Genomic DNA, 110,151 nt, shown 5'->3' on the forward strand with positions numbered 1-110,151 from the left:
GACAGGGGGGAAATATGTCACTCATCCGGAAGCTCGGTTTTGCCTATTTCGCGCTGTTCGTGATCGTGGCGGCGATGAGCTATGTGCCGCAGTTCAAGGACGCGAATGGCATGATGTTCGGGCTGTTCAGCCTCGACCTCTATGACGACGCGCTGCATCTGTTCTCCGGCGTCTGGGCCGGCATCGCCGCCTGGCTGTCGACGCGGGCAACGGTCAATTACTTCAAGTTGTTCGGCACGCTCTACTTCCTCGATGGCGTGTTCGGCCTCATCACCGGCAGCGGCTATCTGGATTTCGGCATCTTCATCAACGGCGGCCTCGATCTCGACCTGAAGACGCGCATCCTGGCCAATCTGCCGCATCTCGCCATTGGCGGTTTCGCCGCCTATGCAGGTTTTGTATTGTCGAAACGTCATGGCGAAGCTGCGTAAGACGAAATGGGTGCTGGCGGCGCTGGCCGTCTTCCTGGTGGCGCCGGCGCTCTATATCGGCGTCGGCTGCCGGGGCGATTCCGACATCGGCAGCACGGTGACGGAGCCGGTGATCGATCCCGAGACGCGCGCCAGGATCGACGGCGTGCCGAACTACCATTTTGCCGAGGAGAAGTCCTTCCTCACCTTCCCGGAATGGTACATCGTCTATACGGCGCAGGATTACGCCGGTTACATCGCCAAGGCCTATCCGAGCGGCTTCGGCTATTTCCGCTCGGCGGGCGAATTCTGGACGAGCTATTGCGCCGTCAACCGCTGGGTGATGCCGCGCTATGATTTCAATTTCGGCACGCATGCGATGATCTATGTCATCGGCATCAGCCATACGGCCGAATATCTGCTGAAAGGCGTCTATGAGAACACGATCGGGCGCCTCAGCGAGGCCTTCGCGCCCACGCCGCCGACGCAGGAGGACCAGTTCGCGCAGAAATTCGCCTATGACTACGGCCAGTGGCTCAACACCATCCCCTGGTATGACTTCGCCTTTGGCGGGCGTCTCAGCGACCTGTGGGAGAACGTGCCGCGCTCCGGGCCCGGGCCGTTCCGCAAATGGGAGCGCCGGCTGTCGCTTTCGGCGGAGCTGGCGGTCAAGGCGTCCTATGGCTGGCTGATCAAGGGCGGCTCGGAGACGGTCTATGCGCCGGCCCAACTCGAAATCCATGCGCTGATGCGCGGCGTGCCGGTCGACACGGCGCCGATCGACCGGCGCATCGCGATCGTCCAAACCTTCCGGGACGGGAGCCAGCTGGTCAAACTGCCGCGCTACCAGCCTTTCACCGAGATCGTGCAGAAGCTTGGGGCCACCCCAGCCTCTTTTCTCGAGATCGGCGGCAACAGCAACATCCTGATCTCACTGACGGCTCCCGACGGCTGGGCGCCGCCAGGCGACTTCCCGCCGGTCCTGTTTGAGACGCGCAACCTGTCGGGCGCAGGCGGCAAACGCGTCGGCCTGGCCGTGCCGGTCACCTTGCTGCTCGATGTCATCCGCAAGATCGGGCCTAGCGGGGCCGCGCTCGAGCATATTTATGACTACTAGAGGCATCCGGCGCTTCGCCGCGGGCGCGGCGCTGGTGCTCCTGGCCTGGACGGCGATCCTGGCGGGACTCGCCTTCGCCGTGCCGCCGGGCACGCCGCTGGCGGTCTTTGCGCCCGGCCATGCGATGGAGGCCGTGGCCGAGGCGGAAGGCTCCTTCGAAGGCTTCGGGCACAGCATCGCCGTGACCCGTTCAAGCGAGGAGGGCTTTGCCCGGCGGCTCTATGGCGCGGGCGCCTTTCTGGTCATCGATGCACGCGTGGTGATGTCCTGCCGCACCCTCTATGCGGGCGTGAGATCCGGCGCGAAAGCTTCATAGAAGCCATTGCTGAACAGGCCTTGCGGATCGAAGCGTCGCTTGGCGGCGAAGACATCGCGGATCATGGGATAGGCGCGCTCGAGCTGCAGGATGTCATAGTGGCGCTGATAGGGCAGGAAGAAGCGGCCGCCCTGCAGATGCGCCAGGTCGACGAGGTCGCGGGTCAGGCCACGCATCTTGTCGATGCCCGCCTCATCCACCGTCTGGTTGACATAGAGGACCACCGAGAACGCCTCCTGCGGCGCATAGTTGAGCGCGATATCCTCCTGGTGGACGACGCGCACCGACGCATTGAGCAGCAATATCCCGTCCTTCGCCATGAGGTCGCGCATCCGGTCGACGAAGGTGACCAGCTTGTCGCGCGGCACGAAATATTCGTGCAGGATGTCGGTCTCGTATTTCAGATTGTTGAAGAGATAGGGCACTGAATCATGCATCGGCTCGTTGCGCGAGACGAGGCAGGCTTCACCGGTCCGGGCGGCGATGTCGCTCACCGTGCAGGATTCGAAACGATGCTCGAGCTCCTTCTCGGCATACCATTTCGCCGCGCTGAACAGCGCGCCCTGTTTCGACAGGTTGAAGATCAGCCGGCGCAGATCGGCCGAGCTCACTTCCGCCAAGGGCGGCAAAGCGAGATCCGGCACATCCTGGCGGTGATAGGTGTAAAGCAGCATCTCGCGCAGGAAGCTTGCCGGAGCGGTCGAGAGATGCCCGTAGAACAGGCCGATCGAAGGATCAGCCGCGATCTCCTCGGCAAAGATGCGGGGAAAGTCGGCGATGTCGATCAGGCGCCGCTCGGAGCGGTAGATATGGTTGTCGGCGATCTCGATCTCGGCCGTCAGGATGACGCCGAACAGGCCATAGCCGCCGACGACATGGCGATAGAGATCGGTGTTCTCGGTGCGGCTGGCGGTGACGACGCTGCCATCGGCCAGCATGACGCGCAGGCGCCGCAGCGTGCGCTCGATGGCACCGACCTGGTGATCCATGCCATGGGCGTTGACCGAGATGGAGCCGCCGACGGTGAAGACATCGGAGGACTGCATGGCTTTGACGGCGAAGCGCGGATGCAGGACGTTCTGGATGTCATGCCAGCGGGCGCCGCTCTCCACCGTCATGATGCGGGCTGCCGCATCGACGCTGACCTTGTTGAAGCTGGTCATGTCGAGGACGATGCCGTCGCGGGCGAAGGCATGCCCGCCCATGGAATGGAGCGCGCCGGCCATCGACAGCTTCACGCCATTGGCGCGGGCGAAGGCGAGAGCGGCGGCGACGTCCTGCTCCGTCCTGACCGCGACGACGCCCTTGACCGGGGTGCGCGACAGGCAGCTCACATCATTCACCGTGCCGCCGCGCAGCGACCAGGGCAGGCTGTCGTCCGCCGGCAGGCCGGGCATGTCCTTGCCCGCAATCACCGGACCGCAGTCCTTGGGACCGTCGGGCGGCGCCGCCAGCCCATAGGCCCGGTGGCCGGCCCAGGCGAGGCTCGCGAGGCCGATCGCGCCGACGGCCTTGCGGCGTGTGAACCATGTCGTCATGCCTGTCCCCCGATCATGCGCGCGGAACCTAGAGCAAATCCCGCCAAAGTTGAAGACTTTGGCGATAAGGATTTGCTCCAAGGTATTGATTTTGGCGCGAATCCTTTTCGGCGAAGTGATTCCACTTCGCCGGGATGCGCGCTAGCCCATTTGTGCCGCCTGGCCTAGAAGACCACAACATGAACTATCGCCATGTCTACCACGCCGGAAATCATGCCGATGTCCTCAAGCATATCGTCATGCTGCGCGCCCTGTTGCATCTGAGGAAGAAGGACAAGCCGTTCCTCTTCCTCGATGCGCATGCCGGCACCGGCCTTTATGCCTTGTGGGGCGATGAGGCGCTCAAGACCCTCGAATGGCAGGATGGCGTGGGCCGGTTCTATGATCCGTCCGGCCACGCCGTGCTCCTGGAGCCGGATTGCGAGGTCCTGATCGAGCCCTGGCGTCAGGCGATCGCGTCGGTCAATGCGGCCGGCCAGCCGCTCTCGCACTATCCGGGCTCGCCCGGCTTTGCGCTGCGGATTTTGCGTCGAAGCGATCGCCTCCTGCTCAATGAGCTGCATCCCGAAGACCACGGCAAGCTCGCCGGCTTCATTGGCGGCGACAAGCGCGTGACGGTGAGCGACGGCGATGCGGCCGTCGTGGTGAAAGCGCATCTGCCGCCGCCCGAACGGCGCGGCTTCATCCTGATCGATCCGCCCTATGAGCGCGAGGACGAGGCGCGCCGGGCGGTGCGGATGTTGCGTGACGGCCATCGGCGCTTTGCCACGGGCGCTTATGCTCTGTGGTATCCGGTGACGGGCGATGGCCTGTCGGACCTCATCGCTCAGGAAGTGCTGGCGCTCGCCTTGCCCAAGACGCTGAAAGCCGAGCTCCTGGTGCGCCGCGCCGTCAAGGATGGCGGGCTCGCCGGATCAGGTCTCATCCTTGTCAACCCACCCTGGCCAATTGCCGATGAGCTCGCGGTGCTGGGCCCCGCATTGCTCGAGCGGCTGCGCCAGACCGAGGGCGCGCAATGGTCGCTCAACTGGCTCACGGATCAAGGGTAGTCCAGCACCGGCAATGTGAGCTTTGCCACAGCCGCCGTCCGGGGCCGCAGCTAAGATTCCCATCATGCGATGCGAACGGGATGACCTGCGCCGGCACATCCTGCCCGTATCCATTCAGGGAATAGGTGCCATCGCCTGCTCGTAACCGGGACTCGGGTCGCGGCTTGACAGACCTGGGAATGGCGCGAGAATCGAAAGAGAGAGGGAAGAAACTTGAGCTCACACCAACCCCGCGCGCTGCGGCCCCGCACGCTTTTGCCCGGAGACGGTCTGGCCTGCGCGCGTCTCATGCGCAAGGTCACCTCCCTCGATGACAAGCTCAACCGCAAGCTGCCCGAGGTCATGGAGAGGCTTCTCGATGAGGACCGTCTCATCGGCGGTCTGATCGAAGACTATGATGCGACGGGAGAAAGAACTGTCGTGGCGGCAACATTCTCGGGTTTTGTGACGCCGGAATTCCAGCAGCGCTATCTTGAAAAGCCCTGGCCCTGCCTTACCAACTGGCTTCTCATGCGCTGCCTCGAGGGCGAGACGGACATCTTCCTCGATCGTGCGACGCAGGCGCAGGGCAATCTCGGCCGCGGCCTCGATCTCGTGATGCTGGACTATATCCAGACGCCGATGGATTTCACCTCGGCCGAGGGGCGCCGCATCATGACGGTGTTCTTTCCGTTCTTCCTGTCGATCCATCGCGGCTACAATCTCAATTCGATGTTCGTCGAGGCGGGATCGGTCTATGAGCAGATGGCGCTGAGCGCCGGCTTCCGCCTGTACAAGTCCCTCGATCTCGAGCGCGACCCGCCTTCCGAGCCCGTGCCGCCGTCCGCGCTCAAGACACGGGGTGTCTATTATTTCCAGCGCGAGATGGTGGCCGACACGCCGCCCTCGACGCCGGTCTCGGCGGTCTTCACCTATCTGCCGCCGCGCTTCCGCTTCACCGCCGGCGAGCAGCGCATGCTGCTGCGCGCCATTGACGGTCTGACCGATGAGGAGATCGCGGGCACGCTCGATGTCTCACGCGACGCCGTCAAGCAGACCTGGCGGTCGATCTACGACCATGTGATCCAGGTCATGCCCGACCTGGTCGAGCGCGGCCAGGTCGGCGCCAGCGCGGAAGGGGGCCGTGGCCAGGAAAAACGGCGGCGCATCGTGGCCTATGTGCGCGACAATGCGCAGGAACTCAGGCCGCATTATCTCCGCCGCGGCTGATCCCCGGCACGATATCGGCGATCCTGATAAAGGAGCCCCTCAAACCGGGCGTCGGAACCGGAATGAGGGGCAGGTGCCTCCGGAGAAAGACCAGAGGGTGGGGGAGTTCACGTCTCGCCGTCCCGGCTGGCCAGGAACTTCACCGCCAGCACGCCGAGAGCCATCGCCAGGACAAAGACAACGACCATGAAAGCGGCGAGCGTCACAAGGCCGGCGCCTTGATAGGCCGAGACCGCGAGCCGGGCGCCTGGCCAGATCAGCCCGGCGGCGACGACGGCGAAGCAATAGAACGCGAGCTCCGTGAGAGAGGGCGATAAGAGCTCGCGTCCCATACCCAGTGCTCCGAAAAGCACGAGGGGAAGGGATAGGAAAGCGACAGCGGAGATGCTGTCGGGCTGAAGCTGGAGCAAGGCATGGGCCGTGGCCATCATCGCAGCGGCAAGCAGAAAGGCGACGAGGAAGCGCCCGCGGTAAACAGGGAGCCTTAAGGGCGGTCTGGATTGCGACAAACGGATCTGCATCGGCGTTTCCCAGCATGGCCAAGGCCGCCCGCCCGGACAAAATATCCAAATTCGGGCATGCACTTAGCCGAAATCCAAGGCATCTGAGGGTCGTCAGTGTGGCCAGACTGACGCCATCGCCGGAAGGTCACAATCCCCATTTTGGGGAGGCCAAACATTCCCTGGCGGTTCAAAGAAATAAGCGCCCAACCCATCGGTCGGGCGCCCGATCCGCTTTGGCGCGGTCTCAGTTCACGCCGGTTTCGATGTGCTCGGCGAGCTCCAGATATTCCTCGCAGGTCGTGCCGCAGCGATTGGCGATCTCGGCCAGCTGCAACCTGGCCAGATCGACGCGGCCCGCGGCGACATAGCCCTCGCCCAGATATTCGCGGGCAAGGACGAAATTGGGATCAATCTCGATCGCCTTGTTGTAGTAGCCGAAAGCCTGATCGAGGCGGCCCGATTTGCGGTGGCTGTAGCCGATGTAGTTCAGGACGCGCGGGTCGTTCTGATTGCCGACGGCGGCGAGGACGGTCAACGCCCAGTCATATTCGCCTGCCTGCGCCAGAGCGCGGCCCTGCTGGTACAGCTGCTCGTCGGGCAGAACGCCGGAATGGGCCTTGACGCATTTCCCGTTCTTGACGACTTCGCCCTTCTTGCATTTTGGCTTCGTACCGCTGTCGTCGCCATCGCCCATGGCATAGGCAGGGGCGAAGGATGCCGCGCCAATTGTCAAAGCCAGCAAGGTAGCCAAAGCGAGGTGAATTTTCATGACCATTCCTCCAGGGACGAAATACAGCATTACTACGTTGGGCAGGCCAATTACATTCCCCTTGTGATGCTCGCGCGAATGTGACTGCGGCCGCCTTTTGCGCCTTCGCCAAGTTCCTGATTCCAGGGTGATTTGCCGCGCCGGCCACCGCTCATGCGGCCAACGGAAGCGTGAATGCGTGATGAAGCCGCCATTCAGGCGAGGCTCACGGGCTGTCTGCCATTCTCCCGCCATCGATCGGACACGATCACAAACCGTTGGAGGTCAAATCATGACGAAGTTCCCGATGCCCAAGATTTCGCTTGCCGCATTCAGCGGCGTTGCCGTGCTCATGCTCGTCGCGTCGGCGGCCACCCCGGCCGATGCCGCGATCGGCCGATCCAAGTTCCGGGCCACCCCGGAAGAGCTGCGCCGCCATTGCTGGCGGATCGATGAGACTTTCTGGATCAGCAAGCGCCGCTATGGCTGCGGCGACATTGCCTGCACCTCCGGCAAATGCCGTATCCTGGTGGTCGAAACTCCGCCCCCGCCGCCTCCGCCGCCGTCCACCGTGCCGATTCCGCGCCGGGGTGATGGCAGCAATGGCAAGGCCGACAATGGCGGCGACGGTGGTCATTCTGCCGGTGGTAAAAAGAGTGGCGGCAATGGCGGCTCGTCCGGCGCTGTCGGCGCTGCGAACTGATCCCAGTATCAGCAAATCTGCGAGTTGAGAGCTGGCCTCGGCGGCATGCCGGGGCCGGCGTTTTCACTTTGCCGTTCTGATATGGTCGAAGATCTTGGCCGCGAGCACGGCGAAGAACACCAGGATGACGACCGCGACCAGCACATGGTCGCCCGATGGCGTCATGCCGACGAGGTTCTTCGCCTCGCCCGCGAGAAAGCTCGCCCGGGATGGAACCGCGCTCACGATCATCAGCACGATGATCGCCGCGACGAGGCCAAGGGCGAAAACAGCCATGGCGAGATGCGTGCGTACCGCGAATTCGCGATAGCGATCGATGACGTGTCTTACCCGCATTGCTTCGTCCAGTCCGGCCTGCTGCCTTGTTTGATGACGCTTATATGAGCAAGGTTTGTGCGCCCTTAATGCCGGGTCTGTGGCGAAACCAAGATATTCCGTTAACGGAGGATTAAGCCGCGGCGGGATCGAAGTCGTATATCCAGGCCAGGCGATCGAGAAAGCCGGCCGGGTCGCTCAGCCGCAGCAGGGCATTGCGCACCACCCGCAGCGCGCCGCCCGCATGATACAGGCGGCCAAGCCGGCGCGAATCGCGGACAATCCGCGCGGTGCGCGGCTGGCGCAGTCTCTCATAGGCCAGGAACGCCGTGGCGATCGAATCGGCCTGCCGGGTGCAGCGCGACAGCACAACCGCATCTTCCAGCGCCATGGCGGCTCCCTGCGCCAGATAGGGCAGGGCGGCGTGGGCGGCGTCGCCGATGAGGGTCGCGCGGTTGCGCGACCAGCCCGCGCCTGGCGCGCGATCGGCTGCTGCCCATTTCAGCCAGGGCGAAGACACCGCCAGGATCTGGAACAGATCCTGGTCGACCCTGGTAAAATGCGCCATGACCTCCTGGCGGTCGGCCGGCGAGGACCAGCCCTGGTCCGTCCAGGCGCCGTTCACCGCCGCCACCACATTGAGCGCCGATCCGCCCCGCACCGGATAATGGACGACATGGCCGTTGCGGCACAGCCATAGCGTCACGGCGGAGAGTTTCGCCGGCAGTGGCTGCTCGACGGGCGTCAGGGCCCGATAGAGGATATGGCGGTGAAGCTCAGGGCGGCTATCGCCGAGGAGATTTGCGCGGACGGCCGACCTTATGCCATCGGCGCCCAACAGGGCTTCGCCGCGCATGGCCCGGCCTCCCGCCGTGACCTCGACATAGCCACCCTTGTCGGCGGACTGCTCCACCCTTGCGCCGGTCACCATCTCGATGCCGGAATGGGCCGTTGCCCGCGCGATCAGGCCGGCCAGCAGGTCGGCCCGGTGGATGACCCGGTAGGGTTCGCCAAAGCGCCGCTCGAATTCGCCGCCCAGACGGATCTCCTGCAGGATGCGCCCGCTGCGGCCATCGCGAATGACTATGGCGGAGGGAGCGAAGCTCGTCGGCGCAATGCTGTCCCAGGCATCCAGAAGCTTGAGCGCCCGGACGGCATTGGGACCGATCTGAAGGCCGGCGCCGACGGTTTCGAAAGCGTTTGCCTGCTCGAGGACCCGGCATTCGCGCCCGCTGCGCGCCAGGCCCAGGGCGCCGGCGATCCCGGCAATACCGCCGCCGGCGATGAGAATCGGATGAGCGGGCATGCGAACCCTTATCGCGGATCAATCGTGGCAAGCCAGTGGCGATGCCGTAATATTCACCGGACAGATGATGGAGAAACACATGCAGGCAGACGAACTCAAGTCCCTCCAGGCCCCGCTCAAGGAGCTTTACCGGCAGGACAGCAAGGCGGCGCTCATCACCCTCACGGCCGAAGGGCGCATCGGGGAGGGCGTGACCTGCTCGGTTGCGACCGCCAGGGCGCTGGTGGAGGCGGGCCTGCATCCGGCCACCGGCGGCTCGGGCGTTCATGCCTGCTCGGGCGACATGCTGCTCCAGGCGCTTGTGGCCTGCGCCGGGGTGACCCTCAATGCGGTTGCCACCGCCCTTGGCCTCGAAATCGGGCAAGCCAGCGTCCGGGCGGAAGGCGATCTCGATTTCCGCGGCACCCTCGGCGTCGCCAGGGATGCGCCGGTCGGCTTCCGCGATATCCGGCTGACCTTCGATATCGAGGGCAAGCTCGACGAGGAGCAGAAAGCGAGCCTGATCAAGCTCACCGAGCGCTATTGCGTGGTCTACCAGACCCTGCGCAGTCCGCCGCCCGTCGCAGTCGAGGCGCGCTGGGGATAGGCACGCGAATCCTCCCTCCGCCACGCGCAGCGCGGGGAAGGACGCCCGTAGGGCGGACGGGTGGGGCCTCTCCGCCGGTAGGTGCGCAACTTGAGAGATATCCCTCGTGGAGACACCCCACCCGTCACGCGTTCCGCGTGCCACCCTCCCCGCCTTCGGCGGTGGAGGGAGAATCCGGCAATGTCCCGGTGACAATCGAATCCCTTGCGGCCCGACCATGAGGCGGCTACCAGAGGCCCGCAAAAAGGGACCTTCTCCATGGGCTTCATCTCGGACTCGCTGAACCGCATCCAACCCTCGGCCACCATCGCCATCTCCAACAAGGCGATGGCGCTCAAAGCCGAAGGCCGCGACATCATCGGTCTGTCGGCGGGCGAGCCCGATTTCGACACGCCCGACAACATCAAGGAAGCGGCGATCGCGGCGATCCGCAAGGGTCAGACGAAATACACCAATGTCGACGGCATTCCGGAGCTCAAGAAGGCGATCGTCGCCAAGTTCAAGCGCGAGAACGGCCTCGATTACAAGGTCTCGCAGGTGTCGGTCGGCACTGGCGGAAAGCAGATTCTTTTCAATGCGTTGCTGGCGACGGTGAATCCGGGAGATGAAGTCGTCATTCCGGCCCCCTACTGGGTGAGCTATCCCGATATCGTCATGCTGGCCGGCGGCAAGCCCGTGTTCGTCGAGACGACCCTCGAGCATGGCTTCAAGCTGCAGCCCGAGCAGCTCGAGCGCGCCATTACGCCCCGGACCAAGTGGTTCATCTTCAACTCACCCTCCAATCCGAGTGGCGCCGCCTATACGCGCGATGAGCTCAAGAAGGTCACCGACGTGCTGATGAAGCATCCGCATGTCTGGGTGCTCACTGACGACATGTATGAGCATCTCGTCTATGACGACTTTGTCTTCGCCACGCCGGCGCAGGTCGAGCCGGCGCTCTATGAGCGCACGCTGACCATGAATGGCGTTTCCAAGGCCTATTGCATGACCGGCTGGCGCATCGGCTATGGCGCAGGCCCCGAGATCCTGATCAAGGCGATGTCGAAGCTGCAGTCGCAGTCGACCTCCAACCCGTCATCGATCGCGCAATGGGCGGCGGTCGAGGCGCTCAACGGGCCGCAGGACTTCATCCCCCGGCACAATAAGAGCTTCAAGGAGCGGCGCGATCTCGTCGTGTCGATGCTCAACCAGGCCAAAGGGCTGTCCTGCCCGACGCCGGAAGGCGCTTTCTATGTCTATCCGTCCTGCAGGGGAGCCATCGGCAAGACGGCGCCGTCGGGCAATGTGATCAAGACGGACGAGGATTTCGTCACCGAGCTCCTGGCGGCGGAAGGGGTGGCGGCCGTCCATGGCGCGGCTTTCGGCACCTCGCCCTTCTTCCGCATCTCCTATGCGACGGCGACCGACGTGCTCGAGGAAGCCTGTCGGCGCATCCAGCGTTTCTGCGGCAATCTGAGGTAACCTCGATGATGTTCGACCTGTCGATCCCGGTCTTCATTCACTTCCTGAACGGTGTGGCGGCGCTCCTGCGCAAGGCGGAGGCGCATGTCCAGGCCAGGAAGCTCGATCCCAATGCCTTTCTGACGGCCCGGCTGTTCCCGGACATGTTCACCTTCACCAAGCAGGTGCAGCTCGCCTGCGACTTCGCCAAGGGGACCGCTGCCCGCCTTGCCGGCATCACGGCGCCCAGCCATCCGGATGACGAGAAGAGCTTCGATGAGCTGCATGAGCGCATCCGCAAGACGATCGAGTTTCTGCGCAGCCTGAACAAGGACCAGTTCGCCGAAGCGGAGACGCGAGCGATCACCTTCAAGGCCGGCGGCAAGGAGATGACCGTCAAGGGCGCCCAGTATCTTGCCAATGTCGGCTTGCCGAATTTCTACTTCCATGTGACGACGGCCTATGCGCTGCTCCGGCACAATGGCGTCGAAATCGGCAAAGGCGACTTCCTGGCGCGCGACCTGCGCTAAAGCGCGATTCAAGGGTGTTTCACCGGTGAAAAACTGGGTGGTTATTGATATTTGTAGGTGTTATTTCCTCACCCGTCGGTGGCGTGGCTGAGGGACGGATACAGGGAATTACAGGGAAATTCAGGGAAAAAATAAAATCCAGAACCGCCCTGAGCCCGATCAATGAGTTAGCCTCCGTCCCGCCACTCTAGCAGGGAATTGATGACCTCGGATCAGGCGGTGCAGCGGCAAGGTCTATAGTCCTAGAGATTATGAGCGATTCCCATCAGGGAAGGCGTGAGGCAAAGCGTCCAACCTGATATTTCCCAATTTCACCTGGCCTGGCCCATGATTGCAAGACGCGTCTGGAGCGTGATGGCTTTTCGTCGAGTCGCCATCACGCTCCAGCTTTTTGTTTGCGCATGATTTTTCCGGAAAACCGGTATGATGGCCGGGTCAGGCTCGGCCATGAACTTTTCCGGATCATGCTCTGGCTGAACGCCTTGCGAAAGGCCTGCGGAGTCATGCCGGCCATCTCGCGAAAGCGGGCATTGAAGGTCGAGAGATCACCGAAACCCGCCTCATAGGCGATTGCGGAGATCCGCGTCGATGTCGTGCGCAGGGCCAAGGCGGCGCGGCGCATGCGGATATTCAGGATGAGCTGATAGGGCGTCACGCCAAGCACCCGCCGGAAGCTGCGCAGGAAGTGGTATTTGCTCATGCCGGCCGCACTGGCGAGGCCGGCAAGGCTCAGCGGCTGATCGGCGTTGTCCTCGATATGGCGGACGACATCGCCCGTCCGTCGCCGGTCTCGCGCGGAGACATGCGCGCATGTCCGGGTGTCATCGGACAGAAGCCCCAGCACCGACTCGGCAAGGGTGATCGACAGCTCCTCGAGATAGATCGGGTTCTCTCGCCGCGCAGCCGCTTCCACATTGACCACATGAGCCGCCAGCTGCCGGATGGCCGGCAGCATCGTTGTCGGGAAGCGGAAGCGGTGCGAGCCGGCAGCACTGGCCGCGATTTCCTCGAAGAGCGGTCTGGAGAAATGGAAGGAAATGCAGTGATCGCCGGTCCCGTGGTCATGCCCGCACTCAAAGCAGGCGCCGGCATTGCCGAGCAGCACGGAGCCCGGATACATCAGCGAGCATCCGCTCTCGCTGCGATAGAGAAAGGCTCCCGCGAGGACGACGGCGATCGCCACATTGTCATGGCGTTCCTCGAAAGAACGGTCCTGCGGCCCCAGCTCGCACCGCACATCGCTCACGCTCCAGCCTTCGCCCCTGGCCAATGTCCGGGCAGTGGGCGCGCGGGGCTTTTGGGCATGGCGGGGCGAAGAAGCGAGCATGCGGCAAAAATAGCAATTTTCCCCAAGCGCGCCAATCGCCGGTGAGGTTAGATGCGCGCACTACTGACATTTTCAGGTGGAGTAACTGCAATGCTCGATCACGTCTCGATTGGTGTGCGCGATATCGCCAGGGCGAAGCGCTTCTATGATGCAGCCCTGGTGCCTCTCGGCTATGCCTGTCTCAGCGAAAGTCCCGGCTCCCTCGGCTATGGCAGCGGCAATGTTTCTCTCTGGATCAGCGAAAGCGAGCGGCCGGTTCCGGCGGATGAGAAGTCGGGCCTGCATTTCTGCTTTGCCGCGCCCAGCCGCGAAAGTGTCGCGGCCTTCCACAAGAGCGCTCTGGCCGAGGGTGGGCGCGACAATGGCAAGCCCGGGCTCCGGGCCGACTACGGTCCGGACTACTTCGCCGCCTTCGTGGTCGATCCGGACGGCTATCGCCTGGAAGCCTATTGTGGTCATCCGGCGAAGGATTGATGCCATGACCGAAGGCGGGGCCATCAGGCAGCTCAGGGCATTGAATGCCCGCTTCATCCACAATTTCGTGACCAATGACGTTGCCGCGCATGCGGCAACTACCCGCCGGGACGATCGTGCGGAAATACATCATAGGCGAGCTGCAGGACGGCCGGACAAAAACCGAGTCAATTGAATCGGTTAGGCTGATGCCTTAAGTTGCCGGTCGAAGTTGCGAAGATTTCCTCCGTAGGCAGATGATGGTGTCGATTTCGGTGGAGCGGCCCGGGCAGCGCGACGGGGTTCTGGCGCTCAACCGACTCGCCTTCGAGGGTGACGACGAAGCGCGCATCATCGAAGCGCTGACCCGCGATGGCCTCGTCGTCCTTTCGCTGGTGGCGAGCGATGACGATCAGGTCATCGGCCATATCCTGTTCAGCCGGCTCGAGGTCGAGATGGAGAGGCGTGCCATCAGGGCCGTTGCGCTCGCCCCCATGGCGGTGCATCCGGATCAGCAGGGCAAGGGCATCGGTTCGGCGCTGGTCAGGCGCAGCCTCGATCTTCTGGCGGCGCATGGAGTCGAGGCGGTCCTGGTGGTGGGGCATACGGGTTTCTATCCGCGGTTCGGCTTCTCGGCGGCGCTCACGCGGCAGATTGCCGGACCGTTCCAGGGCCTGGAGGCGTTCATGGGGCTGGAGCTCAGGGCCGGGGCTTTGTCCGGCCAGGGCATATGCCGCTATCCGGCCGCCTTCGGACTCTGAAGGCGCGCCGCCCGCCAGCGGTAGAGCAGCGGCCCGATAAAGACGAGGGCCGCGATGATGAGAAGCGCCAGCGACAGGGGATGGGTGAAGAAGACCGAGGCGTCGCCCTGGCTGATGGTCAAGGCGCGGCGGAACTGCGCTTCGGCCAGCCGACCGAGAATGAGGCCGATGACGCAGGGCGCCACCGGGAAATCATAGCGCCGCATCAGGAGGCCCAATATGCCGACCAGGAAGAGCAGCACGAGGTCGAAGGTCGAGTTGTTGAGGGTGTAGACGCCGAGCGTCGAGAACAACAGGATTCCGCCATAGAGCAGCGGCTGCGGAATGGACAGCAGGCGCACCCAAAGTCCGGCCAGCGGCAGGTTCAGCACCAGCAGCATCACATTGCCGATATAGAGGCTGGCGATCAGGCCCCAGACCAGGGTCGAGGACGACGCGAACAGCAGCGGGCCCGGCTTCAGATTATATTGCTCGAAAGCGGCGAGCAGGATGGCGGCCGTCGCCGAGGTCGGCAGCCCGAGCGTGAGCAGCGGCACGAGGACGCCGGCGACCGCCGCATTGTTGGCGGCTTCGGGTCCGGCGACACCTTCAATGGCCCCCTTGCCGAACTCCTCCGGGTGCTTGGACATGCGTTTTTCGAGGAAATAGGACAGGAAGGTCGGGATTTCGGTACCGCCCGCCGGCAGGGCGCCAAAGGGGAAGCCGAGCGCCGTACCGCGCAGCCATGGCTTCCAGGAGCGCCGCCATTCCTCGGCGGTCATGAACAGGGAGCCGCGAATGGGCACGATCTCGGCGGCGCGCATGTCGGGCCTGGATGCCATATAGAGCGCTTCGCCCACGGCGAAGAGCCCGACCGCCACGACCACGATATCGATGCCGCGCAACAGGCTCAGTATGTCGAAAGTCAGGCGCGGCTGGCCGGTCAGCACGTCGGTGCCGACAAGCCCGATGGCGAGGCCGAGCAGGAGGCTGGTGACGCCACGCGACAAGGAGAGTCCGAGCAATGCCGATACCGTCGTAAAGGCGAGCACCATGAGGGCGAAATATTCGGCCGGTCCGAAGAGGAGGGCGAGCTTGACGAAAAGCGGGGCCAGGAAAGTTATGGCGACGGTGCCGATCGTGCCGGCGACGAAAGACCCTATCGCGGCAGTGGCGAGGGCGGCCGCACCGCGGCCTTTCCTCGCCATCACATTGCCCTCGACCGCGGTGATGATGGTGCCGGATTCGCCCGGCGTGTTGAGCAGGATGGATGTGGTCGAGCCGCCATACATCGCGCCGTAATAAAGGCCGGCGAACATGATGAAGGCGCCGGTCGGATCAAGCTTGGCGGTGATCGGCAGGAGCAGGGCTATGGTGAGCGCCGGGCCGATGCCGGGCAGGATGCCGATGGCGGTGCCGAGCGTGGTGCCGAGCAGGCACCACAAGAGGTTCATCGGCGTGAGCGCCGTGTAAAAGCCTTGCAGGAGCGAGCCGAGGACGTCCATGGCTACAGGATCCCCGCCAGAATGCCGGGCGGCAGCTGCAACCCCAGCCCATGGGTGAAGCCCAGATAGCTGACGAGCGCCAGGATCACCGCGACGATGCCGTCACGCAGGAACTTGCGGCTGCCGAAAGCGAAGGCGACGCACATGAAAAGGAAGATCGCCGCGATCACGAAGCCCAGGGGCTTGAGGATGTTGAGATGGATGAGGAGGCCCGCGCCGATGACGAGGAGGGCGCGCCAATCGGTGTCGAAGCCTTCGGCGACGATCTCGCGCCGGGCAGCGGGCGTCCAGGAATTCCAGGCGAAATAGGCGCCGACGACAGCGAGTCCGAAGGCGATGAAATAGGGGAAAACCTGCGGACCGACCTTGGCATAGGTCGGCGGCACCTGCATCTGCGTGGCATCGAAGAAGATGATGGCGCCCAGAACAACGAGGCCGAAGCCGATCGCAAGACCGGCTCCGGATATGGGTGAGTTGGTGTTCATCGGCGGACTTTTTGGTTGCGCATGATCTTGCCGGAAAACCGGCCTCCACTTTTCCGGGTCATGCGCTACTGGACGAGGCCGATGCCCTTCAGGATCTCGGTGACACGGGTATTTTCGTCGGCCAGCAGCTTGGCGAAGTCGTCGCCCGGCAGATAGAGGTCGGTCCAGTTCTTGGCGGCGAGGACCTTCTTCCAGCTGTCGCTCTTCACGGCGGCGTCGACGGTCCCGAGAAGCGCCTTCTTCTGCTCGTCATTGATGCCGGGAGGCGCCACGATGGCGCGCCAGTTGGCGAGGACCACATCGACGCCCTGCTCCTTGAGGGTCGGGATGTCGATGCCGGCGACGCGCTCGGGCGCGGAAATGGCGAGCGCCCGCAATTCGCCCGACTTGATCTGGCCTTCCCATTCGCTGTAGCCGGAGATGCCAGCCACCACATGGCCGCCCATCACCGCGGCCAGCGCTTCGCCGCCGCCGGAGAAGGGGACGTAATTGAGCTTCGACACATCGGCGCCCGAAGCCTTGGCGATCAGGCCGGCCAGGATGTGATCGGTGCCGCCGGCCGAGCCGCCGCCCCAGGCGAGGGAGCCCGGATCGGCCTTGAGCTTGGCGACCAGATCGGCGAGCGTCTTGATTTCGGACGAGCCCGGAACGACGATGACCTCATATTCGCCGGTGAGCCTGGCGATCGGCGTCGTGTTTTCGAGGGTGACGGCGGACTTGTTGGTGAGGATGGCGCCCACCATCACCAGGCCGTTGACCATCAGGACATTGTCCTTGCCCTGTTCCTGCCCGGCGAGCTGGGCCAGGCCGACAGTGCCGCCGGCGCCCGGGATGTTCTCGACGGTGACCGCCTTGACGGCGCCGCCCGACTGGACGGCCTCCTGCATGGCGCGGGCCGTCTGGTCCCAGCCGCCGCCGGGCGACGCCGGCGCGATGATGCGCAATTCGTCAAGCGCAAGTGCGGGGGTGGATGTAAAGGTCGGGGTGAAGCCGGCGGCGAGCACGAGGGCAAGAGCGCTGGCAAAAAGGGTTCTGCGATGCATTCGGGTTCCTCCACTTGTATCGGTAACGACAGACGGCCATCTTGTTGTGGCCTCATGGAGCGGCGTTTAAGCTTGAATCCTGTCATGAAGCTGTCATTGCCACAAGCGCTTTTGCGATGCGCATCCTGATCGTCGAGGACACGCCGGATGTCGGCGAGGCGATCGTCGCCTGGCTGTCGCGGGTCGGCTATGCCGTCGACTGGCAGATGACGGGCGAGGATGCGCGGCATGCGCTCAACGTGCAGAGCTACGATCTCATCATCCTCGATGTGATGCTGCCCGATGTGGACGGTTTCACGCTGCTCGGCGAGATCCGGGCGCGCAAGATCGACACCGCCGTCCTGGTGCTGACGGCGCGCTCCCAGGTCGATGACCGGGTGAGCGCGCTCGATCTCGGCGCCGACGACTATCTGGTCAAGCCGTTCGACTTCCGCGAGCTCGAGGCCCGGGCGCGCGCCTTGGCGCGGCGCCGGCATGGCGCGACGGTGAGCCGGCTTGCGGTCGGCGATGTCGTCCTCGACCAGGCGGCGCGGCTGGTGACCGTCAAGGGCGAGCGCGTCGAGCTCACGCGGCGCGAGGTGGCGCTGCTCGAAGTGCTGATGGCGCGGCCCCAGCGCGTCTTCAGCAAGGCCGAGCTCCTGAACCAGCTGTTCGGCTTCGGCGAGGATGCCGGCGAGAATGCGATCGAGCTCTATGTCGCGCGGCTCAGGCGCAAGCTGGGCTCGGCCAGCATGGAGATCAGGACATTGCGGGGGCTCGGCTATCAGGCGGGATCGGCCGATGAAAAGTAGGTCGTCGCTGTTCTGGCGCCTCACGGCGCTGATTTCCGCGATCCTGCTCGGCGGCGCGGCGATCCTGGCGGTGGCTGCCTCCTACTATGCGCGCACCGCGGCCGATGACGCCTATGACCGCGTGCTGCTGGGGGCGGCGCGGCAGATCAGCGAGACGCTGTCGGCCGAGAATGGCGCGGTCGAGGCCGATGTGCCGGTATCGGCATTGGAGACGCTGTCGATCTCGCGCAGCGCCCGCATCTACTACCGTATCGCGACAAAGGCGGCGGAGGTCACGGGCTATGGCGATCTGCCTTTGCCGCCCGCCGCCGCCGATGGCGGGGCAGGGCCCTTCGTGGGTGACACGGAGTTCAAGGGCAGGCCGATCCGTATCGCCGCGGTCGGACGCTATTTTGCGGAAGCCAATGGCTGGGTGATGACGGTGGTCGGCCAGACGCTGGAAGCGCGCGACGGTTTGGCGCGCGATCTCACCCTCAAGGCGATGGTGCTGGTCGGCATCATGAGCTTCCTGGCGCTGGCCGGCATGATCGTGGCGATCAGGCTCGCGCTGCGGCCGCTCGTCAATATCGAGATGGCCCTGCTGAAGCGCCCGCCCAATGTGCTGACCCCGCTCGATGTCGAAGCCCCAACCGAGATCGCCACGCTCGTCTCCGCCATCAATGGCTTCATGGACCGCCTCGCCGGGCGGCTGGAGGCGATGCAGCGCTTCATCGCCGATTCGGCGCATCAGATCCGCACTCCGCTGACCGCCCTTGTCGGCCAGGTCGAACTGCTCACCGCTGAGACGAATGCGGCAAAGCGCAAGCATCATATCGCGCGGGTGAAAGCGCGCACCAGCGAGCTTGCCCGGCTCACCAACCAGCTGCTCAGCGATGCGATGATCAGCCATCGCGCCGAGACGATGGGGCGGTCGGAAGTGGATGCGGCGCTGCTGGCGCGCGAAGCGCTCGCCGGCGCCGTGCCGGTCTCGCTCGACCGCGACATCACGGTTACCTTCGATGCGCCGGCAGAGCCGATTGTGATGTGGGGCGATGCGGTGAGCTTGAGGGAAGCCTTCAAGAATGTGATCGAGAATGCCATCCAGCATGGCGCCCGTTCGTTCCTGCGTCTCGCCGTGCGTCGCAGCGAGGGCGGTATCGAGGTCGAAGTGACGGATGACGGACCGGGCATTCCGCCGGAGCTCTGGCCGCAGGTGACGGATCGCTTCTTCCGTGGCCGGTCGGGTGGGACGGGATCAGGCCTCGGCCTCGCGATCGCGCGCGAGGTGACACTCAACCACGGCGGCGAACTCAGCTTCCACACCGAGAAGGGCATGTTCTCCGTGCTCTTCCGCTTCAATCCGGGCAAGGCCACATGAGGCTCTCATCACGATTGGCGGTTGCCGCGCTGTTGTTCCTGGGGCTGAGCGGCGGCGCTACGGCCAAGGAGAATACCTGGTTCCCGGCGGTGGGGCCGGAGACCGCGGTGCTCACCATCCATGCCGTTGCCGATTTGAGCGCCATCGGGCCGATGATCCGCGATTTCCAGAAGACCCAGCCGGGCATAAGCGTGGATTTCACCGACTATCTCACCAACGAGCTTTACGACCTGCTCGCCAACCAATGCGCCAAGGGCGAGAAGATGGCGGATATCGTCATCTCGTCCTCGGTCGATCACATCGCCAAGCTTGCCAATGACGGTTGCGCGCAGTCCTATTTCTCGCCCAATACCGGCCGCATCCCGGATTGGGCGAAATGGCGCGATGAGGTTTTCGGCTTCACCTTCGAGCCCGCTGTGATTGTCTACAACCGCGATCTCGTCGCGCCGGCCGACATCCCGCGCACCCATCACGATCTGGCGGAGCTTCTGCGGGCGAAGCCCGAGATCTATGACGGCAAGGTCGGCACCTACGATATCGAGCAATCCGGCATCGGCTATCTGTTCGCGTTCTTCGATACGCAGCAGTCGAACATCTTCGGCCGGCTGCTCGAGAGCTTCGGGCGCTCGCGCGCGGTCTTACGCTGCTGCACCGGCGAGCTGCTGGCGCGCATCGAGAAGGGCGAGCTCCTCATCGGTTACAACCTGATCGGCTCCTACGCCTATGGCCGCTACAAGGAGGGCGCGCCCATCGGCATCGTCATGCCGCGCGACTACACGCTGGTGCTCAGCCGGACCGCGATGATACCGGCGGCGGCCGGCCGTCCCGATCTCGGCAAGACGTTCCTGGATTATGTGCTGTCGAGCCGGGGGCAGGCGGCCGCGGCGGCGGAATCCTTCTTCTTCTCCTTCGACCGGCCGTTTCCGGAAGGTGTCGATGCCGTCGATCCGGGCTTGGGCTCAGGCGTCTACCGGCCCATCGTCATCGGGCCGGCGCTGCTGGCGACCCTCGATCAGCAGAACCGGCGGCGCTTCCTGTCGGAATGGAAAGCCTCGATAGAGCGGGATTAGCCTTAATCATCCCGCCGCTGGAAATACGCGTCCGCCATCTCCATATTCAGGGGGTATGGAGCTGCAAACGTGAAACCGTTGCGCATGGCTCTTTTTGCGGTCGCGTTGCTGGCCGCCGCGGTCGCCCAATTCTCTCCCGGAAGGGGCGAGGCGGGCGGTGAGGCGAGGACTGCGCTTCTCATCGAAATTGACGGCGCCATCGGTCCTGCCGCGGCCCGGCAGATTGAGGAAGGTCTCGCGGCGGCGGGCGGCAGAAACGCCGAGGTCGTCATCCTGCGCCTCAACACACCGGGCGGGCTTGCGACGAGCATGCGGGAGATCATTGCCGACATTCTCGCGTCTCCGGTCCCGGTCGTCGGCTACGTGGCCCCCTCCGGAGGCCATGCCGCGAGCGCCGGCACTTATATTCTCTATGCAACGCATGTGGCGGCCATGGCGCCCGGCACCAATCTCGGCGCCGCAACGCCGGTCGAGATCGGCATGCCCTTTTCGGAGCCGCCCGGCAATGGCGACAGGGACCCGGGCAACAAAGACGACAAGAGTCCAACCCAGCCGGAACCAACTCCCGACGCCATGCGGACGAAGGTGACGAATGACGCCGTCGCCCTCATCCGCAGTCTCGCGGAGCTGCATGGACGCAACGCCGATTGGGGCGAGAAAGCAGTGCGCGAAGGGGTGAGCCTGTCAGCCAATGCGGCGCTCGAGGCGCGCGTCATCGACCTCGTGGCGCGCGATACGAGCGATCTGCTGCAGGCGGTCGACGGCCGCAAGGTCGAGGTCGGTGGCAGCATGCGGGTTCTGGCGACAAAGGGATTGCCGGTCGAAACGCTCGAACCCGGCTGGCTCATCCGGTTCCTCTCGGTGATCACCGATCCCAATATCGCCGTGCTTCTCATGCTCATCGGCATCTACGGGCTCGTCTTCGAGTTCATGAGTCCCGGCGCCGTCGCTCCGGGCGTCATCGGCACCATAAGCCTCCTGCTCGGCCTCTATACGCTCAATCTCCTGCCTATCGACTATGCGGGTCTTGCCCTGATGCTGCTCGGCATCCTTTTCCTGATCGTCGAGGCCTTCTATCCGACGGTCGTCCTCGGGGTCGGCGGTCTCGCGGCATTTCTTCTCGGCGCCGTGATGCTGCTCAAGGTCGAAGCGCCGGGCTACCGGCTGTCCTGGACCATCATCGCCATCGCTGTGGCATTGCTCGCAGGCCTCCTGCTGGCGACCGGCCGCCATGTGTGGAGCGCGCGCAAGGGCCCGGCCCGGATGGGAGCGCAAGCGATGCCCGGCCTGCCCGCCGAAATCCTCGACTGGTCGGGCGGCGCCGGCCACGTCCTCGCGCAAGGCGAGCGCTGGCGGGCGCAGAGCGAGGAAAGCTTCGCGGCCGGGGAAAAGGCCGAGATCGAAAGCGTGAGAGGCCTCACCCTCATCGTGCGGCGCAAGCGGGCTCAAATTCAAAGCACAGGAGAGCTGCCATGATGCTCGATTATCTTGCCTATCTGGTGCTTGCCGTCATCGTGATCGCGTTCCTCATGTCGGCCATCCGCATCCTGCGGGAGTATGAGCGCGGCGTCGTCTTCACTCTCGGGCGCTTCAGCGGGGTGCGGGGGCCGGGCCTGATCATCCTCATTCCCCTCGTGCAGCAGATGGTCCGGGTCGATCTGCGCGTCGTGGTGGAGGATGTGCCGCCGCAGGACGTGATCTCGCGCGACAATGTTTCAGTCAAGGTGAATGCCGTCCTCTATTTCCGCATTGTCGATGCCGAGCGCGCCATCATCAAGGTCGAGAATTTCATGGCGGCGACCAGCCAGCTCGCCCAGACCACGCTGCGCTCCGTCCTCGGCAAGCACGAGCTCGACGAGATGCTGGCGGAGCGCGACCGGCTCAACAGCGACATCCAGGAGATCCTCGACCAGCAGACCGACGCGTGGGGCATCAAGGTGGCCAATGTCGAGATCAAGCATGTCGATCTCAACGAGAGCATGGTCAGAGCCATCGCCAAGCAGGCTGAGGCCGAGCGTCTGCGGCGCGCCAAGGTGATCAATGCGGAAGGCGAGCAGCAGGCGGCGGAAAAGCTGGTCGAGGCCGGCCGGATGCTGGCCAAGGAGCCGCAGGCCATGCAGCTGCGCTATTTCGCGGCGCTGCACGACATTGCCGGCGAGCGGTCATCGACGGTGGTGTTTCCGCTGCCCGTGGATCTGCTCGCGCATCTGAAGGCGGGCGGCGCCGAGGCGGCGTGACGCCATCAGGCTTCCGCGGCTTCCTCGCGCGATTTGAGCCAGTAACCTATGGCGACGACAAGAACCGCGCCGATGGCGGCTGCGACATAGACCATGGTTGAATGCGGCTCGATGCCGAAACGGCCCGCCACGGCGGGGTCGGTGGCGATCATCTCGCCGGCGATCCAGCCGAGAAGGGCGGCACCCGCCCAGACGATGATCGGGAATTTCTCGATCATCTTCATGATGAGCTGCGAGCCGATCATGATGAGCGGAATGGAGAGCGCGAGGCCGAAGCCGAACAGCCAGGGATCGCCCTTGGAGACGGCGGCGATGGCGACGACATTGTCCAGGCTCATCACCGCGTCGGCCACGGCAATGGTCCACACCGCCTTGTAAAGCTTGTCGGAGGCGGCGATGCTCTTCTCTTCGGCTTCCTCGCCCCTGGCCAGCTTCACCGCGATCCAGACGAGCAGCAGGCCGCCGGCCACCTTGAGGAACGGGATGACGAGCAGGTGGGAAATGACCGCCGCGAAGATGATGCGCAGAAGGATGGCCATTCCGGCGCCGAGAATGATGCCCCATTTGCGCAGATGCGGCGGCAGGGACCGGCAGGCCAGCGCGATGACGACGGCATTGTCGCCCGAAAGCAGGAGGTCGATCCAGATGATCTGGAGGACGGCGACGGAGCTGGCCAGCAAGTAATCCATGACAAAGCGGATATGAGGGAATTCCGCGCAGATTCCAAGAGCTAAAGCGTGATGGCTTCAGATGGAATCGCCATCACGCTTCAGCTTTTTGTTTGCGCATGATTTTCCCGGAAAACCGGCATCCACTTTTCCGGATCATGCTTTAGCTTTTTGTTTGCGCATGATTTTCCCGGAAAACCGGTGTCCACTTTTCCGGATCATGCTTTAGCTTTTAGTCTGCGCATGATTTCCCCGGAAAACCGGTGTCCACCTTTTCCGGATCATGCTCAGGCGAGCCGCAAGCGAAAATCCCGGGCGACGGCGCGGGCCGCATTGTGGCCGGGGGCTCCGGTCACGCCGCCGCCCGGATGGGTGCCCGAGCCGCACATATAGAGTCCGCGCAGCGGACTGCGATAGTCGGCATAGCCCAGCATGGGACGGGCCGAGAAGAGCTGGTCGAGCGACAGGGCGCCATGAAAAATGTCGCCACCGACAAGGCCGAAAGTGCGCTCGAGGTCGAGCGGCGAATTGATCTGGCGGCCGACGACGCTCCTGGCGAAGCCCGGTGCGTAGCCGTCCACCGTCCTGATCATGAGATCGGCGACCTCGTCGCGATGATCGTCCCACGAAGCGCCGTCGGGGAGCTCGGGCGCCACATGCTGGCAGAACAGGCTCGCGACATGGGCGCCTTTGGGGGCGAGCGAGGGATCGAGCGTGGACGGAATGAGCATCTCGACGATCGGCTTGCGGCTCCATCCGAATTCGCGCGCGTCGTGATAGGCGCGGTCCATATAGCTGAGGGTGGGGGCGATGATGATGCCGGACGTATGGTGGTCGCCGATCGCACGCCCCGGCAGGCAGGTGAAGGAGGGCAGCTCGGACAGCGCCACATTCATCCGGAAGGTGCCGGAGCCGCATTTCCATCTCCGGATGCGGGCGAGGAAATCGGCGGGCAGCGCATCGGCGGGCACCAGGCTGGCGAACAGGAGCCTGGGGTTCAGATTGGAGACGACACCCCTGGCCCTGAGGCTGCGGCCGTCGGCCAGGGCGACGCCCTGGGCGCGGTTCCTTTCGACGATGATTTCCCTGACGGCGGCGCCGGTCTCGATCTCGACGCCTTTGGCGCGGCAGGCCTCGGCCATCGCCTGGGTGATGGCGCCCATGCCGCCCAGCGCGTGGCCCCAGACGCCTTTCTTGCCGTTAACCTCGCCAAAGCAATGATGCAGCTGGACATAGGCGGTGCCCGGCGTCTTCGGGCTGGCGAAGGCGCCGACGATGGAATCGAAGCCGAAGACCGCTTTCACATGGTCGGACTCGAACCAGCCGTCGAGAAAGTCGGCCGCCGACTGGGTGAAGAGATCGAACAGCACCCGCTTGCGGGCAAGCGGTAGCCGGCCCAGCCGGCGCGCCAGGCCTCCCGCCTTGACGAGCTCCGGCCAGCCCGCGATGAGCCCGCCCTCGACCAGGTTGGGCGGGGCTTTCAGGACGAGATCGCGCAGCACGTCGGCGATGGCGTCGATCGCCTCGGAATAGCGCGGATAGGCGGCGGCGTCCGCGGCGGAAAACTTCGCGATCTCGGCCTCGGTGCGGCCGGGCCCGGTCAGCAGATAGCGGCCATCCGGATGCGGCAGGAAATTGGAGGCGCGGCGCTCGACCACGGTTAATCCGTAGGCGGAGAGATTCATGTCCGCGATCACCTTGGGATTGAGCAGGCTCACCGTGTAGGCGGCGACCGAATTGCGGAAGCCCGGATGGAATTCTTCCGTCACGGCGGCACCGCCCACCACATCGCGCTTTTCCACCAGCTTGACTTTCAGCCCGGCAGAAGCGAGGTAGAATGCGCAAACCAGGCCATTATGTCCCGCACCGACAATAAGAATATCCGTCGTCATTCAATGCATCTCCTGATCACTGTCTTTGCCCATGCGCCTGGCGCGGCGTCAATGGCGGGTCGCATTGCAGACACATTCGGCGCTAGGATTCGGCCGGCTACCAACAAAAGGAAAATACAAAATGCGTAAACTCGCTTTGGCCGCCGCCGCCGTGGCAGCGCTCGGCCTCTCCGCGCCAGCGGCAGATGCGAAAACAGGGGTGAAGATCGGGGTGCTGACCTGCGAGATCGAAGGCGGCGTCGGCTTGATTCTGGTGTCATCGAAGAAGGTCAATTGCGTCTATCAGCCCTCGAGCGGTGGGCGGCCGGAGCGCTATGAGGGGCGGATCCGCAAGCTCGGCGTCGATATCGGCGTGACGAATCAAGCCATTCTCGCCTGGGCGGTGTTCGCGCCAGGCAAGACCAAGCGTGGCGCCCTGGAAGGGACCTATGTCGGCGCCACGGCGGAAGCCACGGTCGTTGCCGGCCTTGGCGCCAATGTCCTGATCGGGGGATTCAAGAAAACCATTTCCCTGCAACCGCTTAGCGTCCAGGTTCAGACCGGTCTCAATGTCGCGGCCGGGGTTGCCGGGCTTTATCTGGATTTCGTGAGACGTTAAGCCTGACGCGACGCCAAACTGTTGCTTAATTGCCGCAATCGCCAAAAAAGACGGGGTTGCGGCAATTTTCGTTTGTCACAGGCTGTTACCTGCGGGTAACCTCTAGCCACGGCAGGGCGACTCCGTAATTTCGGGTCAGTTAGCTAGAGGCAGGGGAATGATCAGGAAAAGAGCATGGCTCACCGGAGCCGCGATTTCGGGCACGCTGGCGATCACGGGATTCGGGGGATCGGTGCTGGCCGCCGATGTCGTCGCAGAACCTGGCTGCACGCCGGCCGTTTCGGGCTTCAATGGCAAGCTTGAAGGCGGCGGCGGCTATTCCGATACTGATGAGATCAGCGGCGATGTCGCCTGGGAGGCCGGCGGCTCGCTCAGCTTCCCGCTGGGCTGCATGCTGGGCCTTCAGCTCGATGCGGGCGCCAATGAACGCTATGATAACACCCAGTTCGGCGGCATCGCCCATCTCTTCATGCGCGACCCCGAGAGCTATCTCCTCGGTGTCACCGGTGGTGTGATCGATGGCGACGACGCCACGCTCTATCCGGTCGGTCCGGAAGCCGAATTGTATCTCGGCAATTTCACCCTGGAAGCCTGGGGCGGCTATCTTTACGTCGACGGGGACGATGACAGCTTCGATACCGGCTTCGTCATTGCCGATGCGGCCTTCTACCTGACCGACGACTTCCGCGTGTCGATCGGCGGCAAGATTGTCGACGATTTCGAGGCGCTGCGCGCCGGTTTCGAATACCAGTTCAGCGGCTCGCCGATGTCGCTTTACGCCAATGCCGAATATGGCGACGACGAGGCCTTCAACATCCTCGGCGGTCTCAAATTCTACTTCGGCGGCGAAGACAAGAGCCTGATCCGCCGTCACCGCGAAGACGATCCGCGCAACCGCACCCTCGACCTGTTCGCGTCGGGCGTCGGCAAGTCGGGCGACAATGGCGGCTATGGCGAAGGAACGACCGAAGGTTCCGACGGTTCCGATGGCACCGAAGGCACCGACGGTGAAGAGGTGCCGGCACTGAACTGATCCATCTTACTCAGGAGAAGGGCCGCAGAGTTCTGCGGCTCTTTTCTTTTGAGCACCAGACCCAGCTAAACGCGCTCGAAGCAGTAGAGTTCGTTGACAGAGGTCGGAATGAAGATCCGCTGCCCGCCATTGGTTTCGGCGATGGCGTTGGTGATCGCATCGGGGAGCTGCAAATAGCCAGTCACCTGAAGCGAGATCGGGTCCAACTCACGATAAGTGCCGCCCGTATTGCCGAAGGCCACTTTCCCCGCGACCAGGCGTGGTGAGGAATAGACGCGGGCACGGCAATCCATCTTCTTGACCAAGCTCATCGTCTCTAGATCGATGACATAGAGATGGCGGTCGCCTGAGCCGCAGAATATCCGCCCGTGGGTGATGAGCGGGGTCGTATAGCAAATATCGTCGGTCTTGAATTTCTCCACCAGCTCACCGGTTGCCGCCTTCACGACATAGATATATCCGTCGAAAGACGCAGCGACCGCGAGCCCGCGCTCCATATCCAGGGCGGGCGGATATTTCGTCGATCGATCGGTGTAGAACTCCCACACCTTCTCGCCGGTCGCGGGATTGAGGGCGAGGATGGAATGATCGGCCGATCCACAAATGGCAAGATCATCGGCGGGCCAGTAGGAGGCCGAGCCATGCTGATAGGCCCGCATGGGAAATTCCCACAGCTTCTCGCCGGTAGCGAGCGACAGGCCCGCCATCGAACCGGGCATCCGTCGTTTTTCATATTCGGTGCCAACGATCAGGACACCGTGCCGCTCGACCACCAGGGGAGACGAGCCGACCCAATCGCATATTATGCTTTGCCAGATCTCCGCACCGGTTCGGGCGTCCAGGCAATAGACGATGCCATTGTAGGCGCCAAAATAAAGCCGGCCCTGATGGAGTGCGGCAGACGACCAGATGCCCTTGTGCATCGCGCCCTTTGCCTGATAGGACCAGTTCTCCTTGCCGCTATCGAGGTCGACCGAAACAAATGCTGCGGCGTCGGTGCCGAGGCAGATGCTGTTGCCGAAAATGACCGGCGTCGACTTGGGTACGACATGGAATGGCGCGAGAGTTTCCGCGGCATAACGCCAGACGAACTCGAATTTCTGTTGCGGCGGCGCGGGGTCCTTTTTCCGGATCGTCAGATTGAGATCGGAAAGGGTGAAGAGTGCGTTGACCTTGATGTTGTGCAGTTTCCGCCAAGCCATTCCTTTGGCGGACTGGAAATCCACGACGACAAATATTTCGTCGACCTTGCGGCCCGAGCGTTCGAGGGCAACGCGCGCCTTCTCCAGACTGCCGCCGGTGTTCATGCTGTCATCGACGAGAATGACGGGCCGGTCGTTCAGCTCCCCTTCGATCTGCTGTTGCGTGCCATAGGTCTTCCGTTCCTTGCGCACCATGAATCCATTCAGTTCATGACCCCGTTCGTGACCGGCTTGCAGGATTGCGGTGAGGAGGGGGATCGCAGCGACTTCCATGCCGCCGATCTGGACCGGGCCTCCCGGGGCATGGCGCTCCCAGAACTGCCTGACGATCTCGCCCAGATATTCGGGCCGCATGAATACCCGGCGCATGTCAATGAACCACGCGAAGGGGGTGCCGCTCGGGGACACAATTCCCGGTCCGCGCTGAACGCCGAATTCCTCGATAAAGGCGCGCAGGTCCAGTGACGGTGCTTTGCTTTTCTTCTTCAGCATGAACAATTCCGGCTTGAATGAATCCTCGAAAATGCGATGGTTCCCGCTCTTACGCTGATTATCAAGGGCAAAATCACAAATCATGCGGCGCGCCAAACGGATTCTGATGTGTTGGGAGTTCGGCAGCGGCAACGGCCATGTCAGGCAGCTCAAGCTCATCGGAGAAAGACTGCAGAAGCAGGGTTTTGATGTCACCTACGCGCTGCGCCGGCCCGATGCGGGCGAGGCCGTCGGCATTCCGGCGGGGGCCATAAGGCAGGCCCCGAACTGGCCCTTGAAATCCCCGCCTGCCGAAGACCGCAAACCCATGACCAGCGCCACCTACGGCGACTATCTCGCGCAGTTGATGCTCGGCCCGCGCGATGACCTGTCAGAGCGTCTGCAAAAATGGAGCTCGCTCATCGAGGCCGAGCACCCCGATCTCATCATTGCCGACTACGCGCCGAGCGTATCGTTGCTGTTCTATGGACGAATACCGATTGTTGCGGTCGGCAACGGCTATGTCCTGCCGCCGACGTCGCTCCCCTCATTCCCGCGACTGATCGATGATGTTCCGATCCAGTATGAGGAGAGTGACGTCGTGGGCCGCGTCAACAAAATACTGCATCGCTACCACAAGAAGCCGATATCGCATTTTCCGCAGATCAATCGGGCCGATCGTCCCTACCTGCTCACGCTTCCCTGCATCGATCCCTATCGTGAGCATCGTGAGGGCAATTGGCTGGGCACTCCCGATACCAGGGAGATCGTCCTGGCGATGCGACCGGAAATGCGGGTTTTTGCCTACTTCCAGGAACAGCAGCAGACCGATGTGCGACTTGTCGAAGGTCTTGTGCGGGCGGGCCTGCCTGGCAAGGCCATTTTCTCGTTGCCCCTGCGGCGGACCATAAAGCTGCTCGAGCCTGCCGGCATCAGCGTGCCGGATGGCCTGGCCTATCTTCCGATCGAATTGCTGAGCTGCAGGGTCATCGTGCATGCGGGGAGTTCCGGCATGGCGATGGCCGGTATCGCCGCCGGCATTCCGCAGGTCATGATCAAGACAGATATCGAGAAGACACTGGTGGCCCAGTCGATCGCCGCCCGCAATGCCGGCACCGTCCTGAGCTGGAGCACTTTCGAGATGCTCGACCTTGCCGTGGCGGTCAGGGCGGCGGCAGAAAGCCAGGCAATGCAAAAGGCGGCGCGCGATCTGTCGCTGGAGAACACGCGCTACCTGCAAATCGATCCTGTCACCGAAATTGCCAAGGGCGTCGTGGACCTGCTCAGCTAGAGCCTGATGGCTTTTCGTCGAGTCGCCATCACGCTCCAGCTTTTTGTTTGCGCATGATGCTTCCGGAAAACCGGTATCCACTTTTCCGGATCATGCTGTAGCTAGGTATCAGGCGGCGCATGCTCGTTGACGAATTCGATGTATTTTTGTCCGGGTTTGAGCGGTGGCGAATCGAAGCGCTTGTGAACGATGTCGATATCCTTGCCACCCATCGATGTACGGAAGGCATGGCGCGAGTGTTCCAGATCTGCCTCGCTGAGATTTGCCGGAGAGACAAATCTCACTTCGACCCTGTTCAATCCGGTCTGTGCGATCTGGTACCAGCTGGCACGAAGGTGAGCGCCCACAATTTCAGTCGTGACATGCCCGGAGGGCATGAACCGACCGCCCTCGCCAAACTGAAACAAATGTCGAATGCGCCCTGATACCGGACCGAGCACCGGCAACTGAAGTCCACAGTCACATGATTCAGCCAATGCCGCGAGGTCGCCTTGCTCGTAGCGAATAAGAGGCTGCGCGGCGTTGTGCAAGACCGTCACGATGACGCGACCCTGGACGCCTGGCGGACAAGGACTACCGTCGTCATCGACTATCTCCACCCTTACGAGCTCGGAATTGATGTGAAGCGCTCCTTTTCTGCACTGCATGGCAATCGGACCGCATTCCTCCGAGCCGTAGACTTCGATGATCGGAACGTCCAGTCTCTCCTGGACCACGCGACGGTATTCCGGCCTGGCCTGCATGCCGAAGCTTATGGTGGCACCAAGTTTGATCTGCTTGCCCTGACGAACGCTCTCCTCGGCTACAGCTGCCAGGGTGACGGGCATTGCCGTGAAGTAGGCGGCGCCCGTACGGTTCAGCCACTCGACCAGCCTGTCGACCGGCGTGATGACTTCGATGACGTGACGCAGGCCGCGATGCGAAACCCAGTATGGTCCCCATGGCTTGAAAACCCGCCCGTCCGGCCAGACGGATTTGCCGGGATCCTGCCCCAGGGCCAAGGCCATTGGCTTGGACCAGTCAAGCTCATGCCAACTGTGCAGTCGCCAGCGCGCGACGTTGCGCGCGATGTCGGCAAGGCGCGTGGCTGTGACGGTTATGGGGACGCCGCTTGTGCCTGAAGTAGAAACTTGCGTCAGACGTCCGTGAACCTGCGGGATGGCGCTGGACGTCATTTCTGCCTGCCGTGAGCGTACATCCGACCTTGTGAGGACAGGGACCTCATGCCAGCGATCCCAATCCACCCGGCCACTCTGCAGGAGCACCTTGGACAGCCGGTCGCGGTAAAAGGAGGTGGTGTGCGCGGCGTGATGGAGAAGCTGGGACAATTGCTGGCGCTGATAGGCCTCAATGTCTTGCCGCGACAGCCACTGGGTATACATCAAGGTGTCGTAAAACAGGCGGGCGGCTTCCCGTTCGGTCGGCATGTCCCAAGATAACACGGGGACTTACGATTGCCACTTGTCACAATCGCAAATCGGCGCAAGCATAGGGTTCGAGGAGCCGCCCCGACGGGGTTTCCTCGCAAGATGGGCGGTCCCCGGACGGCATTGACGCAGCCAAAGGGAGGTCCCGAATGACCAGCACAGCAAATGGCAGAGAACGACAGGGTCCGCGGTGCATCGCACTCGTGGGACCCTATCTGAGCGGCAAGACCACGCTTCTGGAAGCCATATTGTTCCGGCTTGGCGCCATTGCGCGCCAGGGGAAAGTCGCCGAGAAGACGACGGTCGGCGATGCGGCGCCGGAAGCGCGTGCCCACGGCATGAGCGTCGAGCTCAATGCCGCCACCGTCCAGTTCATGGGCGAGAGCTTCACCTTTGTGGATTGCCCCGGCTCGATCGAATTCGGCCAGGAAGCGCGCGCGGCGCTCATGGGATGCGACGCCGCCGTCGTCGTCTGCGAGCCCGACGACAAGAAGGTGCCCGCCTTGCAGCTGATCCTCAAGCAGCTCGATGACCTCAAGATTCCCCGTTTCATCTTCATCAACAAGATCGACCGCACCGAAAGCCGGCTGCGCGACGTGCTGAGCTACCTGCAGCCGGCGAGCGTCACACCCTTGCTGCTGCGCCAGGTGCCGATCTGGAAGGACGATATCGTGCGCGGCTTCGTCGATCTGGCGCTCGAGCGCGCCTTCGTCTACCGCGAGAATGCACCGAGCGAAGTCGTCGACATGCCTTCCGACATGCTTGACCGCGAGAAGGAGGCGCGCTTCGCGATGCTGGAGAAGCTCGCCGACTATGACGATGCGCTTATGGAGGAGCTGCTTTCGGACATCGAGCCGCCGCGCGATCGCGTGTTCAACGACTTGACGCGCGAATTGTCGGAAGGCCTGATCACGCCGGTCCTGTTCGGCTCGGCCGAGAACGGCAATGGCATATTCCGCCTGATGAAGGCATTGCGGCACGAGGCGCCGGGGGTCGCGGCGACGGCCAAGCGGCTCGGGCTCGCCGCGAACGGCTCCGCCGTGCTGCAGATTCTCAAGACCTTCCATACCGCCCATGGCGGCAAGCTGTCCTTGTCGCGCGTTCTTGCCGGCGCCATCGCTGACAGCGCCACGGTCTATGGCGGCAAGGGCCAGGAGGCGCGGATCGCCGGCCTGTTCACACTGATGGGATCGACCCCGCAGAAGATCGGCAAGGCGGAGACGGGCGAGACGGTGGCGCTCGGCAAGCTCGACAACATGGCAACCGGCGAGACGATCTCGGCCGCCAAGGGGACGGTGAAGCAGCTGGCGAAGCTCGATGTGGCGCCCGGCGTCTACGGGCTCGCCATCTCGGTCGCCGACCGCAAGGACGAGGTGAAGCTCACCAGCTCCGTCGCCAAGCTCATCGAGGAAGATCCCTCGCTGTCGCTCGAGCAGAACCAGAGCACGCATGAGATGGTGCTGTGGGGGCAGGGCGAGATGCATCTGCGCGTCGCGCTCGAAAGGCTCATGGGAAAATTCGGCGTTCAGGCCAATGCGCGACCGCGCCGGATCGACTATCGCGAGACGATCCGCAAGCCGGTGCAGATCCGCGGCCGCCACAAGAAGCAGTCGGGCGGGCACGGCCAGTATGGCGATATCGTCGTCGAGATCAAACCGGTGCCGCGGGGCTCAGGCTTCACCTTCACCGACACGATCACCGGCGGGGTCGTTCCCAAGCAGTATATTCCGGCGGTGGAAACCGGCATACGTGACTGGATGGGGCAGGGTCCGCTCGGCTTTCCGGTGGTCGACTTCACCGTCAATCTGTCGGACGGCTCCTATCATGACGTCGACTCCTCCGAAATGGCGTTCAAGACGGCGGCGCGCATCGCCATGAGCGAAGGCATGCCGCAATGCTCGCCGGTGCTGCTCGAGCCCATCGTGGCGGTCGAGGTGCATGTGCCGAGCGAGGCGACATCGCGCGTCAACCAGATCGTCTCCGGCCATCGCGGCCAGCTTCTGGGCTTCGACGGCCGCGAGGGCTGGCCCGGCTGGGACACGGTCAAGGCGCATATGCCGGAAAGCGAGATCGGTTCGCTCATCATCGAACTGCGATCGGCGACCGCCGGCGTCGGCACCTTCGTGTTCAAGCACGATCATATGTCGGAGCTGACGGGCCGCCAGGCCGATCAGGTGGTCACCAACCGCAAGGCGACGCTCGCCGCTTAGCGACGAAGCCCTGTCGAGATACTGGTCGCGATCAAGTGAGATAGCCGATCAGCATGGACGCCAGCATCAGCATGGAGCCCATGCTGACGATATCGGTGATCGTCGTCAGGATGATGCTGGAGGCGGTGGCGGGGTCGGCGCCCATCTTCTTGAGCACGACCGGCACCGAGGCGCCGCACAGGCCGCTGACCAGGACGGAGAGGATGGTGGCGATGAAGACGATCAGGGCCAGCCATTCGGGTCCCGTGTCGCCTGCCAATGCGGCCACGATGTAGATGACGGCACCCACGACGATGCCGGTCAGGACGCCGTGGACGAGACCGAGGCGGATCTCCTTCCACAGGGCGGCCGAATAGAAATCGGTGGTGCCCGAGCGCTCCAGCGTCCGCAAGGTGATGGCGAGCGCCTGGGCGCCGGTATTGCCCGACTGGCCGGCGAGAACCGGCAGGAAGGCGGCAAGAAGGACGACGCGGTCGATCGTGTCCTGGTAGTGGCCGACCACCAGGCCGGCGGCAAAGGCGGTGACGAGATTGATCATCAGCCAGGGCAGGCGCGACCTGATCGAGGCCAGGAAGGGCGTCGCCACGGTCTCGCCCTCGTCGACACCCACCATTCGGCCAGGGGTCGCCGCGAGGCGCGCTTCCTCGATCTCATGCAGGCGCGCGGCGCGCACCACGCCCCGCAACCTGCCGTTGCGGGCGATGACCGGATATTCCGGGATCTCCATGCCCTTGATGCGGTTCAAGGCATCATGCACGTCGGCGCCTTGCGGCAGAGCCAGGACTTTCGTCAGCATGACCTCGGCGATCTTCGCCTTGGCATCCGCCAGGATCAGGTCGCGCATCACGCACAGGCCGACCAGGCGCCCCCTTCTGTCGGCGACCATCGGATAGGTATAGATGCGCTCGCGGGGGATGGCCCTGATGGCGGCAATCGCCTGGGCAACGGTGTTTTCCGGCGCCAGAACCAGAACCGGCTCCTGCATCATGTCTTTTACGGTCGTCATGTTCTTTGGAGAGTCCTCAACTGGGCCGCTCAACGGGCGTGGCGGATATCCGCGCCGCGCCGCTTTTGTCCTGATATTTCCGAAGGTTCGGGGAAACTACCTGCTGTCCATGCTGCTGTAGAGCAAGATGCTCGGGAGGGGCAAGCCGGGATCATAGGCAGCCCGGGATGGCTCTGCGACTCCCCAAAAAGGGGAGTGCCTTGTAGTTTACTTTTCGTTAGAGCAGAATGCGCACGAGGGGTCTACCTAGGAATCGATTGATGACAAATGCACTACGACTCGCTGGGGCGGGCGTTATCTGCCTTTATGCCCTGACGACCCCGCTTCAGGCCGCCACTCCGATCGGAAAGGTCTTTGCCAAGTCAGGCTCTCCCTCTGCTTCCGGACCGGGCGGCAATCGCGCGCTGGCGGCCGGAGCCCCGATCTATGAAGACGACAGGATCGTCACCGGCGGCGGCAATGTCCAGATCATCTTCGTCGATGATACGAAGCTGGTCGTGGGGCCGAATTCGACCCTGGTGATCGACCGTTTCCTCATGCGCGGCGGCAGCAGGGCGCAGAAATTCTCGGTTGCGGCGTTGCGGGGCACCTTCCGGTTCATCAGCGGACGCAGCGCCAAGAACGCCTATGACATCCAGACCGCCAATGCGACCATCGGCATCCGCGGGACGGCCTTCGACTTCTCATCGGGCCGGGCGACCCTGGTGGCCGTGCATGCCGGGCGGGTGAGGCTGTGCGCCTATGGCCAGTGCGAATCGGTGGACGACCGCTGCGGGGTGGGGCGTGCCGCAGACAATGACGTGGACGAGCTCGGCGGCAAGGCGAAGGGGCGGGCGGTCCGCAGCCTGCCTTACATCCTCAACCAGGGGCCCCTGGCGCAGCCCTTCCGCGTCAACACGTCGTCCTGCCGGTCGGTGGCGACATTATTCCAGAACTTCTTCGGTGGCGGCTCGCAAGGGGGTAATGGGCCGGGGTCGGGCGGCGCCGAGAGGGGCTCTCCCCCCGACAACAGCGGCCCGCCGAACGAAGGAAGCTAGTACGACTCAACCCCAGTCCACTATGCTTACCCGGCATGCCAAATGTCGATGGATGTAGGATGTGACCGGGGCCGGAGCGCGCAAGACCTGGGCGGGCCTCGCGACGGGCATTGCCATTCTCATCGGCCTGACGTTCCTGCGCGGCTATGACCCGCCGCTGCTCCAGTATATGCGCAATGCCGGCTTCGATCAGCTGCAGCGACTCTGGCCGCGTGAGAAGCAGGATCTTCCGGTACGCATCGTCGACATCGACGAGGCGTCCCTGGCCAGGCTCGGGCAGTGGCCGTGGTCGCGCAAGCAGCTGGCCGGGCTGATCGACGAGCTCGGCACGCTGGGGGCCGCGGCAGTCGCCTTCGACATCGTGTTTCCGGAGCCGGACCGCCTGTCGCCGAGCCGGTTTGCCGAGGATCCCGATCTCATCGCCAGCCTGAGCCCCGCGGCGCGGGAAGAAATCGCGACGTCATTTCCCAACAACGACGATCTGTTTGCGCAGGCGATCCAGGGCAAGCCGGTCATTCTCGCTTTCTCCAACGCGCCGGGCAATGTGCGCAAGACGCCGCCGCGGACTGCGGGCTTCGCCCAGACGGGGCTCGATGCCAGCAAGGCGCCGCCCCTCATTCAGAGCGTTGCCGCCAATATCGACAAGCTGGAAGCGGCGGCGGCAGGATTTGGCGGAATCAATCTCGATCTGGCGCGCGAGCAGGGCATAGCCCGCCGCGTGCCGATGCTGTGGACCGACGGCAGCCCCGCCGGCTTCTATCCAAGCCTGCCGCTTGAAGCCCTCAGAGTGGCGCAGGGCGCACAGACGATCGTCGTCAATGCTTCCGAGGTGACGGAAAATGCCATCGAGAGCATCAGGGTCGGTGATTTCGAAGTGCCGGTGGCGGAGGATTCGAGCTTCACGGTGCGCTATCGGCGTGACGCTCCGGACATCTATGTTTCCGCCTATCGCCTCATTTCGGGAGCCGAACGCGAAGCCCTGGCGCCGCTCATCAACGGCAATATCGTCTTCGTCGGCACTTCCGCCGCCGGACTGCTCGATGTGCGCACGACGAGCCTGGGCGAGACCGTGCCCGGCGTCCTCATTCATGCCCAGGTCATCGAGCAGATACTGAGGGGCGAGTATCTCATGCGTCCGCAGTGGGTCGGCGGCGCCGAGTTGCTGGCCTTTGTCGCGCTCGGGCTGGTGCTCGTCGCCATCATCATGTATTCGACGCCGCTCGTCGCGACGGCGGCCGGCGTCGTCGCGGTAGGAGCCCTCGGCTTTGCCTCGGCCTATGCCTTCCGGTCGCTCGGCATACTGATCGATGCCACGTTCCCCATCCTCGGCATCATCCTCACCTTCCTGTCGACGCTGGCTTTCCGTCTGCTCGTCACCGACAGCGACCGGCGCATGCTGCGCAATGCTTTCGGGCATTTTGTTTCGCCGGATGTCCTGCATGAAATCGAACAGCATGCGGACGCCCTGGCACTGGGCGGCGAGGTCAAGGACATCACCGTCCTTTTCGTCGACATCCGCGGCTTCACGAGCCTGAGCGAGAAACTGCCGCCCGACAACCTCGTGTCGCTGATCAACACCCTGCTCGACAGGTGGAGCTCGGCGATCATCGCCACCGGCGGCACGATCGACAAATTCATCGGCGATTCGATCATGGCCTTCTGGAATGCGCCCCTGACGAAGGCCGATCACCAGTACCACGCCGCCCTGGCGGGGCTCGGCATCCGCAAGGCGACCGCCGACCTCAATGCCGAGGAGGCGTTCGGGAACATATTGAAGGAACGCGGGCGATGGCCGTTGCAATGCGGCGTCGGCATGTGCACGGGGCCGGCCTGCGTGGGCAATATGGGATCGCAGACGCGCTTCGATTATTCGGCGGTGGGCGAGACGGTCAATATCGCCGCCCGCACCGAGACGGCCAGCAAGCGCGCGAATTTCGACATCGTGATCGCCGGCGACCTTGATGCCGCGACGCGACGGCTTGCCATTCTGCCGGCGGGGCATGTCGCAATGGCGGGCCGGTCCAGCGATATGCAGATATGGGCGGTGGCCGGCGATGAGAAGATGGCGCAATCGCCGGTTTTCGCGGAATTGCGCAGCCTGCACGACAAGCTTGTGGACGACCTCGCCAACAAGCGCGACGACAAGTTCGACGACAATGTGCGAAAATGTTCGACCCTGTCCGAGCAGATCGAGCCGCGGCTGATGAATTTCTACGCGGCCATAGCGGGCCGCAAAAGCGATTTCGCCTAGTGGTTGGTGCCCATGCGTAAAAATCTATGCTTTGCACAAAGGGAATCTGAACAGAAACCGTCAATTCCAGTGGGTGTGTGATTGACGATCCCATAAAGTTGAATTAACAGCGAATATTCGAGTTAAACGGGAGAGGGGGCTGTCCCGATGGCAGATACAGAAGTCGTTTCCATCACCTGTCCGCATTGCGGAAGTACCACTTCCAAAACGATGCCCTGGGCGATGACGCACTTCACCACAAGATGCAATGATTGCCGGAAGGCCTATCTCATCGATCGCGCCTATCTTCTGCGGGCGGTTCAGCGCCTCGACAGCGCGGTCGCGGCGCTTTCGCGCGGATCGCGCGGGAGCCCGCCCAAGTGATCCGGTAGCCGCGGGGCTGTGGCGGATCTGACACGGCAATCGCCGGGTTTGCGCATCGCAAGCTGAAGGGGATTGCCGCCCGACGTCAATCTCGGCATATGATCCGGCGCAACCGGCCATGCCGGCGTCCGGGGCAGGCCTGATGCGGGAGAATGGCTCCCGCCGCAGCCGGGAAGATTCCGTGTAACGCGGGACGGCCCGGCATCGTATCAGTGAAGACAGATGGCCGCCTTGCCTGCCCCTTCCCGGAAGCGTGATCGGGCGTAATTTGCAATGAACGGTTGTGTGGTCTAGCGTCAGGTTGAGCCAAGGACATGCAAGATGTTGATCAAGCGCAGATACGGATGGGAAATTCCGGAACACAAAGTCACGCCTGAGGCGCTGTTTCTCAACCGCCGGACGGTTCTTTCAGGGCTCGCCGGCGCGGCGCTGACCGGCATTGCCGGCCCCGCCCGTGCCGAAGGCGATCCCTCGCAGGGGCTTTACCCGGCTCCCGTCAACCCGGCCTACAAGGATGCCGGGCGCGCCGTCACCGACGAGAAATACAACACCAATTACAACAACTTCTATGAGTTCGGGACGTCGAAGGGGATCGCGGCCGAGGCCGAGAACCTCAAGATCAGGCCATGGGAGATCGCCGTCGACGGCGAGGTCGACAAGCCTTTCGTGATCGGCATCGACGACCTCCTGAAGAAGGTCACGCTCGAGGAGCGCGTCTATCGCCATCGCTGCGTCGAAGCCTGGTCCATGGTGGTGCCGTGGACGGGCTTTCCGCTGAAGAAGCTGGTCGAGCTGGCCAGTCCCACGGCCGACGCCAAATATGTGCGCTTCGAGACCTTCAACAATCCCGAGATGGCGTCAGGCCAGCAGCCGGGGCTGTTCGGCACCATGCCGTGGCCCTATGTCGAGGGCCTGACCATGGCGGAGGCGATGCATGATCTCACCTTCGTCGTCACCGGGGCCTATGGCAAGCCGGTGGCGAAATCGATGGGGGCGCCGATCCGCATCCACATGCCGTGGAAATACGGCTTCAAATCCATCAAGTCGATCATCAAGGTGAGCTTCGTGAAGGAGCGGCCGATCGGCTTCTGGGAGCAGCTGCAGTCATCCGAATATGGCTTCTGGGCCAATGTGAACCCGCAAGTGCCGCATCCGCGCTGGAGCCAGGCCTCGGAGCAGGTTCTGGGCACCGGCGAGCGCATCGATACGCAGCTCTATAATGGCTATGGCGAGTTCGTCGCTTCGCTCTATCAGGGGTTGGAGAACGAGAAGCTCTATATGTGAGCTTGCGCCGGCCGCGCGGGATATTCCGTGACCGGAAGATCATAAAGGCCGCCGCAAAAGAAAAGGCCGGACAAAATCTGTCCGGCCAAGGATATGGGCTTGTCCCAGTGAAGGGACGCTTCCGGTCCGGGTGAGGGTGGTCCGGAAACATCAGCGGAGCGATACAAGGGGAGGGAGTAACTTCCGCTGGTTGTGCATTCCCAATGAATGCGACAATGAGAAGATGCGCCATTCGCTTATGTCAGACAAGCTGACACATCTCATGGGTGTCATGCTGGACTCGCATGGCGTTGATTTTTCAAGACTTTGGATGAAGGTCCAACCATGATCATGAAGATCATCGATTCCAATGAGTTGCAGAAAAAAACCAGGCCGTGCGGATTTTGCATTGCTGCCCGGCCAATGGCCCAGGCTCGACAGGATCGCCGATCCGGCCCAGAATAGGTCATGAGCTTTGACCTATTCTGGGCGCTGCTGATCTTCACTTTCGTGATGACCTTCACGCCCGGCCCCAACACGATGATGCTGCTCGCCTCCGGCGTGAATTTCGGCTTTCGCGCAACCGTGCCGCATATGACGGGCATCACGCTGGGCTTCGGCCTCATGACCGTGCTTGTCGGCATGGGGCTTGGCGAGATCTTCAAAGTCTATCCGGTGCTCTATACGGCGCTGAGCTATGCCGGTGCCGCCTACATGATCTATCTCGCCTGGAAGATCGCGATGACGCGCAAGATGGGCGAGGGCAAGGCCGGCAGCCGGCCGATGAGCTTCCTGCAGGCGGCGGCGTTTCAATGGGTCAATCCGAAAGCCTGGGTGATGGCGGTGACCGCGATCACCACCTACACCATTCCGAGCGCCTATACGGTCTCGGTGTTGCTGCTCACCGCGATATTCATGGCGATGGCGGTGCCCGGCTGCTCGGTCTGGGTTCTGTTCGGCACAGGAGTGCGGCGCTGGCTCGAAAACCCGAAACGGTTGCGAATCTTCAACGTGACGATGGGGATATTGCTCGTGCTGTCGCTGGTGCCGGCCTTCTGGCATGGGTGACGTAAAATCCGACCACAGTCGCTAGTAGATCGGCTCCAGATTTTCGCCGCTCTTCTTCATGACACGTAGCGCCCAGTCGGTGATCGGATCAGGGTAGTCACGCCGCCTGTCGGCAACATGGTATTGTCGGTCCTTCTTTCCCTCTACAATCCAGTGAGCGCCGTCGAGTCCGACAAACCTTGACGGGTCTCGGGGTGGGAGCGTGGGAAGGGACCAGAAATTCGCCAGCGCCAGGTTCTTCAATAGTTCCTGGGTTTCCGGCCTGTCGATACTCATCTGCTTGTTCAGGACGATCTTTCCCGACTCGAAGCCACCCTTACCATTCGTCTTCTTGACGACCAGTATTGCCGAGCCATCGGACAGTATGATCAGCCGGAAGACCATGGGCGGATCGAATGAGCGCAACCAGAGAATCCGGTAGGTTTCTGCCCTCATGTCGGTTGTCCAAAGGGAGGGCTCGTCCATCGCCGCCAGATGCCTGGAATAGGGAGCGCTCGGAAAATCACTCCACCTGTCTCCGCCAGTCTTCGGTGGGAAATAGCGCTGCTTCGCATCGACCGTACCCGCGACGAGCAAGGCAGCGGCTACCAGCGCCACAAGGTGTCTGATCATGCTTAGTCCCCGAATTTCTCCCGGGGAGCAGATTTCTATAGAATTTCGCCCCAATCGCGGCGGCGGGCTGTCTTGAATGTGGCACCGTCGCGCTTGCTGAGCGTGCGGTCCTGCAACGTGCCATCGGCGCAGCAGAGCTTCAGATCGATGCGGCCTTTGCCCACCCGCGGCGGCGCCAGGATGCGGGCTTCGGCGGCGAGGCCGGGCCGGCGAGAGGCCGCGAGATAGATGAATTTCTCGTCCTCCCAGGGCACATCGGCGTCCTTGGCGAGGCGGTGCAGGCGTGAGCGCGCCACGCGCCTCGCGAAATGGCACCAGTCCGGCGCGGCGACCGGGCAGGGCGCCGCATGCGGGCAGGGGGCGAGGATATGGGCGCCCTGCGCGATGAGACGGGTGCGGGCGCTGAGGATGCGCTCCCATCCCCTGGGCGTGCCCGGCTCGACGATGAGCAATGTGTCGCCCGTCAGCACCCAGAGATCATCGACCAGCCTGCCACGGGCGGCGGCCGGGAGCTCGCTCAGCACATAGGCCAGTGAGACGAGATCGGGCCGGCCTGCTTCGCCGACCCCTTCGGCAATGTCACCGGCCTGCCAGACGATCTCAGCGACCGTACTGTCCCTGGCCAGGATCTCGCCCCATTTGCGGATGGCGCTGGAGGCTTCGATCAGCCGCGCCGTTGCAAGGCCCGGCCAGCAATCGGCCGCCGCCCACAGGACAGTGCCGGGGCCGGCGCCAATATCGAGCAGGCTATGGGCTGAGAAATCCGGCCGCCTTTCGGCGAGCTCGGTCATTGCGGCGCGGATAGCGGCATAGGTGGCGGGAAGCCTGGTCGCGAGATAGGCCCTGGCGGCGAGATCGTCCGAGAGGTGTAGTGCGCCATCGAGCTTCTCGCCGCGATAGCGCTCCGACAGGGTTGCGGCAGCGCGCCTCAGATCGCCGAGCGCCACTCCCTCGAGCGCTTGGTCGATGGCCTGGCGCAGGAGAAGCGGAATCTCCATTGCTGCGCTAGAGCGTGAGGGCTTTTCGTCGAGTAGCCATCACGCTCTAGCTTTTTGGTTGCGCATGATTTTTCCGGAAAACCGGTATCCACTTTTCCGGATCATGCTCTAGAAGCTCCACTCCTTCGCCTTGGAGACGAGGAAGTCACGGAACACGGTCACCCGCTTCGAGTCCTTCAGCTCTTCCGGATATACGAAATAGGTGTCGAATTGCGGCGTCTCCACCGGGAGATTGACCTGCACCAGGCTCGAATTGTTGCCGACGATATAGTCGGCGAGCGAGGCTATGCCGACGCCCGCCTCGACGACGCGGCGCAAGCCATAGGCATTGTTCACGCGCAGGAACGGCCGCCTGATGTCGCCATCGACGCGCCCCGCCGTCTCCAGCCAGTTGATCGAGGTGAGATAGGTCGGCGCCTGGCCGAATGTCACGATACGATGGTTGTCGAGATCCTCGACCGACTTCGGCATGCCGAATTTCTTGATATATTCGGGGGCGGCATAGATGTGGTGGTGCACGGTGAAGAGCTTGCGCTGGATGAGATCGGGCTGCACCGGGCGGCGCAGCCGGATCGCGACATCCGCCTCGCGCATCGCCAGGTCGAGCTCGCGGTCGTCGAGCATCAAGGTCACCTGGATCTGCGGATAGAGATCGGTGAACTCGGTCAGATGCGGAGTGAGCCACACCGAGCCGAGGCCGACGGTGGTGGTGATGCGCAACTCCCCGGTCGGCTTGTCCTTCGAGTCCATGAGGCGCGTCTGCGCCGCGGCCAGCTTGGCGAAGACGTCATGGGCGGTGCGATAGAGCACCTCGCCCTGCTCGGTGAGAATGAGGCCGCGGGCATGGCGGTGGAAGAGCGCCACGTTCAGATCCTGCTCGAGCGAGCTGATCTGCCGGCTCACCGCCGACTGCGACAGGCCCAGATCATGGCCCGCATGAGTGAAGGATCCCGCCTCCGCGACGGCGTGAAAAATTCTGAGCTTGTCCCAATCCATAGCAATGCTGTTTCTCGCTTGCGCATTGCATACCCCCGCAATGCTATCCTCTACTTGCCGCATTGCCTGTGCGAAAACCCGGTCTCTCCCCCGCTTCGCGCAATGCTATTTTCTACTACCGCATTGCTTTCACGAAAAGCCGGTACCCACTTTTTCGCGCAATGCTTTTATCCTTACTCGGCCGCCTCGCGCAGATGCTCCTGCGCCGCCAGCCATCGTTCCACCTCGAGCGCCGCCATGCAGCCCATGCCGGCCGCGGTCACGGCTTGGCGGTAGATATCGTCAGTCACATCGCCTGCAGCATAGACGCCCGGAATGGATGTCGCGGTCGAGCGGCCCTCCGTGATGATGTAGCCGCCGGCATTGAGCGGCAGCTGGCCGACGAACAGATCGGTCGAAGGCTTGTGGCCAATGGCGATGAAGACGCCGTCGACGGAAAGCTTCTGCACCATTCCGGTCTTGAGATTCCGGATCCTGGCGGCGGTGACGCCTTTCGGGTCATCGGCCCCTTCGACCTCCTCCAGCACCGAATCCCAGATCACCTTGATCTTGGGATGGGCGAAGAGCCGGTTCTGCAGGATCTTCTCGGCGCGGAAATGATCGCGGCGATGCACGACGGTGACCTCGCTGGCGAAATTGGTGAGGAAGAGGGCCTCCTCGACCGCGGTATTGCCGCCGCCCACCACCACCACCTTCCGGTCGCGATAGAAGAAGCCGTCGCAGGTGGCGCAGGCCGAGACGCCGAAGCCCTGGAAACGCTGCTCGGAGGGCAGGCCCAGCCACCTGGCCTGGGCGCCGGTCGCGATGATCAGCGCATCGGCCGTGTAGACTTGGCCCGAATCGCCCTTGAGCCAGAAAGGGCGCTGGTTGAGCCTGACCTCGACGATGTGGTCGGATATGATCTCGGTGCCGACATGGCGGGCCTGGGCCTCCATCTGCTGCATCAGCCAGGGGCCCTGGATGACATCGGCAAAGCCCGGATAGTTCTCGACATCGGTCGTGATCGTCATCTGGCCGCCCGGCTGAATGCCCTGGATCATCAGGGGTTTCAGCATGGCGCGGGCAGCATAGATCGCGGCCGTATATCCGGCTGGCCCCGACCCGAGGATCAGGACGCGGGCATGACGGTCAGTCATGGCTTGCTCCTATTCTGAAGCGCTCCTGCCGCCGAAGTCGCAAGGCGGCGCCGCTCTGGTGGTATGACGGGATAGCATAGCTTATTTGGGGGCTTTCTCAACCCTTTGACTAACAGTTGTGCATAGCTCGACGGGAATGCAATGCCCCCTACGCATCCTTGAAATAATATTGCTATAGTCCCCATCATGACGGTAACGGGGCACCTCGACGCCATCGACTGGAGGATTCTCCGGACCCTCCAGGAGAATGGCCGCATCACCAATGTGGAATTGGCTGAAAAAGTTGGACTTTCGCCGCCGCCCTGCCTGCGCCGGGTCAGGGCCCTGGAGGAAGCGGGCTATATTTCGGGCTACCGGGCCATGCTCAATGCCGAGAAGCTCGGCTTCGAGGTCATGGTCTTCGCCATGGTCGGGCTCAAGAGCCAGGCGGAGAGCGAGCTCACCCAGTTCATCGCGCGGGTGAAGGCCTGGCCCATGGTGCGCGAATGCTATGCGGTCTCGGGCGAGGCCGATTTCATGCTCAAATGCGTGGGGCCCAATCTTCATGCGATGCAGGATTTCATCATCAAGGACCTGACCGCCGCCGCCAATGTCGACAGCGTGAAGACCACGCTCATCCTGCGCCAGGAAAAATACGAACCCGGAATCCCCATCACATGAGCGATGTGACGCAAGACGCCGGCGGCACCTCGGCCAGAGGCTGGTTCAGCCTGACGTCGTCGGCACTTACCGCGGTCGTGGTGGGCTTCGCCTCGACCATCCTGCTCATCATGGAAGCGGCCGATGCGGTCGGCGCCAATCCCGCGGAGAAGGCGTCCTGGGCCGCTTCCCTGTGCATCGGCCAGGCGATCATCACCCTCGTGCTGAGCTGGCGCTACAAGATGCCGATCATCGCCGCCTGGTCGACGCCGGGCGCGGCGCTCATCGCCACGAGCTCGTCGGCCGGCATCGACTATCCGAGCGCGATCGGCGCCTTCATTGCCGCCGGCGCCCTGACATGCATGACGGCCCTGTTCAAGCCGGTGGCGCGACTGATCGAGCGGATTCCGGCCTCGATCGCCGCCGGCATGCTGGCGGGCGTGCTGCTGCGCTACACAATGGGAGTGCCGGGAGCGGCCATCGACTTGCCGTTGCTGGTGCTGCCGCTGATCGTTGTCTTTTTCGCGCTGCGCGTCTGGCAGCCGCTCTTCGCAGTGCCTGTGGTCGTCGCAGCGGGCATCGCGCTGGCGATGCTTACAGGATCCTTCGGCCAGAGCTGCTGCTCCCTCCAGGTCACCGAGCCGGTGTGGACGACGCCCGCCTTCGACTGGCCCGTGATCGTCGGCCTCGGCCTGCCGCTCTATCTGGTCACCATGGCGTCGCAGAACCTGCCCGGCTTCGCCGTGCTGAAGGCATCGGGTTATCAGCCGCCGGTCACCGGCTCGCTCTGGGCGACGGGGCTGGGATCGATCCTGTTCGCGCCCTTCGGCTCGCATCAGCTCAATCTCGCGGCGATCACCGCCTCGATCGTGACCGGGCCTGAATCGCATCCCGATCCGCAAAAGCGCTGGCTCGTGGCATGGCCCTATCTCATTCTCTACATCCTGGTCGGGCTCGCGGCGGCAAGCTTTGTCGCCATATTGGGCAGCCTGCCCAAACCGCTCATCACCGCGATCGCCGGCCTTGCGCTGTTCGCGCCGCTGCTCGGCAGCGCCACGCAGATGTTCAAGACGAGCCATGAGGTCGAGGCGGCACTCGCCACGTTCCTGGTCTCGGCATCGGGCATTACACTCTACGGCGTCGGCGCGCCGTTCTGGGGCCTCGTGGCCGGGCTGATCCTCTATGGCGCACGGCGCCTGCAGGCGATGAGGTAGTGCAATGAGCAAGGCGCATGATTTCGCTTTCACCCGGCTCACCGGCGAAAACCTGCCACTGGCGGAATTCCGCGGCCAGGCGATCCTGGTCGTCAACACCGCGTCCGAATGCGGATACACGCCGCAATATGAAGAGCTCGAAAAGCTCTGGCAGGCCAACCGCGACAAAGGGCTCGTCGTGCTGGGCGTTCCGTGCAACCAGTTCGGCGGCCAGGAGCCGGGCTCGGAGGCCGAGATCGGCGCCTTCTGCCGCAAGAATTATGGCGTGACCTTCCCGATGACGGCCAAGAACGACGTGAAGGGCAAGGCGGCGCATCCCTTCTACATATGGGCGAATGGAGAGGCGGGGCTGCTCGGCCAGCCCAAATGGAATTTTCATAAGTATCTGATTGGCCGGGATGGCTCCTTCGCCGGCTGGTTCTCGAGCGCTGCCAAGCCGACCGGGCCCAAGATCAAGAAGGCGCTGGAGAAAGTGCTCGGTTAAGGCCTGTGTTCCCGCCGCGTTCCCTGTGGCTGGCTTGCAATAGTGGGCACCAAATCGTGACCTGCCATCCAAGCTGAAATTGACGAAAAGTAACGGTTGCCGCATATTTGCAAGAGAATCTGGGCGTGGGAGCGCCCGAGCGGGGATATATGCGCAAGCTTACAATGGCTTTGACACTCGGGTCGGCACTCGCCTTGAGCATGCCGGCTTTTGCAGCCGACATCGTCGAAGAGCAGCCCTATGACTGGAGCGGCGTCTATGTCGGCATCTTTGCTGGCGTCGGACACACATCGTCGGACTGGGACGGTCTGGATGACGATATACTGGTGGACCCTGTTGCCATCGATGAGTCTCTCAATGAAACCACGTTTCTGTTGGGCGCCCTTGCCGGCATCAATTTCCAGCACGACAGGTGGGTGTTCGGTCTGGAAGCCGACATTGCCTGGTTCGATTCAAAGGAGCATGAGCGGCTTGATGGCGCCGAGGGCCTTGATATCACTTCGGAAATAGACCTCCTGGGATCGTTGCGGGCGCGCGCTGGCTATGCAGCTGACCGCACCCTGTTCTATGTAACCGGTGGTCTCGCCTTTGCTGATGCCGAACATACCTGGGACGACGACGGCACCGTTGCGGCAACAAACTTGGCGCCAGAGTCGCTCGATCTTGATTTTGGCTGGGTGGTGGGTGCCGGCATCGAACATGCCTGGACCGATAATTGGCTTGTGCGTCTCGAAGGATTCTATTTTGATCTTGGCTCCGAAGATGGTGAGGCGGTTGCCGAGCAAATCGAAGCGGACACATTTGAAGTCGATCAAGAGATCTGGGTCGGCCGCATCGGCATAAGTTACAAATTCAATTGAGCCCTGGCGCCGTCCGAGCTGTGTGTCGGCCATGACGCATTGGCAGAAGTATCACGCCGCATGGTCGAAGCTTGAAGCACCCTTGCGGCCGAACGCCGACACCCTCAGCAAGATCCGTGAACTCATTGGCGACATTTCCGGACCTGTTCTGCTTCTGGGCGTGACGCCCGAGCTCGCCAATTCCTTTGATCAGGTGCTCGGCGTCGACAAGAACAAGGCGATGATCGACCATGTCTGGCCGGGCGACACCGCCGCGAAGAAGGCGTTGCATGCCGATTGGCTCGATCTCGAAGGACCGAAGAACCATTTCGCTGCGGTGGTGGGAGACGGCAGCCTGAACGCCGTCACGACCCTCAGGGAAGTCCGCCAACTGCTCCAGCGCGTTGCCGCCCTCCTGGCGCCCCGCGGCCGCTTTGCCTGCCGCCTCTATGAGCGGCCGGAGAAGCCCTTCACCGAAGACCATCTGCGGCAAATGGGATCGCGGCAAGCCACGGTCAATTTCCATGCCTTCAAGTGGCAGATCGCCATGCATCTGGCCGAGGGCGGCGGCGCCTCGATGCCCGTCGTGCTCATCCGCGAGCGCTTCAACGAGCTTTTCCCCGATCGTGACAAACTCGCCCGCGATACCGGCTGGTCACGCGACATCATCGACATGATCGACATCTACAGGGGCTCGCCCGCCATCTATACATTCCCCAGCCGCCGGGAGTTCCTGGATGTCCTGCCCGAGGGCATTTCCAATGTGCGCTTCGAGCCGTGCGGCAGCTATGATCTTGCCGAGTGCTGCCCTATGCTGGCCTTCGACAAGAACCAGGCAGCAGCAATCTGAGCACCGTTCCACAGAAATCCGACATCGAAGGGCTCCTGTGGCCGCCTGTCTCGGTCGACGAGAATGCGATGCTGGCGGCACTCCTCGCCCAGCTCGAGGCAACGCAGTGGCACACGCCGGCAGCGCTTGCGGAAAACCAGGCGCGCCAGCTCAATGCGGTGGCCGAGCATCACAAGCGGCACACGCCGTCCTTCGCGGGGCGCCTCAAGGCTTCCGGCGTAAGCACTCTCAACAACCTCGAGCGCCTGCGCCATGTCGAACCGCTGTCACGGCGCGATGCGCAGGCTTTAGGCGACCGCTTCTTCGCCGCGCAGGTGCCGAACCGGCATCTCCCCCTCGGCACCGCCAAGACCTCGGGCTCGACCGGCGAGCCGGTGACGGTGAGGAAAACCGCCATCAACCGGCTGTTCTGGTCGGCCTATACGATCCGCGATCATCTGTGGAACGACCGCTCCTTCGCCAACCGGATGAGCTCGATCAGGGCCAATGTCAGCAAATATGTCGATGCCAAGGACTGGGGTGCGCCGGTGCGCAATCTGTTCAGCACCGGCGAGGCGCAAGGCATACCGATCACCACCGATATCCGGGAGCAGCTGCGCCTGCTGCGCAAATTCCGCCCCGAGCTTCTCATCATCTATCCCAACAATCTCGCCGCCTTCGCGACGATCTGGGAGAAAGAGGGCTTCGACCTCACCAGCCTTCGCCATGTCAAGACGATCGGCGAGACGGTCCATGCGGAATTGCGCGAGCGCATCAAGAAGATCACCGGGTGCAGCATCGAGGACAATTACTCTTCGCAGGAAGCGGGAACGATCGCCATCCAATGCAAGGCAAGCGGGCTTTACCATATCATGTCGGAGGCGCTCATCGTCGAAGTGGTCGATGAGCAGGGTGAGCGCTGCCGGGAAGGCGAGATCGGCCGCGTGCTGGTGAGCGACCTGCAGAATCTGGCGACGCCCCTGATCCGCTATGATATCGGCGATTATGCCGAAGTCGGTCCTCCCTGCAGCTGCGGCCGCGGCCTGCCGACGCTCAAGCGCATTCTGGGGCGCGAGCGTAATCTGGTGCGGCTGCCCAACGGATCGCGCAACTGGCCGCTGGTCGGCTTCCATTCCTTCGACACGGTGGCGCCGGTGCGGCAGTATCAGCTGATCCAGACCAGCCTGGAAGAGATCGAGTTCCGGATCGTGACCGATCAAGAGATCACCAGGGATCAGGAGCAGGGGCTGATCAAGATCGTCCAGCAGGCGTTGAACTATCCCTTCCGGATCACGATGGTGCAGTTCCGCGAACGCATGCCCGTCGGCGCCAATGGGAAGTTCGAGGAATTCGTGTGCCGGGTGCCGTAGTCAACCTGCTTCCGACATCGATGCTGGCCCGGAACCGCGGCAGCTGATCAGGCGCCGAGCACGGTCGCTTCCTGCTCGAGACGACCATGATCGAGGATATGCAAGCCGCCCCTGTGCAGCGACACGATCTTCTGGCGCTTCCAGTGCTGCAATTGCCGGTTGACGCTCTCGCGGCTGGCGCTGACGAAGCTCGCCAGCTGCTCCTGTGAGGCGGGGATCTCATCACCGAACTCTTCGGCCAGCGTCAGCAGGCGATGGGCGAGGCTCGCCGCCAGCGGCAGGAGCGCCGTCTCGCCGACGCGCTCCTTGATGGAGCGCAGCTTGCCGCACAAATAGCCGATGACATGCACGGCGACCTCCGGATGCGCCGCGATGAAGCTGAGGAAATCACCGCGCGGCAGGCGGAAGATCTCGGAGGGCTCGAGCACGATGGCGCTCGCCATGCGCGGGCCGCCGTCGAAAAAGCCGACGATGCCGAAGGTGCTTTGCGGGCCGAACAGATTGAGCGTCATTTCGCGCCCGTCGGGCGAAAGGATGGTGGTGCGCACGCGCCCGCTCTTGATGCCGTAAAGCGCATCGCCCGGCTCACCCATATGGAAGATGACCTCGCCCTTGCCATAGCGGCGCATGCGGCAGAGGCCGGCCAGCGCCTGCATGTTGGGGCTGGCGAGCTCGGAGAAAGGCTCCGTCCTGGCGATGATGGTGAAAACGGGGTCGGTCTTGAGCATGGTCTTTCAGCTTTCTGGCCGGTCTGCCTGCGCCCGACTGTGAGGCAGATCACAGTCACTGCCCGCGCTTCAGTGCAGGATAGCATAAAGCGAGCGAGGCTGAAGATGGCCAAATTCATGAATACGACATCACGGCGCAATGCGATAACCGTGTCATCCGGCTGGATCGGACGCCTGCGGGCGCTGCTGCGCCGGCGCCGTCCGCGGGACATCTCGCTTCTGAGTGACGCGCAGCTGCGCGATATCGGCCTCAGCAATGAGAGAAGATCAGAGCTTCGAAAGATCGAGGGGCTCCGATGGCCCTAGCCAGATCACGTGATCGGTATGGTCCTTGATCTCATCGCCCGACAGAGCATGGGCGAAGATGGTGAAGCCGTCGCGGTTGGCGACCAGCCACTGGATCACGTCGGAGAATTTATCGGGCGTCACCGTGAGCTGGCAGGAGCCGCGCGGATGCGGGCCGACTGCCCCATCATGCATGCGGCCCATCGGAATGCCGAAGCGGTCGCACAAGGCTTCGCACAGGCGTCGGGCGCCGTCTTTCCGCGGCGGATCATAATAGACGTGAGCGTGGTAGCCGGTGATCGTGGTCATGGCCTTTTCTATTTCCAAAGCGGGCAAGAAATCCATTCCATTCCGCTATTGGGCCGAAAGATCACATCACCATTATTCGTCTGAATCCCCAAAGTCCCGTCGGGCGAGGCGATTGCCCTGTAAGGTGCGCCCGGCAATCGCCAGATCACTTGGGCTTTCCACTTTCCGTCCGGGATTTGGTCAACCTTATAGATGAACCCATCGTCCAATCCCATGTGACCTGAGCCGGTCAAAGCGAATATGCCTTGCGGAGATTTGACGACAGCCATGACGGTTTCATCTTCAATGGGTTCCTGTGTCAGAAGGAGTTGTTGTAGAAGGTCAAGGTCAGGTCGAAATTCTAACCCCCGGCCCCATTCGCCTCTATCGACCCTATCGACTGCGACGAGAATACCGCCCTCTACCGCAACTGTTTTCCCGATCTCGCTGGCGCCGAACAGATCCGGATGCGAAGCCAGTCTCGCCCCGGGAATGGAAGCATTCTTCTTGCCGTTCACACTGCGGCAATAGGCATCCTCCATCGATAGCCAATAAGTCCTCTGTTCAGGAAAGCCGTCAAGCAGGCGCTGTGCAGCGGCGCGAATGCCGGGCTTCCAATAAGCCCCGGCAATCTCCTTGACGACAGGTATCGCTTGAGGGGCTTGCAGATTCCACAGGCTGGTCATCGCCTCGAATGTCAGCTTCCAGTCGCGCGCGCCAATGGCATCTACGAGATAAGGGATGGCGGATGTCTCGCCTGTGCGGCCCAATGTCTGGGCGGCTTCGGCGCGGACCCCCCAGTCCTCGTCCTTCAAGAGTTCCAGGACATAGGGGGTGCGCATCCGCCCAGCCGGCCCAAGGTCGCCGATTTTTCTCAGGCGATCCCTTTTCAACGTTGAAGGCGGAAACTTGGAATAGGGCACACATTCCCGGGTGACGGCACCGGAGTCGTCGTATTCGACGCGGTAGGCCACGCAATCGGAAGGTTCCTGGGCGAAAGAGCAGGTGGGCAACATAGCGAGTGCCATGAGAAGCGGCCAGACTTGGCGCATTGATCGTTCCTCTCCGATATGAGGAGAGAGTGCACCATGCCTCGTCAGCTGTAGCTGACCTTCAGGATCTCGCAGCTCTTGCCACCGCCCGAGGAAACGCGCACGCATCGGCCGCCTAATTCCGGCACTTTTCAGATGGCCCGCATGCAAGCCACTGCAGCGTGTCATCGGTCTTGTACAGGACTGATCCGAACTGCCCGAAAAGGCCCATCGTGCCGTCGGGCGCCGCGACGATTTCATAGGGCGTGCCCGGCAACCGCCATTGCCGCCGAGCTGACCATTTTCCGTCCGCAGCGCGCGTAAGGGCCCAGATGTCGCCGCGGTTCAGGCCACCATGGTTCAAGCCAGTGACCACGACGATCCGGCCGCCGCGTTCGACAATAGCGAGGACATTGTCGTCGATGATGGTCTCCTGCGTCTGCAGTGTTCTCTCATCGATGAAGCCAAGCTCGCCGCCCCACTCGCCATGGTTGGTGCCGATGAGTTTTCCGCCGTGGCTTTCCAGGATGACGGGAGCCTGATGCGCTCCTTTGAGACTGGGGTGGTCGCGCAAGATCGGGCATCTGGACGGATCAGCATCACAATAATCCACGGGTACCCTGATCGAGACAGCCATAGCGGTCGTGGACAAGGGGAGCTTTGCAGCCAGGTTATTGGCAGTTTCTGCTACCGCCGGCAGCCAATAGGTGCCTGCAATATTCTTCAGGATCGAGTCCGCTTCCGGCGCTTTAAGCCTTGTGAGGCTGGTCATCGCCTCCAAAGTCAAGCGCCAGTCCTGGGGTGAGATCGCGGCAACGAGCTGCGGTATGGCTTCAGCATAGCCGATCAGGCCCAGGGTTCGCGCCGCCTCCGCGCGCAAATCCCAATCCTCGTCCGTCAGCCTCTCCATGACATAAGAGGCATCCTTTTGCCCGGCGGTCCCAAGCTCCGCAAGCTGCCGCAACCGCGTGAAGTTCCGCCAGGACTCGGGCTCCGGTTTGCATTCAGAACGAACCTTGCCTGTTCTCAGATCGGTCATGCGCTTGCTTGCCCAGCAACTGGGATCGTCCTGAGCCCAGGCGCTGCCGCCGGCGGAGGCGATGAAGAGTGCGTAAAGGCTAAGCCAGCATAGAGCTATGTTGCGCATATTCCTCCCCGCATTTCGATGTGAAGCTAAGGGGTGTTGTCGAGCATCCAGTCGACACAGGATATCCATTCCATGCCGCTTTCGGGACGAAAGATCACATCGCCATAATCCGTCTGAATCCCCAGAGTTCCAGTCGATGAGACGACCGCTGCGCGAGGTGCGCCTGGTAGTCGCCAGACAATGTGGGCACTCCATTTGCCGTCGGCGTTCTTCTCGACTTTGTAGATAAAGCCATCGTCCAACCCCATGTGACCCGAGCCTGTGAGCGCGAAAATACCCTTTTCGGATGCGAGCACCACGGAAACCGCTTCTTCCTTGATGAGTCGTTGCACCGAGCGGTCATCCGATCGAAACTCCAAGGCACCACCAAATTCGCCTTCGTCGATTGCGACAAGAGTGCCGCCTTCTACCGCGATCTTCATTCCGGCCTTTACGGCACCTGCCATCTCCGGACGCGAAGCGAGTTTTGCGCCGGGCTTCAAGGTGTTCGTTTCACCGACCCGACCGCCACAGTCGGAGATGATGGGTGTCCAGAACGGCGCACGGCTTGAAAACGTCGATGCCGACTCACCGTCGAGCAGACGCTGTGCTGTGGCTCTTATGCCCGGTTGCCAATAGCTTTGCGCGGCATCCTCAACTTGCTCACTAACCGAGCCGAGTTGGTTCAGACTGGCGATGGCTGCGAGCGTGAGCTTCCAATCGGATGGCGTGACTGACTTGACCAGACTGGGCACAGCCGGCTGATACTGAATGACGCCAAGAACCCTGGCCGCTTCCTCGCGGGTGCCCCAGTCGTCATCGTGAAGCTTGGCAACCAGATATGGTCCCATGGATTTCGCCACTAGGCCGATTTTGCCGAGTTGTCCGATGTGAGAAATACGGGCGTAGCCTGTCTGCCTCTCTATCGCGCCCCTGAGTTCCGAAAGTGCTTCCGGCGTTCCGATGCGCATAAGGGCCGGTTCTATCCAGAAATTGCCGGCATAAATTTCCTTCAAGATCGCGGGCATGTCTGCCGCGGTGACGGCGCTGAGATCCGACAGGACCATCCCGGCACGGGCCCTGATCGACAGATCCGGGTCATCGAGGAGAACCAAGAGGGCAAGCACACCCGGCCTGCCAAACTTCTCGAATTGAGCCCAAAGACTGAAATACCCGTTTTGGCGATTAATAAAATCGTAGCTGGGAAGCTCCTCACGTACGCAATCGATACTACAGGGATAGGGCACCTGAAGCAGAGTCAGGCAGTGCTCCAGGGTGGAGCAGGCCAGTTTGGGTTGCGATTGCGTTCTGTCTATCGCCGGATCCATCAGGTGAACCAGAAACGAATCCTGTTGGAGCACCGGGCCGCCGACGATCTCCGCGATTATGCGATCGAACTGCAGGATGCAGCCCCGGCTGGTCTCGCAGGCGAGGGTTTCCAGGCGGAACGGCGTTACCTCATTGCCGAGCGATCGGAGGGACCAGCCATGCTGCTTCTGAAGGTCGGGTGACGCTTTCAAGAGAGAAACAAGTTCCGAAAGTGCTTCGGTCGGCTCAATGCGCGCAAACGCGGGATCCAACCACTCATTGCCATTGTGGGACTCTTGCAGAATAGCACGGAGGTCCTCCGGTGTGAGCGTGCTCAATCGTGACAGAACCATTCCTGCCCGTGCCCTGATCGAAAGATTCTCGCACTTGAGGAGATCGAGCAGCGCGAGAACGCCCGGCCGGCCGAATTTGTCGAATTGAACTGGAAGGCTGAAATAGCCGCCTTGGCCGTCGATGAAACCATAGTCGAGGCGATCGCCGCCCGGACAGTCAGGCATGCAGGGATATGGCTTTTGCAGCAGCGCCACACACTGCTCGAGACTTTGGCAGGTGAGTATTGGTGGCTCAGCCGGCTGAGCCGCCGCTTCAGAGAATTCGCAGAAGAGAGCGCAAAGCAGTATCGCCACAAGTCTCATGCGCATAGCGGGTCCCCGATCTCGAACCCTGAGTAAGTGCGGCAATCATGCAAAAATTAAGGCCGGACAATGTCCGGCCTGCTGCAGTCGCGAAAACTTCGATCGTCAGGAGTGCGGCGAGGTCATCTCTGTGCGTACCTGCCCAGCAATCAGGAGCATTGTCCGCGTGGGCAAAATTATCGACATCTGCAAAGGAAGGGGCGAGATCCCCAGGAATCGAAGGAGGTTGCCTATCAAGGCCGGAGGGCGGCGAAGCGAAGCCTATGGGCGGCAGCTGTAAGATTGCCCGCAGGCAAGCCATTGGAGAGTGTCATCTGGCCTGTATAGCACCGAACCGAATATCCCGTGAAGGCCGATCGTGCCATCGGGTGTCATCAACATATGGCGCGGCGCACCCGGCAAGCGCCACCGCCTTTGGGCGATCCAAGTGCCATCCTTTTGCCGAGAAAGACCAAAGATATATCCCAGTCGCGAATCGAGATGGGTGAGACCCGTAATCACGAGGATGTCGTCTCCTCGCTTCGCGACGGCGAGAATGTTCTCCTTCAGGATACTCTGGCGCGTCGAGCCATGCGCGAAAACAAGGTCGCCGCCCCATTCGCCATGGTCCGTGCCTATGAACTCGCCGCCGTCTACTTTAAGCGTGGCGCCCAGGGGCGTGGCTCCCTTCAGGGCTGGATGGTTCAGAAAGGCGAGGCCCATACGGATCCTGTATTTCTCAACTTCCCAATTGTAGCGTTCGATATCCCGTTCGTCGGCAACGTTGGCGCATCGAGGGAGACTCGCCTGATCCGTACTGGCTTCGCAGAAATTCATCAAAGTTTCCTCGGCCGAACTCTGGGTGAGGGAAGGAGCGGCTCCATGTTCCTTGGTAAGATCGTGTGCCGCTTCGGCGATGGCGGGAAGCCAATAGGTATTTGCGACATCTGCTAAAATGCCGTTGGCCTGTGGTGTATTTAACTTGGCCAGGCTGAGAATGGCCTGGAAGGTGAGGCGCCAATCTCGTGGGGATATCACTGCGACAAGGTACGGTGCTGTTTCATCATCACCGATCAGGCCCAACGCTTCGGCCGCCGCGGTACGGACGTCCCAGTCCTCGTCCTTCAGAAGCTCAAGGACATAGGGGAGGTGCTTTCGTCCGCCGGCGCCGAGCGCGCCGATAGTGCGCAGGCGCGCTTCCTTCAGCACCGAGCTTGGTAGCTCCGAGTAGGTGACGCATTTCTCTGACTTGAATACCCCCGTGGCCGGGTCCAGCTTGGATCGGATGGCGGCACAGTCGGTAGGCTCCTGGGCCAGAGCGCAACGGAACGCCAAGACGAGCCCGATGACCAGCAGCCAGACAAGACGCATCCGATCCTCCCCCGCGAAAGGGGAAGATTGACGGGCATTTGGCAAAAATTAAGGCCGGACAATGTCCGGCCTGTTGCAATCGCGAAAATTTCGGTCGTCAGGCCTTCAGCTATAACGGACCTTCAGGATCTCATAGCTCTTGCCGCCGCCCGGGGTGTTGACCTCGACGGAGTCGCCCTTGCGCTTGCCGATGATGGCGCGCGCGATGGGCGATGACACCGAGATGAGGCCCTTCTTCACGTCGGCCTCGAATTCGCCGACGATCTGATAGGCGGCTTCGTCCTCGGTATCCTCATCGACGAGGGTGACCTTGGCGCCGAATTTCACCGTGTCGCCGGACAGTTTCGAGATGTCGATCACCTCGGCGCGGCTGATCTTGTCCTCGAGCTCGGCGACGCGCGCCTCGGTCCAGCCCTGCTGCTCCTTGGCGGCATGGTATTCCGCATTCTCCGAGAGATCGCCATGCGAGCGCGCCTCTTCGATCGCGCGGATGATGCGCGGGCGCTCCACCGATTTCAGGTGCTTGATCTCATCCATCATGGCGGCGTGCCCCGCCTCAGTCATCGGAATCTTGTCCATGGCGTCCGTAAATCCGTCAGTTCAACTCTTTCCGTCGGGGCCCGAGGCCCGCGGCGGGTTCAATGCATCCGTGTGAGCGGAAAGCAATTCCCGGCGAGTGAGCCCTGAAAAGGCGGCTCATCACCGGGAACAGCCCATAAACATGGCTTAAGGCGGCGAGGAATTCAAGAGTCCCGTTAAGTTATTCTGCGGCCTGATTAATTTCAGGCTCCGCGCGCGGCTGGACCGGCCTGCGCACCGGCCCTTTCAGCTGCTTCAGCGCGGTCTGGGCGAGGGCGGCGTCGAAGCCGTCCTTGTCGGCATCGAACAAAGCCGGGAGGCTCGCCCAGGAAGCCAGCGGGTGGCGGTGATGCACCCGATGCATGTTGTGATTGAGGATGAAGGGCTTCACGAAAGCCGGCACCGACAGGTTGTTCGCCGCCGCCGGATCATGCGCGTCGGTGCCGTAATGATAGGCGTTGTCGTAGAAGGACACGATCAGCCCGCGCCAGAAGAACAGCAGGATGACGGGCGTCAGATCGTGCCAGTTGCACCAGCATTGCAGCGCGATGAAGCCGACGCTCAGCACCGCATCGAACTGGATGGCCTGCACCATGCGGCGGGTGAACATGTCGAGGATGGTGGCGACCGCCTGGTTCCGGGTGAAGGCGAGCACGATGCGCTTGACGCGCTTCCAGAAGAAGAACAGCAGCGGCGCCAGGACCTCGGAAATATAGAGGCCGCCCAGGATGCGGGCGTAATAGGCCAGCCACCAGGCGATGAAATGGCGCGTGCCGGTCGGCACCAGCTCGGTGGTGTCGAGCTCGCTGCGGTTGTAGCGGTGATGCGTCATATGTCCCACTTTGAGGATGTGGAACGGGCAGCCGAACAGGATGGCATGGAGGCGTCCCAGCCGGTCATTGGCCCGACGGCTGTGCAGGAGCTTGTAGTGGATGGCCTCGTGGATGAGGAGCCAGGTCATCACCGTCGCATAGCCATAGACGAGGAGATAGGCGAAGAAGGCCCAACCGCTCCAGGCCCAGACCAGCGGGGTCAGAGCGAGGCCGGCAAGCTGGAACAGGATGGTGAAGGCCGAGAAGGCGGCATTCTGCCTCTGCGGGAGGAAGCGCAAGGTCACGGGGGAGGGCGCCGGGGCGTCTGTCGTGTCAGTCATATTTTCCAGAATCCGCTGTGAGAACGCCGGTATTCCGGCAGGCCGGAACCGGCGTCCCCTCTTTTTTCTCGCATCGGATTATCCGAAAACCACTACGTACTTTTCGGTCCGATGCCAGTGTTGTCCCTATCACGCTCTTCGGATTGCGACGCGCCTAGTGAGCCCAAACGCCGACCCGCCCACCCGCGAAGGGAGGGGCAGCTTCCGGCGCCATCGATCCCTCAATGATAGTCTTGCAGCGGGCGCACGTCGAGGGTGCCCGCCTTCTGGGCGGCGATCGCCTTGGTAACCGCCAGGATACCGGGAAGCGTCGTGTAATGCGGCACTTTCTGGAGGAGGGCGGTCTGGCGGATGGGCTTTGAGTCCGATTCCGACGCCTTGGACTCGGTCGTGTTGAGCACCAGCTGGATCTCGCCGTTCTTCAAGGCGTCGACGACATTGGGCCGGCCCTCCAGCACCTTGTTCACCTTGGCGCAGTCGAGCCCCTTGGCCTCGAGGAAGCGCTGGGTGCCGCCAGTGGCGCAGATGCGGAAGCCGAGATCGATGAGCTTGCGGACCGCCGGCAGGATGCGCGGCTTGTCGGCATCCTTGACCGAGATGAAGACGGTGCCGGCCAGCGGCACACGCATGCCCGCCCCCAGCTGGCTCTTGGCGAAGGCCATGTCATAGCTCTTGTCGAGGCCCATGACCTCGCCGGTCGAGCGCATTTCGGGGCCCAGGAGCACGTCGACACCGGGGAAACGATTGAAGGGGAAAACCGCTTCCTTCACCGCCACGTGACTCAGTTTCTTGTGCTTCAGCCTGAAGCTGGCCAGGCTCTCGCCCGCCATCACGCGGGCGGCGATCTTGGCGACCGGCTCGCCGATCACCTTGGCGACGAAAGGCACGGTGCGGGACGCACGCGGATTGACCTCGAGGATGTAGATGTCGTCGTCCTTGACGGCGAACTGCACATTCATGAGACCGACGACGTTCAGCGCCAGCGCCAGCTGGCGCGCCTGGCTTTCGATCTCGGTGACGATCGGCGCTTTCAGCGAATAGGGCGGCAGCGAGCAGGCGCTGTCGCCCGAATGGATGCCGGCTTCCTCGATATGCTCCATGACGCCGGCGACGAAAACGTCCTTGCCGTCACAGATGGCATCGACATCGACCTCGATGGCATTGGAGAGATAGGAGTCGATGAGGACCGGGCTGTCGCCGGAGACGACCACGGCTTCCGTGATGTAGCGGGCGAGCTGCGCCTCATCGCGCACGATCTCCATGGCGCGCCCGCCCAGCACATAGGACGGGCGGATGACGACCGGGAAGCCGATGGCCCTGGCGATCTTGCAGGCCTCGGCGGCGGAGCGGGCAATGCCGTTCCGCGGCTGGCGCAGCTTGAGCTTCTTGAGCAGTTTGGCGAAGCGGTCGCGGTCCTCGGCGAGGTCGATCGCATCGGGCGTGGTGCCGAGGATGGGCACGCCGGCGCTTTCGAGCGCATGGGCGAGGTTGAGCGGCGTCTGGCCGCCGAACTGGACGATGACGCCTTTCAGGGTGCCGTTCGACTGCTCGGCCGCGATGATCTCCAGCACGTCCTCGGCGGTCAGCGGCTCGAAATAGAGCCGGTCGGAGGTGTCATAGTCGGTCGACACGGTCTCCGGGTTGCAGTTGACCATGATCGATTCATAGCCCGCATCATGCAGCGCGAAGCAGGCATGGCAGCAGCAGTAATCGAACTCGATGCCCTGGCCGATGCGGTTGGGGCCGCCGCCCAGGATGATGATCTTCTGCTTGTCCGAGGGCCGCGCCTCGTTGCCCTGATCGCCGGCAAGGCCTGTCTCATAGGTCGAGTACATATAGGCGGTGGGGGAAGCGAATTCGGCCGCACAGGTGTCGATGCGCTTGAAGACCGGCCTGACGCCGAGCTTGTGGCGATGGGCGCGCACGCGGTCCTCGTTCGAGCGGATGAGCTCGGCCAGGCGGCGGTCGGAGAAGCCCATGGATTTGAGGCGGCGCAGATTGACCGCATCCTTGGGCAGGCCGCGCTCGCGGACCGTCTCTTCCATCTTCACGATGCCGGCGATCTCGCGGATGAACCAGGGATCATATTTGCAGGCGGCGTGGATCTGCTCGACCGTCGAGCCGAGGCGCAGGGCCTGCGCCACTTTCAGGATGCGGTCGGGACGCGGTGCCGCCAGGGCGGCGCGAATGGCGTTCTTGTCGTCATCCTCGCCGATGCCGTCGATCTTCACTTCATTGAGGCCGGTGAGGCCCGTTTCGAGGCCACGCAGCGCCTTCTGCAGCGATTCCTGGAAGGTGCGGCCGATGGCCATGACCTCGCCGACCGATTTCATCGCGGTGGTGAGCGTCGGCTCGGCGCCGGGGAATTTCTCGAAAGCGAAGCGTGGGATCTTGGTGACCACATAATCGATGGTCGGCTCGAAGGAGGCGGGCGTGGCGCCGCCGGTGATGTCATTGGCGAGCTCGTCCAGCGTGTAGCCGATGGCGAGCCGGGCCGCGACCTTGGCGATCGGGAAGCCGGTCGCCTTGGAGGCCAGCGCCGAAGAGCGCGACACGCGCGGGTTCATCTCGATGACGACGAGGCGTCCGTTGTCCGGATTGACGGCGAACTGCACATTGGAGCCGCCGGTCTCGACCCCGATCTCGCGCAAGACCGCGATCGAGGCGTTGCGCATGATCTGATATTCCTTGTCGGTCAAGGTCAGCGCCGGGGCGACGGTGATCGAATCACCCGTATGCACGCCCATCGGGTCGATATTCTCGATCGAGCAGATGATGATGCAGTTGTCGTCGCGGTCGCGCACCACCTCCATCTCATATTCCTTCCAGCCGAGTACCGATTCCTCGATCAGCACTTCGGCGGTGGGGGAGGCATCGAGGCCGCTTTCGACGATGTCGAAGAATTCCTCGCGGTTATAGGCGATGCCGCCGCCGGTGCCGCCCAAGGTGAAGGAGGGGCGGATGATGCAGGGCAAACCGATTTCGAGCATGGCCTCGAAGGCCTCGACGAGCGCGCGGTTGCGGTAGCGCTTGAGGCGCTCGGGCTCCATTGCCGCCCAGTCGCGCTCATAGGCCGCGATATCGCCGCCTTCGGCCTTCAGCCGGTCGATCGCGGCGGCGAAATGCTCGCGGTCGGCTTCCTTGAGCGCCGAGGCATTGGCCAGCATGGATTTGGGCGTCTCGAGGCCGATCTTCTTCATCGCCTCACGGAAGAGCTCGCGGTCCTCGGCCTTGTCGATGACATCGGCCTTGGCGCCGATCATCTCGACGCCGAATTTCTCCAGCACGCCCATGCGGTTGAGGGAAAGGGCGGTATTGAGGGCGGTCTGGCCGCCCATGGTCGGGAGGAGGGCGTCGGGGCGCTCCTTCTCGATGATGCGGGCGACGACTTCGGGCGTGATCGGCTCGATATAGGTGGCATCCGCCAGATCGGGATCGGTCATGATCGTGGCCGGGTTGGAATTGACCAGGACGACGCGATAACCCTCGGCTTTCAGGGCCTTGCAGGCCTGGGTGCCGGAATAGTCGAATTCGCAGGCCTGGCCGATGATGATCGGCCCCGCCCCGATGATGAGGATGGATTTGATATCTGTGCGTTTTGGCATGCGAGGGGGTTCCCTACACGGGGAATCCCGCGAAGCCAAGCGGATTCCTGGGATATGAGCCGTGGCTGAAAACCCGGCAGAATCAGTAGTGTTTTGAGGAGATGAAGCAAAGGGGCGGCGAGCCTTCGCTTTTGTTCTCGTGGGCTACAAGCATCGCGTGACCGAAGGCGGATATGTAGATGGTGGTTTTGGACTGAAGGTCTCCCTCGGGAGCCGAGGAGAAGGCCGTACCGTTCCAGGTGAGTTTCTGCCGGGAGTTCGCTCGAAGTTTTTCCCTGTAGCTCTCGTTCTCCGCCGTGGCGCGGCCGAGGAAGGCGATCATCATCTCCTTGGGGCTGAGGCGTTCGACAAAGATCGCAAAGTCAGGAGGCTGGCTTATTGTCGGCCAGATCCAGACACCTCTATATTTCCTGATGTATCCCGGCAGCTTGCCAACGATCTCGGTTTTGGTGACGAGATCGGCCGGCGCAATCATATCCTCCAGCTTGAACGGAGCAAATTTCCCCAGCGGTCGCGAGATGGCCCATGCGTCCTCATCTACTCCGGGGAAATGGCTTAGGCACCATTCAGGAAGCTTGTTGTCGGCCTCCCGCGAGTGAGTGTCCATGTCGCCATCCTCAGCGCGCGCGGAAGCGCTGCCGGTCCACAGAATAAGGAATAGGGCGATTGTGATGTGGACCAAGTTTCGCAGAACTGAAACGCGAGAAAGGTATCGCATCGGCCATCACCTGAATGATGGCCCAATTCTTTCCCCGCGATAGCGGCCAGATTACGGCGTCGCGGTATAGGCAGACAGATCCAAGTTGGATAAAATCAAGTTTTGGGAAAGAACCAGGGAGCGGAATTTGAAGGGCTTTCGACGACTGGATCGAGTCATCCTCTTTGCCTTGGCTGCGGTGTCCCTAACGCCTGCGGCCGCACAGGCGGATAGCTCTCAACAGTGCGGTGGCATGCCATGCCGATCAAACGGCGTGCCCTATCTCAACGAGAAGGGCGCGATCGTGATCTATCCTGGTGAGCACTTTGTGATCACGTTCGAAACCGAGAATGGCAAGATCGCGAATGCCGTGCCGAATCCGGTTGGCGGACAGCTATCGAATGCCGTCGAGGTGAGGTTCGAGGAGATCGACAGCGGCATGATGCTGACGCTGGAGAGCCACCTGCCCGGTGACATCAAGTACGATGCCAGCATGAAGGTGCCCGATGATCGCCTGGTCTACACAAGCAGTTGCCCGGTTGGCGCTGGCTTGTCGGCTTTCGAGACCTGGCCTCATCCGATCAAGTTCCTGAAGCTGTCCAATTTCCGATATTCGACAGGTGGCGCCTGCGAGTGACATGGCTTCTCGCCTCGCCAGATTACGGCGTCGCGGTTTCCGGCTGATCGGTCTTCGCGGCGACGGTCTGCTCGCGGGTGATGCATTTGATCTGGCGGAAGACCTGCGACCGGTCGGCGGTGCGCAGCCGCTCGAAGGTGAGCGCTTCCGCATAACCGTTGTCGCGGCACCAGGCATCGGCCGAGGGCTTGCCGCAGCTCGCGCGGTCGGACATGCACAGCGCCACCGGCTTGCCGAACACCGCGGGGTTGAAATAGGTGCGCAACGAGCTCTCGGCCTTGGCGGCCGGGATCGACAGGGCGGCAAAGCTCAAAGCGGCAGCAATCAGAATCTTCGAACGGGGGGACATCTTCAGTACTCCAGCGTGACCTATTTGCCACAGAGGCCCAAAATCAGTGCTGAATGGGCCGTTCATCTGCGGTTCACCCTCCGGAAATCTTGACGATGGGTGGAGTTTGCGGCGATCTATAGGAAGGCAATTCCTGGGGGACGGCGCATGTTTCTGAAATCATTGGGTGTTGCGGGAATCGCGGTGGTCGCGAGTGTTGCCCTTGCGGGCCTGCCAGCCAGGGCCGAGCGCGATCTCAATGCCCCGAGAGTGAAGACGAATTTCTCGGTCACCGCCTGGTCCTACAAGGCCAATCCCAAATACAAGCGCAAGGAAGTCGACTATTCCTCGGCCGAGAAGCCGGGCACGATCGTCATCGAGACGCGCAAGCGCTTCCTCTACCTGGTGCTGAATAATGGCAAGGCGTTGCGCTATGGCATCGGCGTCGGCCGCTCAGGCTTCACCTGGAAAGGCACCGAGAAGATCAGCCGCAAGGCCGAGTGGCCCGACTGGCGCCCGCCGGCGGAGATGCTGGAGCGCCAGCCCGAGCTGCCGGAATTCATGGAAGGCGGGCCCAACAATCCGCTGGGCGCCCGCGCACTCTATCTGGGCGGCACGGAATATCGCATCCATGGCACGGCGCAGCCCTGGACCATCGGCCAGGCTGTCTCGTCGGGCTGCATCCGTCTCACCAATGACGATGTCATCGATCTCTATGGCCGCGCCAAGGTGGGCGCCAAGGTCATCGTGAACTAGCGCGCTTCCGGCGAAGTGGATTCACTTCGCCGGAGGGAATCGCGCTAGTTCCTCATTTGGCGCAAATCCTTATCGCCAAAGTCTGCAACTTTGGCAGGATTTGCTTTGAGCGCGCGCTCGAGGACGGCAAACAGACGGTTGCTGCGCGACTGGGCGACATTGAAGCGCATGTAGTTCGCCGCCGATTGCGAGACGCTGAAGACATTGCCGGGCGCCAGCACGACATTGTCGGCAAGGGCGCGCCGCGCGATACCGGCCGAATCGAGGCCGTCCGGGACCTTCATCCACAGGAACATGCCGCCTTTGGGCTCGCTCCACGGCGTGAAGCCCAGCGCCTCGAGGCGCATGCGGGTCTCGCCCATGGCCTGCGCCAGCCTGCGGTTGAGGTGGTCCAGATGCTTGCGATAGAAGCCATCGCTCAGAACCTGGAAGACGAGCTCGGCGGCAAAGGGATCGCTGCCGAAGGAGGTGGCGAGCTTCATGTCGATCAGCCCGTCGATCCAGTCGCGCCGCGCCGCAATGAAGCCCGAGCGCAAGGCGGCCGAAAGCGTCTTCGAATAGCTGCCGATATGGATGACGCGGTCGAGCCCGTCGAAACTGGCGAGGCGCAGGCCGGGCTCGCGCTCGAAATCGGCAAAGATGCCGTCCTCGATGATGGTGAGGCCGTGGGCTTCGGCGAGCTTGAGGAGGCGATGGGCCGCGGTGGGGGCAAGGGTGGCGCCGGTCGGGTTATGGAGCGCCGAATTGGTGATGTAGAGGCGCGGCCGGTGCTCGGCCAGGGCCCTGGCGAAGGCGTCGATGTCAGGCCCCGCCGGCGTATAGGCGACGCCGACGATGCGGGCGCGATGGGCGCGCAGCATGGCGAGGAAGTTGAAATAGCAGGGATCATCGACCAGCACGGTATCGCCCGGCTCAAGCAGATAGCGGCAGAGGAGGTCGATGGCCTGGGTGCCCGAATCGGCGAGCAGGATCTGGTCGGGCGGGGCCTCGATGCCCTGATCGGCAAGCCTTCGCGACAACAGCTGGCGCAAGGGCGCAAGGCCACGCGGCTCGCCATAATCCGTCAGATAGGTGCCGTCCTGGCGGCGGCTCAGCTGGCGCATCGCCCGGCGCAACGCATCCTGCGGCATCCAGGAGGCGGGCAGCCAGCCGCAGCCCGGCTTCAGCATCCGGTCGCCGGCCTCGAGCGACTGGCGCGACACCCATAGGGGATCGATGGCGCGATCGAGCTTGGGGCCGATCTCGGCGAGCGCCAGCGGCGGCAGGGGACCTGATACGAAGAAGCCGGAACCCGGACGCGAGGCGATGGTGCCGTCGGCCACCAGCCGGTCATAGGCCTCGACCACGGTCGATTTGGAGACGCCCAGTGCTGCGGCCGCGGCACGGATCGAGGGCAGCCTGGCACCCGGGGTGAGCACGCGGCCGGCAATGCGCGCGCGCATGGATTGAATGACCTGTTCGACGCGGGAGGTGGGGGCAAAGTCCATCTGTATTGGTCGCAGTATCAGTACAGTTTGCCGATATTGTATCGCTCCGTCTCTGGATGGTCCAGGGCGTTGCGGCCACAAGGGGGCATGGACAGAACTGCCATCGGCTGGATCAACGGTTTTCTCGGCGTGCTCATTTTCTCCGGTTCGCTGCCGGCGACGCGCGCCGCGGTCGCCGATTTCGACCCGGTATTCCTCACCGTCGCGCGCGCCGCGATCGCCGCCGTGCTGGCGGGCGCATTGCTGCTGGCCTTTCGCCAGCGGCGCCCGGGGCGCGAGGATATGGGGTCGCTGGTCATCACCGCCCTGGGTGTCGTGATCGGTTTCCCGCTCCTTACCGCGCTGGCGCTGCAGCACATCACCGCCGCCCATTCGATCGTGTTCATCGGCCTGTTGCCGCTCGCCACCGCCGGCTTCGCGGTGCTGAGAAGCGGCGAGCGGCCGAAGCCCGCCTTCTGGCTCTTCTCGGGGCTCGGCAGCGCGCTGGTGGTGGGCTTTGCCTTAGCCCAGGGCATCACCGCCGCGCCTCTCGGCGATCTCCTGATGCTGGCCGCAGTCATCGTCTGCGGGCTCGGCTATGCCGAAGGGGCGCGGCTGTCGCGCAAGCTCGGCGGCTGGCAGGTGATCTCCTGGGCGCTCGTCATTTCCCTGCCCGTCATGCTGCTGATCGCCGTGTTCGTGTGGCCGCAAAGCCTTGACGGCATCGGCGAGCCGGCCTGGATCGGGCTCGTCTATGTGTCGGTGTTCAGCATGCTGGTCGGCTTCATCTTCTGGTATCGGGGCCTGGCGCAGGGCGGCATCGCGGCGGTCGGCCAGCTGCAGCTCCTGCAGCCTTTCTTCGGCCTCATGCTGGCGGCGTTGCTGCTCAAGGAAAGTGTGAGCCCGGTGATGTTCGCGGTGACGCTCGGCATCGTCGGCTGCGTGGCGGCAGCGAAGCGATTCGCGAGCTAGAGCAAATCCCGCCAAAGTTGTTCGACTTTGGCGATAAGGATTTGCTCTACTTATTAGTTGGCGCGAATCCTTTCGGCGAAGTGATTCCACTTCGCCGGGATGCGCGCTAGCGGAAGAGAAAGAACCGGAGGGCGACCAATACGGTTTTCGAGAGGGGCGTGAATCCGCATCACCGCCCTCCGGCCAGCCCTGGCGAACCAGGGATCGGATGAGAAGTCAGAACGATAAAATTGAAGGACGACTCAGACGCCGATGCAGTCGGCGAGCGTGCAGGGTTCGACCGTCATCTGGGTGCGCACCGGCCAGGCCTGATTCTTGGTCAGGACAGTGATGTTGTTGGCCTGGGAGGCGGCGCTCTTCAGATAGATGCGATTGTCGCTGGCAAAGGCCCCGGCATTCAGCAGCAGGATGGCAAGCAGCGTGGTGGCAATGGCGGTCTTCATGGGGTGGCCCTCTCAAAGGCACTATCGAGTGTTGCACGCACAGTGCCATGGGCTCCCGGAACCCATCCTGAATGCCTCGTTCATCTGCCGTTAATCTGCCTAACTCCTTGTCAGGGCACAAAAAAAGCCCCCTTGCGGGGGCTTTCCAGTTGAGCGGCTCTTCGAGGGGATCGGGGGGACAGTGAGCCGCTGGGGAGGAGAGAATGAGGGTTCCGGAAAGCAGAAACTCGATCTGCGAGAGGGGCGGGTGTTAGACCGTGCAACCGCTTCCCGGAATTGGTGAATTTCGCATCAGCCGCTCGGCGGCTGGATCTGGTCGGTATTTCGTCCTCCGAACTGTCAGTCTTCGATCTTGAAAAGGAGATTAGATGAACGCGCCGTAATCGACCCTGAACACGGCGTTCATCTGCCGTTTAGCTTTCGTGCCGTTACGTCAATCCGGTGCAACCGGACAATGGGGCTGGTCCGTATTGGGAGACATGGCTATGGTGATGACCTTCATGCCTTTTGCTGTGGGGATCATGGACAGCGAACTCAGGCAATTGCTGGCGCAGGTGGCGCAAGGCGACCGGACCGCTTTTGCACGGGTCTATGACCTTGTTTCCGGCCGGCTTTTTGGCGTGATCGGGCGCGTTCTGCCGCGCGCCGAGCTGGCCGAGGACGCGCTCCAGGAGACCTTCGTGCGCATCTGGCAGCGGGCCAAATCCTATGATCCCGCCATTGCGAGCCCCATGGCCTGGATGGCGACCATCGCCCGCAACCAGGCCATCGATCTGAGGCGCCGGTCGGCCGAACGGCTTTCCGCCTCATCGAGCGAGCTCGATGAGACCCTGGCGGACGAATCACCCGATCCCGAATCCCAGGCCGAGCAGGCGGGCGAACTGCGCCGCCTCAGCGACTGCATGGCCGGATTGCCCAGCGAGCGCCAGCAGATGGTGCTGCTCGCCTATCGCCAGGGTTTTACCCGCGAGGAGCTGGCCGAGCGCTTCAAGCGGCCGGTCACCACCGTCAAGACTTTGCTGAGGCGCAGCCTGATCGCGCTCAAGGAGTGTCTCGATGGCACTCGATGAAACCTTGGAGGCGATGGCGGGCGAATATGTGCTGGGCACGCTCTCGGCGTCCGAACGCCTGGAAGCGCAGACGCTCCTGTCGCAGAACACCGAATTCGCCGCTGCCGTCGATCTGTGGAACCGGCGCCTTGCGCCCTTGCTGCTCGCCGCCCGCGCCGTCACCCCTCCGGCGCAGCTGCGCCAGCGCATCCTCGCCAGCGTCGGCCAGGCGTCGGGCTCAGGCAATGTCGTCGATCTCGCCAAGCGCGTGACCTTCTGGCGCGGCTTCTCGCTCGCCGCTTCGGCGGTCGCTGCGGCGCTGGCGCTCTTCATCCTGCTCAGGCCGACGCCGGAAGTGGCGCCCGGCAACTATGTCGCGGTGCTGCAACCGGAGGGACCGGGACCCGCTTTCGTCGCGTCGATCGACCTCAAGGACGGCACGATCAGGGTGAAGCGGCTGGGCAACCAGGCCGAGACCGGCAAGTCCTATGAATTGTGGGCGGTCGGCGGCGGCCGCGCGGCGCCGCAGTCGCTCGGCGTCATCGATGCCAGCCTCAAGATCCCGGCGGGCACGCTCGGCAAGGTCGATCCGGCGACGCTCAACGAAACCGTGTTCGCCATCAGCCTCGAGCCGCAGGGCGGCTCGCCGACTGGTGCCCCCACCGGACCGGTGCTCTATACGGGCAAGCTCGTCGCAACGGAATGAGCTGCGGCCACATAACGCGTCATCAAGAGCATTAAGTTTCAAGCGAAGTTGGTCTAGTGTCGCCAACCTTGATGGGAGGGATCATGGCGGACGACCTCAACTGGCTGAGCGCGGCGAAGCTCGTCAAAGCCTACAGGAAGAAGAAGCTCTCGCCGGTGGAGGTGGCGCGCGCTTGCCTCGACCAGATCGCCCGGCATGACCTGGCGCTCAATGCCATGTGCCTCGTCGATGAGAAATCGGCTCTGAAGCAGGCCAAGGCCAGTGAGGCCCGCTGGCATAAGGGCAGGCCGTGGGGCAGCGTCGATGGCGTGCCGGCGCTGGTCAAGGACCTGATCCTGGTCAAGGGCTGGCCGACGCTGCGCGGCTCGAAGACGGTCGATCGCGATCAGGCCTGGGATCAGGACGGTCCGGCGGTCGCCAGGCTGCGCGAGGAGGGCGCCGTCCTGCTCGGCCTCACCACGACACCCGAATTCGGCTGGAAGGGCGTCACCGATTCACCGCTCACCGGCATCACCCGCAATCCCTGGGACGTGACCAAGACGCCGGGCGGATCATCGGGCGGCTCATCGGCGGCCATTGCCGCGGGCTATGCGCCACTGGCGCTCGGCACCGACGGCGGCGGATCGATCCGCATACCGGCGGGCTTCTCCGGCATTTTCGGGCACAAGCCGTCCTTCGGCCGTGTCCCGGCCTGGCCGCTGTCGCCCTTCGGCACCGTCGCTCATACCGGGCCGATGACGCGCCATGTCGAGGATGCGGCGATCATGATGAATGTCATCGCCAAGCCCGATGCGCGCGACTGGTATTCGCTGCCCTATGACGGGCGCGACTACACCAAGCGGCTCGACCAGGGCATCAAGGGCCTGCGCGTCGCCTATAGTCCGGCGCTGGGCCATGCCGAGGTCGATCCTGAGGTTGCCGCCGCGGTGCAGAAGGCGGTGAAGCTGCTGCGCGCGCTCGGCGCCAAGGTCGACACGGTCGATCCGGGCTTTCCCGATCCCGGACCCATCTTCCGGGTGCTGTGGTGGGCGGGCGCCCGCGCCTTGCTGGGCAAGCTGCCCAAGGAGAAGAAGGCGCTGCTCGATCCGGGGCTTGCCGATGTCGTCAAGCAGTCGATGGAGATCAGCCCTGAAGATTATTTCGATGCGGTCAAGGCGAGGGGCGCGCTCGGCACCCAGATGCGCCTGTTCATGGAGAAATACGATCTCCTGGTGACGCCCACGCTGCCGATCCCCGCCTTCGAGGCCGGCAAATTGTCACCAGTGGATGACGGCACCGGCAAATGGGTGAACTGGACGCCGTTCAGCTATCCCTTCAACCTCACACAGCAGCCAGCGGCGAGCGTGCCCTGTGGCTTCACCAAAGCAGGCCTGCCGATCGGGCTACACATCATCGGGCGCATGTTCGATGATGCGAGCGTCCTTCGCGCGGCCTATGCTTATGAGCAGGCAAGCGACTGGCACAAGCGCCGGCCGCCCCTGGCGCAGGAGAAGAAGGGGTAGCGATGCGGCGAGGAAGCTTCCTCGACGTCTTGCGGCGCGGACGGGCCAGCTGGTCGGTCGCGATCCTCTATCTGCTGCTGTTGCCGGTGGCATTGGGCCTTTTGCCGAAGCCCGAGGCGACGGCGGAATTCCTGCTCCTGCGCGATCTCGCGGGCGCCGAGATCTGCACCATGCCGGGCTCGGCTGAAAGTCCCGGCCAACCGGTCCAGCATCAGCCGGATTGCATGCTCTGCTCGACGGCATGCCCCTATACAGGGTCATTGGCGGCACCACCGCCTGCCGAGGCCTCGGCAGATCCTTATTTTCTCCAGTTTGCCCTCGCCGTGCAGCAGCCGAAGACTTTCGCCCTGCCGGCATCGAGGATTTTCACCTCGGATATCCAGTCGCGCGGGCCACCGGCGTAAACCCAACGCCCTTCCCATCCGTAGTGATCAATGGCGGTGCGTGGCGCTGCCAGCCCGCCGACCTGGAGAACTTCATGTCTGTCGCCGAATTGCCGCAAGAAGCTGCGGCCCCATCCCATGCGCTGCTCTACCGCGCGATATGGCGATGGCACTTCTATGCGGGGCTTCTCGTCCTGCCCTTCCTCATCTCGCTCGCCTTCACCGGCAGCCTCTATCTGTTCAAGGACGAGATCGCTTCCATCGTCTATGCCAAGGAGCTCCATGTTGCGCCGCGCGACGCAGCGCCCTTGCCGCCGTCCGAAATCGTCAGACGCGCGCAAGCGGCCGTTCCGGGGTCGAGCTTCCGCTATGTCCCGCCCGAAGCCGATGACCGCAGCGCCGAAGTCGGCATCGACAGCGAGACGCAAGGAAGGCTGTCGGTCTTCGTCGATCCTTATACAGGCGACGTAACCGGGAGCTTCGCCGATTCGGGATCGGCGCGCACGCCGCTGATGCAGTTCATCAAGAAGATCCACAGCCTCGATTATTTCGGCTGGCTGCCCAACCGCATCATCGAGATCGTCGCCGGCTGGACTCTCATCCTGGTGATCACCGGCTTCTATCTGTGGTGGCCGCGCGGCCAGAAGGGTGGCGTGCTCAGTGTGCGCGCCAGGCCGAAAGCGCGCCTGTTCTGGCGCGATGTGCATGCGGTGACGGGCGCCATCGCCGGCGGGCTCATCTTCTTCCTCGCCATCACCGGACTGCCGTGGTCGGGCTTCTGGGGCGCCAATCTCAACAAATACGCCGATCAATATGGTCTCGGCTATCCGGCGCAATTCTGGAACGACGTGCCGAAATCATCCGAGCATGCCGGACATGCGATGACGCAGACCTCGTGGTCGATGGAGAACATGCCCATGCCGGCGAGCATGGATATTTCGGGTGAGCCCATCGGCATCGACAAGGCCGTCGCCATCTTCGAGGGGCTCGGCATCCGCAAGGGCTACGTCATCGACCTGCCGCAAAGCAAGGACGGCGTCTATTCCGCCTCGATCTTTCCCGACCAGGTCAGGGATGAGCGGGTGATCCATCTCGACCAGTATTCCGGCAAGCCCCTGTTCGATGGCGGCTTCACGGAACTGGGCGCGGCCGGCAAGGCGATCGAATTCGGCATCAGCGTGCATCAGGGCCAGGAATTCGGACGCGTCAACCAGCTGGTGATGTGCGCGGCCTGCCTTTTCATCATCCTCATGGCGGTGTCGGCCATCGTGATGTGGTGGAAGAGGCGGCCCGAAGGCTCGCTCGGCGCCCCCGCCTATCCGGCCGACTACCGCATTCCGCGCACCATCCTCGTCATCGCCTCAGCCATCGGCGTCATCTTTCCGCTGGTCGGGCTGACGCTCGTGATCGCGCTCATTGTCGATGTCATCTTGCCGGCTGCGCTCAAGCAGCGCCTAGCCTGAACCCCAACAGGAACTTTGCCCATGAAACTCATCAAGGAACTCACCGTCGCCGTCGCCCTGACTTGCGCGGCGTTCATCACATCCCTCGCGCAAGCGCATGACTACAAAGCCGGACCTCTCACCATCGAGCATCCCTGGACGCCGCAGCCGCCGGTCGGCGCCAAGGTGGCGGCCGGCTTTCTCAAGATCACCAATGGCGGCGCGCAAGACGACCGGCTGGTCGCGGTCGCCAGCGACATCGCCGGCAAGACGCAGGTCCACGGCATGAAGGTCGAGAAAGGCATCATGACGATGTTCGAGCTCGAAGGTGGCCTGGTGATCCCGGCGGGCGGCACGGTCGAGCTCAAATCCAGATCGAACCATGTGATGTTCATGGATCTGAAGAGCCGGCCAGAAAAAGGGGCCACGTTCAAAGCCACGCTCACCTTCGAGAAAGCCGGCTCCGTCGCCGTCGACTTCAAGGTCGAGGCGATGGGCGGCGACATGGACCATGAGGGGATGTGAGCATGCTCAGGAAAATTCGCATCCTCTTATGGGCACTGGTCGCTGTCGCGATCGCGGGAGGCGGCGCCTATTACTCTCTCGGCCGGCAGTTGCCGACGCCAAGCCTGGCGATCGGCGGGCCGTTCAGGCTTGCGGCATCCACGGGCGACGTGGTCGACAGCGAGAAGCTCAAGGGCCGGCCTTTCGCGGTGTTCTTCGGCTTCACCCATTGCCCGGAAGTGTGCCCGACCACGCTCCATGAAATGTCGAGCGCGCTCGGCAAGCTCGGCGATGACGGCAAGGACCTCAACGTCCTCTTCATCACGGTCGATCCCGAGCGCGACACGATCGAATTCATGAAGAGCTATCTCACGAGCTTCGATCCGCGCATCGTGGGCCTGAGGCCGACGCCGGAGGAGCTGCCGCAGGTCGCCAAAGCGTATCGCGCCTTCTATGAGAAGGTGCCGATGAGCGATGGCGACTATACGATGAACCACACGGCGCTCGTCTATCTCATGGACCGGCAGGGCACGTTCTTCGGCACGCTCGATTATGAGGAGAAGCCGGAAGTGCGGCTCACCAAGCTGCGCCGTCTGCTCAAGGAAGGTCAGTCGCGGTCGAGGTAGCGCAGGAACAGCCAGGTACCGGCGGAGGAAAGCACGGCGGCTACGGTTGCGAACCAGAAGCCGCCCTGCATGCCGGACCAGGGAATGTCCTCGAGGTTCATGCCGAAGAGGCCGCCGACCAGGGTCGGCGGCAGGAACAAAGCGGTGAGGACCGAAAGCCGGTAGAGCTGGCGGTTGGTCTCGGAGGCCAGCTTGGCGTCGATCTCGTCATGGAAGAGCCTGGCGCGCTGCTCGATCTGCTCGAATTCCTGGTCGAGATGGGCGTGAAGGTCGAGAAGCTCGGAGAGATCGGCAGGGAAGGCGGGGGTCGCGCGCGATGCCTCGGCCAGCACGCGCCTGAGGCTGCGCTGCTGGCGATGCAGCATGGCGGCCTCGCGGCGCACGATCACCGCACGCCGGCGCTCGTCGCTCACCCGATCGTCGAGCACACGGTCCTCGATCAGCTCGATCTCGGCGGCAAGATCGTGCAGGACGGATTCGATGCCCTGCGCATAGTGGGAGAAGAAAGCGAGCAGCAATTGCGCCGGCGATTGAACCTGCCTTCCGGCATCGAGCTGGCGGCGGATCAGCTCGGCCGAGCGTACCGGCCTGGCGCGCAAGGTGACGAGCAGGCCTTCGGCGAGAAGGAAATGCAGCCGGCAGGTCTCATGTGTCTCGCCGGCGAAGTCGCGGCGGAGCTCCGCGACGCTGCCCACCGTCTCACGGCCGAAACCGTCGATGGCCTGATAGGCGGGTACGTGCTCGATGAAATCGATGGCCAGCGGAGAGAAGCGGCCGGAACGCGCCAGAAAGCGGGCACAGCGCTGATCGACGAAATTGAGATGCAGCCACAGCCATCCGCCGGCGGGTGTCGCGAGACCGGCGTCGATTTCATTTTCGCGCAGTTTTCTTGCCGTCCCGTCAGAGTCGAAACGATAGGCGCAGACGAAACCCGGGACGGCGTCAGGCGAGACAAGTTGCGATGCAGCATCCAGCATCGCCTTTGAAAGTCATAGCTATGTGACAGTCGTGTGAATGTCGTCTGGTGGCACTATCGGTTGCCGGGAGGTGCTATGACTTCAGTCTCCCAGCCGTCATACTCACAGTTGAATTCGGCACACAGGCCCGCGAGTGTCCGAACATCGTTATCCAGGGTGGAAATCTCAAGGGGTGCGAGGCGCGAGAATAGTATTGGATCTCTGCTAATATCCAGAGATGGCGGTTCAAGCTGGAACCCCAGGGTCTTCAGACGAGTCTCGATCTTCCGGCGATCCTCCGGCGCCACGCCGTAGATGAAATGTCTGGTCTTGCGAGGCGTTATGAGATCGTCGCCCTTTTGGGTGATATACTCGAGAATCCGATGGTTGTCGGCAAGCTGACTTTCCAGGGTCGTCGGGTGCAATGCCTCAATGTCTGATAGTGACGCCGGCCGGAAAGTGGCGCTGACATTCTGGACGGCACCAATGGCTTTCTGAAGAGCGGGCATCATGGTGCGCGATCCACAAAACCAGACAGAGCGAGATCCCTGACCAGTGCGTGCCGCGACAATCTCGCCTCCTGTCGGTTCCACCGCTTTTGTCAGAAGGTCTTCGGCTGAGCGGTAAGCTGCCTGGCCCTCGGCATTGGGCATCCCCTGTTCGGCAAGCTGTGGCGAGGTGAACTGAAACTGCACCAACCAGCACTCTGCGGATGCAGGCACCACCCTTCCTGATGAAATTGCCAGGTTGACGGAGATGATGAAGCCAGAGGGTTCGGCTTCACGCAGATAGACGATCCAGTCTTCCTCGGAGGCTTTCGAGTTTTCGCCCGTCACCGTTCCCGCAATCATGGCGAAGAAGGTCAATATTTTCTGAACGGTCCCTTTGACGCCAGGAACCATCGGCTTCAGCCCTTCGCCTTGTCCATCTGCTCGACGAAGCGCTTGAAGAGATAATGGCTGTCCTGGGGGCCGGGGGACGCTTCCGGGTGATACTGCACCGAGAAGATCGGCTTGCCTTCGACGGCGATGCCGCAATTGGACCCGTCGAACAGCGACACATGGGTCTCGACCACGCCTTGCGGCAGCGTCTCGCGATCGACCGTGAAGCCGTGATTCATCGAGGTGATCTCGACCTTGCCGGTTGTGAAGTCCTTGACCGGATGATTGGCGCCGTGATGGCCCTGATGCATCTTGCGGGTCCTGGCGCCGAGCGCCAGAGCCAGCATCTGATGGCCGAGGCAGATGCCGAAGACGGGCTTGCCGGAAGAGACGAGCTTCTTGATCTCGGGCACGGCATATTCGCCGGTCGCCGCCGGATCGCCCGGGCCGTTCGACAGGAAGATGCCGTCCGGGTCCATGGCGAGAATGTCATCGGCTGCGGCATTGGCCGGCACCACCGTCACCTCGCAGCCCGCGGCGGTGAGGCAGCGCAGGATATTGCGCTTCAAGCCATAGTCGACGGCGACGACCTTGTGGGTGGCGCCATTGCTGCGGCCATAGCCCGATTTACAGTCCCACACCGTCTGGTCCCAGTCCATGCGCTGGGTGAGGGAGACATCCTTGGCGAGATCCATGCCGACAAGGCCCGGCCATTGGGCCGCCATGGCCTTCAGCTTCTTGAGATCAAACTGGCCTCTGGCATGATGGGCGATGACGCCATTGGGCATGCCCTTCTCGCGGATGAGATTGGTGAGCGCCCTTGTGTCGATGCCCGAAAGCCCCACGATGCCGCGCGCTTTCAGCCACTGGCCGAAATGGCGGTGGCTTCTGTAATTGGCGGGGTCGGTGACGGCCGCCTTGACGACGCAGCCGCGCACGCCCGTGCTCGCGGCCAGATTGGCCGTCTCGATGTCGTCGTCATTGGTGCCGACATTGCCGATATGGGGGAAGGTGAAGGTGACGATCTGGCCGGCATAGGAGGGGTCGGTCAGGATCTCCTGATAGCCGGTCATGGCGGTGTTGAAGCAGACCTCGCCCACCGCCTCGCCCTCGGCGCCGAAGCCCTGGCCTTCGATGACCGTGCCGTCGGCGAGGACCAGAAGGCCCGTCACGCGCGGCACATCCCAGTCGGAAAAGGCCGGGCGCGCGGATTTCTTGACCGCCCTCGGTTTCACCGGCCGGGCAGGGGCTTTCTTGGCCATGGACTCATATCTCCTGAATTTGCGTTGTCATATGGAACCGGTCCCCGGCCGTCAAGGTTGCGCCGCCGCCCGTCCCGGCGTATCTCGTGCCCTTTCAGCGGTTAGAGGAAGTTCCATGGGCCTGCGCGATGAGATCAATGACAGCCTGAAAGAGGCGATGAAATCGGGCGACAAAAGGCGCGTCTCGACGCTGCGCCTGGTCAATTCGGCCATCAAGGACCGCGACATCCAGAACCGCACCCAGGGTCCCGATGCCGGCGTCACCGATGCGCAGATCATCGAGCTTCTGGCCAAGATGGTGAAGCAGCGCCAGGAAAGCCTCGAAATCTACGAGAAAGCCGGGCGCGACGAGCTCGCCACCCAGGAGCGCGAGGAAATCGCCATCATCCAGGGCTATATGCCGAAGCAGCTGTCGGACGCTGAAGTGAAATCGGTGATCGCCGCGGTGATCAAGGAGACGGGCGCCACCTCGGTCAAGGACATGGGCAAGGTGATGGGCGCACTCAAGGCCAGGTATTCGGGCCAGATCGACTTCGCCAAAACGGGTGCGGTCATCAAGGGCCTGCTCGGGGCCTGAGGCAAGCCCGCGGAAATTTCACGCGGTGAAAATATAGGAATTATTGCCTTTCAAGGCGGCAAATACAGGGATTTACAGGGAATAACAGGGAATTTTCGCAAGAAAAGTCTCGCCCGAGCAATTTCAAGGACTTGGCAAACCGAGCAGGGAATTGGACTTTATCTGGAGCCGTGTGAAGGGACGTCATCCGTCAGGCCGCTCTCATCTTGATATTTCCCAAGATCCTGCGGTCACGCCCGCAATTGCAAGGCCCCGCCGGGATGGGCGCAGGTCGCGGCCGCGATCTGCATGGCTTCTTCCAGGCAAGTCCGCCAGCTGCCGGCATTCTGCGGCATTCCTTCCCGGATGATGAAGGCGATCACGGTCGCCAGCGTCGCATCGCCGGCGCCCATCGTGTCGATGACGGGTTTCTCTGTCCGGGCAATGGGAACCGACAGCGTCGCGCCTGAGCGCGTGTGGAGGCTCGCTCCTTCCTTGCCGTGGGTGAGAATAAGCGTCTCGACGCCGAGATCGAACAGGCGCTCGATCGCGGTCTTCCGGTCGCCGTAGAACAGGCCGATATCCTCATCGCTGAGCTTGACCAGCCCGGCGGTGGCCATGGCCTTCTCGGCGCCTTCGCGGTAGCTCGCCATATTGGCGATGAGCAGGGGCCGTGGATTGGGATCGACGACGGTGAGCCCCTTTGCCTGCCCGAGGGCCGCAACCAGGATGTCGGTCTGGCTTGCGTCATCGAAAGGGAAGGAATTGACCGCCACTGCCGCGGCGGCGCGCATCGCCGCAATGACCGCGTCGCTGAAAGCGATGCGGCGGCGGAACATGACCGGGTTGAATTCATAGACCGGCTCGCCATTGATGCGGCGTGAGAAGGCGACGCCGGTGAAATCGACATTGGGCGCGTTGAAGATCTCAACGCCTGCCTCGCGCAGATGGCGCTCGATCAGGAAGCCATGGCGGTCGGCGCCGAAACGAGTCACCAATTGCGACGACAACCCCAAGCGCGCAAGACCGACCGCGAGATTGAGGGCGGCGCCGCCGGGATGATATTCGATCCTGTCGGGGGCGAGCTCGACCGCATCGATGATGCCGTCACCGATGCTGAGGACAGTCGGTATTGCAGTCATTCCCCTTCTCCCGTGCGCAGCATGGGAGAAGGTGGCCGTAGGCCGGATGAGGGCTCTTTCGCCCAATCTGGAGTGAACTCACCGTGTATTCGTTGTCGAGACAAAGAGCCCTCACCCGCCCTCCGGGCACCCTCTCCCATTGCTTCGCAACGGGCGAGGGGGAAAATTGGAGAGAGGTCGCTCGCCCCTAGAGTTGTCATTGTCACGCGTGACTTTGCATCTCACTGCAGATTGGTGTGGCGGTGGAGCATGAGCTGATGCGCATCCGGCATGTCGCGCGCGAGGCTCAGGATCACGCTGTCGAGCAGCAGCAGGCAGGATTGCTCGAACAGGCTGCCGCCGAACTGCTCGGTCGTCTCGACCGGCACGGGCAGCACGATATCGGCGATGCCGGCGAGGGTGCCTTTGGGCTTGTGGGTCAGCGTCACCACCTGCGCCCCTTCCGCTCTGGCGATCCGGGCAAAGCCGACGCTGACCGGCGTCTCGCCCGAGCCCGAGATGATGAGCAGCGCATCACCCCGGCGGATCGAGGGCGCCGACACCTCGCCGACAAAATGCACCATGCGGCCCATATGCATGAAACGCATCGCCGCCATCTGGGCGGCGAGGCCGGAACGGCCTTGGCCGGAGAAGAACCAGCGCCGGTCCTTGTCGGCGAAGGCGGCGACGACGCCGGCGAAGGCCTCCGCATCGATGCGGGCGAGAAGGCTCGTTATTTCCTGTCCCACGGCCAGCCATGGCCTGGATTGGGCAGCCTGTCGCGGATCCATCGCAGCACCTCTCTGGGATTGGCGGCTTCGGTGATGGCGCTGCCGACGACCACGATCTCGGGCGCCACGTCGATCACCGCCGCAAGGGTCTTGGGGCCGATGCCGCCGGCGAGCGAAACGCGGAAGCCACGCGCATGCATGTCCCTGACCGCATCGATATGGGCGGTCGAGGTGTTGCCGGCGAGGCGGGCATCGGTGGGCGAATGGACCGCGACATAGGCGAAGCTCGGCGGGAAGGTCGCACCCTCAGGCAGAAGCTCCGCCTTGCCGGATTCGGTGATCGTGTCGACGATGACGGTGGCGCCGAAAGCCTGGGCACGCTGGCCGACCGTCGCATGGGTGGCGCTCGAGGCGCAGGACAGCACCGTCATGAAGGCAGCACCGGCGCCGAACACCATATCGGCCTCGAGCCCACCGCCATCGACGGTCTTGGTATCGGCGAGCACCAGCACATCCGGACAGAGCTCGCGTGCCGTGGTGATGGCCGAGATGCCGAAGCGCTTCAGCAGAGGGGTGCCGATCTCGACGATATCGGCAAAGGGCTTGACCAGGGGCAGGAGGGCCAGATGTTCCGGCTTGTCGAAGGCGATCTGCAGGAGCACGATTGTTTCCGCGAGCGAGAAGGGCGGGCCCGGTTCTAGCAATCTATGCGGCGCATCGCCAATGGTTGTTTGACAAAGACGGGAACCGTCGGTGGGCCGGTATTCCTCCCCGGGTCTCGTAGCAAGCGCGCGTGAAGGCGTCGGCGTTGACCTTCGGCGCACAAGCGGCTCACAATCGGCCATCGGGATTACGGGGAGAAATGCCTCATGAGGCTGTTCCAATATGGTGCATTGATGCTGCCGGCTTTTGTGCTTCTGGGCATGCCGGCGAGGGCGGCTGATGTGGAACAGCCTCTCGCGACATCCCTGGAAGGGGATTGGACCGCCGTCACGGCCGAGCGCAACGGGGCCGCGGCGGGCGAGCTGGTCGGCAATCGCCTCGCTTTCGATGAGGATCGATTTCGCATCTCGAGGGACAATCAGGCGATCTATGGCGGGGGCTTCACGTTGAACAGCGAAGTCAGCCCGGCGCAAATCGACTTCGCGATCGGGGAAGGGGCGGCCAGGGGGCAAAGCTGGCTTGGCATCGTGCGGTTGGAGCATGAGGTCCTTACAATTTGCGACAATGCACCGGACCCCAAAGCGCCCCGGCCAACCGGCTTCGCCACGTCGGCGGGCTCGGGACATGTCTGCCTGACTTTCAAGCGTTAGGTTCCGGCCCTGGAACTGCAAATTTAATGTCCGGTTTGGCCGCTACAGCCCTCAAGTCATCTTGAGCAAATCGCAAGACCTGCTAGATTGTGTGCCGGCGGGCAGGGGCTGTTTTAATTCTGGAACTGACATGGCATTCTACGTTTATTTTGCCTCGGCAACAGGCAAAACGCGTATTCACCTGGGCTCATGCCCGCATTGCCGCGACGGGCGCGCGGCCGACAAGGAGAATCAAGGCGGCTGGACCCAGGCCTTCCGGACTCTTTCCGAGGCCGAGGGCTATGTGAGCCGGATGTTCCCCTGGTTCAAGGACAAGAAGAAGTGCCACCACTGCCTGACGGGCAGGGCGTAGCTCACTTTTCATTCTTGCTGGGTTGATGATTCGTGCAGTCGAGGTGAAATCCGATTGCGCGGGCATGGGAACGTGGCGAGAACGCCGGTTGAGAGATATGTTACCTGGTTGCCACAGCCGATCTGAAAAGTGTCTGCTCTGCTGGGAATCCGGTGTCGCTTGACCGGGGCTCGGATTATCCTGCCGCCATCAAAGTTCGAGGGGAGGCCTAGGCGGGTGTCCCAAAAGGCCCGTCCGGTCAGCACCGGGCGGGCTTTTATTTGCGGCAAGCCGATCCACGGATCATGAAACCGGAATGAGCACTGCCCCACATGTCATCGTGATCGGCGCCGGATCGCTCGGCCTGTGCGCGGCCACAAGCCTTGCCGACCAGGGCGCCCGAGTGACCGTCCTCGATGCGCAAGCGATCGCGTCGGGCTCCACCGGCCGCTCGGTCGGCGTCGTCGGCACGCAGTTCACCAACCCTCTCGACATTCTCCTGCGCCGCCATGCGATGGCCTGCTTCAGAAAGTGGGAGGGCCAGGGGCTTGCCTTCCATCCTATCGGCTATCTCCGCCTGGCGCGAACCGCGGCACAAATGCATCTGTTCCGGCAATCGCAACCGATGCGGGCGGAGGCCGGCTTCCGCTCGCGGCTTTATGAGGCGCATGAGCTCAGCCAGCTTGTGCCGCATCTGGACGTGACGGGGATCGCCGGCGGCAGCTTCGGGCCCGATGACGGCTTTCTCGACCCGCATGAGCTTTGCATGTTCCTGGGCGAGAAGCTGCGTGTGCAGGGCGGCAAGATCCATCAGTTCTGCAAGGTCGAGGATATCAGCCGGCGCAGCGGCGGCTATCGGGTAATGACGAGCAAGGGCGCATTCGAGGGCGATATGGTGGTGAATGCGGCGGGCGCCTGGGCGCCGCGGATCGCCGCGCTGTTCGGCCAGGCGCTTCATGTGCGGGGCGAACGGCACGAGGCGGTGAGAATCCTGCTCGACCGGCCGCTCGACTACACGATGCCGATGGTGATGGACCTGGTGAATGGCGAGGGGAGCGGCCTGAACTTCCGGCATGACAGGCCTTGCGAGCTCATTGCGGAAATCCACAAGGTCGATTCAAGCGGGCCTGAGGATCCGGATGCCTATAACGACCAGTGCGACGAGGCTTCGAAGATCCATCTGGCCGAGCTTCTGCTCGAGCGCCTGCCGGAGCTTCCGGGGGCGCGACTTGGGCGAGGCTGGGCCGGGCTCTATCCCGTGACGGCGGATCATCGTCCCTTTGTGGGACCGATCGATGCGGCGGAACCCGGACTGGTCACCGCGGCGGGTGCGGGAGGATATGGCATCCAGCTGGCACCGGTGATCGGCCAGATCGCCGCCGACTGGGCGTTGCATGGCGCGCCCGTCTCGGTGCCGGGCACGGAAGGGCTCGCGCCTTCGCCCGCCCGCAATGTGGCCTTCTCTTGATCGGCGCAACGCCGGCCGGATCGCCATGGAACAAAAAGCGGTCGGCGGACGTTCTAACCGATTGATGAAGGCAAAACGAAAGTTCGATCCGAAAACCCTGCGCGTTGACGATCAAATTGCGAGGGCACGCAAGCTTGCCGCCATTTCAGTGCCCATGGTGGCCGAGCTTTATCTCTCCCACATCGAATTCTGCGAAGCGAAGCAGCCGAAACACCACCCCAGATCGCGACCAGCGCGGCAGTGGCCATCGCGCAGAAGCTGAAGAGCCGCTGAAAATTTATTGTGACTTCCTGGCGGCGCAGCTATTCGCTGCCTGTCCCTTCCACCGCCATGCCGACGAACTTGCCTGCCGTATCGAAGGAGCAGTGGAAGGCCCGCTTGCCATTGGCGCCCTGATCGGCGGTGCCGGAGACGGAGAAATTGCCGTCGGCTTCGGTGGCCTTCTTCACCTTCACCTTGTTCGGCTTGAGCGCGAAGGTGTCGAGCGCCACCTTGAAGCAGTAATTCGGCATGTCCTTGGGACGAACCGGCTCTTCCTGGGCGATGGCCGACCCGCATATCATGCCGGCCGAAAGAAATACGAAGATGGTGTGACGAGGCCTCATTTGAAATCCCTGTTTGCCGCTGACTTCCAAGGCACGAACGCTGACTGCGTATTAAAGCGCCGTACGGCGCTCCAGCTTTATTTAGCGCATCGGATTGTCCCAAAAACCGCTTCGCATGGCCGGGTCAAGCCCGGCCACAAGCTTTTTGGTCCGATGCTCCAAGCATAACTTCCCGCCCATGCGCCCAGCAAGCCCATCTCATGCGGGAGCTGAGGCTCAAACGAAAAAAGTCCGCCCGGATTATCCGGGCGGACTCCTGAATGGCCCATGAACGCTCAGACGACCGTGGTCGTGACCTGGATATTGCCCCTGGTAGCGTGGCTATAGGGACACACGACATGCGCTTTCGTGACCAGATCCTCGGCCTTGGCCTTGTCGATGCCGGGCAGGCTCACTTCAAGTGCCACGGTGAGGCCGAAGCCCTGCTTGTCGTCGCGCTCGCCGATGCCGACATTGGCCGACACTTTGGCGTCGTCGGAAACCTTGATCTTCTCCTTGCCGGCGACGAATTTGAGGGCGCCCAGATAGCAGGCGGAATAGCCGACCGAGAAAAGCTGCTCCGGATTGGTGCCGTTGCCGGTTCCGCCCATTTCCTTAGGGACCGACAAGGTGACGTCGACCTTGCCGTCATCGGTGCGACCCTTGCCGTCGCGACCGCCGGTTGCGCTGCCATGCGCGGTGTAATCAACTTTCATCGGGAGACCTCCTTCTTTTTGAGGGCGAACTATCTCATGCCGTCCGCCGGCTCGCAATCGCGACACCCGTCGCCGCAATGGCCATGCCGAGCCAGGCCAGAGGCGGCATCGCCTCGCCGAGGATCGGCCAGGCCATCAGCGCCGACACGGGCGGCACCAGATAAAAGAGCGACGACACGCGCGACACCTCGCCCAGGCGGATCATGGCGAGCAGCAGCGTCATCGAGATGAGCGAATTGCCGATGACGAGATAAGCGAGCGCCACCTGGAACTCGGGCGATGTCCAGTCGACCGTCAAGGTCTCCAGCAGGAGCGCCAGCGGCAATGTCGATGCAAGACCCGCCGCATACTGGATCATGTTCGACACGACAGGGTGATGATGGCTGCCGAAGCGCTTCTCCCAGAGCGTGCCGGCGGTGATGCCGAGGAGGCCGCCAATGGAGCACAGGACTCCGAGGATGCTCTCGGTCGCGATGGCGGAGCGGGCGAGGATGACGGTCGCGGCCCCGGCAAGGCCGAGCACCAGGCCCAGCCAGCGCAGGGCGCTCACTCTTTCGCGCGCGAAATAGGGCGCGATGAGCCCGACCAGAATCGGTTGCAGGCAGACGATGATGGCGACCGTGCCGGAAGCGGCGCCCAGGTTGAACGCCAGATAGCACATGCCGAAATAGACGCCCTGGATGAGGAAGCCGACAAAGGCGATGTGGAACCATTGGGACAAACGGCGCGGCCAATCGGGTTTCAATATGAGCGCCAGGGGAGCGAGCACGACAAGCACGACGGCATAGCGCAAAGCGAGGAAGGTCAAGGGCTCGGCATGCCTGATGCCGAGCTTGGCGATGCTGAAGCCGCCCGACCACAGAACGAGAAAGATGGCGGGCGCCAGCAGCAGCCAGAGAGGGCGGCCCGAGGCCGGCGCTGCCCCGCTCATTCAGCGCGCTTCCCGGCGAAGTGAATGCTTCGCCGATGAGGATAGGCGTCAAGTGCCGCATCGGCGAAATCGGTGCCGACCTGCTTCAGGTCGTCAAAATACCAATCAGGTCTGGTCATGGCGGCATGCTCGCAGACGGGGAGGGGGTGAGCCAGAGCAGGGGGCGGGCGGATACCATGCGTAAGGCGCATGACGTTTGTTCCCTCGCCCTGCAAGCGAAGCGCAGCGGGGAGAGGGAAGGGGCCCGACGCGAAGCGTCGGGAAGGGTGAGGGGCAACGGGCGCTGCAGGTTTGCTTACTATCTGATTGAGACATCGCAAACGCGCTTCGACAGGCCCCTCACCCTCCCATTGCTTCGCAATGGGTCCCTCCCTCTCCCCGCTGAAGCGGGGCGAGGGGATATGTGCGTCGGCGTTCGGTTCACTATATAATGACCTGGATTGTGGTGAGGAGTGATGGCCATGACGCGCATTGATCTGATGGTGTCGATCGCGCTCGGTGTCGGGCTGGCGGCGGCCGTGGGATTCCGCGTCTTCCTGCCGTTGCTCATCACCAGCATCGCCACCTATGGCGGCTACATCCCGGTCAGTAGCGGCTTCGAATGGCTGGGCTCGCCCGCCGCCATCATCATGCTGGGCGTGGCGGCGCTGGCCGAGGTGCTGGCTTATTACATTCCGGGCGTCGACAATCTCCTCGACACGATCGCTGCGCCGGCCGCCCTCATCGCCGGCACGCTGGTCTCGGCCGCCGTGATGGCCGATGTGCCGCCCCTCATCAAATGGACGGCGGCGGTGATCGCGGGCGGTGGTGCTGCCGGCATCACGCAAGGCGTCACCACCATGATCCGGGCCAATTCGACCGTACTGACGGGGGGACTGGGCAACTCGGTCGTCGCCACAGGCGAGCTCGGCGGGGCGGCGCTCGTCTCGCTCCTCGCCCTTGCCGTACCCTTCGTGGCGCTGGGGCTCGTCATCCTGTTCTGCTGGTTCGCGGTCAGGACGATCAGGCGATTGCTGCGGCGGGGGCCCAAGCCGGAAGCCCAGGGAACAAGTTAAATCCCAAGCATTGCAGTCCAACCAGAATGTATGTACAATATTGTACATACATGGAGCTGATGTGCGCTTCGAATGGGATTTTGAGAAGGCCAGAAGAAACCTGGCCAAACACGGCATCACTTTCGAGCTCGCTCAGCGCGTTTGGGATGATCCGTTGCATGTCGTCATTCCTGATCGGATCGAAGATGGAGAGCAACGATGGCATGCGATTGGTGCGGTCAGCGCAGTCGTCATCGTGGTTGTTGTTCATACCTACCCTGACGAAAACGATGCGAACCATGTGAGGATCATTGGCGCTCGAAAGGCGACATCGCATGAAAGGAGACGCTATGAAGAAGAAGTTTAGCAAGGCGGAGCGCGATCTGCTTGCCAAGCTTGAAGCGCTGCCGGACTCTCAGATCGATACTGGAGACATTCCGGAAGCACCAGCCAAGAATTGGCGTCTAGCCCGGCGCGGCGATCTCTATAGGCCGACCAAACAGCCTGTTACTATTCGCATCGATGCCGATGTTCTTGCCTGGTTCAAAGAGAATGCGGAAGGCCAAGGCTATCAGACCGAAATCAATCGTGTGCTCCGGCACCATGTAACTCGTGTCGAGAAGCGATCCGGACGATAGATCTCAACAGCTTTTCCAGCGGAGATTTCCTTCTAATGCATTGTTTTATCTTTGTTATTTTTGACGCGGGGGATTACTGCCGGTTTTGTGCCTATGGCCGTATCAAATACCGCTGAAACGTTGTCTGACTGAGTCCGTTGAAAGTAGCCGAGCCGCCCATAAATGAAATTCTCGCCCACATTCCTCGATGAGATTCGCGCCCGCGTCTCGGCGTCATCCGTCGTGGGCCGCCAGGTGCAGTGGGACCGGCGCAAGTCCAATCCGGGACGTGGCGATCTGTGGGCCTGCTGCCCCTTCCACAACGAGAAGACGCCGTCCTTCCACGTCGATGACCGGAAAGGCCGCTATCACTGCTTCGGCTGCAAGGCCTCGGGCGACATCTTCACCTTCCTGACCGAAAAAGAAGGCCTGAGCTTCCCGGAAGCGGTGGAGCGGCTGGCGCAGGAAGCGGGCCTGCCGATGCCGCAGGTCTCGGAAGAAGACGAGCGGCGCGAGAAGCTGCGGACCACGCTCTATGACGTGATGGAGCTGGCGGCGAAGTTCTTCGAGGAAATGCTGCAATCGGCCAAGGGTGCCCGCGCCAGGGGCTATCTCGCCGATCGCGGGCTCAGCGTCGCGATCCAGCAGGAATTCCGCCTGGGCTTCGCGCCCGATGACCGCTCGGCCTTGCGCACCAGACTGGCCGACAAGGGCGTCACCGTCGAGCAGATGGCGGAAGCGGGGCTCGTCGTCACCGGCGATGACATTCCCGTCGCCTATGACCGCTTCCGCGACCGGGTGATGTTCCCGATCCGCGATCCCAGGGGGCGCGTCATCGCCTTTGGTGGCCGGGCGCTGTCCAAGGAGGCGCAGGCTAAATATCTCAACTCGCCGGAGACGCCGCTCTTCCACAAGGGCTTCGTGCTCTACAATCTCGACAAGGCGCGCGGCCTCGCGCACCAGGCGGGCGAGATCGTCGCGGTCGAAGGCTATATGGATGCGATCGCACTGCATCGCGCTGGCCTCGGCCATGTGGTGGCGCCGCTCGGCACGGCCCTCACTTCCGACCAGTTGGCGCTTCTGTGGCGGATCGCGCCCTCTCCGACGCTGTGCTTCGATGGCGATGCGGCGGGCCTCAAGGCGGCCTATCGCGCGCTCGATCTGGCGCTGCCGCTGCTCAAGCCCGGCCATTCGCTCAAATTCGCCTTGCTGCCGGAAGGCCAGGACCCGGACGACCTTCTCAAGACGGAGGGACCGGAAGCGGTGAAGGCGGTGATCGCCGAGGCCCGGCCGCTGGCCGACATCCTATGGAACCGCGAGGCCGACCAGGCGCGAATCGACACACCCGACGGGCGGGCCTCCTTCGAGGTCAGGCTCTCCTCCCTGGTGCGCGAGATCGGCGATGAGACGGTGCGTAAATATTACGGCGAGGACTTCAAGGCGCGGCTCGCCCGCCATCTGGCTCCGCAAGGAGGGCCATCGCTCCGCGGCTTCGGGCGGGGGCGGACGAAATTCGTGCCCGCCAAACCGCTGCTCAGCGCAAGAAGAGGGCCCCGGGCACGGCCCTTGCCGCATGATTATTCCGCGCCCCCCAGCGAGGGGCTCAGGGCAAGTGCCCTGGCGCAGCGCAGCACGGTGCATGAGCAGGAGCGCCGGGAGCGGCTTTTACTCCTAGGAATCATCAATCACCCCGAGCTTTTGCATGATTTTCTGGACGATTATGCCGCAGCGGAGTTCACTTCCCGCGAGCTTGACTCGATGAAGCGGCAAATCATAGATATGGCCGCCTTGGCGGAGGGTCTTGACGGACCGGCTGTCAAGGACCACTTGAAGACCCAAGGTTTTGGGCCGGTTCTGGCCCGCCTTGAAAGCCAGGCGGCACGTCTGAACGAATGGTTCCTGAACCCCGGTGCTGCGTCTGCGGACGCCCGGACAGCGCTTCGTCAGATGTTCGCACTGCACAGGAAAAGCGTAACTCTAGATCGGGAGCTCAAAGCTGCCGAGGCACAATTCGCCGCCGATCCGACGGAGGAGAAGCTCATCGCGTTGAACCAGATCCGCGAAGAGCTCAAATCCCACGCCGGAATGGAAGCCCATATAGAGGGCTTCGGCGAGGCCTCGGGGCGCGACGCGCCTGCCTTCTAGGGTTCGTCATGTTGGTTTGGCGCGTGATCTGATCGGAAAACCGGTATCCACTTTTCCGGATCACGCGCATGGTTATGGGTTGGCGCGTGATCTGATCGGAAAACCGGTATCCACTTTTCCGGATCTCGCGCATGGTTAGGAACAGGTTAACGGGCCGGCGGCTACAACCGCTCACGGCCCCGAATCAGTTGAGACGAGAAGGATAGGCGACGCATGGCCCGAGCCCAGATGCGCGAACCGCAGAACGAAGAGAACGAAGCCCAACCCCAGGCCGAGGAGCAGGAAGCCCAGGAGACGCCGGGCGAAGGCCAGGATTCTCCCGTTCTCGATCTCACCGATGCGGCCGTCAAGCGCATGATCAGGGCCGCCAAGCAGCGCGGCTATGTCACGCTCGACGAGCTCAATTCCGTCCTCCCCTCGGAAGAGACGAGCCCTGAGCAGATCGAAGACATCATGTCGATGCTCAACGAGATGGGCATCAATGTCGTCGAGAGCGAGGAAGAGGGCAACGACACCGCCAAGACCGCCAAGGAAGAAGAGGCCGAGCCTTCCGAGAATCTCCCGATCAAGGTCGAGGCCGAGAAGACGCCGGCTGACCGCACCGACGATCCGGTGCGCATGTACTTGCGCGAGATGGGCCAGGTCGAGCTTCTGTCGCGCGAGGGCGAAATCGCCATCGCCAAGCGCATCGAGGCCGGCCGCGAGGCGATGATCCAGGGCCTGTGCGAAAGCCCGCTCACCTTCCAGGCGATCATCATCTGGCGCGACGAATTGAACGAAGGCAAGATCCTGCTGCGCGACATCATCGATCTCGAAGCGACCTATGCCGGCCCCGATGCCAAGAACAAGCAGCCGGTGATGTCGGACGAGAAGCTCGCCGAGCCCAAGAAGCCCGAGCCCATCAAGAAGCCCGAGCCGCGCCGCACGATGCGCCGCGACGATGAATATGGCGATGTGCTGTCGCCTGAGGATTTCGACAAGCCGCAGGTCGAAGAGGACGATGACGAGGGCGATGATGATCCGGGCGTGTCGCTCTCGGCGATGGAAGCCGAGCTCAAGCCGCAGGTTCTCGAAACCTTCGACCGTATCGCCAAGACCTACAAGTCGCTGCGCAAGCTGCAAGATCAAGAAGTGGGCGACAAGACCGCCCTCTCGCCCTCGCAGGAGCGCCGCTACAAGAAGCTGCGCGACGAGATCATCGTCGATGTGAAGTCGCTCTCCCTCAACAATGCGCGCATCGAAGCGCTGGTCGACCAGCTCTATGACATCAACAAGCGCCTCAATGCGCTGGAAGGCCGCCTCATGCGCCTCGCCGAGACCTACAAGGTGCCGCGCGATGTGTTCCTGAAGGAATATCAGGGCGAGGAGCTCAACCAGGAATGGCTGCGCCGCGTCGGCCGGCTCGCCAAGTTCGGCTGGAAGAAATTCGCCAATGACGAGAAGGAATCGATCCGCGTCATCCGCGATGAGATCCACGAGCTCGCCACCGCCACCGGCCTGCAGATCCCGGAATTCCGCCGCATCGTCGCCATGGTGCAGAAGGGCGAGCGTGAAGCGCGCATCGCCAAGAAGGAAATGGTCGAGGCCAATCTTCGCCTCGTCATTTCGATCGCCAAGAAATACACCAATCGCGGCCTGCAGTTCCTCGATCTCATCCAGGAAGGCAATATCGGCCTGATGAAGGCGGTCGATAAGTTCGAATATCGCCGCGGCTACAAGTTCTCGACCTACGCCACCTGGTGGATCCGGCAGGCGATCACCCGCTCGATCGCCGACCAGGCGCGCACCATCCGCATCCCGGTGCATATGATCGAGACGATCAACAAGATCGTGCGCACGTCGCGCCAGATGATGCATGAGATCGGCCGCGAGCCGACGCCTGAAGAGCTGGCCGAGAAGCTCTCGATGCCGCTCGAGAAGGTGCGCAAGGTGATGAAGATCGCCAAGGAGCCGATCTCGCTCGAGACACCGGTGGGTGACGAAGAGGATTCGCATCTCGGCGACTTCATCGAGGACAAGAATGCGATCCTGCCGATCGATGCGGCGATCCAGGCCAATTTGCGCGAGACGACGACGCGCGTGCTCGCCTCGCTGACGCCCCGCGAAGAGCGGGTCTTACGCATGCGCTTCGGCATCGGCATGAACACCGACCACACGCTGGAAGAGGTCGGCCAGCAGTTCTCGGTGACGCGCGAACGCATCCGCCAGATCGAGGCGAAGGCGCTGCGCAAGCTGAAGCATCCGAGCCGCAGCCGGAAGCTCCGGAGCTTCCTAGATAACTGATCTTCGTTGGGGACGAATTATCTATCCTGTCGGAGACGATGAGGTCATTGAGATCACGGGGCTTCCCGCGATTACGCCGGGAGCCCCCGATCCGTTCATATTGGCGAGTGAGAGCGGCGTAGCCTTGTCGTACTGGGTCGAGCGCCCGACAGAAGCTGAGATTGCCGCTGCCCGAAGCAGCGCCGAGAGAATCTACGGCCCCGACATATTTGCCATTTTTCAATTCCGGGGTATCAGTTCACAGATGTTTGGGTCTCCCAATGAGGAGGCCGATATGGGGCACCCGTTAGCTGCTCGTGGATATCGTGCGTTCGCCATCTATGAGATCAAGCAATCCACTTGGATTGCTCAGATGGAGCAGATGAATCGGGTTCACCCATCTCACAACAAGGAATTGTTCGACGGTCTGCGTCATTTCATTTTCGGGTTCCATGATTCAACCTTTGAGATTTTGGCTCGGGATTTCCAACTCGAGCTGATGTGCGACCAATGGGATCGGGCGCATGTTATTCCCAGGATGTGGGAACTACTCGAGACTCGCCGGAACTAGTTTACTCCCCTTCCGGCATCTCGATAAACGTGGCGCGATACTGCGCGCCATCGACGGCTGATGACCAGGTCTGGCTCAGAAAGACGACCAGCAGCACCGGCTTCTCCTGCTTCGCATCGGGTGGGGCGATGATGTCGCTGATCCAGATGCCGGCCGGGCAATCTTCCTTGGCCAATGGCAGCGGATAGGAGAAATCCTTCTTCGCCACGGTCTTCGTTTCGGGATAAGTACGCTCGGCGCTCATCGCGAAAGTCATCGGGATTTCGCGCTTGGGTGGCGCGGCATTGACGCAATCCTCGATCGTATCCTTGACCGTGACGGCGAGGGTGTAGACCAGCTGCTGGTCGGGAATGGCGCTCGGTATCGTTGGCCAGACGACGAATTTGAGCGGCGTCGCCTTCTCGTCGATGGGGGATCGCTGGGTCATGGGTACGCCGGCAATCCTGCGGCCCTGGACCGTGACGTGGAGTGCCGCAAGCTTCTTGGCCGCCCTGGTGCGCACGATCTTCCGCAGCTTCGCCAGATCGGGCATTTCGTCCTCGGTCTGGAGCTTCTTCAGATCGATGTCATGGCCGCCGATCCGGATCGGCTCGCCGTTCTCGTCCGTCTCGGTCGAGATGAAGCCGAAGGGAAAGCCCTTGGCCTGCTTGTTGGTCGTGCGGTCGACGACGAAGACCGCCGCATCGAGCGCGCCCGCGGCGAGATCGTAGCCATACTGCTCATAGGCGAAATAGCGCCCGTCGGGCGAAAAGCCGATGATCTCGATATCGGGGGCGTCCGACTGCTCGCGCGCGAATGTGGGTGTGATCGTGAGCATCAGGAAGCAAAGAATGGCGGGCAAGAACCGGCGCATCGGGGACTCCAAAAGAGATGAGGAAATACCGAATCTAGCACGGCCGTTCAGGTGGATTTGCATCTGCCTGCGTAATCGCTCTTCTTTTCCGCGATGAACTCTTCCATGTCGAAGGGTACAGGTTCGCCGCCGGCTTCGCCTTCCTTCAGTGCACTACGCAACTGGCTCATTCGCCAGTCCGGCTTGTCGAGCAGTTGGAGCGCGGCGCGTGCGACCTTGCTCGCCGAGCGGACGCGGCCTTTGCACGTCTGTTTCCCATCGCGATCCCGGTTGGCCATGGGCTATTGGTATCGCGACATGCGGATTCTAACAAGAGACGCGGCGGATCAAGTGGGCGATCCCCTCCGTGGGAGGATTTCCCAGGCCGCTGCAAGAAGATTGCATGCCGGGTCCGGCTGGTCCAATCTGTCCCCGATCAATTCAAAGAGGCTTCGCATGTCCTTTCTCAAATCGCTCTTCGGTCTTGGCGGCAGCAAGGAGCAATCGAGCGGTCCGGCCGCCGCAGCCAAGGAAGCCGAGCATAAGGGCTTCATCATCCGCGCCACGCCCTATAAGGATGGCGGGCAGTATCAGACGGCCGGCACGATCGCCAAGGAGATCGATGGCCAGATGAAGGAATACAAGTTCGTGCGCGCCGACCGGTTCTCGACGCTCGAGGAGGCGGCAGATCTCTCGCTCTCCAAGGGGCGGCAGATCATCGACGAGCAGGGCGAGCGGATGTTCAAATAGGGCCGCTCTGCCCCTTGCAGCAACAGGAGGCGCTTTATGGCCGCATACCGATTTTCGCATCTTGCCGCCGTTGTCTTCGCGATCATCGCGTTGCTGCAGCTGCTGCGCGCGATCTGGGGCTTCGAGATCGCGGTGGCGGGCGAAATCATACCTCTATGGCCGAGCTGGATCGCGGCCTTTGTCGCGGGGTTTCTGGCGTATCTGGGATTCACGGCGAGCCGTTGAGAGCCCCTCACCCTCCCGTTGCTGCGCAACGGGTCCTTCCCTCTCCCCGCTGAAGCGGGGCGAGGGTATTCATGCAGCCTCCAGCGCGCGGCTCAAGGCGGTGGCCAATTGCGGAAGCTCCATCCCGGTGAAGTTCTTCGGCACCTCGGCGATGATGGCCTTGCGCAATTCGGGACTCATCGCCTTGCGCAACGCGCCCAGGGACGCGGGGGCGGCGGCCACCACGAGGGTGGAGAATTCCCGACGCCGCAGATCCTCGGCGAGATTCGCCGCAACCTCGGCCATCAGCCGGTCCTCCGCCTGCTGATGGAAATCGGTCGGCTCCATCGCCGAACGGCCCGGTCCGACGCTCGCATGGGTGCGGCCGGGCTTGTCGGTGCCGAGATCGCGGGTCGGCGGCACATACTGATCGTGCTTGCGCAGCAGTGTGAGCTTCGGTTCCCGCACGGTGCCGTCATTGCGCAGGATGAGGGCGCGCCCGCCATCGGTTGCGACAATCCAGTCATTGCGTTTGAGACGATCGACAGCCATTCACATCCTCCTGCCCCATCACTCATCTAACGCGAGGCGGCCGCAATGGTTTCAGGCATGTATCAGTTCCAGGACGAGCTCGTGGTCGCGACCCACGGACAGGGACTCCATGAAATCACCGGTCAAGTCCTCAAGATCATGGCGAAAAGCGCCATCAGGACCGGCCAGCTCACCTTGTTCATCCGGCACAGCTCGGCCTCGCTCATGATCCAGGAAAATGCCGATCCGGATGTCAGGCGCGATCTTGTCGAATTCTTCCGCCGCATCGCGCCCGAGAATGCCGACTGGATCACGCACACCGCCGAAGGGCCGGACGACATGCCGGCCCATATCAAATCGGCGCTCACGCAAGTGTCCCTCACCATCCCGGTCATCGGCGGCCAGCCGGCGCTCGGCTCCTGGCAAGGCATCTATCTGTTCGAGCATCGCCTGCGCCCGCATCGCCGCCAGATCCTGGTGCATGTCATCGGGGAATAGGAGTCAGGCCGCGGCCGACGCTTTGTGCGCATATTGATCGGCGCGCTTCAGGTCGGCGACGAATCTGCGGTATGCGTGCTTGCGCGCCGCTTCATCGGGCATGCGCAGCAAATAGGACGGATGGACGGTGACGAGACCCTGATGGCCCATCAATTCCAGCGTCCCGTCGCGCACCTTCGAGATGGTGACGGCGCGGCCCGCCAGCGCGCAAGCGGCAGTGGCGCCCAGAGCGACGATGAGCTTCGGACGGATGATCGCGATCTCGGCCCTGAGCCACCAGCGGCAGGCCTCGATCTCGCCGCGGTCGGGGCGCTTATGCAAACGCTTCTTGCCGCGCAGCTCGAATTTGAAGTGCTTCACCGCATTGGTGATGTAGGTCTCCGCACGCTCGATACCGGCCTCGGCGAGGGCGCGATCGAAGAGCCCGGCCGGCGGGGCCGACAAAGGGCTTTCCCTGCAGGTCTTCCTGATCGCCCGGCTGCTCGCCGACAAAGACGATGGCCGCGTGGCTCGCCCCTTCGCCGAAGACGGTCTGGGTCGCCCTGCGGTAGAGCGGGCAGCGCCGGCATCCGCGCGCTTCCTCACGCAATTGCGCGATCGTCCTGCCTTCGGGACCTTGTTCCAGTTCCATGAAAGGATAACGCCGCTCCGGCAGGAAAGTGCCGGAACGGCGTCAAAGGTTCCGTAACGAGTTCAGGCGGCGACGGCGGCGCCGAGGCTTGCGTTCCTCGATGCCAAGGCCAGTTGCTCGACCCGGGCCGTCGCCTTCTTCAACGCGCTGTCAGTGGCCTCCGGGCCCATGCCGACGCCCTCGACGCGAATGACCTCGATATCGGTGAGGCCGATGAAGCCGAGAGCGGTGCGCAGATAGGGAATGGCATGGTCGAGCTGGATAGCGGGGCCTTCCGAATAGACGCCGCCCGATGCCAGCACGATATAGACTTTCTTGCCGGTCACATGGCCCTTGGGCCCGTCCTTGCCATAGGAGAAGGTGCGGCCGGCGCGGGCGATATGATCGATCCAGGATTTCAGCGTCGATGAGATCGAGAAGTTGATCAGGCCGGTGGCGATGACGATCGCATCGGCGGCCATGAGCTCATCGACGGCGGCATCGGAGGCCGAGACCAGCTCGGCCTGGCGCGGGCTGCGCTTGTCGGCCGGGGTGTAGATGCCGGAGGAATAATCCACATCGATATGGGGCAGGGGATTGCCGGCGAGATCGCGGACAATGAGGGATGAATCGGGATCGGCTTCCTTCAGCCGGTTGGCGAGGTCGGTGGCGATGCGGGTCGAATGGGAAGCGGAACCGCGGGGGCTCGAAGTGACGAGAAGGATGGACATGGGCCTGGTCTTTCGCGTTGAAGAGTTGAACTGACGCGATGAATATGTGCCCATCGACCTATTGGAAAAACTGGTATAATATAGATTTATTCCATCTATAAATCAGATATGTCATGCAGCCCCATCCCACACTCGACCAGCTCGAAATCCTGCAGACCGTGGCGGAAACGGGAAGCTTCTCAGCCGCCGGGCGCAAGCTGAACCGGGCGCAATCGGTCATCAGCTATGGCATTGCCAATCTGGAGGCGCAGCTCGGCGTCAAGCTTTTCACCCGCGACGGCACGCGCGAGCCGCAGCTCACCGATATGGGCAAGGCGATCCTCGAAGAGGCGCGGCGCATGGCGGGCGTCCTGCAGCGCATCAGGGCGCGGGTCGAAGGCCACGCCCGGGGACTGGAAAGCGAGATCGCCATCGCCATCGATTCCGTGCTGCCGGCCCCGGTGCTGATCCGCGCCCTCACGGCCTTCGAGGCGCAGTTTCCGACCGTGGCGCTGCACCTCCATGTCGGCTCGCTCGGCCTCATCACCGATCAGGTCGTGAACCAGACGGCGGATCTCGGCATCGGCGGGCAACTCGGCGAAGCCGATGTCAGGCTCATCGAGATCGGCCTCGTCACCATGGTGCCAGTGGCCGCCGCCGGCCATCCGCTGGCCGGGGTGAAGGGGGTCATTCCGGCGGAGGATCTGCGCGAGCATACGCAGCTTGTCGTCACCGACCAGTCGGCGCGCACCCGCGGCCAGGATTTCGGCGTCCTGGCGCTGCGCATCTGGCGGATGACCGATATGCATACCAAGCATCTGATGATCCGCGGCGGGCTCGGCTGGGGCCGCCTGCCGCGCTGGATGGTGGCCGAGGATCTGGCACAGGGGCGTCTCACCGAGCTCATGATCGAGCCCTATGGCACGGTGACGAACCCGTTCTTCGCCATGCATCGCACCGACCGCATGCCGGGGCCGGCGGCCTCCTGGCTGATCGACCAGTTCAAGAGCCAGCTCGGCTGCTTCAACGAGGTGGCGCCCGATGGGTTGCTCCCCGGAGTTGCCGCCGCTAAAGCGGGACAAAGCAAGCGCCAAGGGAGGTGAGCCATGCATTACAGCGGCGGATGCCATTGCGGCAGGATCGCGTTTGAATTCGACAGCGACGCGCCGGTCGCCGAGGTCATCGAATGCAATTGCTCGCTGTGCGCCAAGCGCGGTCATCTCCTGGCCTTCGTGCCGCGCGACAAGTTCACGCTCAAGACGGCGGAAAAGGACCTTGGCACCTATACGTTCAACACGCATCGCATCCGGCATCATTTCTGCGCGCAATGCGGCTGCGGACCCTTTGGCGAGGCCAAGGCGCCGAATGGTGTCGCCATGGCCTCGATCAATATGCGCTGCGTGGAAGGCTTCGAGCCCAGCGAGGTGAAGATCAAGAAATTCGACGGGCGCAGCCGGTAATGCAGGTTCCGGTTCTCGAAACAGCGCGGCTGCGGTTGCGTGCTCACAGTGTGAGCGATTTCCCCGCTCTTCTTGCCATGTGGTCGGATGCGGCCGTGATCCATTATATCGGCGGGAAGCCCAAGCCGCCGGATGAGTGCTGGACCAGGCTCCTGCGCTATCGGGGCCTCTGGCCATTGCTCGGCTTCGGCTATTGGGCGGTGGAGGAGAGAGCCACGGGACGCTTTGCCGGTGATGTCGGTTTTGCCGATTTTCATCGCACCCTTGAGCCGTCAATCCATGGTGTCGCGGAAATGGGCTGGGTGCTTGGCCCCGACTTCCACGGCAAGGGCTATGCGTCGGAAGCGGTCGCTGCGGCGCTCGCCTGGTTCGATGCCGCGGGCAAAGGCCGCAGTGTGTGCATCATCGATCCGGCGAATGAGCCGTCCATGAGGCTGGCAGCCAAGAACGGCTTCAACGAATATTGCCGCGCCGTCTTCATGGGCGATGAGGTGATCCTGCTCGAGCGGGGCTGACCGGAAAACAAGTCGCAGCCGCCGCCCTTCCGCGGCTTCCGGTTTTTGCGTAGCTTGGCCTCATGTCCAGGCTTTTCCCCCATCTCTTCACCCCCTTCCAGGTCAAGAAGACCGAGTTCCGCAACCGGATATTCTCGACCGGGCATGACACCTATCTGCCCGAGAACTACCTGCCGTCGGAGGCGCTGACCGCCTATCACGTGGCGCGCGCCAAGGGCGGGGCCGGGCTCATCGTCGTGCAAGTGGTGGGGGTGCATGAATCGGCGCGCTACACCGACGACCTCCTGATGGGCACCGATGATACCTGCATCAAGCCCTTCGCCCGCATGATCGAGGCCATCCACAAGGAAGGCACCAAGGTCTTCGTACAGCTGTTCCATCCGGGCCGCGAATTGCTTGGCCGGCCGGAAGGCGTGGCGCAGGCGGCCTTCGCGCCGTCCTTCTCGCCCTCGGAGCGCTTCCGCACCGCGCCCCGGGCGATGTCGCTCGCCATGGTGGAGGAGATCATCGAGGGCTATGGGCAAGTGGCGCGGCGCATGGCGCAAGCGGGTGCTGATGGCGTCGAGATCGTAGGCTCCCATGGCTATCTGCCGGCCCAGTTCCTCAATCCCCGCGTCAACCGGCGCGAGGACCGTTTCGGCGGGTCGCTGGAGAATCGCGTGCGCTTCATCCGCGAGGCGGCGCAGGCGGCGCGCCAGGAAGTGCCTGACGAATTCATCATCGGCCTGCGGATGTCGGGCGATGAGATCGATGCCGACGGCCTGCATGAGGATGAGACGCTGGCCGCCAGCCGGCTGCTCAAGGACGAGCTCGACTATTTCAATGTCATTGCCGGGACGTCGGCGTCACAGGGCGGCGCCGTCCATATCGTGCCGCCGATGCTGATCGAGAACGCCTATGTGGCGCCCTATGCGCGGAAGCTGAAGCAGGCGCTGGGCAAGCCCGTCTTCGTCGCCGGGCGCATCAACCAGCCGCATGAGGCCGAGAAGGTGGTGGCCGAAGGTGCGGCCGATATGTGCGGCATGACGCGGGCGATGATCTGCGATCCGGCCATGGCGAACAAGGCGAAGCAGGGCGCCACCGATGACATCCGCGCCTGCATCGCCTGCAACCAGGCCTGTATCGGGCATTTCCAGCTGGGACTCTCGATCTCCTGCATCCAGTATCCTGAGACCGGGCGCGAACTCGCCTATGGCGTGAAGCCCAAGGCTGCGCAGGCGAAGCGCGTGATGGTGGTGGGCGGCGGCCCGGCCGGCCTCAAGGCGGCGGCGGTCGCGGCCGAGCGCGGCCATCAGGTGACGCTCTATGAGAAGGAGACGCAGCTCGGCGGCCAGGCGCGCTATGCGCAATTGCTGCCGGCGCGCGCCGAATTCGGCGGCATCATCACCAATCTCACGCGCGAGGGGGAACGCTCCGGCGTCAGGATCGTGAAAGGCAAAACGGTGACGCCGCAGTTCCTGAAAGAGGAGGCGCCCGATGCGGTGATCCTGGCTTCCGGCTCGCTGCCGCAGCGCCCGCCGGCCGAGATCGATGACAGCGCGCATGTGATCCATGCGGTCGATGTGCTGAAAGGCGAGAAGACGGGATCGCGCGTCGTCATCTATGACTGGCTGGCCGACTGGATCGGGCTTGGCCTTGCCGAGAAGCTGGCGAGCGAAGGGGTCGATGTGACGCTCGCGGTCAACGGGCTTTCGGCCGGGATCGCCATCCAGAATTATACGCGCGATGCGCATCTGGCGCGGCTGCACCGGCTCGGCGTCAAGATGCTGCCGATGATGCGGCTCTATGGGGCGGATGCGACGACGGCCTATTTCCTCCACACCACGGCGCAGGAGCCGGTGGTGCTCGAAGACGTCGACACGATCGTGCTCGCCTGTCCCAATGCGCCGGAGGATTCGCTCACCGAGACGGCGGGCGGCTTCGAGCATTATCTCGTCGGCGACTGCCTGTCGGCGCGCACCGCCGAGGAAGCCGTCTATGAAGGCCTCAAGGCCGGCATGGCGGTGTGATGGATCAGATCTGACCCGATCGTGATCTATTACGCCGCTGCGCCAACCCGTGGCGCATAGGTGCCGAAGCACCAGACATGGCCTTCCGGGTCCTTGCAGATGAAATCCCGGCTGCCATAGGGCTGGTCGGTAAGGCCCATCACGATCTCGGCACCTGCCGCCCTGGCGGTGGCAAAGACCGCATCCGCATCCGGCACCGCGATATAGACCGATTGCGTGGATGTGCCGACATCCCCGGGCGGACGCACCAGCTTGCCGAAAGCCGTCGTGTCCTTGGCGTCGCCCAGCATCACGAGGCTCTCGCCCAAGCTCAGCTCGGCATGCATGACCTTGCCGTCATCGCCCTGATAGACGACATGCTTGCGGAAGCCGAAGGCGCGCTCCAGCCAGTCGATCATCCTCGCGGCATCGCGATAGGTGAGGGTGGGGTAGAGTATGGGGATCCTGGTGGTGGCCAGCTCAGTCATGGTTGTCTCCTGTGATTGCACGAGCCGATCATGACGGCACCGAAGCCCGGCGTATTGAAGATTTGTGATCTCCCCCAGGCTTCGCCGCTTGTTGTGTGCACGCATCTACCCTCTGATCGAAGAGTCGAGCTCATTCGTCGGGCAAGCCCCTCACCGTCCCATTGCTTCGCAATGGGCCCCTCCCTCTCCCCGCTGAAGCGGGGCGAGGGGAAGGCAGCCGTCCATCCGGGATCTGTGTGACGGGCTAATTTGATTCCAGGACACCTGTTTCGGCGCGGTCGCGGCCCAGCAACTCGCCCGGCGACAGGCCGGACAGGTCCCTGAATTCACGCACCAGATGCGCCTGGTCGGCATAGCCTGCTTCATAAGCGAGATCGGCCCAGGCGAGACGCGGCACGCTCCTCGCCAGGTCGCGGGCATGCTCGAAGCGCAGGATGCGGGCCATGGTCTTGGGCGTCATGCCGATCTCGGCGCGGAACAGTTGCGCCAGATGGCGGCGGCTGACTGCGGTCCCGGCGGCAAGGGCTGCCACCGATATGGCGCCACGGGCATCGACCAGCCCCTGCCAGGCGGCACGGACGGTGGCGCTGGGTGCCCGCGCCGTTTCGAAGCGCGCCGCAATGAAGCTGTCGAGCAAGGCAAAGCGCTGGGGCCAGCCCGCTGCGTCATGAAGCTTGGCGACGAGCCGCAATCCGGCCGCTCCCAGGAGATCGTCGAGCGCCAGGGTGCGGCCGGCAAGCTCGGCCTGCGAGAGCCGGAAGAAGCGATAGGCGCCGAGCGGCGAGAAATTCACCTGCAGGCAGTGCGCATTGCCGCGCGAGCCGACGATCACCGGCCCGGCATAGACGCCGGCGGCGAAGCTGCCATAGCGGGCCTCGCTGTCAGGCCGGTCGCGGATGGTGAAGGCTTCGGCGAAATTGATGATGAGCGGGATGTAGCTCACCGGCAGCTCGCGCCGCCAGACATCGCCGGCGCCGCTCTCGCGATAGCCCGAATAGTCGATCACATAGGGCGACAGCGCAGGGTGGGGCATGGTGCGCCAGATCTCCCATGCGCCCGCCTCGCCCGCATAGGAGAGGCGGGTGATCCTGCGTTCGCCAGTGTGGGCGCCTGATGCCATGGGGTCAGCCTAACACGCGGCTCGATTGACGTCACATGCCCGGTCATGCGAGCGTTGCCGGGCCCGGCCATGTTTCATCCCTTCCATTTCGAGCAGAAAGAACAGCCGCTCTCCCCGCGCCACAGCTTCGCGATGCGGCTGGCGCATAATGCGCTGTGGAGCCTGTGCGTCGTCGTCATCTGGCTCATTGTCGGCATGGCGGGCTACAAGGGCTTCGAGGGCATGAGCCTCATCGATGCCTTCGTCAATGCGGCGATGATCCTTTCCGGCATGGGGCCGGTGACGGTGCTCAACACCGATGGCGGCAAGATCTTCGCCGGGCTTTACGCGATCATTTCCGGCATCGTGATCTTCGGCATTGCCGGCATCGCACTGGCGCCGCTGTTCCACCGCATGCTGCACCGGTTTCACCTGCAGGATGACGACAGTCCGCGGAAAGGCAAAAGAAAATGAACCGTCTTCTCCTCAGCCTTCTGTGCCTCGCATTCATGGCGCCGGCGGCGCTGGCCAATGGCGCCATCGCCGAGCGCAGGACCGGCGGCCTCGTCTTCAAGCAGTCCGATACCGTGTCGATCTTACGGGAAGACCTGTTCGTCTCGCTCGACCAGATCAAGGTCGACTATGTCTACAAGTCGGAGGCGAGCGACAGGCAGACGGTCACCATCGCCTTCCCGATGCCGGGCGTCCCGGTCAATGACGATCCGGGCTCGTTGCGCGAGATATTGCCCGAAGGGGCGGATCCGCAGAACTATATGAGCTTCAAGGTATCGGTCGATGGGGAAGAGGTGAAGGCCACGCCATTCGCGCAGGCCCTCGTCGGCGACAAGGATGTCACGGAGAAGGTCACGAAAGCCGGCCTGCCGCTCGACATGCTGGTCGATGACGCCAATGCGCTGCTCCAGAAGGTGCCGAAGCCCGCGCTCGACGAGCTCGTCGCCCTGGGCGCCGTGGGGCAAGGTGAAAGTTACGGAGAGGCCGTTTACTGGCCGCAATGGGATTATCAGGTCGCCTTCGAATGGCAGCAGGATTTCAAGCCCGGCGAGACCAAGGTGGCGATCACCTATATGCCGCTGGCCGGCTATCCGGCCGACGTCGGGGATTCCTATGAGACGGGCGAGCTTGCGCAAGCCGCCTGCGTCGATGACGCGGTGCGTGGCGCGATCAACAAGCGCAGGGCGAAGGGCGGCGGCTACTATGAAGTGGCCAGCGTCGGCTATGTGCTGACGACGGCCAAATACTGGAAAGGGCCGATCGGCACCTTCAATCTCGCCGTCGAGAAACCGGACGAGAAGGCGCTCGCCGCCTTCTGCCCGAGCGAGGCGAAGAAGGTGTCACCGACGCGCTTCGAATGGCAGGCCAGGGACTTCGCGCCCAAGGCCGATCTCAGCGTCATCTTCTATACGTTCCAGGAAGTCGAGTGAGGGAAGGGGCGGCAGCGTCCTTCGCCCGCTTCGGCAAGGTCATGGCGGCGACGCCCGCCACCACGCAGATGAGGCCGATCCAGGCCGTGCGGCTCAGAGTCTCGGAGAGGAAATAGCTGCCGATCGCCACCCCGATCGGCACGCGCAGATAGGCCTGCGCCGTGGTGCCGACCGAGCCCAGCGTGTGGACGAGGCGGAAGAAGATGCAGAAGGCGAGCGCGGTCGAGAAGACGGCCAGCGCCAGCAGCGCCAGGAGAGAGTCCGTCGAGGGGCTGAGCGTCCAGGGCCGGTCGATGACGAGGCTCAGGGGGATGAGCATGACGGCGCCCGAGACCATCGAGCCCGCCGCCGGCATCATCGGATCGAGATCCTTGAAATTGCGCCCGAAGATGGCGGCACCCGCATAGCTGATGGTGGCGACGATGATGGCGAGCTGGGCCAGAAGCTCGCGGCCGATGCCGTTCAGCGCCTCGATGCCGATGATGAGGCAGATGCCGGCCATGCCGGCGATGACGCCGAAGAATTTGCGCAAGGTGGCGGGCTCATGCCGCGTGACGGCGATGGTGATGAGGAAGGTGAAGATCGGCGTCGTCGAATTGAGGATGACGGCGAGGCCGGCATCGAGGGTGAGCTCGGCCCAGGCGATGAGGGTGAAGGGCAGCACGCTGTTGAGCGCGGCCTGGATGGCGAAGCGCTTCCAGCTCAGGCGGTCGCGCGGCATGGAAAGGCCCCTGAGGCGCAGGACCATGAGGAGGATGAGGGCGGCGATCAGGGTGCGCGCGGCGATGAAGGTCACGGGCGGGATGGTGGCGACGCCGATCTTGATGAAGGTGTAGGAGGCACCCCACAGAGTGGCGAGTGCGGCGAGCAGCAGGAGCTCGGGGAACAAGGGGCGTGGGGCAGGCGTGGTCATGTTGGCTATCCTCGAGGAAGGAGATGCTCCTGTCTGTGACATGGGTCACGGAGAACGTCGTGCCCGAATGCTTCGGCCGCGGCCGAAGCATTCGGAGCTGACCGGAAGACGCCCGGAGCCTATAGTCCGGGCATGACGAATATCGTTTCCGGCAACAGCCTGGCCGAGGTCGCCTCCCTTATCGGCGATCCGGCGCGGGCCAATATCCTGCAGGCGCTGGCCGACGGGCGGGCGCTGACCGCGGGCGAGCTTGCCTGGCATGCCGGGGTGAGCCCCCAGACGACCAGCGGCCATCTGGCGAAGCTCGCCGATGCCCATCTGATCGCGCTCGAAAAGCAGGGCCGCCACCGCTATTTCCGCCTGGCCTCGCCCGAGATCGCCGCGGCGATGGAGGCCTTGATGATCGTCGCCGCCAATGGGCCGAAACGCTACCGGCCGACCGGCCCGAAGGACGAGGCGCTGCGGACGGCGCGCACCTGCTATGATCACCTGGCCGGGTGGCTCGCCGTCACCCTGGCCGACCGGCTGAGCGCCCGCCGGCTCATCTTGCTCGCGGACGGGGCGGCCGCCATCACCGCGGAGGGACACCAGTTCTTCCGCGATTTCGGCCTCGATCTCGACGACCCCAAAAGCTCGCGTCCGCTCTGCCGCACCTGCCTCGACTGGAGCGAAAGGCGCTCGCATCTGGCCGGCCGGCTCGGCGCCGCTCTGTGCCAGCGCTGCCTCGATTTGGGCTGGATCAGACGCGGCAAGGACAGCCGCGCCGTCAGCTTCACGCCCAAGGGCATATCGGGCTTCCGCGAGACCTTCGGCATCTCATTGCCGTGAGCTGCGGCCAGCGCCGGACCCAGGGCCGGCTCACAAAGTGATTCAGCCGCGCGCCGCAACAGATTGAAACCGAATCGGAAATCGGCCTCTGTGGATTGACATCGCGGGGCAGTGAAACTGTCATCCGTCCGCCATGCGGGACGGCGAGCTTGGGCCTCACCCAGGCTCGCGAACCCAGGAGGCGAAGATGACGCGGCACGATCCCGACCATATCCGGTCCAAGACCACATCCCCCAATTTCCGCACCGTTCTGAGCGAGCGCCTGTCGCGGCGCGACCTGCTCAAGGGCAGCGCCGCCATGGCCGCGGCGTCCGCCATCGCGCCCGGATTCGCGGGCTCGATCTTCGGCGGCGAAGCGATCGCCGGGGGCACGCAATCGTCCCTCACCTTCACCGAGCTCAAGCGCGTCTATGACAAGACCCATCATGTGGCGCCGGGCTACAGGGCCGAGGTGCTGCTGCGCTGGGGTGACGCTATCGTCGCCGATGCGGCCGAGTTCGACCCGGGCCAGCAATCGGCCGCGTCGCAGGGCCGCCAGTTCGGCTACAACAACGACTTCGTCGGCTATCTGCCGCTGCCCTTCGGCTCGGCGTCCTCGGAGCGCGGGCTGCTCTGCGTCAATCACGAATATCCCAGTCCGCATATCATGTTCCCGGGCTTCATCGCCAAGGACGACGAAAATCTCGGCAAAGCGGTGACGGCGCAGCAGGTCGAGGTGTGCAAGGCGGCGATGGGCCACAGCATCGTCGAGATCGAGAAAAAGGACGGCAAATGGGCAGCCGTCGCCAATTCGCCGCTCAGCCGGCGCATCACGGCGGAAACCGAGATGGTGATCGCTGGTCCCGCAGCCGGCCACGACCTGCTCAAGACCGCGGCCGATCCCGCCGGCACCCAGGTCAAGGGCACGATGGCCAATTGCGGCGGCGGCTATACGCCCTGGGGGACGATCCTCACCTGCGAGGAATTCGCCTATGAATTCTTCGGCGGCGATGCGGCCAAGACGGCCAACAAGGAGAGCCTGGAGCGCATGGGCTACGAGCCCGCCGATTATTATGGCTTTGCGCGCTTCGACGAGCGCTTCCATGTCGAGAAGGAGCCCAATGAGGTCAATCGCTTCCAATGGGTGGTCGAGATCGATCCCTATGACGCGAAATCGGTGCCGGTGAAGCGCACCGCCCTCGGCCGCATGGGCCATGAAGGGGCGACCGTCGTCGTCAACAAGGATGGAAGGGTCGCCGTCTATATGGGCGATGACGACCATCAGGAATATCTCTACCGCTTCGTCTCGGCGAAGCCGTTCAATCCCTCAGATCGCACGGCCAATATGGGCCTCCTCGACGAGGGCGTGCTGTCGGTCGCCAAGTTCGAGGCGGACGGCACGCTCAACTGGCTGCCGCTCGTCCATGGCGAAGGCCCGCTCACCCAGGCCAATGGCTTCGCCGACCAGGGCGAGGTGCTGATCAAGACGCAGCTTGCCGCCGACAAGCTCGGCGCCACCGCCATGGACCGGCCTGAGGATTTCGAGACCAATCCGGTGTCGGGGCGGGTCTATGCGGTCCTGACCAAATCGGCCAAGCGCAAGCCCGACAAGGTCGATGCCGCCAATCCGCGGCCGGAGAACAAATGGGGCCATGTCATCGAGATGATCCCGCCGGGCGAGGGCAAGGAGGCCGACCACACGGCCGCGCAATACAAGTGGGATATCCTCATGCTGTGCGGCGATCCATCGAAGCCCGAGACGCATGCCAAATTCCATCCCGACACGACGGCCGACGGCTTCTTCATGACGCCCGACAATATCGCCTTCGATCCCAAGGGGCGGATGTTCGTGGCCACCGACGGCATGAATGATTTCGATCTGGCCGACGGCATCTTCGCGGTCGATACCGATGGTCCGGCGCGGGCACTTCCGAAAGCCCTGTTCTGCTGCCCGACGGATGCGGAAGCGACCGGGCCTGCCTTCACGCCGGATGGCGCCACCATGTTCGTCTCGGTGCAGCATCCGGCCGAGGGATCGGAGACGATCGAGGCGCTGAGCACGCGCTGGCCTGATTTCGACGACAAGATTCCGCCCCGGCCGTCGGTGGTGGTGATCACGCGCGACGGTGGCGGGCCGATCGGCGGCTAGCTCGCAAAATGATTCAAGCGACCAGGCTAAGGCATTGAAAGCAGATTCAAAAAAGGAATCACGAAACTGACATATGTCTGTCGTGAAGACGGGCGATAGTGCTCGGGATTTCAAGAGAGCCCTCGTTTCGCAGCGGCGTTGCGTAAAGCTTGCGGAATGAGGGGCAGGATGCGAGGGCGCCGTTAACAGCACCGGCGCCCTCTTTATTTGAGATGCTTGCAGCGCGGGCCCTTTTGCTATAGCTCGCCCTCATCGCCATTCCGGATGAGGGGTTCGTGGTCAACTTCCCGCAGCGGCTGCTCGACGGCTATGCCAGCTTCCGCGCCGGACGCTATGCGTCGGAAGCCGAGCGCTATCGCAGGCTCGGCGAGGGCCAGCAGAAGCCGAGCATCATGATGATCGCCTGCTGCGACTCGCGCGCCGCACCCGAGACGATCTTCGATGCGGGGCCGGGCGAGATCTTCGTCGTGCGCAATGTCGCCAATCTGGTGCCGCCCTATGCGCCGGACGGGCGCCATCATTCGACCAGCGCGGCGCTCGAATTCGCGGTGCTGCAGCTCGGGGTGCAGCATATCGTCATCATGGGGCATGGCCGCTGCGGCGGCATCAGGGCCATCACCGAGCCGGGCGCCCCCCTGAGCACGGGTGATTTCATCGGCAAGTGGCTCGCCGGCGTGCGCGATGTCGCGGAGACGGTCGAGCATGATCACAGTCCGGACGAGCGGCTCACCTTGGTCGAGCAGGCTTCCGTCGAGCATTCGCTGGCCAATCTGCGCACCTTCCCCTGGGTGCGCGTGCGCGAAAGCAAGGGCCAGCTCACGCTCAATGGCGCCTGGTTCGATATCTCGCAAGGCGAGCTCAATGTGTTCGACGAGAAAGAACGGCGCTGGACGGTGGTTTAGCTATTCCCCTCCCCCTTGTGGGGAGGGGTTAGGGGTGGGGGTCGGGTGGTATCGCTTAAGGCATGCGCTTGAGATCAGCAGATTAACGGAGAGACCACCCGACCCCCACCCCGACGCTTCGCGTCGACCCTCCCCACAGGGGGGAGGGTAAATTGATCGGTGCCTCAATCCATTCCCCCCTCTCCCTTGTGGGTAGGTACGTTGATCAGCATGCCTCAATCCATTTCCCCTCCCCCTTGCGGGGTGGGGGGCTTCTCGACGCTATCGGCTTCGTAAGACCATGTGGTCGGAAGTCCCGCTGCGTGACGGATGGTATCGACTATGCCTTCGAGATTCTGGAAGACGTCCACATTCCAGAAGCGCAGCACGCGAAAGCCTTCAGCTTCCAGACGACTGGTGCGGCCAATGTCCCGTGTTTGTCCTTGCGGCGTATTGTGCTGCCCGCCGTCGAGTTCAATGACCAGCCGACAACTGTAACAGGCGAAATCGGCAATGAAGCCCGCGAAGGGGACCTGGCGACGGAAATGGCGCCCTTCCTGCTTGAGCTCGCGCAAGGCATACCAGAGCTTCTGCTCGGCATCAGTTGCATTGCGTCTCAGATGGCGTGCGTAGTGATTGGCCACTTCCCCCAGCCCCCCACCCCTAACCCCTCCCCGCAAGGGGGAGGGGAATTGAAGTTTTCGCGTTCTCAATGAAAGACGGCTGGCTGCCCTACATCTGTCGGCAGCTAGCTGCGTTGGGCGATCAATCCCGCCGGGCGTCCTTCGCCGGTGGCCGCCATGCCTCTTTGAACGGCCGGGCGGGCGGCGATGCGGTCCATCCAGGCACGAAGATTTTGAAAACGCCGGAGCGCCGGCAGATCCTCCAGGCCGAGGACGGCCGGCGGGTATCCGGCAATATCCGCGATGCTGAATTCATCGCCCGCCACATATTCGTTGTCGGCAAGATGCCGGTCGAAGGCCTCGTATTCGGCGATTGTCCGGTCCTCGAACCAGGCGGCCGCCTCCATATAGGGCTCAGGCTTCTTCCAGGTCATGAAGTAGACGGCGGCAAAGGGCGGATAGATATCGGTCGCCAGCATCATCATCCATTCATGGCAGCGCGCCCTTGCCCGATAATCCGTCGGGATCAGCTTGCCGGATTTCCCGGCCAGATAGAGAAGTATGGCATTGGATTGGGTCAAAGCCAGGGGACGGCCATCCGGCGTGCCGCGATCGATGAGCGCCGGGGTGCGGCCGCGCGAACCCGTGGCCAGGAAGGCTTCATCGGTCGACCCGAAAGGAACATGGATTGCCCGGTAGGCCAGGCCTGACTCTTCCAGCATGACGGTCGCCCGCCTTGTGGCGCTGGTCGGTCTTACGAATATTTCGATCATTGCGCGTCTCCCGGGCCTGGAAAGCACAGAGTATAGAAGTTGCTCGACAATGACAGGAAGCTGACCATGATTCTCGAACATGCGCTATTGCAGGTGAAGCCGGGCCTCGAAGCCCAATTCGAGGCGGCGATGCGGGAGGCGCTGCCGCTGATCAAGGCAACACCGGGCTTCATCAAGCTCGAGGTGAAGCCCTGCCTGGAGGCGAAGGGGAAATACCTGCTGCTGGTGCAGTGGCGGACACTCGAGGCCCACACCCAGGGTTTCCGCGGCTCGGAGCGCTATGGGGAATGGAAACGGTTGCTGCATCATTTCTACGAGCCATTCCCGCTGGTCGAGCATTACGGCGAGTCGGTCGCCAGCGCGTGAGCGATGTATTTCCCCTTCACCATGCGGGCAGGGCGATCGCATATGAGTTTGAAAGGGCTGTCGAAGCGCAACTTACACTTCTTCATTTCCCCTTCTCCCGTCCGGAGGATGGGAGAAGGTGCCCGAAGGGCGGATGAGGGCTCTTCCTCAAAGTACGCGAGATTTTGAAAGCATTGAGTATCGGGACTAAGAGCCCTCACCCGCCCTTCGGGCACCCTCTCCCATTGCTTCGCAACGGGCGAGGGGGAAATTTTAGGTGACTCGCCTGCCTCGGAGATTTCAAATGCGATTCCCCTCCCCGCAAGGGGCAGGCTCAAACTACGGCGAGTCGGTTGCCAGCGCGAGAGCGGGCGCGGCGTCGGGCCATAGGAGGTCGTCGGCGGGGAAAGCCTCGGCGAGGCGGCGGCGGGCGGCGAAGCCCTGATCGAGGTCATGACAGTTGATGATGGCGAGGCGGAAGCCGCCGGGCGGTGCGGCGTGATCCTCAGGCGGCTTGTCCTCATGGAAGGTGATCTGGAGGCTCGACACGCCCGGCATGGCGCGCACCGCCGCCTGCATGTCAGCCGAAGGATGGCGAAACCGCCGGCCATGGCGGCCGAAGAGCACGACGGAATAGCCATCGCGCCGCCGGCCTTCCTCGGGAAAATGCCAGCTTTTTTCGGCATAGAGCCGGACCAGCGCCTCGACCCAGCCCTTGCCGTAGAGATCTGGCCACTGATCGGCGAAGCGCAAATGCGCATCGATGATGCGGCCGCCAATCGTCTCGACATTGAGCATGCCGGTATAGTCGGGAAGATGCGTGCCAGCCCAGCTGCTGATATAGCCGTGTAGAGCGGGCCGGCTTTCGGCATGGACGATCCAGTGGTCGAACATGCCGTTGGGCCCGAAAGGCTTGCCGGTCGTGTGCCGCCACCAGCGCATCTTGCCCTGGACGATGGCGCAATCGGTCGAGACATGATCGCCGGTCAGCATCTCGGTCCAGAAATGGCCGGGCGTATAGTTGGCCTCATAATCGGCGAGCGAGAGCAGGGCGCCGCTCGCCACGCCCATTCCTTTCAGATTCACGATCGGCTTGGAGAAGACCGGAAAACGCTTCGGCACGACGCCATGCGGGCCGCAGTCGAGCCCCTGGCTCCTGGCGACGCGCAGTTTGTCATAGATCCAGCTCTCGCGCGGATTCCAGGCCCAGGCATCGCAATCCTCGGTCGGAATGAGGACATCGGCCGGGCAGGGAACGGTCTCGAAATACTGCACTCGCCAGGGGTCTGCTTCACAGACGGGCATCGGGAGGCTCTGAGGATGGTTGATCGCGAGGTGGAAGGCCTAGTCCATTCTCCTGACAATACGAGTCAGCAGCAGGATTGGTTACAAGCTTTGCAAGGGGGTCACCGATCCCAGGTCATGAACGACCGGCCATATTTGCCGCAGATCGGCGGGGTGCGGCCATAGACCTGGTAGTAGAACAGGCAGTCATCCGTCCAGCCGGCATTGGGCTCGCCGGGCCTCGGTGCCCGGAAGTTCTTCTTCACCCGGGGCTCGGTGCTCTGGACCACTTTCTTCTTTTTCTTCTTCTTGACGGTCTGGGCGGCCTCTGCCGCGCCCGAGAAGACGGGCATCACGGCGACAGGCGCAAAGCCCGCCAGCATCGCAACGACGATCACATGACGCAAACCCATGATCCTCACTCTCTCTCTTTCACGGGCCCGGCAGGGGTCGCCTGCCGGTGCCCGATGCGAGA

At 62.9% G+C, this 110,151-nt stretch carries 118 protein-coding genes and 1 pseudogene; 65 read left to right on the forward strand and 54 right to left on the reverse strand.

Going from position 1 to position 110,151, the window contains the following annotated elements:
• The first annotated feature begins 14 nt into the window (after positions 1-14).
• From DT068_RS09305 to DT068_RS09315, 3 genes are read left to right on the forward strand one after another with little or no spacing between them, the layout of a single operon-like run.
• The gene (locus tag DT068_RS09305) at positions 15-431 is read left to right on the forward strand and encodes a hypothetical protein (protein ID WP_119389537.1); all 417 of its coding nucleotides are present in this window, start codon (positions 15-17) and stop codon (positions 429-431) included.
• Positions 415-1,527, forward strand: coding sequence for a hypothetical protein (locus DT068_RS09310; protein ID WP_119389538.1), 1,113 nt, complete (start codon positions 415-417; stop codon positions 1,525-1,527). Before DT068_RS09305 ends, DT068_RS09310 begins: the two co-directional genes overlap by 17 nt.
• Positions 1,517-1,843, forward strand: coding sequence for a hypothetical protein (locus DT068_RS09315; protein WP_119389539.1), 327 nt, complete (start codon positions 1,517-1,519; stop codon positions 1,841-1,843). The genes DT068_RS09310 and DT068_RS09315 overlap by 11 nt, the downstream gene beginning before the upstream one ends.
• On the opposite strand, the gene DT068_RS09320 is transcribed toward DT068_RS09315, so the two are convergent.
• Positions 1,807-3,381, reverse strand: coding sequence for an FAD-binding oxidoreductase (locus tag DT068_RS09320; protein WP_119389540.1), 1,575 nt, complete (start codon positions 3,379-3,381; stop codon positions 1,807-1,809). The genes DT068_RS09315 and DT068_RS09320 overlap by 37 nt on opposite strands.
• A gap of 179 nt (positions 3,382-3,560) precedes the next feature.
• Between DT068_RS09320 and DT068_RS09325 the strand changes: the two genes are divergently transcribed.
• Positions 3,561-4,430: a 23S rRNA (adenine(2030)-N(6))-methyltransferase RlmJ gene (locus tag DT068_RS09325; RefSeq protein WP_162914096.1), complete on the forward strand. Its 870-nt coding sequence runs from the start codon at positions 3,561-3,563 to the stop codon at positions 4,428-4,430.
• 288 nt (positions 4,431-4,718) lie between these two features.
• Entirely contained in the window at positions 4,719-5,639 is a 921-nt protein-coding gene (locus tag DT068_RS09330) for a helix-turn-helix transcriptional regulator (RefSeq protein WP_119389542.1), read from the forward strand.
• A 107-nt stretch (positions 5,640-5,746) separates the two neighbouring features.
• Here the strand turns inward: DT068_RS09330 and DT068_RS09335 are convergent, their stop codons facing one another.
• A complete protein-coding gene (locus tag DT068_RS09335; protein WP_119389543.1) occupies positions 5,747-6,160 on the reverse strand; it encodes a hypothetical protein in 414 nt (137 codons plus the stop codon).
• Between the two features lie 226 nt (positions 6,161-6,386).
• Positions 6,387-6,911 carry a tetratricopeptide repeat protein gene (locus DT068_RS09340; protein ID WP_119389793.1) on the reverse strand — a complete coding sequence of 175 codons (525 nt, stop codon included), beginning with the start codon at positions 6,909-6,911 and terminating at the stop codon, positions 6,387-6,389.
• 271 nt (positions 6,912-7,182) lie between these two features.
• On the opposite strand from DT068_RS09340, the gene DT068_RS09345 reads away from it, so the two are divergent.
• Positions 7,183-7,593 (forward strand): hypothetical protein, encoded by a 411-nt coding sequence (locus DT068_RS09345; RefSeq protein ID WP_119389544.1) that lies wholly within the window; start codon positions 7,183-7,185, stop codon positions 7,591-7,593.
• Positions 7,594-7,656: 63 nt separating this feature from the next.
• Here DT068_RS09345 and DT068_RS09350 read toward each other — a convergent pair whose 3' ends face one another.
• Together DT068_RS09350 and DT068_RS09355 are read right to left on the reverse strand one after the other, a co-directional pair.
• Positions 7,657-7,929 carry a hypothetical protein gene (locus DT068_RS09350; protein WP_119389545.1) on the reverse strand — a complete coding sequence of 91 codons (273 nt, stop codon included), beginning with the start codon at positions 7,927-7,929 and terminating at the stop codon, positions 7,657-7,659.
• Positions 7,930-8,041: 112 nt separating this feature from the next.
• The gene (locus DT068_RS09355) at positions 8,042-9,214 is read right to left on the reverse strand and encodes an FAD-dependent monooxygenase (protein WP_119389546.1); all 1,173 of its coding nucleotides are present in this window, start codon (positions 9,212-9,214) and stop codon (positions 8,042-8,044) included.
• Positions 9,215-9,293: 79 nt separating this feature from the next.
• Between DT068_RS09355 and DT068_RS09360 the strand changes: the two genes are divergently transcribed.
• The 3 genes from DT068_RS09360 (at position 9,294) to DT068_RS09370 (ending at position 11,770) form a co-directional block, all read left to right on the forward strand.
• Entirely contained in the window at positions 9,294-9,800 is a 507-nt protein-coding gene (locus DT068_RS09360; RefSeq protein ID WP_119389547.1) for an OsmC family protein, read from the forward strand.
• 258 nt (positions 9,801-10,058) lie between these two features.
• A complete protein-coding gene (locus DT068_RS09365) occupies positions 10,059-11,261 on the forward strand; it encodes a pyridoxal phosphate-dependent aminotransferase (protein WP_119389548.1) in 1,203 nt (400 codons plus the stop codon).
• Between the two features lie 5 nt (positions 11,262-11,266).
• Positions 11,267-11,770: a DUF1993 domain-containing protein gene (locus DT068_RS09370; RefSeq protein ID WP_119389549.1), complete on the forward strand. Its 504-nt coding sequence runs from the start codon at positions 11,267-11,269 to the stop codon at positions 11,768-11,770.
• Positions 11,771-12,146: 376 nt separating this feature from the next.
• Here DT068_RS09370 and DT068_RS09375 read toward each other — a convergent pair whose 3' ends face one another.
• The gene (locus DT068_RS09375) at positions 12,147-13,016 is read right to left on the reverse strand and encodes a helix-turn-helix transcriptional regulator (RefSeq protein WP_162914097.1); all 870 of its coding nucleotides are present in this window, start codon (positions 13,014-13,016) and stop codon (positions 12,147-12,149) included.
• Between the two features lie 171 nt (positions 13,017-13,187).
• Between DT068_RS09375 and DT068_RS09380 the strand changes: the two genes are divergently transcribed.
• Complete coding sequence (locus tag DT068_RS09380) at positions 13,188-13,571, forward strand: VOC family protein (RefSeq protein ID WP_119389551.1); 384 nt, start codon at positions 13,188-13,190, stop codon at positions 13,569-13,571.
• A gap of 236 nt (positions 13,572-13,807) precedes the next feature.
• A complete protein-coding gene (locus DT068_RS09385; protein ID WP_368904592.1) occupies positions 13,808-14,311 on the forward strand; it encodes a GNAT family N-acetyltransferase in 504 nt (167 codons plus the stop codon).
• Here DT068_RS09385 and DT068_RS09390 read toward each other — a convergent pair.
• From DT068_RS09390 to DT068_RS09400, 3 genes are all read right to left on the reverse strand, one after another.
• Positions 14,287-15,795: a tripartite tricarboxylate transporter permease gene (locus DT068_RS09390; protein WP_119389552.1), complete on the reverse strand. Its 1,509-nt coding sequence runs from the start codon at positions 15,793-15,795 to the stop codon at positions 14,287-14,289. The genes DT068_RS09385 and DT068_RS09390 overlap by 25 nt on opposite strands.
• A 2-nt stretch (positions 15,796-15,797) precedes the next feature.
• Positions 15,798-16,280 carry a tripartite tricarboxylate transporter TctB family protein gene (locus DT068_RS09395; RefSeq protein ID WP_119389553.1) on the reverse strand — a complete coding sequence of 161 codons (483 nt, stop codon included), beginning with the start codon at positions 16,278-16,280 and terminating at the stop codon, positions 15,798-15,800.
• Positions 16,281-16,345: 65 nt separating this feature from the next.
• Positions 16,346-17,323, reverse strand: a complete 978-nt coding sequence (locus tag DT068_RS09400) for a tripartite tricarboxylate transporter substrate binding protein (RefSeq protein ID WP_119389554.1) — start codon at positions 17,321-17,323, stop codon at positions 16,346-16,348.
• 116 nt (positions 17,324-17,439) lie between these two features.
• Here DT068_RS09400 and DT068_RS09405 point away from each other — a divergent pair, with 116 nt between their 5' ends.
• The 5 genes from DT068_RS09405 to DT068_RS09425 all read left to right on the forward strand — a co-directional run bounded on the left by DT068_RS09405 (position 17,440) and on the right by DT068_RS09425 (position 22,778).
• Positions 17,440-18,114, forward strand: a complete 675-nt coding sequence (locus DT068_RS09405) for a response regulator transcription factor (RefSeq protein WP_119389555.1) — start codon at positions 17,440-17,442, stop codon at positions 18,112-18,114.
• The gene (locus tag DT068_RS09410; protein WP_162914098.1) at positions 18,104-19,471 is read left to right on the forward strand and encodes a sensor histidine kinase; all 1,368 of its coding nucleotides are present in this window, start codon (positions 18,104-18,106) and stop codon (positions 19,469-19,471) included. The genes DT068_RS09405 and DT068_RS09410 overlap by 11 nt, the downstream gene beginning before the upstream one ends.
• Positions 19,468-20,541 carry an ABC transporter substrate-binding protein gene (locus DT068_RS09415; RefSeq protein WP_119389557.1) on the forward strand — a complete coding sequence of 358 codons (1,074 nt, stop codon included), beginning with the start codon at positions 19,468-19,470 and terminating at the stop codon, positions 20,539-20,541. The genes DT068_RS09410 and DT068_RS09415 overlap by 4 nt, the downstream gene beginning before the upstream one ends.
• A gap of 84 nt (positions 20,542-20,625) precedes the next feature.
• On the forward strand, positions 20,626-22,017 hold the full coding sequence (locus DT068_RS09420; RefSeq protein WP_119389558.1) for an NfeD family protein: 1,392 nt from the start codon (positions 20,626-20,628) through the stop codon (positions 22,015-22,017).
• A complete protein-coding gene (locus DT068_RS09425) occupies positions 22,014-22,778 on the forward strand; it encodes a slipin family protein (RefSeq protein ID WP_119389559.1) in 765 nt (254 codons plus the stop codon). The genes DT068_RS09420 and DT068_RS09425 overlap by 4 nt, the downstream gene beginning before the upstream one ends.
• A 5-nt stretch (positions 22,779-22,783) precedes the next feature.
• On the opposite strand, the gene DT068_RS09430 is transcribed toward DT068_RS09425, so the two are convergent.
• Both DT068_RS09430 and DT068_RS09435 read right to left on the reverse strand, forming a co-directional pair.
• On the reverse strand, positions 22,784-23,467 hold the full coding sequence (locus DT068_RS09430; protein ID WP_119389560.1) for a TerC family protein: 684 nt from the start codon (positions 23,465-23,467) through the stop codon (positions 22,784-22,786).
• A 266-nt stretch (positions 23,468-23,733) separates the two neighbouring features.
• Positions 23,734-25,338, reverse strand: coding sequence for a phytoene desaturase family protein (locus DT068_RS09435; protein ID WP_119389561.1), 1,605 nt, complete (start codon positions 25,336-25,338; stop codon positions 23,734-23,736).
• 121 nt (positions 25,339-25,459) lie between these two features.
• Between DT068_RS09435 and DT068_RS09440 the strand changes: the two genes are divergently transcribed.
• Complete coding sequence (locus DT068_RS09440) at positions 25,460-25,936, forward strand: DUF992 domain-containing protein (RefSeq protein WP_119389562.1); 477 nt, start codon at positions 25,460-25,462, stop codon at positions 25,934-25,936.
• Positions 25,937-26,093: 157 nt separating this feature from the next.
• A complete protein-coding gene (locus DT068_RS09445) occupies positions 26,094-26,969 on the forward strand; it encodes a hypothetical protein (RefSeq protein WP_119389563.1) in 876 nt (291 codons plus the stop codon).
• Between the two features lie 65 nt (positions 26,970-27,034).
• Here the strand turns inward: DT068_RS09445 and DT068_RS09450 are convergent, their stop codons facing one another.
• Complete coding sequence (locus DT068_RS09450) at positions 27,035-28,663, reverse strand: outer membrane protein assembly factor BamB family protein (RefSeq protein WP_162914099.1); 1,629 nt, start codon at positions 28,661-28,663, stop codon at positions 27,035-27,037.
• A gap of 82 nt (positions 28,664-28,745) precedes the next feature.
• On the opposite strand from DT068_RS09450, the gene DT068_RS09455 reads away from it, so the two are divergent.
• Positions 28,746-29,933 carry a nucleotide disphospho-sugar-binding domain-containing protein gene (locus tag DT068_RS09455; RefSeq protein ID WP_162914100.1) on the forward strand — a complete coding sequence of 396 codons (1,188 nt, stop codon included), beginning with the start codon at positions 28,746-28,748 and terminating at the stop codon, positions 29,931-29,933.
• Between the two features lie 101 nt (positions 29,934-30,034).
• On the opposite strand, the gene DT068_RS09460 is transcribed toward DT068_RS09455, so the two are convergent.
• Entirely contained in the window at positions 30,035-31,360 is a 1,326-nt protein-coding gene (locus DT068_RS09460) for a phenylacetate--CoA ligase family protein (protein ID WP_119389566.1), read from the reverse strand.
• A 149-nt stretch (positions 31,361-31,509) separates the two neighbouring features.
• On the opposite strand from DT068_RS09460, the gene DT068_RS09465 reads away from it, so the two are divergent.
• A complete protein-coding gene (locus DT068_RS09465) occupies positions 31,510-33,570 on the forward strand; it encodes an elongation factor G (RefSeq protein ID WP_119389567.1) in 2,061 nt (686 codons plus the stop codon).
• A 31-nt stretch (positions 33,571-33,601) separates the two neighbouring features.
• Here the strand turns inward: DT068_RS09465 and DT068_RS09470 are convergent, their stop codons facing one another.
• A complete protein-coding gene (locus DT068_RS09470; protein WP_119389568.1) occupies positions 33,602-34,576 on the reverse strand; it encodes a magnesium transporter in 975 nt (324 codons plus the stop codon).
• 260 nt (positions 34,577-34,836) lie between these two features.
• On the opposite strand from DT068_RS09470, the gene DT068_RS09475 reads away from it, so the two are divergent.
• From DT068_RS09475 to DT068_RS09490, 5 genes are all read left to right on the forward strand, one after another.
• Positions 34,837-35,613 (forward strand): FecR family protein, encoded by a 777-nt coding sequence (locus DT068_RS09475; RefSeq protein ID WP_162914101.1) that lies wholly within the window; start codon positions 34,837-34,839, stop codon positions 35,611-35,613.
• Between the two features lie 61 nt (positions 35,614-35,674).
• Positions 35,675-37,864, forward strand: coding sequence for a CHASE2 domain-containing protein (locus tag DT068_RS09480; protein ID WP_119389570.1), 2,190 nt, complete (start codon positions 35,675-35,677; stop codon positions 37,862-37,864).
• 222 nt (positions 37,865-38,086) lie between these two features.
• A complete protein-coding gene (locus tag DT068_RS27960; protein ID WP_162914102.1) occupies positions 38,087-38,227 on the forward strand; it encodes a hypothetical protein in 141 nt (46 codons plus the stop codon).
• A 321-nt stretch (positions 38,228-38,548) separates the two neighbouring features.
• Positions 38,549-39,511, forward strand: a complete 963-nt coding sequence (gene msrP, locus DT068_RS09485) for a protein-methionine-sulfoxide reductase catalytic subunit MsrP (protein WP_119389571.1) — start codon at positions 38,549-38,551, stop codon at positions 39,509-39,511.
• A gap of 447 nt (positions 39,512-39,958) precedes the next feature.
• The gene (locus DT068_RS09490; RefSeq protein WP_119389572.1) at positions 39,959-40,558 is read left to right on the forward strand and encodes a LysE family translocator; all 600 of its coding nucleotides are present in this window, start codon (positions 39,959-39,961) and stop codon (positions 40,556-40,558) included.
• 21 nt (positions 40,559-40,579) lie between these two features.
• On the opposite strand, the gene DT068_RS09495 is transcribed toward DT068_RS09490, so the two are convergent.
• The 4 genes from DT068_RS09495 to trxB all read right to left on the reverse strand — a co-directional run bounded on the left by DT068_RS09495 (position 40,580) and on the right by trxB (position 44,300).
• On the reverse strand, positions 40,580-41,170 hold the full coding sequence (locus tag DT068_RS09495) for a hypothetical protein (protein WP_119389573.1): 591 nt from the start codon (positions 41,168-41,170) through the stop codon (positions 40,580-40,582).
• A 35-nt stretch (positions 41,171-41,205) separates the two neighbouring features.
• Positions 41,206-42,168 carry a small ribosomal subunit Rsm22 family protein gene (locus tag DT068_RS09500; RefSeq protein ID WP_119389574.1) on the reverse strand — a complete coding sequence of 321 codons (963 nt, stop codon included), beginning with the start codon at positions 42,166-42,168 and terminating at the stop codon, positions 41,206-41,208.
• Between the two features lie 108 nt (positions 42,169-42,276).
• The gene (locus DT068_RS09505) at positions 42,277-43,164 is read right to left on the reverse strand and encodes a LysR family transcriptional regulator (RefSeq protein ID WP_119389575.1); all 888 of its coding nucleotides are present in this window, start codon (positions 43,162-43,164) and stop codon (positions 42,277-42,279) included.
• A gap of 173 nt (positions 43,165-43,337) precedes the next feature.
• Positions 43,338-44,300: a thioredoxin-disulfide reductase gene (gene trxB / locus DT068_RS09510; protein ID WP_119389576.1), complete on the reverse strand. Its 963-nt coding sequence runs from the start codon at positions 44,298-44,300 to the stop codon at positions 43,338-43,340.
• Between the two features lie 186 nt (positions 44,301-44,486).
• Here trxB and DT068_RS09515 point away from each other — a divergent pair, with 186 nt between their 5' ends.
• The 6 genes from DT068_RS09515 to DT068_RS09540 all read left to right on the forward strand — a co-directional run bounded on the left by DT068_RS09515 (position 44,487) and on the right by DT068_RS09540 (position 49,675).
• Entirely contained in the window at positions 44,487-44,960 is a 474-nt protein-coding gene (locus tag DT068_RS09515) for an Lrp/AsnC family transcriptional regulator (RefSeq protein WP_119389577.1), read from the forward strand.
• Positions 44,957-46,153: a benzoate/H(+) symporter BenE family transporter gene (locus DT068_RS09520; RefSeq protein WP_119389578.1), complete on the forward strand. Its 1,197-nt coding sequence runs from the start codon at positions 44,957-44,959 to the stop codon at positions 46,151-46,153. The genes DT068_RS09515 and DT068_RS09520 overlap by 4 nt, the downstream gene beginning before the upstream one ends.
• Before the next feature lie 4 nt (positions 46,154-46,157).
• On the forward strand, positions 46,158-46,637 hold the full coding sequence (locus DT068_RS09525) for a glutathione peroxidase (protein ID WP_119389579.1): 480 nt from the start codon (positions 46,158-46,160) through the stop codon (positions 46,635-46,637).
• A gap of 164 nt (positions 46,638-46,801) precedes the next feature.
• Positions 46,802-47,497 (forward strand): outer membrane protein, encoded by a 696-nt coding sequence (locus tag DT068_RS09530; protein ID WP_162914103.1) that lies wholly within the window; start codon positions 46,802-46,804, stop codon positions 47,495-47,497.
• A gap of 31 nt (positions 47,498-47,528) precedes the next feature.
• Positions 47,529-48,326: a class I SAM-dependent methyltransferase gene (locus DT068_RS09535; protein ID WP_119389581.1), complete on the forward strand. Its 798-nt coding sequence runs from the start codon at positions 47,529-47,531 to the stop codon at positions 48,324-48,326.
• Positions 48,278-49,675: a phenylacetate--CoA ligase family protein gene (locus tag DT068_RS09540; RefSeq protein WP_162914104.1), complete on the forward strand. Its 1,398-nt coding sequence runs from the start codon at positions 48,278-48,280 to the stop codon at positions 49,673-49,675. Before DT068_RS09535 ends, DT068_RS09540 begins: the two co-directional genes overlap by 49 nt.
• A gap of 47 nt (positions 49,676-49,722) precedes the next feature.
• Here DT068_RS09540 and DT068_RS09545 read toward each other — a convergent pair whose 3' ends face one another.
• The 10 genes from DT068_RS09545 to DT068_RS09595 form a co-directional block, all read right to left on the reverse strand.
• On the reverse strand, positions 49,723-50,403 hold the full coding sequence (locus DT068_RS09545; protein ID WP_119389583.1) for a Crp/Fnr family transcriptional regulator: 681 nt from the start codon (positions 50,401-50,403) through the stop codon (positions 49,723-49,725).
• A 267-nt stretch (positions 50,404-50,670) separates the two neighbouring features.
• A complete protein-coding gene (locus DT068_RS09555) occupies positions 50,671-50,997 on the reverse strand; it encodes a DOPA 4,5-dioxygenase family protein (RefSeq protein ID WP_119389585.1) in 327 nt (108 codons plus the stop codon).
• 8 nt (positions 50,998-51,005) lie between these two features.
• The gene (locus tag DT068_RS09560; protein ID WP_162914105.1) at positions 51,006-52,028 is read right to left on the reverse strand and encodes a HEAT repeat domain-containing protein; all 1,023 of its coding nucleotides are present in this window, start codon (positions 52,026-52,028) and stop codon (positions 51,006-51,008) included.
• Between the two features lie 115 nt (positions 52,029-52,143).
• Complete coding sequence (locus DT068_RS09565) at positions 52,144-53,046, reverse strand: HEAT repeat domain-containing protein (RefSeq protein ID WP_162914106.1); 903 nt, start codon at positions 53,044-53,046, stop codon at positions 52,144-52,146.
• Positions 53,047-53,180: 134 nt separating this feature from the next.
• Positions 53,181-55,103, reverse strand: coding sequence for a HEAT repeat domain-containing protein (locus tag DT068_RS09570; protein ID WP_119389588.1), 1,923 nt, complete (start codon positions 55,101-55,103; stop codon positions 53,181-53,183).
• A gap of 255 nt (positions 55,104-55,358) precedes the next feature.
• Positions 55,359-56,447 (reverse strand): HEAT repeat domain-containing protein, encoded by a 1,089-nt coding sequence (locus DT068_RS09575; RefSeq protein WP_119389589.1) that lies wholly within the window; start codon positions 56,445-56,447, stop codon positions 55,359-55,361.
• A gap of 105 nt (positions 56,448-56,552) precedes the next feature.
• Positions 56,553-57,026: a transcription elongation factor GreA gene (gene greA, locus DT068_RS09580; protein ID WP_119389590.1), complete on the reverse strand. Its 474-nt coding sequence runs from the start codon at positions 57,024-57,026 to the stop codon at positions 56,553-56,555.
• Positions 57,027-57,207: 181 nt separating this feature from the next.
• Positions 57,208-58,179: a fatty acid desaturase family protein gene (locus DT068_RS09585; protein WP_119389591.1), complete on the reverse strand. Its 972-nt coding sequence runs from the start codon at positions 58,177-58,179 to the stop codon at positions 57,208-57,210.
• A gap of 221 nt (positions 58,180-58,400) precedes the next feature.
• A complete protein-coding gene (gene carB / locus DT068_RS09590; RefSeq protein WP_119389592.1) occupies positions 58,401-61,784 on the reverse strand; it encodes a carbamoyl-phosphate synthase large subunit in 3,384 nt (1,127 codons plus the stop codon).
• Positions 61,785-61,866: 82 nt separating this feature from the next.
• Complete coding sequence (locus DT068_RS09595; protein WP_162914107.1) at positions 61,867-62,391, reverse strand: hypothetical protein; 525 nt, start codon at positions 62,389-62,391, stop codon at positions 61,867-61,869.
• Between the two features lie 238 nt (positions 62,392-62,629).
• On the opposite strand from DT068_RS09595, the gene DT068_RS09600 reads away from it, so the two are divergent.
• Positions 62,630-63,118 (forward strand): hypothetical protein, encoded by a 489-nt coding sequence (locus DT068_RS09600; RefSeq protein ID WP_162914108.1) that lies wholly within the window; start codon positions 62,630-62,632, stop codon positions 63,116-63,118.
• A gap of 22 nt (positions 63,119-63,140) precedes the next feature.
• Here the strand turns inward: DT068_RS09600 and DT068_RS09605 are convergent, their stop codons facing one another.
• Positions 63,141-63,467, reverse strand: coding sequence for a hypothetical protein (locus tag DT068_RS09605; RefSeq protein WP_119389595.1), 327 nt, complete (start codon positions 63,465-63,467; stop codon positions 63,141-63,143).
• A gap of 147 nt (positions 63,468-63,614) precedes the next feature.
• On the opposite strand from DT068_RS09605, the gene DT068_RS09610 reads away from it, so the two are divergent.
• On the forward strand, positions 63,615-64,202 hold the full coding sequence (locus tag DT068_RS09610; RefSeq protein WP_119389596.1) for a L,D-transpeptidase: 588 nt from the start codon (positions 63,615-63,617) through the stop codon (positions 64,200-64,202).
• A gap of 44 nt (positions 64,203-64,246) precedes the next feature.
• Here DT068_RS09610 and DT068_RS09615 read toward each other — a convergent pair whose 3' ends face one another.
• Entirely contained in the window at positions 64,247-65,689 is a 1,443-nt protein-coding gene (locus tag DT068_RS09615; protein ID WP_119389597.1) for an aminotransferase-like domain-containing protein, read from the reverse strand.
• Positions 65,690-65,776: 87 nt separating this feature from the next.
• Here DT068_RS09615 and DT068_RS09620 point away from each other — a divergent pair, with 87 nt between their 5' ends.
• Positions 65,777-66,640, forward strand: a complete 864-nt coding sequence (locus DT068_RS09620) for a DMT family transporter (protein ID WP_119389598.1) — start codon at positions 65,777-65,779, stop codon at positions 66,638-66,640.
• A gap of 242 nt (positions 66,641-66,882) precedes the next feature.
• Here DT068_RS09620 and DT068_RS09625 read toward each other — a convergent pair whose 3' ends face one another.
• On the reverse strand, positions 66,883-67,083 hold the full coding sequence (locus tag DT068_RS09625; protein ID WP_119389599.1) for a hypothetical protein: 201 nt from the start codon (positions 67,081-67,083) through the stop codon (positions 66,883-66,885).
• Positions 67,084-67,562: 479 nt separating this feature from the next.
• Here DT068_RS09625 and DT068_RS09630 point away from each other — a divergent pair, with 479 nt between their 5' ends.
• From DT068_RS09630 to DT068_RS09660, 7 genes are all read left to right on the forward strand, one after another.
• On the forward strand, positions 67,563-68,153 hold the full coding sequence (locus tag DT068_RS09630; protein WP_119389600.1) for a sigma-70 family RNA polymerase sigma factor: 591 nt from the start codon (positions 67,563-67,565) through the stop codon (positions 68,151-68,153).
• Positions 68,140-68,838 carry an anti-sigma factor gene (locus DT068_RS09635; protein ID WP_119389601.1) on the forward strand — a complete coding sequence of 233 codons (699 nt, stop codon included), beginning with the start codon at positions 68,140-68,142 and terminating at the stop codon, positions 68,836-68,838. Before DT068_RS09630 ends, DT068_RS09635 begins: the two co-directional genes overlap by 14 nt.
• 83 nt (positions 68,839-68,921) lie before the next feature.
• Positions 68,922-70,340 carry an amidase gene (locus DT068_RS09640; RefSeq protein WP_119389602.1) on the forward strand — a complete coding sequence of 473 codons (1,419 nt, stop codon included), beginning with the start codon at positions 68,922-68,924 and terminating at the stop codon, positions 70,338-70,340.
• A gap of 2 nt (positions 70,341-70,342) precedes the next feature.
• Complete coding sequence (locus tag DT068_RS09645) at positions 70,343-70,744, forward strand: hypothetical protein (RefSeq protein WP_119389603.1); 402 nt, start codon at positions 70,343-70,345, stop codon at positions 70,742-70,744.
• Between the two features lie 74 nt (positions 70,745-70,818).
• Positions 70,819-72,186, forward strand: a complete 1,368-nt coding sequence (locus DT068_RS09650) for a PepSY-associated TM helix domain-containing protein (RefSeq protein WP_119389604.1) — start codon at positions 70,819-70,821, stop codon at positions 72,184-72,186.
• A gap of 21 nt (positions 72,187-72,207) precedes the next feature.
• Entirely contained in the window at positions 72,208-72,690 is a 483-nt protein-coding gene (locus DT068_RS09655; RefSeq protein ID WP_119389605.1) for a copper chaperone PCu(A)C, read from the forward strand.
• 2 nt (positions 72,691-72,692) lie between these two features.
• Positions 72,693-73,295 (forward strand): SCO family protein, encoded by a 603-nt coding sequence (locus DT068_RS09660; protein ID WP_368904593.1) that lies wholly within the window; start codon positions 72,693-72,695, stop codon positions 73,293-73,295.
• On the opposite strand, the gene DT068_RS09665 is transcribed toward DT068_RS09660, so the two are convergent.
• The 3 genes from DT068_RS09665 to carA are packed head-to-tail and all read right to left on the reverse strand — an operon-like array spanning position 73,277 to position 76,394.
• Positions 73,277-74,272, reverse strand: coding sequence for a CorA family divalent cation transporter (locus DT068_RS09665; protein ID WP_119389607.1), 996 nt, complete (start codon positions 74,270-74,272; stop codon positions 73,277-73,279). The two genes, DT068_RS09660 and DT068_RS09665, sit on opposite strands and share 19 nt — an antisense overlap.
• A gap of 53 nt (positions 74,273-74,325) precedes the next feature.
• Positions 74,326-75,153, reverse strand: coding sequence for a ribonuclease E inhibitor RraB (locus DT068_RS09670; protein WP_119389608.1), 828 nt, complete (start codon positions 75,151-75,153; stop codon positions 74,326-74,328).
• 5 nt (positions 75,154-75,158) lie between these two features.
• A complete protein-coding gene (gene carA / locus DT068_RS09675) occupies positions 75,159-76,394 on the reverse strand; it encodes a glutamine-hydrolyzing carbamoyl-phosphate synthase small subunit (protein WP_119389609.1) in 1,236 nt (411 codons plus the stop codon).
• A gap of 115 nt (positions 76,395-76,509) precedes the next feature.
• Here carA and DT068_RS09680 point away from each other — a divergent pair, with 115 nt between their 5' ends.
• On the forward strand, positions 76,510-76,971 hold the full coding sequence (locus DT068_RS09680; protein ID WP_119389610.1) for a GatB/YqeY domain-containing protein: 462 nt from the start codon (positions 76,510-76,512) through the stop codon (positions 76,969-76,971).
• Between the two features lie 230 nt (positions 76,972-77,201).
• Here the strand turns inward: DT068_RS09680 and DT068_RS09685 are convergent, their stop codons facing one another.
• The 3 genes from DT068_RS09685 to DT068_RS09695 all read right to left on the reverse strand — a co-directional run bounded on the left by DT068_RS09685 (position 77,202) and on the right by DT068_RS09695 (position 79,464).
• A complete protein-coding gene (locus tag DT068_RS09685) occupies positions 77,202-78,092 on the reverse strand; it encodes a PfkB family carbohydrate kinase (RefSeq protein WP_119389611.1) in 891 nt (296 codons plus the stop codon).
• Between the two features lie 221 nt (positions 78,093-78,313).
• On the reverse strand, positions 78,314-78,820 hold the full coding sequence (locus tag DT068_RS09690; RefSeq protein WP_368904594.1) for an SIS domain-containing protein: 507 nt from the start codon (positions 78,818-78,820) through the stop codon (positions 78,314-78,316).
• Entirely contained in the window at positions 78,805-79,464 is a 660-nt protein-coding gene (locus DT068_RS09695) for an orotidine 5'-phosphate decarboxylase / HUMPS family protein (RefSeq protein ID WP_162914110.1), read from the reverse strand. The genes DT068_RS09690 and DT068_RS09695 overlap by 16 nt, the downstream gene beginning before the upstream one ends.
• A 207-nt stretch (positions 79,465-79,671) precedes the next feature.
• Here DT068_RS09695 and DT068_RS09700 point away from each other — a divergent pair, with 207 nt between their 5' ends.
• The 4 genes from DT068_RS09700 to DT068_RS27965 all read left to right on the forward strand — a co-directional run bounded on the left by DT068_RS09700 (position 79,672) and on the right by DT068_RS27965 (position 82,176).
• A complete protein-coding gene (locus DT068_RS09700) occupies positions 79,672-80,115 on the forward strand; it encodes a TIGR03067 domain-containing protein (RefSeq protein WP_119389614.1) in 444 nt (147 codons plus the stop codon).
• 130 nt (positions 80,116-80,245) lie between these two features.
• Positions 80,246-80,467: a hypothetical protein gene (locus tag DT068_RS09705; protein ID WP_119389615.1), complete on the forward strand. Its 222-nt coding sequence runs from the start codon at positions 80,246-80,248 to the stop codon at positions 80,465-80,467.
• 295 nt (positions 80,468-80,762) lie between these two features.
• Positions 80,763-81,914 (forward strand): NAD(P)/FAD-dependent oxidoreductase, encoded by a 1,152-nt coding sequence (locus tag DT068_RS09710; RefSeq protein WP_119389616.1) that lies wholly within the window; start codon positions 80,763-80,765, stop codon positions 81,912-81,914.
• A gap of 25 nt (positions 81,915-81,939) precedes the next feature.
• Positions 81,940-82,176 (forward strand): hypothetical protein, encoded by a 237-nt coding sequence (locus DT068_RS27965; protein ID WP_162914111.1) that lies wholly within the window; start codon positions 81,940-81,942, stop codon positions 82,174-82,176.
• Positions 82,177-82,216: 40 nt separating this feature from the next.
• Here the strand turns inward: DT068_RS27965 and DT068_RS09715 are convergent, their stop codons facing one another.
• From DT068_RS09715 to DT068_RS28320, 4 genes are all read right to left on the reverse strand, one after another.
• Complete coding sequence (locus DT068_RS09715; RefSeq protein WP_119389617.1) at positions 82,217-82,519, reverse strand: YsaB family lipoprotein; 303 nt, start codon at positions 82,517-82,519, stop codon at positions 82,217-82,219.
• Positions 82,520-82,794: 275 nt separating this feature from the next.
• Positions 82,795-83,214 (reverse strand): organic hydroperoxide resistance protein, encoded by a 420-nt coding sequence (locus DT068_RS09720; protein ID WP_119389618.1) that lies wholly within the window; start codon positions 83,212-83,214, stop codon positions 82,795-82,797.
• A 34-nt stretch (positions 83,215-83,248) separates the two neighbouring features.
• Complete coding sequence (locus DT068_RS09725; RefSeq protein WP_119389619.1) at positions 83,249-84,145, reverse strand: DMT family transporter; 897 nt, start codon at positions 84,143-84,145, stop codon at positions 83,249-83,251.
• Positions 84,142-84,264 carry a hypothetical protein gene (locus DT068_RS28320; RefSeq protein WP_368904595.1) on the reverse strand — a complete coding sequence of 41 codons (123 nt, stop codon included), beginning with the start codon at positions 84,262-84,264 and terminating at the stop codon, positions 84,142-84,144. The genes DT068_RS09725 and DT068_RS28320 overlap by 4 nt, the downstream gene beginning before the upstream one ends.
• A 342-nt stretch (positions 84,265-84,606) precedes the next feature.
• On the opposite strand from DT068_RS28320, the gene DT068_RS09735 reads away from it, so the two are divergent.
• From DT068_RS09735 to DT068_RS09760, 6 genes are all read left to right on the forward strand, one after another.
• Complete coding sequence (locus DT068_RS09735; protein WP_119389795.1) at positions 84,607-85,200, forward strand: DUF4126 domain-containing protein; 594 nt, start codon at positions 84,607-84,609, stop codon at positions 85,198-85,200.
• A 61-nt stretch (positions 85,201-85,261) separates the two neighbouring features.
• Positions 85,262-85,546, forward strand: coding sequence for a BrnT family toxin (locus DT068_RS09740; RefSeq protein ID WP_119389796.1), 285 nt, complete (start codon positions 85,262-85,264; stop codon positions 85,544-85,546).
• Complete coding sequence (locus tag DT068_RS09745; RefSeq protein ID WP_119389621.1) at positions 85,530-85,817, forward strand: BrnA antitoxin family protein; 288 nt, start codon at positions 85,530-85,532, stop codon at positions 85,815-85,817. Before DT068_RS09740 ends, DT068_RS09745 begins: the two co-directional genes overlap by 17 nt.
• A gap of 162 nt (positions 85,818-85,979) precedes the next feature.
• Positions 85,980-87,941, forward strand: coding sequence for a DNA primase (dnaG, locus tag DT068_RS09750; protein ID WP_119389622.1), 1,962 nt, complete (start codon positions 85,980-85,982; stop codon positions 87,939-87,941).
• 228 nt (positions 87,942-88,169) lie between these two features.
• Positions 88,170-90,224, forward strand: coding sequence for an RNA polymerase sigma factor RpoD (gene rpoD, locus DT068_RS09755; protein WP_119389623.1), 2,055 nt, complete (start codon positions 88,170-88,172; stop codon positions 90,222-90,224).
• Positions 90,225-90,348: 124 nt separating this feature from the next.
• On the forward strand, positions 90,349-90,774 hold the full coding sequence (locus DT068_RS09760) for a hypothetical protein (protein ID WP_119389624.1): 426 nt from the start codon (positions 90,349-90,351) through the stop codon (positions 90,772-90,774).
• Between the two features lies 1 nt (position 90,775).
• On the opposite strand, the gene DT068_RS09765 is transcribed toward DT068_RS09760, so the two are convergent.
• Positions 90,776-91,627, reverse strand: a complete 852-nt coding sequence (locus tag DT068_RS09765; protein ID WP_119389625.1) for a hypothetical protein — start codon at positions 91,625-91,627, stop codon at positions 90,776-90,778.
• 47 nt (positions 91,628-91,674) lie between these two features.
• Positions 91,675-91,905, reverse strand: coding sequence for a type II toxin-antitoxin system ParD family antitoxin (locus tag DT068_RS09770; protein WP_119389626.1), 231 nt, complete (start codon positions 91,903-91,905; stop codon positions 91,675-91,677).
• 157 nt (positions 91,906-92,062) lie between these two features.
• On the opposite strand from DT068_RS09770, the gene DT068_RS09775 reads away from it, so the two are divergent.
• Both DT068_RS09775 and DT068_RS09780 read left to right on the forward strand, forming a co-directional pair.
• A complete protein-coding gene (locus DT068_RS09775; RefSeq protein ID WP_119389797.1) occupies positions 92,063-92,356 on the forward strand; it encodes an HlyU family transcriptional regulator in 294 nt (97 codons plus the stop codon).
• 36 nt (positions 92,357-92,392) lie between these two features.
• Positions 92,393-92,581, forward strand: a complete 189-nt coding sequence (locus DT068_RS09780) for a hypothetical protein (protein WP_119389627.1) — start codon at positions 92,393-92,395, stop codon at positions 92,579-92,581.
• A 69-nt stretch (positions 92,582-92,650) separates the two neighbouring features.
• Here the strand turns inward: DT068_RS09780 and DT068_RS09785 are convergent, their stop codons facing one another.
• On the reverse strand, positions 92,651-93,112 hold the full coding sequence (locus tag DT068_RS09785; protein WP_119389628.1) for a baeRF12 domain-containing protein: 462 nt from the start codon (positions 93,110-93,112) through the stop codon (positions 92,651-92,653).
• A gap of 45 nt (positions 93,113-93,157) precedes the next feature.
• Here DT068_RS09785 and DT068_RS09790 point away from each other — a divergent pair, with 45 nt between their 5' ends.
• Positions 93,158-93,589, forward strand: a complete 432-nt coding sequence (locus DT068_RS09790) for a secondary thiamine-phosphate synthase enzyme YjbQ (RefSeq protein WP_368904597.1) — start codon at positions 93,158-93,160, stop codon at positions 93,587-93,589.
• Positions 93,590-93,592: 3 nt separating this feature from the next.
• On the opposite strand, the gene DT068_RS09795 is transcribed toward DT068_RS09790, so the two are convergent.
• From DT068_RS09795 to DT068_RS09800, 3 genes and pseudogenes are all read right to left on the reverse strand, one after another.
• Entirely contained in the window at positions 93,593-94,033 is a 441-nt protein-coding gene (locus DT068_RS09795; RefSeq protein ID WP_368904598.1) for a UdgX family uracil-DNA binding protein, read from the reverse strand.
• Between the two features lie 22 nt (positions 94,034-94,055).
• Positions 94,056-94,220 (reverse strand): annotated as a pseudogene (locus tag DT068_RS28325) (UdgX family uracil-DNA binding protein); the annotation flags it as partial.
• Between the two features lie 62 nt (positions 94,221-94,282).
• Complete coding sequence (locus DT068_RS09800) at positions 94,283-94,930, reverse strand: FMN-dependent NADH-azoreductase (protein WP_119389630.1); 648 nt, start codon at positions 94,928-94,930, stop codon at positions 94,283-94,285.
• Between the two features lie 113 nt (positions 94,931-95,043).
• On the opposite strand from DT068_RS09800, the gene DT068_RS09805 reads away from it, so the two are divergent.
• The 4 genes from DT068_RS09805 to DT068_RS09820 all read left to right on the forward strand — a co-directional run bounded on the left by DT068_RS09805 (position 95,044) and on the right by DT068_RS09820 (position 98,893).
• Positions 95,044-96,012, forward strand: coding sequence for a LysR family transcriptional regulator (locus tag DT068_RS09805; RefSeq protein WP_119389631.1), 969 nt, complete (start codon positions 95,044-95,046; stop codon positions 96,010-96,012).
• Between the two features lie 3 nt (positions 96,013-96,015).
• Positions 96,016-96,369, forward strand: coding sequence for a GFA family protein (locus DT068_RS09810; RefSeq protein WP_119389632.1), 354 nt, complete (start codon positions 96,016-96,018; stop codon positions 96,367-96,369).
• Positions 96,369-96,884, forward strand: coding sequence for a GNAT family N-acetyltransferase (locus DT068_RS09815; RefSeq protein ID WP_119389633.1), 516 nt, complete (start codon positions 96,369-96,371; stop codon positions 96,882-96,884). Before DT068_RS09810 ends, DT068_RS09815 begins: the two co-directional genes overlap by 1 nt.
• Positions 96,885-96,946: 62 nt before the next feature.
• Complete coding sequence (locus tag DT068_RS09820; protein WP_119389634.1) at positions 96,947-98,893, forward strand: oxidoreductase; 1,947 nt, start codon at positions 96,947-96,949, stop codon at positions 98,891-98,893.
• Positions 98,894-98,922: 29 nt separating this feature from the next.
• Here DT068_RS09820 and DT068_RS09825 read toward each other — a convergent pair whose 3' ends face one another.
• Entirely contained in the window at positions 98,923-99,360 is a 438-nt protein-coding gene (locus tag DT068_RS09825) for a VOC family protein (RefSeq protein ID WP_119389635.1), read from the reverse strand.
• Positions 99,361-99,604: 244 nt separating this feature from the next.
• Positions 99,605-100,480 carry a helix-turn-helix domain-containing protein gene (locus DT068_RS09830; RefSeq protein WP_119389636.1) on the reverse strand — a complete coding sequence of 292 codons (876 nt, stop codon included), beginning with the start codon at positions 100,478-100,480 and terminating at the stop codon, positions 99,605-99,607.
• A 69-nt stretch (positions 100,481-100,549) separates the two neighbouring features.
• Here DT068_RS09830 and DT068_RS09835 point away from each other — a divergent pair, with 69 nt between their 5' ends.
• Both DT068_RS09835 and DT068_RS09840 read left to right on the forward strand, forming a co-directional pair.
• The gene (locus DT068_RS09835) at positions 100,550-100,933 is read left to right on the forward strand and encodes a two pore domain potassium channel family protein (protein ID WP_119389637.1); all 384 of its coding nucleotides are present in this window, start codon (positions 100,550-100,552) and stop codon (positions 100,931-100,933) included.
• The gene (locus tag DT068_RS09840; protein WP_119389638.1) at positions 100,930-101,901 is read left to right on the forward strand and encodes a DUF4424 family protein; all 972 of its coding nucleotides are present in this window, start codon (positions 100,930-100,932) and stop codon (positions 101,899-101,901) included. The genes DT068_RS09835 and DT068_RS09840 overlap by 4 nt, the downstream gene beginning before the upstream one ends.
• Here the strand turns inward: DT068_RS09840 and DT068_RS09845 are convergent.
• Complete coding sequence (locus DT068_RS09845; RefSeq protein WP_119389639.1) at positions 101,870-102,814, reverse strand: DMT family transporter; 945 nt, start codon at positions 102,812-102,814, stop codon at positions 101,870-101,872. The two genes, DT068_RS09840 and DT068_RS09845, sit on opposite strands and share 32 nt — an antisense overlap.
• 132 nt (positions 102,815-102,946) lie before the next feature.
• Between DT068_RS09845 and DT068_RS09850 the strand changes: the two genes are divergently transcribed.
• From DT068_RS09850 to DT068_RS09860, 3 genes are all read left to right on the forward strand, one after another.
• A complete protein-coding gene (locus tag DT068_RS09850) occupies positions 102,947-103,642 on the forward strand; it encodes an ArsR/SmtB family transcription factor (RefSeq protein ID WP_119389640.1) in 696 nt (231 codons plus the stop codon).
• Positions 103,643-103,829: 187 nt separating this feature from the next.
• Entirely contained in the window at positions 103,830-105,770 is a 1,941-nt protein-coding gene (locus tag DT068_RS09855) for a PhoX family protein (RefSeq protein WP_119389641.1), read from the forward strand.
• 275 nt (positions 105,771-106,045) lie between these two features.
• Positions 106,046-106,672 carry a carbonic anhydrase gene (locus DT068_RS09860; RefSeq protein WP_119389642.1) on the forward strand — a complete coding sequence of 209 codons (627 nt, stop codon included), beginning with the start codon at positions 106,046-106,048 and terminating at the stop codon, positions 106,670-106,672.
• A gap of 215 nt (positions 106,673-106,887) precedes the next feature.
• On the opposite strand, the gene DT068_RS09865 is transcribed toward DT068_RS09860, so the two are convergent.
• Complete coding sequence (locus tag DT068_RS09865) at positions 106,888-107,295, reverse strand: endonuclease domain-containing protein (RefSeq protein WP_368904601.1); 408 nt, start codon at positions 107,293-107,295, stop codon at positions 106,888-106,890.
• Positions 107,296-107,399: 104 nt separating this feature from the next.
• Positions 107,400-108,047, reverse strand: a complete 648-nt coding sequence (locus DT068_RS09870; protein ID WP_162914112.1) for a glutathione S-transferase family protein — start codon at positions 108,045-108,047, stop codon at positions 107,400-107,402.
• 66 nt (positions 108,048-108,113) lie between these two features.
• Between DT068_RS09870 and DT068_RS09875 the strand changes: the two genes are divergently transcribed.
• Positions 108,114-108,413 (forward strand): antibiotic biosynthesis monooxygenase family protein, encoded by a 300-nt coding sequence (locus tag DT068_RS09875; RefSeq protein WP_119389645.1) that lies wholly within the window; start codon positions 108,114-108,116, stop codon positions 108,411-108,413.
• 318 nt (positions 108,414-108,731) lie between these two features.
• Here DT068_RS09875 and DT068_RS09880 read toward each other — a convergent pair whose 3' ends face one another.
• Together DT068_RS09880 and DT068_RS09885 are read right to left on the reverse strand one after the other, a co-directional pair.
• Positions 108,732-109,667 (reverse strand): hypothetical protein, encoded by a 936-nt coding sequence (locus DT068_RS09880; RefSeq protein ID WP_368904602.1) that lies wholly within the window; start codon positions 109,665-109,667, stop codon positions 108,732-108,734.
• 131 nt (positions 109,668-109,798) lie between these two features.
• Complete coding sequence (locus DT068_RS09885) at positions 109,799-110,089, reverse strand: hypothetical protein (protein WP_119389646.1); 291 nt, start codon at positions 110,087-110,089, stop codon at positions 109,799-109,801.
• Positions 110,090-110,151: the final 62 nt, after the last annotated feature.

Origin of the sequence: Taklimakanibacter lacteus (assembly GCA_003576695.1) — a bacterium.
Classification (GTDB): Bacteria; Pseudomonadota; Alphaproteobacteria; order Rhizobiales; family Aestuariivirgaceae; genus Taklimakanibacter; species Taklimakanibacter lacteus.

Coding starts and splice junctions, on each gene's coding strand:
- DT068_RS09305 (WP_119389537.1), top strand. CDS start 15: ATGTCACTCATCCGGAAGCTCGGTTTTGCCTATTTCGCGCTGTTCGTG.
- DT068_RS09310 (WP_119389538.1), top strand. CDS start 415: ATGGCGAAGCTGCGTAAGACGAAATGGGTGCTGGCGGCGCTGGCCGTC.
- DT068_RS09315 (WP_119389539.1), top strand. CDS start 1,517: ATGACTACTAGAGGCATCCGGCGCTTCGCCGCGGGCGCGGCGCTGGTG.
- DT068_RS09320 (WP_119389540.1), bottom strand. CDS start 3,381: ATGACGACATGGTTCACACGCCGCAAGGCCGTCGGCGCGATCGGCCTC.
- DT068_RS09325 (WP_162914096.1), top strand. CDS start 3,561: ATGAACTATCGCCATGTCTACCACGCCGGAAATCATGCCGATGTCCTC.
- DT068_RS09330 (WP_119389542.1), top strand. CDS start 4,719: ATGCGCAAGGTCACCTCCCTCGATGACAAGCTCAACCGCAAGCTGCCC.
- DT068_RS09335 (WP_119389543.1), bottom strand. CDS start 6,160: ATGCAGATCCGTTTGTCGCAATCCAGACCGCCCTTAAGGCTCCCTGTT.
- DT068_RS09340 (WP_119389793.1), bottom strand. CDS start 6,911: ATGAAAATTCACCTCGCTTTGGCTACCTTGCTGGCTTTGACAATTGGC.
- DT068_RS09345 (WP_119389544.1), top strand. CDS start 7,183: ATGACGAAGTTCCCGATGCCCAAGATTTCGCTTGCCGCATTCAGCGGC.
- DT068_RS09350 (WP_119389545.1), bottom strand. CDS start 7,929: ATGCGGGTAAGACACGTCATCGATCGCTATCGCGAATTCGCGGTACGC.
- DT068_RS09355 (WP_119389546.1), bottom strand. CDS start 9,214: ATGCCCGCTCATCCGATTCTCATCGCCGGCGGCGGTATTGCCGGGATC.
- DT068_RS09360 (WP_119389547.1), top strand. CDS start 9,294: ATGCAGGCAGACGAACTCAAGTCCCTCCAGGCCCCGCTCAAGGAGCTT.
- DT068_RS09365 (WP_119389548.1), top strand. CDS start 10,059: ATGGGCTTCATCTCGGACTCGCTGAACCGCATCCAACCCTCGGCCACC.
- DT068_RS09370 (WP_119389549.1), top strand. CDS start 11,267: ATGATGTTCGACCTGTCGATCCCGGTCTTCATTCACTTCCTGAACGGT.
- DT068_RS09380 (WP_119389551.1), top strand. CDS start 13,188: ATGCTCGATCACGTCTCGATTGGTGTGCGCGATATCGCCAGGGCGAAG.
- DT068_RS09385 (WP_368904592.1), top strand. CDS start 13,808: ATGATGGTGTCGATTTCGGTGGAGCGGCCCGGGCAGCGCGACGGGGTT.
- DT068_RS09390 (WP_119389552.1), bottom strand. CDS start 15,795: ATGGACGTCCTCGGCTCGCTCCTGCAAGGCTTTTACACGGCGCTCACG.
- DT068_RS09395 (WP_119389553.1), bottom strand. CDS start 16,280: ATGAACACCAACTCACCCATATCCGGAGCCGGTCTTGCGATCGGCTTC.
- DT068_RS09400 (WP_119389554.1), bottom strand. CDS start 17,323: ATGCATCGCAGAACCCTTTTTGCCAGCGCTCTTGCCCTCGTGCTCGCC.
- DT068_RS09405 (WP_119389555.1), top strand. CDS start 17,440: ATGCGCATCCTGATCGTCGAGGACACGCCGGATGTCGGCGAGGCGATC.
- DT068_RS09410 (WP_162914098.1), top strand. CDS start 18,104: ATGAAAAGTAGGTCGTCGCTGTTCTGGCGCCTCACGGCGCTGATTTCC.
- DT068_RS09415 (WP_119389557.1), top strand. CDS start 19,468: ATGAGGCTCTCATCACGATTGGCGGTTGCCGCGCTGTTGTTCCTGGGG.
- DT068_RS09420 (WP_119389558.1), top strand. CDS start 20,626: ATGGCTCTTTTTGCGGTCGCGTTGCTGGCCGCCGCGGTCGCCCAATTC.
- DT068_RS09425 (WP_119389559.1), top strand. CDS start 22,014: ATGATGCTCGATTATCTTGCCTATCTGGTGCTTGCCGTCATCGTGATC.
- DT068_RS09430 (WP_119389560.1), bottom strand. CDS start 23,467: ATGGATTACTTGCTGGCCAGCTCCGTCGCCGTCCTCCAGATCATCTGG.
- DT068_RS09435 (WP_119389561.1), bottom strand. CDS start 25,338: ATGACGACGGATATTCTTATTGTCGGTGCGGGACATAATGGCCTGGTT.
- DT068_RS09440 (WP_119389562.1), top strand. CDS start 25,460: ATGCGTAAACTCGCTTTGGCCGCCGCCGCCGTGGCAGCGCTCGGCCTC.
- DT068_RS09445 (WP_119389563.1), top strand. CDS start 26,094: ATGATCAGGAAAAGAGCATGGCTCACCGGAGCCGCGATTTCGGGCACG.
- DT068_RS09450 (WP_162914099.1), bottom strand. CDS start 28,663: ATGCTGAAGAAGAAAAGCAAAGCACCGTCACTGGACCTGCGCGCCTTT.
- DT068_RS09455 (WP_162914100.1), top strand. CDS start 28,746: ATGCGGCGCGCCAAACGGATTCTGATGTGTTGGGAGTTCGGCAGCGGC.
- DT068_RS09460 (WP_119389566.1), bottom strand. CDS start 31,360: ATGCCGACCGAACGGGAAGCCGCCCGCCTGTTTTACGACACCTTGATG.
- DT068_RS09465 (WP_119389567.1), top strand. CDS start 31,510: ATGACCAGCACAGCAAATGGCAGAGAACGACAGGGTCCGCGGTGCATC.
- DT068_RS09470 (WP_119389568.1), bottom strand. CDS start 34,576: ATGACGACCGTAAAAGACATGATGCAGGAGCCGGTTCTGGTTCTGGCG.
- DT068_RS09475 (WP_162914101.1), top strand. CDS start 34,837: ATGACAAATGCACTACGACTCGCTGGGGCGGGCGTTATCTGCCTTTAT.
- DT068_RS27960 (WP_162914102.1), top strand. CDS start 38,087: ATGACGCACTTCACCACAAGATGCAATGATTGCCGGAAGGCCTATCTC.
- msrP (WP_119389571.1), top strand. CDS start 38,549: ATGTTGATCAAGCGCAGATACGGATGGGAAATTCCGGAACACAAAGTC.
- DT068_RS09490 (WP_119389572.1), top strand. CDS start 39,959: ATGAGCTTTGACCTATTCTGGGCGCTGCTGATCTTCACTTTCGTGATG.
- DT068_RS09495 (WP_119389573.1), bottom strand. CDS start 41,170: ATGATCAGACACCTTGTGGCGCTGGTAGCCGCTGCCTTGCTCGTCGCG.
- DT068_RS09500 (WP_119389574.1), bottom strand. CDS start 42,168: ATGGAGATTCCGCTTCTCCTGCGCCAGGCCATCGACCAAGCGCTCGAG.
- DT068_RS09505 (WP_119389575.1), bottom strand. CDS start 43,164: ATGGATTGGGACAAGCTCAGAATTTTTCACGCCGTCGCGGAGGCGGGA.
- trxB (WP_119389576.1), bottom strand. CDS start 44,300: ATGACTGACCGTCATGCCCGCGTCCTGATCCTCGGGTCGGGGCCAGCC.
- DT068_RS09515 (WP_119389577.1), top strand. CDS start 44,487: ATGACGGTAACGGGGCACCTCGACGCCATCGACTGGAGGATTCTCCGG.
- DT068_RS09520 (WP_119389578.1), top strand. CDS start 44,957: ATGAGCGATGTGACGCAAGACGCCGGCGGCACCTCGGCCAGAGGCTGG.
- DT068_RS09525 (WP_119389579.1), top strand. CDS start 46,158: ATGAGCAAGGCGCATGATTTCGCTTTCACCCGGCTCACCGGCGAAAAC.
- DT068_RS09530 (WP_162914103.1), top strand. CDS start 46,802: ATGGCTTTGACACTCGGGTCGGCACTCGCCTTGAGCATGCCGGCTTTT.
- DT068_RS09535 (WP_119389581.1), top strand. CDS start 47,529: ATGACGCATTGGCAGAAGTATCACGCCGCATGGTCGAAGCTTGAAGCA.
- DT068_RS09545 (WP_119389583.1), bottom strand. CDS start 50,403: ATGCTCAAGACCGACCCCGTTTTCACCATCATCGCCAGGACGGAGCCT.
- DT068_RS09555 (WP_119389585.1), bottom strand. CDS start 50,997: ATGACCACGATCACCGGCTACCACGCTCACGTCTATTATGATCCGCCG.
- DT068_RS09560 (WP_162914105.1), bottom strand. CDS start 52,028: ATGCGCCAAGTCTGGCCGCTTCTCATGGCACTCGCTATGTTGCCCACC.
- DT068_RS09565 (WP_162914106.1), bottom strand. CDS start 53,046: ATGACCGATCTGAGAACAGGCAAGGTTCGTTCTGAATGCAAACCGGAG.
- DT068_RS09570 (WP_119389588.1), bottom strand. CDS start 55,103: ATGCGCATGAGACTTGTGGCGATACTGCTTTGCGCTCTCTTCTGCGAA.
- DT068_RS09575 (WP_119389589.1), bottom strand. CDS start 56,447: ATGCGTCTTGTCTGGCTGCTGGTCATCGGGCTCGTCTTGGCGTTCCGT.
- greA (WP_119389590.1), bottom strand. CDS start 57,026: ATGGACAAGATTCCGATGACTGAGGCGGGGCACGCCGCCATGATGGAT.
- DT068_RS09585 (WP_119389591.1), bottom strand. CDS start 58,179: ATGACTGACACGACAGACGCCCCGGCGCCCTCCCCCGTGACCTTGCGC.
- carB (WP_119389592.1), bottom strand. CDS start 61,784: ATGCCAAAACGCACAGATATCAAATCCATCCTCATCATCGGGGCGGGG.
- DT068_RS09595 (WP_162914107.1), bottom strand. CDS start 62,391: ATGGACACTCACTCGCGGGAGGCCGACAACAAGCTTCCTGAATGGTGC.
- DT068_RS09605 (WP_119389595.1), bottom strand. CDS start 63,467: ATGTCCCCCCGTTCGAAGATTCTGATTGCTGCCGCTTTGAGCTTTGCC.
- DT068_RS09610 (WP_119389596.1), top strand. CDS start 63,615: ATGTTTCTGAAATCATTGGGTGTTGCGGGAATCGCGGTGGTCGCGAGT.
- DT068_RS09615 (WP_119389597.1), bottom strand. CDS start 65,689: ATGGACTTTGCCCCCACCTCCCGCGTCGAACAGGTCATTCAATCCATG.
- DT068_RS09620 (WP_119389598.1), top strand. CDS start 65,777: ATGGACAGAACTGCCATCGGCTGGATCAACGGTTTTCTCGGCGTGCTC.
- DT068_RS09625 (WP_119389599.1), bottom strand. CDS start 67,083: ATGAAGACCGCCATTGCCACCACGCTGCTTGCCATCCTGCTGCTGAAT.
- DT068_RS09630 (WP_119389600.1), top strand. CDS start 67,563: ATGGCTATGGTGATGACCTTCATGCCTTTTGCTGTGGGGATCATGGAC.
- DT068_RS09635 (WP_119389601.1), top strand. CDS start 68,140: ATGGCACTCGATGAAACCTTGGAGGCGATGGCGGGCGAATATGTGCTG.
- DT068_RS09640 (WP_119389602.1), top strand. CDS start 68,922: ATGGCGGACGACCTCAACTGGCTGAGCGCGGCGAAGCTCGTCAAAGCC.
- DT068_RS09645 (WP_119389603.1), top strand. CDS start 70,343: ATGCGGCGAGGAAGCTTCCTCGACGTCTTGCGGCGCGGACGGGCCAGC.
- DT068_RS09650 (WP_119389604.1), top strand. CDS start 70,819: ATGTCTGTCGCCGAATTGCCGCAAGAAGCTGCGGCCCCATCCCATGCG.
- DT068_RS09655 (WP_119389605.1), top strand. CDS start 72,208: ATGAAACTCATCAAGGAACTCACCGTCGCCGTCGCCCTGACTTGCGCG.
- DT068_RS09660 (WP_368904593.1), top strand. CDS start 72,693: ATGCTCAGGAAAATTCGCATCCTCTTATGGGCACTGGTCGCTGTCGCG.
- DT068_RS09665 (WP_119389607.1), bottom strand. CDS start 74,272: ATGCTGGATGCTGCATCGCAACTTGTCTCGCCTGACGCCGTCCCGGGT.
- DT068_RS09670 (WP_119389608.1), bottom strand. CDS start 75,153: ATGGTTCCTGGCGTCAAAGGGACCGTTCAGAAAATATTGACCTTCTTC.
- carA (WP_119389609.1), bottom strand. CDS start 76,394: ATGGCCAAGAAAGCCCCTGCCCGGCCGGTGAAACCGAGGGCGGTCAAG.
- DT068_RS09680 (WP_119389610.1), top strand. CDS start 76,510: ATGGGCCTGCGCGATGAGATCAATGACAGCCTGAAAGAGGCGATGAAA.
- DT068_RS09685 (WP_119389611.1), bottom strand. CDS start 78,092: ATGACTGCAATACCGACTGTCCTCAGCATCGGTGACGGCATCATCGAT.
- DT068_RS09700 (WP_119389614.1), top strand. CDS start 79,672: ATGAGGCTGTTCCAATATGGTGCATTGATGCTGCCGGCTTTTGTGCTT.
- DT068_RS09705 (WP_119389615.1), top strand. CDS start 80,246: ATGGCATTCTACGTTTATTTTGCCTCGGCAACAGGCAAAACGCGTATT.
- DT068_RS09710 (WP_119389616.1), top strand. CDS start 80,763: ATGAGCACTGCCCCACATGTCATCGTGATCGGCGCCGGATCGCTCGGC.
- DT068_RS27965 (WP_162914111.1), top strand. CDS start 81,940: ATGGAACAAAAAGCGGTCGGCGGACGTTCTAACCGATTGATGAAGGCA.
- DT068_RS09715 (WP_119389617.1), bottom strand. CDS start 82,519: ATGAGGCCTCGTCACACCATCTTCGTATTTCTTTCGGCCGGCATGATA.
- DT068_RS09720 (WP_119389618.1), bottom strand. CDS start 83,214: ATGAAAGTTGATTACACCGCGCATGGCAGCGCAACCGGCGGTCGCGAC.
- DT068_RS09725 (WP_119389619.1), bottom strand. CDS start 84,145: ATGAGCGGGGCAGCGCCGGCCTCGGGCCGCCCTCTCTGGCTGCTGCTG.
- DT068_RS28320 (WP_368904595.1), bottom strand. CDS start 84,264: ATGACCAGACCTGATTGGTATTTTGACGACCTGAAGCAGGTCGGCACC.
- DT068_RS09735 (WP_119389795.1), top strand. CDS start 84,607: ATGACGCGCATTGATCTGATGGTGTCGATCGCGCTCGGTGTCGGGCTG.
- DT068_RS09745 (WP_119389621.1), top strand. CDS start 85,530: ATGAAGAAGAAGTTTAGCAAGGCGGAGCGCGATCTGCTTGCCAAGCTT.
- dnaG (WP_119389622.1), top strand. CDS start 85,980: ATGAAATTCTCGCCCACATTCCTCGATGAGATTCGCGCCCGCGTCTCG.
- rpoD (WP_119389623.1), top strand. CDS start 88,170: ATGCGCGAACCGCAGAACGAAGAGAACGAAGCCCAACCCCAGGCCGAG.
- DT068_RS09765 (WP_119389625.1), bottom strand. CDS start 91,627: ATGCGCCGGTTCTTGCCCGCCATTCTTTGCTTCCTGATGCTCACGATC.
- DT068_RS09770 (WP_119389626.1), bottom strand. CDS start 91,905: ATGGCCAACCGGGATCGCGATGGGAAACAGACGTGCAAAGGCCGCGTC.
- DT068_RS09775 (WP_119389797.1), top strand. CDS start 92,063: ATGTCCTTTCTCAAATCGCTCTTCGGTCTTGGCGGCAGCAAGGAGCAA.
- DT068_RS09780 (WP_119389627.1), top strand. CDS start 92,393: ATGGCCGCATACCGATTTTCGCATCTTGCCGCCGTTGTCTTCGCGATC.
- DT068_RS09785 (WP_119389628.1), bottom strand. CDS start 93,112: ATGGCTGTCGATCGTCTCAAACGCAATGACTGGATTGTCGCAACCGAT.
- DT068_RS09790 (WP_368904597.1), top strand. CDS start 93,158: ATGGTTTCAGGCATGTATCAGTTCCAGGACGAGCTCGTGGTCGCGACC.
- DT068_RS09800 (WP_119389630.1), bottom strand. CDS start 94,930: ATGTCCATCCTTCTCGTCACTTCGAGCCCCCGCGGTTCCGCTTCCCAT.
- DT068_RS09805 (WP_119389631.1), top strand. CDS start 95,044: ATGCAGCCCCATCCCACACTCGACCAGCTCGAAATCCTGCAGACCGTG.
- DT068_RS09810 (WP_119389632.1), top strand. CDS start 96,016: ATGCATTACAGCGGCGGATGCCATTGCGGCAGGATCGCGTTTGAATTC.
- DT068_RS09815 (WP_119389633.1), top strand. CDS start 96,369: ATGCAGGTTCCGGTTCTCGAAACAGCGCGGCTGCGGTTGCGTGCTCAC.
- DT068_RS09820 (WP_119389634.1), top strand. CDS start 96,947: ATGTCCAGGCTTTTCCCCCATCTCTTCACCCCCTTCCAGGTCAAGAAG.
- DT068_RS09825 (WP_119389635.1), bottom strand. CDS start 99,360: ATGACTGAGCTGGCCACCACCAGGATCCCCATACTCTACCCCACCCTC.
- DT068_RS09830 (WP_119389636.1), bottom strand. CDS start 100,480: ATGGCATCAGGCGCCCACACTGGCGAACGCAGGATCACCCGCCTCTCC.
- DT068_RS09835 (WP_119389637.1), top strand. CDS start 100,550: ATGTTTCATCCCTTCCATTTCGAGCAGAAAGAACAGCCGCTCTCCCCG.
- DT068_RS09840 (WP_119389638.1), top strand. CDS start 100,930: ATGAACCGTCTTCTCCTCAGCCTTCTGTGCCTCGCATTCATGGCGCCG.
- DT068_RS09845 (WP_119389639.1), bottom strand. CDS start 102,814: ATGACCACGCCTGCCCCACGCCCCTTGTTCCCCGAGCTCCTGCTGCTC.
- DT068_RS09850 (WP_119389640.1), top strand. CDS start 102,947: ATGACGAATATCGTTTCCGGCAACAGCCTGGCCGAGGTCGCCTCCCTT.
- DT068_RS09855 (WP_119389641.1), top strand. CDS start 103,830: ATGACGCGGCACGATCCCGACCATATCCGGTCCAAGACCACATCCCCC.
- DT068_RS09870 (WP_162914112.1), bottom strand. CDS start 108,047: ATGATCGAAATATTCGTAAGACCGACCAGCGCCACAAGGCGGGCGACC.
- DT068_RS09875 (WP_119389645.1), top strand. CDS start 108,114: ATGATTCTCGAACATGCGCTATTGCAGGTGAAGCCGGGCCTCGAAGCC.
- DT068_RS09885 (WP_119389646.1), bottom strand. CDS start 110,089: ATGGGTTTGCGTCATGTGATCGTCGTTGCGATGCTGGCGGGCTTTGCG.